Source organism: Rhizobium sp. NFR03, from assembly GCF_900111275.1.
GTDB lineage: Bacteria > Pseudomonadota > Alphaproteobacteria > Rhizobiales > Rhizobiaceae > Ferranicluibacter.
This window is the reverse complement of sequence record NZ_FOGR01000001.1, coordinates 285886-401228: the sequence shown is the minus strand read 5'-3', so window position 1 is coordinate 401228 and position 115343 is coordinate 285886. Positions and strand designations below refer to the sequence as shown.

At 62.3% G+C, this 115343-nt stretch carries 109 protein-coding genes, 2 tRNA genes and 1 riboswitch (2 of these 112 only partly in view); of the genes, 70 read left to right on the top strand and 41 right to left on the bottom strand.

The genetic code is table 11. The features are described from left to right. From BSG19_RS01840 to ilvN, 4 genes are all read left to right on the top strand, one after another. Positions 1–1635, top strand: the 3' portion of a protein-coding gene (locus BSG19_RS01840) for an acetolactate synthase 3 large subunit (protein ID WP_170865829.1). It extends 171 nt beyond the left edge of the window; the window shows 1635 of its 1806 coding nt (coding positions 172–1806); the start codon falls outside the window, past its left edge; it ends in the stop codon at positions 1633–1635. A 55-nt stretch (positions 1636–1690) separates the two neighbouring features. Beyond that, positions 1691–2005, top strand: a complete 315-nt coding sequence (locus BSG19_RS01835) for an AbrB/MazE/SpoVT family DNA-binding domain-containing protein (protein ID WP_092984285.1) — start codon at positions 1691–1693, stop codon at positions 2003–2005. A 67-nt stretch (positions 2006–2072) separates the two neighbouring features. Beyond that, the gene (locus tag BSG19_RS01830) at positions 2073–2393 is read left to right on the top strand and encodes a type II toxin-antitoxin system VapC family toxin (protein ID WP_092984283.1); all 321 of its coding nucleotides are present in this window, start codon (positions 2073–2075) and stop codon (positions 2391–2393) included. Positions 2394–2411: 18 nt separating this feature from the next. Next, positions 2412–2987 (top strand): acetolactate synthase small subunit, encoded by a 576-nt coding sequence (ilvN, locus tag BSG19_RS01825; RefSeq protein ID WP_092984281.1) that lies wholly within the window; start codon positions 2412–2414, stop codon positions 2985–2987. Between the two features lie 113 nt (positions 2988–3100). Here the strand turns inward: ilvN and BSG19_RS01820 are convergent, their stop codons facing one another. Then, positions 3101–3943: an aldo/keto reductase gene (locus BSG19_RS01820; protein WP_092984279.1), complete on the bottom strand. Its 843-nt coding sequence runs from the start codon at positions 3941–3943 to the stop codon at positions 3101–3103. A 61-nt stretch (positions 3944–4004) separates the two neighbouring features. Beyond that, on the bottom strand, positions 4005–5099 hold the full coding sequence (locus BSG19_RS01815; protein ID WP_092984277.1) for an AbrB family transcriptional regulator: 1095 nt from the start codon (positions 5097–5099) through the stop codon (positions 4005–4007). A gap of 337 nt (positions 5100–5436) precedes the next feature. On the opposite strand from BSG19_RS01815, the gene BSG19_RS01810 reads away from it, so the two are divergent. Continuing rightward, positions 5437–6564, top strand: a complete 1128-nt coding sequence (locus tag BSG19_RS01810; protein ID WP_092985510.1) for an ATP-dependent DNA helicase — start codon at positions 5437–5439, stop codon at positions 6562–6564. Between the two features lie 37 nt (positions 6565–6601). Here BSG19_RS01810 and BSG19_RS01805 read toward each other — a convergent pair whose 3' ends face one another. After that, on the bottom strand, positions 6602–7873 hold the full coding sequence (locus tag BSG19_RS01805) for a hypothetical protein (RefSeq protein WP_092984275.1): 1272 nt from the start codon (positions 7871–7873) through the stop codon (positions 6602–6604). Positions 7874–8458: 585 nt separating this feature from the next. Between BSG19_RS01805 and BSG19_RS01800 the strand changes: the two genes are divergently transcribed. After that, the gene (locus BSG19_RS01800; protein WP_092984273.1) at positions 8459–9214 is read left to right on the top strand and encodes a pyridoxine 5'-phosphate synthase; all 756 of its coding nucleotides are present in this window, start codon (positions 8459–8461) and stop codon (positions 9212–9214) included. A gap of 72 nt (positions 9215–9286) precedes the next feature. Here the strand turns inward: BSG19_RS01800 and BSG19_RS01795 are convergent, their stop codons facing one another. After that, positions 9287–10171, bottom strand: coding sequence for an SDR family oxidoreductase (locus tag BSG19_RS01795; RefSeq protein ID WP_092984271.1), 885 nt, complete (start codon positions 10169–10171; stop codon positions 9287–9289). 195 nt (positions 10172–10366) lie between these two features. Between BSG19_RS01795 and BSG19_RS01790 the strand changes: the two genes are divergently transcribed. Next, positions 10367–10729 carry a winged helix-turn-helix transcriptional regulator gene (locus BSG19_RS01790; protein WP_092985508.1) on the top strand — a complete coding sequence of 121 codons (363 nt, stop codon included), beginning with the start codon at positions 10367–10369 and terminating at the stop codon, positions 10727–10729. 11 nt (positions 10730–10740) lie between these two features. Here the strand turns inward: BSG19_RS01790 and BSG19_RS01785 are convergent, their stop codons facing one another. Beyond that, positions 10741–11463 carry an aspartate/glutamate racemase family protein gene (locus BSG19_RS01785; RefSeq protein ID WP_092985506.1) on the bottom strand — a complete coding sequence of 241 codons (723 nt, stop codon included), beginning with the start codon at positions 11461–11463 and terminating at the stop codon, positions 10741–10743. A 162-nt stretch (positions 11464–11625) separates the two neighbouring features. Here BSG19_RS01785 and BSG19_RS01780 point away from each other — a divergent pair, with 162 nt between their 5' ends. Further along, positions 11626–12090: an Lrp/AsnC family transcriptional regulator gene (locus BSG19_RS01780; RefSeq protein WP_092984269.1), complete on the top strand. Its 465-nt coding sequence runs from the start codon at positions 11626–11628 to the stop codon at positions 12088–12090. Positions 12091–12094: 4 nt separating this feature from the next. Here the strand turns inward: BSG19_RS01780 and BSG19_RS01775 are convergent, their stop codons facing one another. Further along, positions 12095–12541: a hypothetical protein gene (locus BSG19_RS01775; RefSeq protein WP_092985504.1), complete on the bottom strand. Its 447-nt coding sequence runs from the start codon at positions 12539–12541 to the stop codon at positions 12095–12097. 168 nt (positions 12542–12709) lie between these two features. Here BSG19_RS01775 and BSG19_RS01770 point away from each other — a divergent pair, with 168 nt between their 5' ends. From BSG19_RS01770 to BSG19_RS01755, 4 genes are all read left to right on the top strand, one after another. Further along, on the top strand, positions 12710–13345 hold the full coding sequence (locus BSG19_RS01770; RefSeq protein WP_092984267.1) for a TetR/AcrR family transcriptional regulator C-terminal domain-containing protein: 636 nt from the start codon (positions 12710–12712) through the stop codon (positions 13343–13345). 52 nt (positions 13346–13397) lie between these two features. Next, positions 13398–14417 (top strand): ketol-acid reductoisomerase, encoded by a 1020-nt coding sequence (ilvC, locus tag BSG19_RS01765; protein ID WP_092984265.1) that lies wholly within the window; start codon positions 13398–13400, stop codon positions 14415–14417. 548 nt (positions 14418–14965) lie between these two features. Beyond that, complete coding sequence (locus BSG19_RS01760; RefSeq protein ID WP_092984263.1) at positions 14966–16195, top strand: aminotransferase-like domain-containing protein; 1230 nt, start codon at positions 14966–14968, stop codon at positions 16193–16195. A 95-nt stretch (positions 16196–16290) separates the two neighbouring features. Then, positions 16291–17238 (top strand): SHOCT domain-containing protein, encoded by a 948-nt coding sequence (locus BSG19_RS01755; protein WP_210185376.1) that lies wholly within the window; start codon positions 16291–16293, stop codon positions 17236–17238. A gap of 48 nt (positions 17239–17286) precedes the next feature. On the opposite strand, the gene BSG19_RS01750 is transcribed toward BSG19_RS01755, so the two are convergent. Beyond that, positions 17287–18345, bottom strand: a complete 1059-nt coding sequence (locus BSG19_RS01750; RefSeq protein WP_092984261.1) for an aldo/keto reductase — start codon at positions 18343–18345, stop codon at positions 17287–17289. 174 nt (positions 18346–18519) lie between these two features. On the opposite strand from BSG19_RS01750, the gene BSG19_RS01745 reads away from it, so the two are divergent. The 10 genes from BSG19_RS01745 to BSG19_RS01700 all read left to right on the top strand — a co-directional run bounded on the left by BSG19_RS01745 (position 18520) and on the right by BSG19_RS01700 (position 27442). Then, positions 18520–19623, top strand: coding sequence for an endonuclease/exonuclease/phosphatase family protein (locus tag BSG19_RS01745; protein ID WP_092985500.1), 1104 nt, complete (start codon positions 18520–18522; stop codon positions 19621–19623). After that, positions 19616–20386, top strand: a complete 771-nt coding sequence (locus BSG19_RS01740) for a hypothetical protein (RefSeq protein WP_092984259.1) — start codon at positions 19616–19618, stop codon at positions 20384–20386. Before BSG19_RS01745 ends, BSG19_RS01740 begins: the two co-directional genes overlap by 8 nt. 90 nt (positions 20387–20476) lie before the next feature. Continuing rightward, positions 20477–21394, top strand: coding sequence for a PhzF family phenazine biosynthesis protein (locus tag BSG19_RS01735; RefSeq protein ID WP_092984257.1), 918 nt, complete (start codon positions 20477–20479; stop codon positions 21392–21394). A 98-nt stretch (positions 21395–21492) separates the two neighbouring features. Beyond that, a tRNA-Lys gene (locus BSG19_RS01730) sits at positions 21493–21568 on the top strand. Positions 21569–21718: 150 nt separating this feature from the next. Beyond that, complete coding sequence (locus BSG19_RS01725) at positions 21719–22078, top strand: ArsR/SmtB family transcription factor (protein ID WP_092984255.1); 360 nt, start codon at positions 21719–21721, stop codon at positions 22076–22078. A gap of 119 nt (positions 22079–22197) precedes the next feature. After that, the gene (arsB, locus tag BSG19_RS01720; RefSeq protein WP_092984253.1) at positions 22198–23238 is read left to right on the top strand and encodes an ACR3 family arsenite efflux transporter; all 1041 of its coding nucleotides are present in this window, start codon (positions 22198–22200) and stop codon (positions 23236–23238) included. Between the two features lie 4 nt (positions 23239–23242). Continuing rightward, entirely contained in the window at positions 23243–23665 is a 423-nt protein-coding gene (gene arsC / locus BSG19_RS01715) for an arsenate reductase (glutaredoxin) (protein ID WP_092984251.1), read from the top strand. A 104-nt stretch (positions 23666–23769) separates the two neighbouring features. After that, the gene (locus tag BSG19_RS01710; protein ID WP_092984249.1) at positions 23770–25479 is read left to right on the top strand and encodes a methyl-accepting chemotaxis protein; all 1710 of its coding nucleotides are present in this window, start codon (positions 23770–23772) and stop codon (positions 25477–25479) included. A gap of 235 nt (positions 25480–25714) precedes the next feature. Then, entirely contained in the window at positions 25715–26743 is a 1029-nt protein-coding gene (locus BSG19_RS01705; RefSeq protein ID WP_092984247.1) for a four-carbon acid sugar kinase family protein, read from the top strand. Between the two features lie 3 nt (positions 26744–26746). Then, complete coding sequence (locus BSG19_RS01700; RefSeq protein WP_092984245.1) at positions 26747–27442, top strand: FadR/GntR family transcriptional regulator; 696 nt, start codon at positions 26747–26749, stop codon at positions 27440–27442. Between the two features lie 46 nt (positions 27443–27488). Here the strand turns inward: BSG19_RS01700 and BSG19_RS01695 are convergent, their stop codons facing one another. The 3 genes from BSG19_RS01695 to BSG19_RS01685 are packed head-to-tail and all read right to left on the bottom strand — an operon-like array spanning position 27489 to position 30771. Next, a complete protein-coding gene (locus BSG19_RS01695) occupies positions 27489–28616 on the bottom strand; it encodes an iron-containing alcohol dehydrogenase (RefSeq protein ID WP_170865827.1) in 1128 nt (375 codons plus the stop codon). Continuing rightward, positions 28613–29578 carry a 4-hydroxythreonine-4-phosphate dehydrogenase PdxA gene (pdxA, locus tag BSG19_RS01690; protein ID WP_092984241.1) on the bottom strand — a complete coding sequence of 322 codons (966 nt, stop codon included), beginning with the start codon at positions 29576–29578 and terminating at the stop codon, positions 28613–28615. The genes BSG19_RS01695 and pdxA overlap by 4 nt, the downstream gene beginning before the upstream one ends. Continuing rightward, the gene (locus BSG19_RS01685; RefSeq protein WP_092985498.1) at positions 29575–30771 is read right to left on the bottom strand and encodes a sialidase family protein; all 1197 of its coding nucleotides are present in this window, start codon (positions 30769–30771) and stop codon (positions 29575–29577) included. The genes pdxA and BSG19_RS01685 overlap by 4 nt, the downstream gene beginning before the upstream one ends. Positions 30772–31093: 322 nt before the next feature. Here BSG19_RS01685 and BSG19_RS01680 point away from each other — a divergent pair, with 322 nt between their 5' ends. From BSG19_RS01680 to BSG19_RS01650, 7 genes are all read left to right on the top strand, one after another. Next, positions 31094–32593, top strand: a complete 1500-nt coding sequence (locus BSG19_RS01680) for an ABC transporter substrate-binding protein (RefSeq protein ID WP_170865826.1) — start codon at positions 31094–31096, stop codon at positions 32591–32593. 63 nt (positions 32594–32656) lie between these two features. Further along, positions 32657–33571 (top strand): ABC transporter permease, encoded by a 915-nt coding sequence (locus BSG19_RS01675; protein WP_092985494.1) that lies wholly within the window; start codon positions 32657–32659, stop codon positions 33569–33571. A gap of 10 nt (positions 33572–33581) precedes the next feature. Next, entirely contained in the window at positions 33582–34505 is a 924-nt protein-coding gene (locus BSG19_RS01670; protein WP_092985496.1) for an ABC transporter permease, read from the top strand. Beyond that, the gene (locus BSG19_RS01665) at positions 34498–36114 is read left to right on the top strand and encodes an ABC transporter ATP-binding protein (RefSeq protein WP_092984238.1); all 1617 of its coding nucleotides are present in this window, start codon (positions 34498–34500) and stop codon (positions 36112–36114) included. The genes BSG19_RS01670 and BSG19_RS01665 overlap by 8 nt, the downstream gene beginning before the upstream one ends. A gap of 45 nt (positions 36115–36159) precedes the next feature. Beyond that, positions 36160–37047: a dihydrodipicolinate synthase family protein gene (locus BSG19_RS01660; RefSeq protein ID WP_092984236.1), complete on the top strand. Its 888-nt coding sequence runs from the start codon at positions 36160–36162 to the stop codon at positions 37045–37047. Positions 37048–37182: 135 nt separating this feature from the next. Next, positions 37183–37258: transfer RNA gene (locus tag BSG19_RS01655), tRNA-Lys, on the top strand. 310 nt (positions 37259–37568) lie between these two features. Then, entirely contained in the window at positions 37569–38504 is a 936-nt protein-coding gene (locus BSG19_RS01650; RefSeq protein WP_092984234.1) for a dihydrodipicolinate synthase family protein, read from the top strand. 80 nt (positions 38505–38584) lie between these two features. On the opposite strand, the gene BSG19_RS01645 is transcribed toward BSG19_RS01650, so the two are convergent. The 4 genes from BSG19_RS01645 to xylF all read right to left on the bottom strand — a co-directional run bounded on the left by BSG19_RS01645 (position 38585) and on the right by xylF (position 43176). After that, entirely contained in the window at positions 38585–39571 is a 987-nt protein-coding gene (locus BSG19_RS01645) for an aldo/keto reductase (protein ID WP_092984232.1), read from the bottom strand. Between the two features lie 184 nt (positions 39572–39755). Beyond that, a complete protein-coding gene (locus tag BSG19_RS01640) occupies positions 39756–40511 on the bottom strand; it encodes an ATP-binding cassette domain-containing protein (RefSeq protein WP_092985492.1) in 756 nt (251 codons plus the stop codon). Between the two features lie 98 nt (positions 40512–40609). After that, entirely contained in the window at positions 40610–41923 is a 1314-nt protein-coding gene (locus BSG19_RS01635; RefSeq protein WP_092984230.1) for a sugar ABC transporter permease, read from the bottom strand. Between the two features lie 212 nt (positions 41924–42135). Continuing rightward, positions 42136–43176, bottom strand: a complete 1041-nt coding sequence (gene xylF, locus BSG19_RS01630) for a D-xylose ABC transporter substrate-binding protein (RefSeq protein WP_092984228.1) — start codon at positions 43174–43176, stop codon at positions 42136–42138. Between the two features lie 221 nt (positions 43177–43397). Here xylF and BSG19_RS01625 point away from each other — a divergent pair, with 221 nt between their 5' ends. Further along, the gene (locus tag BSG19_RS01625) at positions 43398–44627 is read left to right on the top strand and encodes an ROK family transcriptional regulator (RefSeq protein ID WP_092984226.1); all 1230 of its coding nucleotides are present in this window, start codon (positions 43398–43400) and stop codon (positions 44625–44627) included. A 66-nt stretch (positions 44628–44693) separates the two neighbouring features. Here the strand turns inward: BSG19_RS01625 and BSG19_RS01620 are convergent, their stop codons facing one another. Beyond that, entirely contained in the window at positions 44694–46340 is a 1647-nt protein-coding gene (locus BSG19_RS01620; protein ID WP_092984224.1) for a Na/Pi cotransporter family protein, read from the bottom strand. A 178-nt stretch (positions 46341–46518) separates the two neighbouring features. Continuing rightward, entirely contained in the window at positions 46519–47166 is a 648-nt protein-coding gene (locus BSG19_RS01615) for a TetR/AcrR family transcriptional regulator (RefSeq protein WP_170865825.1), read from the bottom strand. A 133-nt stretch (positions 47167–47299) separates the two neighbouring features. On the opposite strand from BSG19_RS01615, the gene BSG19_RS01610 reads away from it, so the two are divergent. The 3 genes from BSG19_RS01610 to BSG19_RS01600 are packed head-to-tail and all read left to right on the top strand — an operon-like array spanning position 47300 to position 52535. Continuing rightward, positions 47300–48385 (top strand): efflux RND transporter periplasmic adaptor subunit, encoded by a 1086-nt coding sequence (locus BSG19_RS01610; RefSeq protein WP_170865824.1) that lies wholly within the window; start codon positions 47300–47302, stop codon positions 48383–48385. After that, complete coding sequence (locus BSG19_RS01605) at positions 48382–49446, top strand: efflux RND transporter periplasmic adaptor subunit (protein ID WP_092984218.1); 1065 nt, start codon at positions 48382–48384, stop codon at positions 49444–49446. Before BSG19_RS01610 ends, BSG19_RS01605 begins: the two co-directional genes overlap by 4 nt. After that, positions 49443–52535 (top strand): efflux RND transporter permease subunit, encoded by a 3093-nt coding sequence (locus tag BSG19_RS01600; RefSeq protein ID WP_092984216.1) that lies wholly within the window; start codon positions 49443–49445, stop codon positions 52533–52535. Before BSG19_RS01605 ends, BSG19_RS01600 begins: the two co-directional genes overlap by 4 nt. Before the next feature lie 63 nt (positions 52536–52598). Here the strand turns inward: BSG19_RS01600 and BSG19_RS01595 are convergent, their stop codons facing one another. Continuing rightward, positions 52599–53456 (bottom strand): LysR family transcriptional regulator, encoded by an 858-nt coding sequence (locus tag BSG19_RS01595; RefSeq protein WP_092984214.1) that lies wholly within the window; start codon positions 53454–53456, stop codon positions 52599–52601. An 88-nt stretch (positions 53457–53544) separates the two neighbouring features. On the opposite strand from BSG19_RS01595, the gene BSG19_RS01590 reads away from it, so the two are divergent. After that, on the top strand, positions 53545–54249 hold the full coding sequence (locus BSG19_RS01590) for a haloacid dehalogenase type II (RefSeq protein ID WP_092984212.1): 705 nt from the start codon (positions 53545–53547) through the stop codon (positions 54247–54249). Positions 54250–54335: 86 nt separating this feature from the next. Then, positions 54336–55127 carry an aldolase gene (locus BSG19_RS01585; protein ID WP_092984210.1) on the top strand — a complete coding sequence of 264 codons (792 nt, stop codon included), beginning with the start codon at positions 54336–54338 and terminating at the stop codon, positions 55125–55127. Between the two features lie 16 nt (positions 55128–55143). Here BSG19_RS01585 and BSG19_RS01580 read toward each other — a convergent pair whose 3' ends face one another. The 3 genes from BSG19_RS01580 to BSG19_RS01570 form a co-directional block, all read right to left on the bottom strand. Beyond that, positions 55144–56634 carry a PAS domain-containing protein gene (locus tag BSG19_RS01580; protein ID WP_092984208.1) on the bottom strand — a complete coding sequence of 497 codons (1491 nt, stop codon included), beginning with the start codon at positions 56632–56634 and terminating at the stop codon, positions 55144–55146. Between the two features lie 189 nt (positions 56635–56823). Continuing rightward, entirely contained in the window at positions 56824–56976 is a 153-nt protein-coding gene (locus BSG19_RS01575; RefSeq protein ID WP_092984206.1) for an entericidin, read from the bottom strand. Between the two features lie 63 nt (positions 56977–57039). Further along, complete coding sequence (locus BSG19_RS01570; RefSeq protein WP_092985490.1) at positions 57040–57639, bottom strand: DNA-3-methyladenine glycosylase; 600 nt, start codon at positions 57637–57639, stop codon at positions 57040–57042. A gap of 102 nt (positions 57640–57741) precedes the next feature. Between BSG19_RS01570 and BSG19_RS01565 the strand changes: the two genes are divergently transcribed. Both BSG19_RS01565 and BSG19_RS01560 read left to right on the top strand, forming a co-directional pair. Beyond that, positions 57742–58047, top strand: coding sequence for a hypothetical protein (locus BSG19_RS01565; RefSeq protein ID WP_092984204.1), 306 nt, complete (start codon positions 57742–57744; stop codon positions 58045–58047). A 29-nt stretch (positions 58048–58076) separates the two neighbouring features. Continuing rightward, positions 58077–59099, top strand: coding sequence for a YihY/virulence factor BrkB family protein (locus BSG19_RS01560; protein WP_092984202.1), 1023 nt, complete (start codon positions 58077–58079; stop codon positions 59097–59099). 119 nt (positions 59100–59218) lie between these two features. On the opposite strand, the gene BSG19_RS01555 is transcribed toward BSG19_RS01560, so the two are convergent. Together BSG19_RS01555 and BSG19_RS25635 are read right to left on the bottom strand one after the other, a co-directional pair. Next, positions 59219–59395, bottom strand: coding sequence for a DUF2735 domain-containing protein (locus tag BSG19_RS01555; protein ID WP_092984200.1), 177 nt, complete (start codon positions 59393–59395; stop codon positions 59219–59221). 67 nt (positions 59396–59462) lie between these two features. After that, a complete protein-coding gene (locus BSG19_RS25635; RefSeq protein ID WP_139274704.1) occupies positions 59463–59729 on the bottom strand; it encodes a hypothetical protein in 267 nt (88 codons plus the stop codon). 90 nt (positions 59730–59819) lie between these two features. On the opposite strand from BSG19_RS25635, the gene BSG19_RS01550 reads away from it, so the two are divergent. Next, complete coding sequence (locus BSG19_RS01550; protein WP_092934238.1) at positions 59820–60860, top strand: glutamine synthetase beta-grasp domain-containing protein; 1041 nt, start codon at positions 59820–59822, stop codon at positions 60858–60860. A 331-nt stretch (positions 60861–61191) separates the two neighbouring features. Here the strand turns inward: BSG19_RS01550 and BSG19_RS01545 are convergent, their stop codons facing one another. From BSG19_RS01545 to BSG19_RS25930, 4 genes are all read right to left on the bottom strand, one after another. Then, a complete protein-coding gene (locus BSG19_RS01545) occupies positions 61192–61869 on the bottom strand; it encodes a TerC family protein (RefSeq protein ID WP_092984198.1) in 678 nt (225 codons plus the stop codon). A gap of 231 nt (positions 61870–62100) precedes the next feature. Further along, positions 62101–62271: a hypothetical protein gene (locus tag BSG19_RS25935; protein ID WP_170865823.1), complete on the bottom strand. Its 171-nt coding sequence runs from the start codon at positions 62269–62271 to the stop codon at positions 62101–62103. 86 nt (positions 62272–62357) lie between these two features. Further along, positions 62358–62540: a hypothetical protein gene (locus tag BSG19_RS01540; RefSeq protein ID WP_092984196.1), complete on the bottom strand. Its 183-nt coding sequence runs from the start codon at positions 62538–62540 to the stop codon at positions 62358–62360. Positions 62541–62726: 186 nt separating this feature from the next. After that, positions 62727–62903, bottom strand: coding sequence for a hypothetical protein (locus BSG19_RS25930; protein WP_092984194.1), 177 nt, complete (start codon positions 62901–62903; stop codon positions 62727–62729). A gap of 703 nt (positions 62904–63606) precedes the next feature. On the opposite strand from BSG19_RS25930, the gene BSG19_RS25925 reads away from it, so the two are divergent. Next, complete coding sequence (locus BSG19_RS25925) at positions 63607–63771, top strand: hypothetical protein (RefSeq protein WP_170865822.1); 165 nt, start codon at positions 63607–63609, stop codon at positions 63769–63771. Positions 63772–63895: 124 nt separating this feature from the next. Continuing rightward, entirely contained in the window at positions 63896–64135 is a 240-nt protein-coding gene (locus BSG19_RS01525; protein WP_244529056.1) for a DUF6894 family protein, read from the top strand. A gap of 13 nt (positions 64136–64148) precedes the next feature. Here the strand turns inward: BSG19_RS01525 and BSG19_RS01520 are convergent, their stop codons facing one another. The 5 genes from BSG19_RS01520 to BSG19_RS01500 form a co-directional block, all read right to left on the bottom strand. Then, positions 64149–66182, bottom strand: a complete 2034-nt coding sequence (locus BSG19_RS01520) for an acyltransferase family protein (protein WP_170865821.1) — start codon at positions 66180–66182, stop codon at positions 64149–64151. 201 nt (positions 66183–66383) lie between these two features. Continuing rightward, a complete protein-coding gene (locus BSG19_RS01515; protein ID WP_092984188.1) occupies positions 66384–67421 on the bottom strand; it encodes a sulfate/molybdate ABC transporter ATP-binding protein in 1038 nt (345 codons plus the stop codon). A 16-nt stretch (positions 67422–67437) separates the two neighbouring features. Beyond that, entirely contained in the window at positions 67438–68325 is an 888-nt protein-coding gene (cysW, locus tag BSG19_RS01510; protein WP_092984186.1) for a sulfate ABC transporter permease subunit CysW, read from the bottom strand. Beyond that, positions 68315–69172, bottom strand: coding sequence for a sulfate ABC transporter permease subunit CysT (gene cysT / locus BSG19_RS01505; RefSeq protein WP_092984184.1), 858 nt, complete (start codon positions 69170–69172; stop codon positions 68315–68317). The genes cysW and cysT overlap by 11 nt, the downstream gene beginning before the upstream one ends. Before the next feature lie 6 nt (positions 69173–69178). Beyond that, positions 69179–70204 (bottom strand): sulfate ABC transporter substrate-binding protein, encoded by a 1026-nt coding sequence (locus BSG19_RS01500; RefSeq protein ID WP_092984182.1) that lies wholly within the window; start codon positions 70202–70204, stop codon positions 69179–69181. Between the two features lie 162 nt (positions 70205–70366). On the opposite strand from BSG19_RS01500, the gene BSG19_RS01495 reads away from it, so the two are divergent. The 4 genes from BSG19_RS01495 to BSG19_RS01480 all read left to right on the top strand — a co-directional run bounded on the left by BSG19_RS01495 (position 70367) and on the right by BSG19_RS01480 (position 76604). Further along, complete coding sequence (locus tag BSG19_RS01495; protein WP_092984180.1) at positions 70367–70924, top strand: DUF924 family protein; 558 nt, start codon at positions 70367–70369, stop codon at positions 70922–70924. A gap of 183 nt (positions 70925–71107) precedes the next feature. Continuing rightward, a complete protein-coding gene (locus tag BSG19_RS01490; RefSeq protein ID WP_092984178.1) occupies positions 71108–73987 on the top strand; it encodes a mechanosensitive ion channel domain-containing protein in 2880 nt (959 codons plus the stop codon). Positions 73988–74159: 172 nt separating this feature from the next. Next, positions 74160–74993 carry a response regulator gene (locus BSG19_RS01485; protein WP_092984176.1) on the top strand — a complete coding sequence of 278 codons (834 nt, stop codon included), beginning with the start codon at positions 74160–74162 and terminating at the stop codon, positions 74991–74993. Positions 74994–75284: 291 nt separating this feature from the next. Beyond that, complete coding sequence (locus tag BSG19_RS01480) at positions 75285–76604, top strand: GGDEF domain-containing response regulator (protein ID WP_092984174.1); 1320 nt, start codon at positions 75285–75287, stop codon at positions 76602–76604. 13 nt (positions 76605–76617) lie between these two features. On the opposite strand, the gene BSG19_RS01475 is transcribed toward BSG19_RS01480, so the two are convergent. From BSG19_RS01475 to BSG19_RS01465, 3 genes are all read right to left on the bottom strand, one after another. After that, entirely contained in the window at positions 76618–77625 is a 1008-nt protein-coding gene (locus BSG19_RS01475; protein WP_092985486.1) for a GlxA family transcriptional regulator, read from the bottom strand. 414 nt (positions 77626–78039) lie between these two features. Then, the gene (locus BSG19_RS01470; RefSeq protein ID WP_092985485.1) at positions 78040–78246 is read right to left on the bottom strand and encodes a hypothetical protein; all 207 of its coding nucleotides are present in this window, start codon (positions 78244–78246) and stop codon (positions 78040–78042) included. Positions 78247–78348: 102 nt separating this feature from the next. Beyond that, the gene (locus BSG19_RS01465) at positions 78349–78570 is read right to left on the bottom strand and encodes a hypothetical protein (protein WP_092984172.1); all 222 of its coding nucleotides are present in this window, start codon (positions 78568–78570) and stop codon (positions 78349–78351) included. 105 nt (positions 78571–78675) lie between these two features. On the opposite strand from BSG19_RS01465, the gene BSG19_RS01460 reads away from it, so the two are divergent. After that, positions 78676–79560 (top strand): LysR substrate-binding domain-containing protein, encoded by an 885-nt coding sequence (locus tag BSG19_RS01460; protein WP_092984170.1) that lies wholly within the window; start codon positions 78676–78678, stop codon positions 79558–79560. Positions 79561–79563: 3 nt separating this feature from the next. Here the strand turns inward: BSG19_RS01460 and BSG19_RS01455 are convergent, their stop codons facing one another. Beyond that, positions 79564–80544, bottom strand: coding sequence for a DNA topoisomerase IB (locus BSG19_RS01455; RefSeq protein ID WP_244529092.1), 981 nt, complete (start codon positions 80542–80544; stop codon positions 79564–79566). Positions 80545–80842: 298 nt separating this feature from the next. Here BSG19_RS01455 and BSG19_RS01450 point away from each other — a divergent pair, with 298 nt between their 5' ends. Beyond that, positions 80843–81001: an entericidin domain-containing protein gene (locus BSG19_RS01450; RefSeq protein WP_092984168.1), complete on the top strand. Its 159-nt coding sequence runs from the start codon at positions 80843–80845 to the stop codon at positions 80999–81001. 91 nt (positions 81002–81092) lie between these two features. After that, entirely contained in the window at positions 81093–81863 is a 771-nt protein-coding gene (locus BSG19_RS01445) for a phosphodiester glycosidase family protein (RefSeq protein WP_244529055.1), read from the top strand. A gap of 7 nt (positions 81864–81870) precedes the next feature. On the opposite strand, the gene BSG19_RS01440 is transcribed toward BSG19_RS01445, so the two are convergent. Next, positions 81871–82239, bottom strand: a complete 369-nt coding sequence (locus tag BSG19_RS01440) for a hypothetical protein (protein ID WP_244529054.1) — start codon at positions 82237–82239, stop codon at positions 81871–81873. Positions 82240–82330: 91 nt separating this feature from the next. Beyond that, positions 82331–83287 carry a glycine betaine ABC transporter substrate-binding protein gene (locus tag BSG19_RS01435; RefSeq protein ID WP_092985477.1) on the bottom strand — a complete coding sequence of 319 codons (957 nt, stop codon included), beginning with the start codon at positions 83285–83287 and terminating at the stop codon, positions 82331–82333. A gap of 676 nt (positions 83288–83963) precedes the next feature. Here BSG19_RS01435 and BSG19_RS01430 point away from each other — a divergent pair. Beyond that, entirely contained in the window at positions 83964–85421 is a 1458-nt protein-coding gene (locus BSG19_RS01430) for a cobyric acid synthase (RefSeq protein ID WP_092985475.1), read from the top strand. Positions 85422–85450: 29 nt separating this feature from the next. On the opposite strand, the gene BSG19_RS01425 is transcribed toward BSG19_RS01430, so the two are convergent. After that, positions 85451–87256, bottom strand: a complete 1806-nt coding sequence (locus tag BSG19_RS01425) for a chloride channel protein (RefSeq protein ID WP_092984166.1) — start codon at positions 87254–87256, stop codon at positions 85451–85453. 108 nt (positions 87257–87364) lie between these two features. Then, a riboswitch (cobalamin riboswitch) is annotated at positions 87365–87764 on the top strand. 171 nt (positions 87765–87935) lie between these two features. Here BSG19_RS01425 and cobU point away from each other — a divergent pair. Genes cobU through cobO form a run of 4 tightly spaced genes read left to right on the top strand, consistent with a single transcriptional unit; the run spans position 87936 to position 93977 of the window. Further along, complete coding sequence (gene cobU / locus BSG19_RS01420; protein ID WP_092984165.1) at positions 87936–88460, top strand: bifunctional adenosylcobinamide kinase/adenosylcobinamide-phosphate guanylyltransferase; 525 nt, start codon at positions 87936–87938, stop codon at positions 88458–88460. A gap of 3 nt (positions 88461–88463) precedes the next feature. Further along, a complete protein-coding gene (gene cobW / locus BSG19_RS01415; RefSeq protein ID WP_092984163.1) occupies positions 88464–89546 on the top strand; it encodes a cobalamin biosynthesis protein CobW in 1083 nt (360 codons plus the stop codon). Between the two features lie 21 nt (positions 89547–89567). Continuing rightward, positions 89568–93329, top strand: a complete 3762-nt coding sequence (cobN, locus tag BSG19_RS01410; RefSeq protein ID WP_092984161.1) for a cobaltochelatase subunit CobN — start codon at positions 89568–89570, stop codon at positions 93327–93329. A gap of 18 nt (positions 93330–93347) precedes the next feature. Beyond that, entirely contained in the window at positions 93348–93977 is a 630-nt protein-coding gene (cobO, locus tag BSG19_RS01405; RefSeq protein ID WP_092984159.1) for a cob(I)yrinic acid a,c-diamide adenosyltransferase, read from the top strand. A gap of 99 nt (positions 93978–94076) precedes the next feature. Here the strand turns inward: cobO and BSG19_RS01400 are convergent, their stop codons facing one another. After that, on the bottom strand, positions 94077–94862 hold the full coding sequence (locus tag BSG19_RS01400) for a TSUP family transporter (protein ID WP_092985473.1): 786 nt from the start codon (positions 94860–94862) through the stop codon (positions 94077–94079). 360 nt (positions 94863–95222) lie between these two features. Between BSG19_RS01400 and BSG19_RS01395 the strand changes: the two genes are divergently transcribed. The 13 genes from BSG19_RS01395 to BSG19_RS01335 all read left to right on the top strand — a co-directional run bounded on the left by BSG19_RS01395 (position 95223) and on the right by BSG19_RS01335 (position 107104). Beyond that, a complete protein-coding gene (locus BSG19_RS01395) occupies positions 95223–95843 on the top strand; it encodes a cobalamin biosynthesis protein (protein ID WP_348272112.1) in 621 nt (206 codons plus the stop codon). Further along, complete coding sequence (gene cobA / locus BSG19_RS01390; protein WP_092984157.1) at positions 95840–96661, top strand: uroporphyrinogen-III C-methyltransferase; 822 nt, start codon at positions 95840–95842, stop codon at positions 96659–96661. Before BSG19_RS01395 ends, cobA begins: the two co-directional genes overlap by 4 nt. Further along, positions 96658–97983 (top strand): cobyrinic acid a,c-diamide synthase CobB, encoded by a 1326-nt coding sequence (locus tag BSG19_RS01385; protein ID WP_092984155.1) that lies wholly within the window; start codon positions 96658–96660, stop codon positions 97981–97983. Before cobA ends, BSG19_RS01385 begins: the two co-directional genes overlap by 4 nt. Next, positions 97980–98981 (top strand): threonine-phosphate decarboxylase CobD, encoded by a 1002-nt coding sequence (gene cobD / locus BSG19_RS01380; RefSeq protein ID WP_092984153.1) that lies wholly within the window; start codon positions 97980–97982, stop codon positions 98979–98981. The genes BSG19_RS01385 and cobD overlap by 4 nt, the downstream gene beginning before the upstream one ends. After that, entirely contained in the window at positions 98981–99955 is a 975-nt protein-coding gene (gene cbiB / locus BSG19_RS01375; RefSeq protein WP_092984151.1) for an adenosylcobinamide-phosphate synthase CbiB, read from the top strand. Before cobD ends, cbiB begins: the two co-directional genes overlap by 1 nt. A 100-nt stretch (positions 99956–100055) precedes the next feature. Then, positions 100056–100496, top strand: a complete 441-nt coding sequence (locus tag BSG19_RS01370) for a L,D-transpeptidase (protein WP_092984149.1) — start codon at positions 100056–100058, stop codon at positions 100494–100496. 135 nt (positions 100497–100631) lie between these two features. Further along, entirely contained in the window at positions 100632–100910 is a 279-nt protein-coding gene (locus BSG19_RS01365; RefSeq protein WP_062592716.1) for an acyl carrier protein, read from the top strand. 186 nt (positions 100911–101096) lie between these two features. After that, on the top strand, positions 101097–101603 hold the full coding sequence (locus BSG19_RS01360; RefSeq protein WP_092984147.1) for a 3-hydroxyacyl-ACP dehydratase FabZ family protein: 507 nt from the start codon (positions 101097–101099) through the stop codon (positions 101601–101603). Between the two features lie 4 nt (positions 101604–101607). Beyond that, positions 101608–102825, top strand: coding sequence for a beta-ketoacyl-ACP synthase (locus tag BSG19_RS01355; RefSeq protein ID WP_092984145.1), 1218 nt, complete (start codon positions 101608–101610; stop codon positions 102823–102825). Next, entirely contained in the window at positions 102822–104105 is a 1284-nt protein-coding gene (locus BSG19_RS01350) for a beta-ketoacyl-ACP synthase (RefSeq protein WP_092984143.1), read from the top strand. The genes BSG19_RS01355 and BSG19_RS01350 overlap by 4 nt, the downstream gene beginning before the upstream one ends. Before the next feature lie 44 nt (positions 104106–104149). Then, entirely contained in the window at positions 104150–105178 is a 1029-nt protein-coding gene (locus BSG19_RS01345; protein ID WP_092984141.1) for a zinc-binding dehydrogenase, read from the top strand. Between the two features lie 10 nt (positions 105179–105188). Then, a complete protein-coding gene (locus BSG19_RS01340) occupies positions 105189–106142 on the top strand; it encodes a lipid A biosynthesis lauroyl acyltransferase (RefSeq protein WP_092985469.1) in 954 nt (317 codons plus the stop codon). 242 nt (positions 106143–106384) lie between these two features. After that, positions 106385–107104, top strand: coding sequence for a PAS domain-containing protein (locus BSG19_RS01335; RefSeq protein ID WP_092984139.1), 720 nt, complete (start codon positions 106385–106387; stop codon positions 107102–107104). A gap of 132 nt (positions 107105–107236) precedes the next feature. Here the strand turns inward: BSG19_RS01335 and BSG19_RS01330 are convergent, their stop codons facing one another. Then, positions 107237–107650 carry a polyketide cyclase gene (locus BSG19_RS01330; protein WP_092984137.1) on the bottom strand — a complete coding sequence of 138 codons (414 nt, stop codon included), beginning with the start codon at positions 107648–107650 and terminating at the stop codon, positions 107237–107239. Between the two features lie 279 nt (positions 107651–107929). On the opposite strand from BSG19_RS01330, the gene gndA reads away from it, so the two are divergent. Then, on the top strand, positions 107930–109369 hold the full coding sequence (gene gndA, locus BSG19_RS01325; RefSeq protein ID WP_092984135.1) for an NADP-dependent phosphogluconate dehydrogenase: 1440 nt from the start codon (positions 107930–107932) through the stop codon (positions 109367–109369). Between the two features lie 124 nt (positions 109370–109493). Here the strand turns inward: gndA and BSG19_RS01320 are convergent, their stop codons facing one another. Continuing rightward, the gene (locus BSG19_RS01320; RefSeq protein WP_280142389.1) at positions 109494–110537 is read right to left on the bottom strand and encodes a LacI family transcriptional regulator; all 1044 of its coding nucleotides are present in this window, start codon (positions 110535–110537) and stop codon (positions 109494–109496) included. Between the two features lie 481 nt (positions 110538–111018). Here BSG19_RS01320 and BSG19_RS01315 point away from each other — a divergent pair, with 481 nt between their 5' ends. The 4 genes from BSG19_RS01315 to BSG19_RS01300 all read left to right on the top strand — a co-directional run. Next, entirely contained in the window at positions 111019–112254 is a 1236-nt protein-coding gene (locus BSG19_RS01315; RefSeq protein ID WP_092984133.1) for an ABC transporter substrate-binding protein, read from the top strand. A 191-nt stretch (positions 112255–112445) separates the two neighbouring features. Next, complete coding sequence (locus tag BSG19_RS01310) at positions 112446–113372, top strand: carbohydrate ABC transporter permease (protein ID WP_092984131.1); 927 nt, start codon at positions 112446–112448, stop codon at positions 113370–113372. After that, a complete protein-coding gene (locus BSG19_RS01305; protein ID WP_092984129.1) occupies positions 113365–114309 on the top strand; it encodes a carbohydrate ABC transporter permease in 945 nt (314 codons plus the stop codon). Before BSG19_RS01310 ends, BSG19_RS01305 begins: the two co-directional genes overlap by 8 nt. Positions 114310–114314: 5 nt before the next feature. Further along, positions 114315–115343, top strand: the 5' portion of a protein-coding gene (locus BSG19_RS01300; RefSeq protein WP_092984127.1) for an ABC transporter ATP-binding protein. 60 nt of this gene lie beyond the right edge of the window; the window shows 1029 of its 1089 coding nt (coding positions 1–1029); it begins with the start codon at positions 114315–114317; its stop codon lies off the right edge, out of view.

Here is a 115343-nt window from a genome sequence, read left to right as displayed (position 1 = left end):
CACATCCTCGTCCGTCACGAGCAGGGCGCCGGCCACATGGCCGAAGGATATGCTCGCTCTACCGGCAAGGTCGGCGTCATGCTCGTCACCTCCGGCCCCGGCGCCACGAATGCGGTAACGCCGCTGCAGGACGCGCTGATGGATTCGATCCCGCTCGTCTGCCTGTCCGGTCAGGTTCCAAGCTCGCTGATCGGCTCAGATGCTTTCCAGGAGTGCGACACGGTCGGCATCACCCGGCCCTGCACCAAGCACAACTGGCTGGTCAAGGACGTCAACGAACTGGCGGCCATCATCCACGAAGCCTTCCGCATCGCCAGATCCGGTCGGCCCGGCCCGGTTCTGGTCGATATTCCCAAGGACATCCAGTTTGCGACGGGCACCTATACCCCGCCGTCCGCCGTTCCGATCCAGACGAGCTACCAGCCGAAAGTCGATGGCGATATTCGCCGGATCGAGGAGGCGGTCGCGCTGATGAAGACGGCGCGCCGTCCGGTCATCTACTCCGGCGGTGGCGTCGTCAATTCGGGCGACGAGGCGACACGGCTGCTGCGCGAACTGGTTTCGCTGACGAATTTCCCGATCACCTCGACCCTGATGGGCCTTGGCTGCTACCCGGCTTCCGGCACCAATTGGCTCGGCATGCTCGGCATGCACGGCACCTACGAGGCCAACATGGCCATGCACGATGCCGATGTCATGATCTGCATCGGAGCGCGTTTCGACGACCGGATCACCGGCCGACTGAACGCGTTCTCGCCGAATTCCAAGAAGATCCATATCGACATCGACCCTTCCTCGATCAACAAGATCGTCCGCGTCGATGTTCCGATTGCTGGCGATGTCGGCCGGGTTCTCGAAGAGATGGTTCGCCTCTGGCATGCCGGATCGGCCGATGTCGACAAAGCGCGGCTCAATGACTGGTGGGGCGACATCGCGCGCTGGCGTGGCCGCAAGTCGCTGTCCTACAAGCCGAGCGACGACGTTATCATGCCGCAATACGCTATTCAGCGTCTGCATGCGTTGACGAAGGATCGCGACACCTACATCACCACCGAAGTCGGCCAGCACCAGATGTGGGCTGCGCAGTTCTACGGCTTCGAAGCGCCGAACCGCTGGATGACGTCGGGCGGCCTCGGCACGATGGGTTATGGTTTCCCGGCCGCCATCGGCGTTCAGGTCGCGCATCCCGACAGCCTCGTCATCGACATTGCAGGCGATGCTTCGATCCAGATGTGCATTCAGGAAATGTCCTGCGCGGTCCAGTACGGGCTGCCGGTCAAGATCTTCATCCTGAACAATCAGTACATGGGCATGGTCCGCCAGTGGCAGCAGCTGCTGCACGGCAACCGCCTCTCCAACTCCTACACGGAAGCGATGCCGGACTTCGTCAAACTGGCGGAAGCCTATGGTGGCGTAGGGATCCGTTGCGAAAAGCCCGGCGAACTCGACGATGCGATCCTGCGGATGATCGACAGCCCCGCGCCTGTCATCTTCGATTGCCGTGTCGCAAATCTCGCCAACTGCTTCCCGATGATCCCATCGGGCAAGGCACACAACGAAATGCTGCTGCCGGATGAAGCGACGGACGAAGCGGTTGCGACAGCGATCGACGCCAAGGGACGCCAGCTCGTTTGATTGCATGGGCGGGACGCGGTAGATTAAGCGCGTCCCGTTTCGGAGAGGTGAGGCTATGGCGAGAGTGAGACTTTCAGATGCCGGCGATCTACATGTGCCTCTTGAGTTGCGAGAGAGCCTCGGCCTCGCTGCGGGTGCGGAAATCGAACTGACGACGAGCGAGGGACGAATGATCGCCGTTCCCGTCGTGAAGACGGAGGCCTCCGAGAGGAAAACACTGACTATGGCGGAGTTTCTGGAGCGGATTCCGCCGTACGAAGGACCGTCTATCGATCTGACAGCGGCCTTGATGGATGAGGCCATTCTGGCGGAAGCAAAACGTCGATTTGAAAAAGTAAGTCGGCAGTGGCATGACGACAATAACGATTGATACCAATATTCTCTTCCGGATTTTTCTGAAAGACGGCAGTGAACAATGACAAGTCGCGGCACAGCTCCTGCAGTCTAACCGCGTCGTGATCATTCCGACCGTTCTTCTCGAAACGGAGTGGGTCCTTCGCAGTATCGCGAAATACTCGCGTATTCGTGTCTTGGAGCTTTTTCGCTCGATGATGGCGTCACACGACTTCATGATCATTGACCGGGAAGACATCGAACGGGCTCTTGCTGCCTTCGAAGCCGGAATGGACTTTGCAGACGCCATGCATTTTTGCCTCAGCGATGAGGCCACAACATTCGTCACCTTCGACCGCGACCTCGTACGCCGCGCGAAAAAGCTCAGACCCGATGCCAGCGTTGAGCTGGCAGACACACTCTAGAGGAAACGGACCTACACCATGAACGCCCATCTACAGCCGACCGGCTCGGCCTATTTCATCGCCAAGGAAACCGAGATTGCGGAGAAGCATACGCTGTCCGTTCTGGTGGCCAACGAGCCGGGTGTTCTGGCGCGGGTGATCGGGCTGTTTTCCGGGCGCGGCTACAATATCGAAAGCCTCACCGTGTCGGAGACCGAACATGAGGCGCACCTGTCGCGCATCACGATCGTCACACGCGGCACACCGCATGTGCTGGAGCAGATCAAGTCGCAGCTTGAGCGGCTGGTGCCGGTTCACCGCGTCGTGGACCTGACGGTGCGTGCCGGCTCGCTTGGGCATGACCGGCCGATCGAGCGGGAGGTTGCGCTGGTCAAGGTCAAGGGAACGGGTGAAAACAGGGCGGAAACGCTGCGGCTTGCCGATGCCTTCCACGCAAAGGTGGTCGATGCGACCGTGGAGCATTTCATTCTGGAGATCACCGGCAAGTCGTCGAAGATTGACCAGTTCGTTGCCGTCATGAAGCCGCTCGGGCTTCTGGAGGTCTGCCGCACCGGCATCGCTGCGATGAATCGCGGTGCGCAGGGAATGTCATAACGCTTTGATCCCAGGTGCTTGAGGCGCGTTTCTCGCAAACAGAGTCCGGGTCCTCAAGTATCGATTCAGGAACAGGGGCTGCGCATCGGCAAGGAAGCGCAGCCCTTCTCGTTTCAGATCATTTCGAGGGGGCGTTTCCGCGACGGAGGTGGGAATACAGCATCCAGTGTTGACATGTCCTCGTCCGTCAATCGAATGTCCACGGCAGCGAGATTCTCGCGGATGCGGTCGGGGCGACCCGTCTTGGGTATGGCGATGATATCCGGTGTCGCCAAAACGAAGGCAAGCGCGATTTGGGCGACCGTCGCGCCATGCGCGGCAGCAACGCGCTTCAGGGTGGCGTTGCCGAGGAGACGACCTTCATCCAGCGGCGAATAGGCCATGATCGGCGCCCGTCTTTCCGCACACCATGGAACGAGATCGAAGGCAATGCCGCGGCGCGACAGGTTATAAAGAACCTGATTGGTCGCGACCTTGCCCGGCGCCAGTTCTTCGACCTCCTCCATGTCATCGACATCGAAGTTGGAGACCCCCCAAGCGCGGATCTTGCCGTCCTGCTGCAGGCGCTCGAATGCCTCCACCGTCTCGGACAGTGGCACGCCACCACGCCAGTGCAAGAGGTAGAGGTCGATGTGATCCGTACCCAGGCGCTTGAGGCTATCCTCGCAAGCGCGCAGCGTCTTCGACAGCGAGGCGTTTGAAGGCAGCACCTTGCTGACGATGATGGCGTCGTCGCGACGGCCGGCGATGGCCTCTCCCACAACACGTTCCGCACCGCCATCGGCATACATCTCGGCGGTGTCGATCAGCGTCAGACCGAGATCGAGCCCCAGTCTAAGGCTTGAAACCTCTTCCGCGCGCGTTGCCTGGCTTTCACCCATGTGCCAGGTCCCTTGGCCGAGAACAGGAACCGACACGCCGTTGGGGAAAGTGGTGGTGGGCAAAGTCGCGGTCATCGGGTTATCCTCTGTGTGTCTCGGTGGGATATAGGCGTCCGCGGGTCTGACGGAAGAGGGGTCATTCCACAGGTTGCCGAGCGCCTGCGCGCTTGGCCACGAAACGAGCGAGCGGTGGGCCCATGGCCATGACGATGAGCAGCCGCGCCGTTTGCAAGGCCATGACGAAGGAAATATCGACATTGCTGGATGCCGCGATGATGGCGATCGAATCCATGCCACCGGGGCTGGTCGCCAGATAGGCCGTCAGCGGGTCGATGCCTGCGGTCTGCGTCAGGATGAAAGCGAGAAGGCCGGATATGCCCATCAGGACGAGGATGGAGGCAACTGTCGGCAGAAGCACACGGCGAGCGTGGGCGAGGATGGGGCGCGTGAAGCCGAGGCCGATGTTCCAGCCGAGCGCCGCATAGCTCATGGCCAGCAGCCATTCCGGCAGGTGGATGTGAACGCTGCCGGTGACGCTGAGCAGCCCGCCGATGAGGAAGGGCATGAGGAGGACGCCTGCGGGGATACGTAGATACCAGCCGACCATGCCACCGAAGACGGCAACCGCGAGCGTCTGTGCCAGGGAGAGTGCGGCAATCGGTTCGAACCAGACGATCGCTGCGGTGGCGCCCTCCAGCCCCGCCCAGTAACGGGCGACGAGAGCGGCGGCGGCGGCGACGAAGACCACGCGCAGATACTGCATGAAGGCAACCAGCCGCACATCTGCGCCATAAGCCTCCGCCATGACCATCATGGTGGTGGCGGCACCCGCCGAGCAGCCCCAGATGGCCGTCGTGCCGGGGAGAACGTTGAGCCGGGTGATCATGTAGCCGCTCAGCGTGCTCATGGTGATGACACAGACCACGATGCCGAGGAACAGGGGCCAGTTTCCAAGAAAAGTGCCCACGATATCGCCGGTGATGGAGCCTGCGATCATGGTGCCGATGAGCGCCTGGCAGGCGAGGACGAGGAAGCGCTTGAGGCGGATCGTCCCGCCGTTCAGGCCGACGATGCCGCCGGCGATCATGGGTCCCATCAGGAGCGCGGCGGGAATTCCGAGCGCCTCGATGCCGCCTGCAAGAGCGAGCGACAGAACGAGCAGAAGCGACCATTGTACGCCGTGGGATCGCCGACCGAGGCCGGTTTTCACAGGAGAGGAGTGTCGTGTCATCAGGTGAGCCGATCTCGGGCGCGTCCTGTCCGAGCGCGAAGTCTCGGCGCAGGACCTGCGGAAAAGCAGGGCCGGATATTCTCTGGTGAGTGGGTGTTCACCGGTAATGCTCGGGCCGGGATAAAAGACGTCCGGCGCGTTACGCGCAGGTATTTGCCGTCAGCGGTTTAAGAACCATGGGCAGCGGGAAGTCAAGGTTCGGGACGGTAGAGGCCTGCCAGGACGCGCTGCAGATGCTCGAATGTCTTGAGCGTCGGCACGGTGTAGCCGGTCCCGCAGGCCGGGAAAGCGCATGGCCGGGCTTGCGCTCCGGCACCGAATCCTGCCACGTCGTTCCATGGAATTTGCACCCCAGCAGGATGAGGCGCTGAAGGCTGTCAGCCAGTGGCTGAAGGCCGGGCGCAAGCCATTGTTCAGGCTGTTCGGCTATGCCGGAACAGGCAAGACGACGCTTGCGCGGCACTTCGCGGAGCACGTCGACGGGGAGGTGCTGTTTGCCGCCTTTACCGGCAAGGCGGCGCAGGTTTTGCGCTCCAAGGGCGCCTCCAACGCCAAGACCATTCATTCGCTGATCTATCGTCCACGCGGCGAGGAGGAGGTTTCCGATGAGGAAACCGGCAAGACATCCGTCTCGCCCATGTTCTCGATCAATCGGCAGAGCCCGGTCGCCAAGGCGGCGCTGATCATCGTCGACGAGTGCTCGATGGTCGATGAAGCGCTCGGCAAAGACCTGATGAGCTTCGGCACGCCGATCCTCGTGCTCGGTGATCCCGGGCAGCTTCCGCCGGTCACGGGGGGTGGGTATTTTACCAATGACGAGCCGGACTACCTGCTGACGGACATTCACCGGCAGGCGCGCGACAATCCCATCATCAAGCTTGCCATGCAGGTGCGAGAGGGCAAGGAGATTGCGTTCGGCGACTACGGCACGGCGAAGATCATTTCGAAGTCGGATGTGACGCAGGATCTCGTGCTCAAGGCAGACCAGGTGCTGGTCGGCACCAACAAGACGCGCCGCCGCTACAATACGCGGTTACGGGAACTGAAGGGGTTCACGACCGAATATCCGCAGTCCGGCGACAAGCTCGTCTGTTTGCGCAACGATCCCGCAAAGGGGCTCCTCAACGGATCGCTCTGGCAGGTGATGACCTCGTCCAAGGAAACGGTGAAGCCGGGGATCAACCTTATGATCAGGCCGGAAGACGACGATCTCGATCGGGGTGCGGCGAAGATCAAGCTGCTCAAGACCGCCTTCGAGGATGTCGAGGGAGAAATTCCCTGGTCGACCCGCAAGCGCTATGACGAGTTCGACTATGGCTATGCACTGACGGTGCACAAGGCTCAAGGGTCGCAGTGGAACGACGTCGTGCTGTTCGATGAGAGCTGGGCATTTCGCGACACGCGCGAGCGCTGGCTCTACACCGCAATTACCCGTGCTGCGGAAACGCTGACGATCGTCCGCTGATCCGGTCTCGATCTTCGCGGGTCGGAACGATCGCCCCTCAGGGATGAACGTTCCGCTTCAGCTCGCTGGCGCTGATGATGAATTCGCTCTCGTTCTTGCGCTTGCCCAGAAGCTTCTCCTGACAGATACGCGCTTCCTTCAGAGCATCCCGGCTTTTCTCGCGGCGATAGGTGTCCGTGATCAGCATGCACCGCATCAGCGGGCTCGATATCCCCTTGTCCACGGCATAGTGAAAGAGGTCGCCATTGGTGGCCAGCGTCTTGGCGGCGATCCCGAGACTTTCAAACAGCAGGTCGAAATCGTTCGAAAGGTTCTCGTTGTCGATCCATATCTGCGAGACGATATCGCCCGTCGCATCGCTCGACACGGTGACGCGCGTCTGTCCATCGGTCTCGGCAGGACTGATCGAAATGGTGAAGGCGAGGGGGCTCTTCGACGTCACAAATGAAGCGGCAGCGGCTGTGCTCGGTTTCGAGGCGGGTATGATGACCGTGTAGTAGTCCATCGCGGCGCGGATCTGTCCGGCAAGCTGTGCTGCCAAGCTCGTCTGTTCACCGTCGGAGCGAACCGTTACCCGCGGCAGGCCGATATCGGCGGCCCTCGTCAGAAGCGAGAAGCGGGCCTGGACTTGCGGGCTGACGCCGAGCGCTGTCGAACTGAGAGGCGCGAAGAGAAGGAGCGGGAGAAGGGAAATCATCGCGACGGGCGATGCAAGCGGCGCCGGAAGCCAGCCGGGCCTTGCCCGCCCGGTCATCGAAAGGCGGGATTTCGCGCGGGTGCCCGCGGTCATCGCTTTGTCTTCCGGGCTTTCGTCCGGGACATCGGCGACCGACGAGCTTTTGGCGATCTGTTCAGCTTGCTCAGCGACCGTTTCGGCAATGGCAGCTGGACCCGCTAAGTCCGCCACAGTCTCGGCAACCACTGCTTCCTCGGCATCCTCTACGTCCTGAACATCCGAGACGGGCGGGCGGCGCAGGTAGACGGGCGCGTATCCACCCTTTGGTATATCGATCTGCCAGACAGCATCCTTGCCGTCGGCCTCGTAATAAACAGCCAAAAGCTTGCGAAGCTTGCCGGCGTGAACGCGGACGAGGGGATCGCTATCGGCGTTGAAGGCGTCCGGCCGGCGGAAAACGTCCACGGCGATGGTGTAGCCCTTCAACTGCATGGCCTGCCCGGCCAGGTCTTTCGTGACCACGTAAGAGAGAAAGGCACGCAGACGCTCGGAGCGCGAGAAAGCAGTGCTGGACAGCACATCGGCAAGAGCTCTGCGAATTTCGGTATCGGTAGGTCTGTCCAACGGCTTCAAGGCACTGTCTCTCCTCTCTGAAAATTCCAGTGGGTCATCCCCTCCCAGGCATGCACCTTTGTCATCACGATTTTCGAATGCCCTCGGCTTCTATCAAGCACTGACAATGCGGTCTGACCAGTAGGGAATATACTACCGCACAAGCAAACCGTCATCAGCAGGTTTGCATGAGGCAGTCCTTATGGGCCCCGCTACGTTTTGGGCGGACGGCGCGATCGGTCGTTCCGCAAACAATCCGCCCACGGCAGATCAATGGCGTCAGCGCATGCGACTCGACGTCCTTCGACAGCATTCCTCCCGGTATTGTTCGTCTTGCCTTTCCTTCTAGCAAGGCCTGATACGCGGCGCGTTTAAAAATGATGTGATTTACTTACCAATGATGAAGAAATAAACCGCAGACGTGTATCTACAGGACTCCGATTGGCGTCTCGGTGTCACATCAGCAGCGAGCACTCCGGTATATGTCGCAATGGATCGCGCTCGCCGCTCCAGCTCTGGAACGGCGTCTCGCGGGATGGTAGAGGTGGGGCGTCGCCAAGCCGCGTCATCCGCCGTTCCGATTTCCCCGATGTCCATAGGTGTCACATGCCCGCCAAGCTTTCGGTCAACCTCAATGCGATCGCCATGCTGCGAAACCGGCGTGATCTCCCGTGGCCATCGGTTGTCGGTATAGGCAAGCGTGCGCTGGAGGCTGGCGCGCACGGATTGACGGTGCACCCGCGTCCCGACCAGCGGCATATCCGCTTCTCGGATCTCGGTCCTTTGCGGACGCTGATCGACGAGATGTTCCCGCAGGCGGAGTTCAATATGGAAGGCTATCCGAATGCAGAGTTTCTTGGACTGGTCGAGCGGCACCGTCCTGAGCAGGTCACGCTGGTTCCCGATGATCCGGCGCAGGCGACATCGGATCACGGCTGGGATTTCCGGGCAAACCGCGAGCTGCTGACGGATGTCATCTCGCGCTTGAAGGATCTGGGGCTTCGCGTTTCGTTGTTTGCGGACGGCGATGGCGACCGGGAGGCGCTTGAGATTGCACAGGCGACCGGTGCCGACCGCATCGAGCTTTACACAGGGCCCTATGGCGGTTGCTTCGGCGCGCCGGACCGGGCGGCGGTCATCGCGAAGGAACTGGGGCGAACGGCCGAGATCGCTCGCGAACTGGGCCTCGGGATCAATGCGGGCCATGATCTGACGGTGGAAAACCTGCCGATGCTTGTTGAGAATATTCCTCATCTTGATGAGGTGTCGATCGGCCATGGTTTGACGGCCGATGCGCTGGAATACGGGATGACCGAAACGGTCCGCCGGTTCCGCAGGGCCTGCGGCGAGGCAACGGCATGATGCAGCCGCCGGAGCGATAGAGCGCCGCGCGTCGTAGCGCGCATGTGCTCTATCGCTTGACTGCGCGAACGGTCAGCCGGCGAGCGCTGCCTTGTTTGCTTCCAGGAAGGCCTTCAGCTGCGTCGATGGCCGGCCCGTCAGCGTCTCCACCGAGTCCGTGACGATCTCGATATGGCCAAGGCGTGTATTTGCGTCGAAGGACACGAGGGTCGGGATGAGGAAATCGGGGAGCCCTGCACCGGCCAGCCCTTCGGCCAGCTGTTCGTCGGTCAGGTTGACGACCGCGATTGCCTTGCCCGTGACATCGCTGACGAGCGCGGCGACGTCCGCATTGGTATAGCTGACCGGGCCGGTGAGGGTGAGTGTGATATTGCCGGTTTCGTCGCCCAGAAGCGCTGCCGCGGTCGCGGCGGCAAGATCGGCCCGGGCGACGTAGGATGTACGGCCATCGCCTGCCGAGGTGTACCACGTGCCGGACTGAAGGGCGCTTGGCAACGACAGGAACAGGTTCTCCATGTACCAGCTGTTGCGAAGGATCGTGTAGGCGAGCCCCGATGCCTTGATGGCCTCTTCGGTGCCGAGGTGATCGGGTGCAAAGGTTACGGCCGACGTCTCGGCGTTGGGCAGGGACGTATAGAACAGGCGACCGACGCCGGCCCGTTTGGCCGCCGCGACGGCGTTGCGGTGCTGGGTCAGACGCTGGCCGGGGACGGCGAGCGCATCGGTCGAGATGATCAGCGCCTTGTCGATCCCTGTAAAGGCAGCGTCGAGCGTGGCGGCATCGTCGAAATCTGCTGCGCGCAGCGTCACGCCTCTCTCGGCATAGGCCGCGAGCTTGCCCGTGTCGCGGCTGGCAGCGACGATATCGGCGGGTGCAACCTTGCCCGAAGCGAGGAGGGCATCGAGAACGAGACGGCCGAACTGGCCGGAGGCGCCGGTGACGAGGATCGTGGACATGGACTTCCTTCTCAAGAATGACGGCTGCCGCATTGCAGGCTGTGCCGATGAAAGATATGGTCTCGAAAAGAGACCTTCTCTTCATTCATGACTAAGCCGTCTCTGTAAAGGCGGCAGTTTTTTCGCCTATAGGCACAGAAAGGGAACCGACCGGTGAACACGAATGTCCGCAAGACCCAAGGTGAAAACGCCATCATGATCGGCGGCATCGTTTTCACGTCCAGCAATTGCCCCATGCGGGATGTGCTCGGGAACATCGCCGGCAAGTGGACGACGTTGATGATCCACGCCTTGAGCGAGGGGCCGATGCGGTTCTCCGCGCTCAAGCGCACCATTCCGGATATCTCGCAACGCATGCTGACGCAGACGCTGCGCGATCTCCAGCGCGACGGATATATTTCGCGCACGGTCTATCCGACCAATCCGCCGAGCGTGGATTATGCCCTGACGGATCTCGGCCGCTCGTTCCTCACCGTGCTTCTGCCGCTCGTGGACTGGTCGACACGGCACCATGGTGCCATTCGCGAGGCCCGCAGCGAGTTCGACGCTACAATGTAGCGTGTATCGCTTCAGGCCGCCTTTTTGCTGGCCGCTTCCGTTGCCCCATCCAGTGCGAATGCAACCGCGGCCTTCGCATGGATGGCGGTCGAATCGAAGCCGGGAAGGGTGAGTGCATTCGGATCGAGGATGAGGCAGATTTCAGTGCAGCCAAGGATCACGGCATCGGCGCCATCAGCCTTTGCTTTCGCGATAACGGCGTGCAGCGCCCCACGCGAAGTGTCGTGGACATGGCCGGCGCAAAGCTCCTTGAAGATGACATCGTGCACGAGCGTGCGATCTTCGGCTGCGGGCACCATGACCTCTATTCCGAAGCCTGCCATGCGATCCGCATAGAAGCCGTGTTCCATGGTGTAGCGGGTGGCGAGCAACAGCGGACGACGAATGCCGGCGGCGGTCATTGCCTGCGCGGTCTCGTCGATAATGTTGATGAGGGGTACGCCGATGGCAGCCTGTACCTCTTCCGCCACGAGATGCATGGTGTTCGTGCAGATGAGAACGCAATCCGCGCCCGCGGCTTCGAGGCCACGCGCAACATCGGCGAGGCGCTTGGCCGCGTCCGCCCAGCGGCCCGCCATCTGCAGATCCACGATCGACTGAAAATCCACGGAATGCAGCAGGACTTCGGCCGAATGCAGGCCACCGAGCCGCGAACGCACCGCTTCGTTGACCATGCGGTAGTAGACCGCCGAACTTTCGAAGCTCATTCCACCGATGAGACCGATCTTGCGCATGATGTCGTTTCCCCTGCTGTCTGCGATAACGACCATGATGCGGCGGATCACGCGGGACATGCTTGCATATTCAGCTTTCTGAGGGTCGATGCGCGCCAGTGAATTGCGTCTCCGTCCATATCCATGCAATATTTCAGCGTTGAACCGTATGAAGGCGCTGGAATGCTCGATGATCGCGACCGGAAACTGCTGGGATTGCTGCAAGAGGACGCCGACCAGTCGGTGACGGTGCTGGCTGAAAAGATCAGCCTGTCGCTCTCGGCCTGCTCGCGTCGCATCCAGCGGCTGGAGGAGGCGGGTTATATCTCGCGCCGGATCGCGGTGCTCGATCGCGACCGCATCGGCGTGCCAACAACGGTGTTTGCGCTGATCAAGACGACACAGCACTCCGACGAGTGGATCGACGGGTTTCGCCGCATCATTCGCGATATCCCCGAGATCGTCGAGGTGCACCGCCTGACCGGCAATTACGATTACATCCTGAAGATCGTTCTGCCACGCGTCGAGCACTACGACGTGATCTACAAGCAGATCGTGCGCAAGACAGAACTCTTCGACGTTTCCGCCTCGATCTCGATGGAGGTTCTAAAGAGCGGCGGCGCGTTCCCGGTCGATTACGCGGTGTGAACGCTCAATTGTTAACGCTGGTGATGGCCCAGTGCGAAACGCCGCAGTCTTCCGTATCGCAGATGGCCGTCATCCACAGTGCACCATTCGCGAAGCCGACCCCGTCGCTGTTGACGATCAGGTCGCCATAGGTCTGTTCCGCTACGTCGTTCTGGGTGCCCTGCATCACCAGCGTCTCGTAATTCTCCACCATGTCATCCTCCGTCTGGATGTCGTAGCTCTCACCATTGGCGTTGACGGTCAGCGGATAGGCCCCGAGATTGGCCACGGTGACGGGATCGCCATACCGCATCGCCTCCGTCAGAAGCTTGAAGCTCTCATCGAACCCTTCCGAGTTGCCGTGAAGCGCCTCGATCCTTTCCCGGACCTGATCCCTCGATTGAGCATAGGTTGGAAGTGCCGACGAAAGCGCGGCAACGAGCGTGATGATGACGGCGCTTAGCTTCAGCATGGTGTCCTCCCGAGTATCTCCGTTGGACTTGTAGACCAGCAGACGGTGCAGCGGGAGGTGCATTCTTGCACTTTCACTCATTCAAGAAATTTTCATACGGCGGCTTGACCCAAAGCGAGGCATCCGGCATAAGAAGAACCGTACCGTACGGTACTCATCTGGAGGTTTATCACCGTGTCGTCCCTGTCCACCCAGCCGGAGTTTTCGCCGCGCCAGAACGCTGTGCTCGACAGCGCGCTTCGGCTGCTGGTCGATGGTGGCGAGCGGGCTTTGACGACGGCTGGCGTGGCGCGGGCGGCGAACTGCTCGAAGGAAAGTCTCTACAAGTGGTTCGGCGATCGCGACGGCATTCTGTCCGCGATGATCGGCTATCAGGCAAGCAAGGTGCGCACGCTGGAAGAGCGAGCGGAAACGCTGACCAAGGATAGTCTGCGCGCGCATCTGGTGGTCTTCGCGCAGGATCTGCTCGACGTCCTCAGCGGCGATGTCTCGCTGGCGCTCAACCGTCTTGCGATCGGGCAGGCGAGCCGGGATGGCTCCCATCTCGGGCAGATGCTGCAGGAGCGCGGCCGTCGCCAGATCGGCAAGCGTGCCGGCGGGTTGCTCGATGCCGGCCGCAGGGCAGGGCTCCTGCGGTTCGATGATGGCGAGGAAGCCTACGGCATGCTCTACGGGCTGGTCGTCACCGACCTGCATCTGCGCATGCTGCTCGGCGAGCATATGACGCTGACGAAGCAGGATTTCAGCCGCAGGGCGGAACGGGCGGTCGACGCCTTTCTCGATCTCTGCGGCACGAAGAAGTAAACGGCCAAGCCCTGAAGGCGGCCTGGAGTTCAACAAGGGAAGGATACATTCCATGCGCGTTTATTACGATCGTGATGCCGATCTCAATCTCATCAAGTCCAAGAACGTCGTCATCGTCGGCTACGGTTCGCAGGGTCGCGCGCACGCGCTGAACCTCAAGGATTCCGGCGCGACCAACGTCGTCATCGCCCTGAAGGCCGGTTCGCCGACCGTCAAGAAGGCTGAAGCCGACGGCTTCAAGGTCATGACCGTCGCCGAAGCCGCCAAGTGGGGCGACCTCCTGATGATGGCGACCCCGGATGAGCTCCAGGCCGACATCTACAAGGCCGACATCGCCGGCAACATCCGTGACGGAGCGGCCATCGCGTTCGCGCACGGGCTCAACGTTCACTTCGGCCTCATCGAGCCAAAGGATACGCTCGACGTCGTCATGATCGCGCCGAAAGGCCCGGGCCACACGGTTCGCGGTGAATACCAGAAGGGCGGCGGCGTTCCCTGCCTCGTTGCCGTCGAAAAGGACGCTTCGGGCAACGCGCTCGACCTCGCTCTCTCCTACGCCTGCGGCGTTGGCGGCGGTCGTTCGGGCATCATCGAGACGAATTTCAAGGAAGAGTGCGAAACCGATCTTTTCGGCGAACAGGTCGTTCTCTGCGGCGGTCTGGTCGAGTTGATCCGCGCCGGTTTCGAAACGCTGGTCGAGGGCGGCTACGCGCCGGAAATGGCGTATTTCGAGTGCCTGCACGAAGTGAAGCTGATCGTCGACCTGATCTATGAAGGCGGCATCGCCAACATGAACTACTCGATCTCCAACACGGCCGAGTGGGGCGAATACGTCACCGGTCCGCGCATCATCACCGCCGAAACGAAGGCCGAGATGAAGCGCGTCCTGCACGACATTCAGACCGGCAAGTTCACGTCGGACTGGATGCAGGAATACCGTTCGGGCGCCGCGCGCTTCAAGGGTATCCGCCGCATGAACGATACCCACCAGATCGAGGAAGTCGGCGCAAAGCTGCGTGGCATGATGCCCTGGATCGCCAAGAACCAGTTGGTCGACAAGGCTCGTAACTAAGCTTCGGTGTTCTGAGGAAATGGGGATGCCGGGCTGTCATGCCCGGCGTTTTCGTTCACGGCAATGATGATGACACCCGTTGTTTTTGCAGTGCAATAAAGATTGTGCTGCGCGAAAAATAACATTGAAGGTTGCATGATTGCGCGGTTGGGCGCACACTGTCCCTGTCTCGTTCCACATCGAGGAGGATAGTGTGATGACGACCATAATGGAGTATTTTGCCTGGTTCGACTTTGCGATTCTCTGCGCCATCGGCGCCCTGATCGCTTGCAGCGCGACATCCGGCAAAGCCTGAGACGTGTCAGCGACGCTGATGCCTGGAAGAGACCGGCAGAGGACCGGACCCTTTCAGAGAGACTTCGCCGGGCATTCGTGCCCGGCGCTCCATGTCCGGGTTCGACCCTCCAGCACCATCCACTGAGAACACCCACTGCCACCTCTCTTGCCGCTCGGCAGGGAGGACTTTTTCCGCTGATTTAGGTCAGCATTGTTGACTTATTCTGCCTGCCGTGATGTGGTTCGGCAAAAGCATTATCGAGGAAATATCCATGCTGGACTGGGAATCCATTTTCGCAACGCGCTCGAGCCGTATGCGCGCGTCGGAAATCCGCGAACTTCTGAAGCTGCTCGATCGCCCTGACATCATCTCGTTTGCCGGCGGTATTCCGGACCCGGCGCTGTTTCCGGATGCGGAATTCAAGGCGGCCTATGCCGACATCTTTTCCGGCCCGTCCGTTGGCGCCGCGCTCCAGTATTCGGTCAGCGAAGGCTATCTGCCGCTGCGCGAATGGCTGGTTGGCGAGATGGCGAAGATCGGCATTCCCTGCGAGGCCGAAAACATCCTCATCACGTCGGGATCGCAGCAGGCGCTCGATTATCTCGGCAAGCTGTTCCTGTCGCCCAACGATACGGCGCTGGTGACGTGGCCGACCTATCTCGGTGCGTTGCAGGCCTTCAACGCCTACGAGCCGAGCTACGACCAGCTGACGCCGGGCGGCAACCGCACGCCAGCGGCCTATCAGGAAACGGCGGCGAAGGCAGGCGGTCGCGTCAAGTTCGCCTATCTCTCTGCCGATTTCTCCAATCCCACCGGCGAGACCGTGACGCGCACCCAGCGCGAAGCGCTGATCGATATGGCCGACGAGATGGACATCGCCATCATCGAGGACGGCGCCTACCAGTCGCTGCGCTTCAACGGCGATGCGATCCCGCCGATCCTTGCGCTGGAAATTGCCCGCAAGGGCGCCATCAACGAGACGCGCACGATCTATAGCGGCTCGTTCTCCAAGACGCTGGCGCCGGGACTGCGCGTCGGCTTCGTCGTTGCTGCCATGCCGGTCATCCGCAAGCTCGTGCTGATGAAACAGGCGGCTGACCTCCATTCCTCCACCATCAACCAGATGGCGATCTGCCATGTGGCCGAGCGCGGCTTCGACGCGCAGGTCGACAAGATCCGTTCCGTCTACAGCCAGCGCCGCGACGCGATGCTGAAAGCGCTGGAAACGCATATGCCCGACGGTGTGTCCTGGACGCGTCCCGAGGGCGGCATGTTCGTCTGGCTGACGCTGCCGGTCGGCATGGAGGGTGCCGCGTTGCTGGCGAAATCGCTCGTCACGGCCAAGGTCGCTTTCGTGCCCGGCAAGGCCTTCTTCGCCGATGGCTCGGGCGCGAACACGCTGCGCGTCAGTTTCTCCTGCGCCAACGAGACCATGATCGAGGAGGGCATCTCGCGCCTCGCCAAGCTCATCCGCAGCGAAATACTGGACAAGGTCGCCTGATCGTCTGCACCCATCGCTCTATGTATTCGCGTACCACTCTGTCATGAGAGTGGTACGCGGCTTTCTCCGCGTGATGTCACCTGAGAGGACGATCGATGCAGGGCCAGAGCGATGCCACAAAAGCCTTTATTTCCGAGCTTGCCGGACGCTTCCAGCTGAGCGAAAGCGCCGTGACCGCTATGCTCGTCGCGGTGAAGCGCGGACACGGCACGATGGCGCAGTTCGATATCGCCGAACTCGGCGGCAACGGCCAGTGGATGCGCGGCGGCATGACCATGGTCGGCGATATGTTCAATCACGGCCTGAAGAACACGGTCGACAATCTCTGCAATAGTTTGGCCGAAGCTCTGTCGTCGGGGCGCATCGACCTACCCGGCGCATCGACCGGGCAGCATGCCTGGTGGCCGCAATGGCTGGGTGTGCCTTCCAGCACCGGTGCGCAGAACGACAGCGCCTATGCTGTCTTCCCGTCACAGCGCTGCCTTGCAATCAAGGACGGAGACGGCGTCACCCTTTACGATACCGAGGACCATCTGATTTCCGGCGTCGGCCAGCAGCAAGGCGTCGGCGGCTCGCAGACCTTTACCAGCCAGCGCGGTTCCTTCTCCGTCTCCGGTCTTCGCCGCCTCAACAATGGCGGGGACTTGCCGGGTGCGGAGCCGACCGGCGATCACGACAAGAACCATGCCGGTGCAGGATATACCGATGCGCCGAACGGTTCCGAGCGCTGGTCGGCACAGGAGCCGGGCGCTGCCGTCAACCAGGCGGAAAGCTGGTCTTCCGCTCAGTCCGCACCGCTCGCCGCCATCACCCCTGCCAGCGCCTCGCTAGAGGAGCGTCTCGTCGATGCGGCGGAGTTTCGACAGGGTGCCAGCATTCCGTCATCGGATAGGCCGCAGCCAGCTCCTTCGAACGCGCAGCCGGCACCGGATGGCTTTCAGATCATCGCCTTGATCGAGAAGCTTGCAGCGCTTCGCACGGCCGGCATTCTGTCGGATGAGGAATTCGCTGCCAAGAAGGCTGATCTTCTCAAGCGTCTCTGATTTGTCTTGTCCGCGCGGCGGACATCGATCCGCCGCGCGGGCTCGCGCTCACGCCTTGGCGATATGCGGTCCCAGCAGCGACAGGTCCGCTTCCCCGAGACGCTCGGCAGCCGTCTGCATCTGGTGCCAGTAGGGATAAAGGATGGGAGGCGCGCTCACGGCGTCGAGGCGGTTGCGCTCCTCTGCCGTCAGTATCAGGTCGGCGGCCGCGAGGTTGTCGCGGAACTGTTCTTCCGTCCGGCCGCCGATGATGACCGACGTCACGGCCTTGCGGCCGATCAGCCAGGCCAGAGCGACCTGCGCGGCAGATACGCCACGGCTTTCCGCAATTTCGACCAGAACATCCACAATCGACCACAGGCGATCGACGTCGCGGATCGGCGGTTCCGTCCAGCCGGCGGCCTGACGGCTGCCTTCAGGCGTATGGTTCCGCCGGTGCTTGCCGGAGAGCAGGCCGCCCGCGATGGGGCTCCAGACAAGGACGCCGAGCCCCTGATCGATGGCAATCGGCAGAAGTTCGTATTCGGCCTCGCGCGCTTCCAGTGTGTAATGGATCTGCTGGCTGACGAAGCGGTGGCGATGGTCGCTGGCGCTGATGCCCATCGCCTTCATGATGTGCCAGCCGGAAAAGTTGGAGCAGCCGATATAGCGAACCTTGCCGTGCTGCACGAGCGTGTCCAGCGCGGCCATCGTCTCCTCCAGCGGTGTCTGTCCGTCCCACTGGTGCACCTGATAAAGGTCGATCACATCCGTGTTCAGCCGCTTCAGGCTCGCCTCGCATTCGCGGATGAGGTGGTGGCGGGAGAGGCCCTGATTGTTGACGCCTTCGCCCATGGGAAAGCGCGCCTTGGTTGCGATCAGAACATCGTTCTTGCGCTTGCCGCCAAGCACTTCGCCGATGATCTCCTCCGAAGCGCCGGCGGAATAGGCGTTGGCGGTGTCGATCAGGTTGACGCCTGCATCCAGACACATGTCGATCAGCCGTCGCGCCTCATCCACGCCCTGGCTCCCGACCATCGAGGCCCAGCCTTTGCCGCCCATGGTCATCGTGCCCATGGTGATGGTGGAGACCTTGAGGCCCGAGCGGCCGAGATTGCGATATTCCATACTGTTTCCTCCTGTTGTCCCTGGTAACGTCGCAGATAGGGCGCGGCTATGATCGCGGGAACGGCATAGACGGCAAATGATGCATGGCTTGCAAGAGCACCATGCCGCGCCGCTTCCGGACTTGCCTCTTCCACCGGCCCGTCTATGGTCTGGCGTCAGACACCGGATGCTTTCATGACCCTTCGACTTGCCACCTTCAACATCGAAAATCTCATGCGCCGGTTCGATTTTTCCGGCTTCCGAAACCCGTCAAAGCAGGATCGCGTGCTTCGCCTGTTCGATATCGGCAATGAGGCAGCCTATGAGCGTCTCGAAGAGGCCCGCACGATCACGCATGCCGACGACACGCGGCAGATGTCGGCGCTGGCGATTGCCGATTGCGATGCGGATATACTCTGCCTGCAGGAGGCCGATGACATGGCTGCGCTGGAGGCCTTCGAATATGGCTATCTCTACCGGATGATGGGCAGCGGCTACCGCAAGAAGGTGCTGATCGAGGGGAATGACGGACGCGGCATCGATGTCGCCGTGATGATGCGGGAGACGACCCGGGACGGCGAGGCCATCGTCTGCACCAGTGCCATCTCGCACGCCGCGCTGACCTATGCCGACCTCGGCCTGCACGATGCGGCCATAGCCCGCACGAATGTGCCGGAGGATCGCATCTTCCGCCGTGACTGCCTGCAACTGGAATTGACGATCGGCGGACGGCCACTGACGCTTTTCGTCGTCCATTTCAAGTCGATGGGCCCAAGTCGGGACGGAGTTGACGGCAGGCTCTCCACCATGCCGGTCCGGCGCGCGGAGGCGCTGGCGGTCCGCAGTATCATCGAGAAGCGCTTTCCGGGGCAGTTGAAGGCGGCGAGCTTTGTCATCTGCGGCGATATGAACGACTACCGGGAGCGCATCGACGTGACCGGTGACCGCCGCAACGGCTACGGCTTTGTTCCGATGCCGGATACGTCCGCAGCGCTCGACGTTTTTGCAGCGGACGGTTTTGCCGAGAATGTGGTGCAACGGCGGCCCGCGCTCGACCGCTGGACGCTGTTCCACAGCCGCGGCCCGGCGGAGCGCCATCTCTGCCAGCTCGATTATATCTGGCTGTCGCCGGCCCTTGCGGCGCGCAATGCCGATGCGGTTCCCGAGATCATCCGCGCCGGACAGCCGTACCGCACCGTGTTTCCCCCGGAGCAGGATGTGGAGCGCTATCCGCGGACAGGGTGGGACAGGCCGAAGGCATCGGACCATTGCCCCGTTGTGGTGGCGCTCGATGTCTGAGGCGTCGCACATTCACGCTCGTGACACGTCCGGCCTCGGGGCCGGTTGGCCAGCGGAGGGAGTCGTCTTCCCGATCGTCGGCACCGATCTGCGCGTTCTCGAGGGGCCGCATCCCATCCTCGCACGGCACACGCCCGAAATCGAGGCGAACTGGGTGCGGGAACAGGCCGCAAATCCCTCTCTCTTCAACGGGCAGATGGTGTTGCAGCACCGCCTGTCCGTCGATTCCGGGACCATCCTGGGCGAAGGCTATCTTGCGCCCTACGCGGCGTTTCTCTGGTGGCGGAACACCTTACGCCCGCCTGTTGCGTGCCACCTTGCGGCCATCCCGGTCATCGAAACCTCTGACGGGGCCGTCATTGCGGTGCGGATGGGCGAGCGGACGGCCAATCCCGGGAAGGTTTATTGCGCAGCCGGCTCCATCGACGCCTCTGATATCAAGGAGGATGCCCGCGGTCGGGTCTGCGACGTGCCGGGCAATATGCGCCGCGAGGTGCTGGAGGAAACAGGACTCGATATCGCAGAGGCGGACGCGGGACCGTATCAAGCCTTGTCTATCAGGGGCGCCGTCACGCTGTTTCGCAGGATCCGTTTTGCGGAAACCTCGTCCGCCATCCTCTCGCGTATCCATCGATATGTGGAGACCGCCGAGGAAGAAGAGATAGACGGTGCCGTTGCGATCTTCGACGCCGATCCGCATGCGCACGATTACCAACCGTTCATGCGGGTCATCCTCGCGCATATCTTCGAAACCCCGCGATGACGTTTTGGTCTTGCCCGCGGCGAAGCGCGAAGGCAAGGTCCACGGGCGGCCGGTGACAGCGAGGAGGCCGCATGGAGTGGGAGAACGAATTTGGCACGCCGCTACGCGATCTACGACGTCTTCACCAGCGAGAAGCTTCAGGGCAATCCGCTTGCCGTGGTTTTTGACGGTGACGGTCTTTCGACCGAGATGATGCAGGCGATCGCCGGCGAGTTCAATCTCTCCGAGACGGTGTTCGTCCATCAGCCCGAGAATCCGACATCGGCGGCCCGGCTGCGCATCTTCACACCGGGCACCGAGCTTCCCTTTGCCGGGCACCCGACCGTCGGTGCGGCCGTGGCGCTGGCGGAAGCCGCGCAGGCAGGCGAGGGCGTCAATCGTGATCTCGTGCATGTGCTGGAGGAGAATGTCGGCCCGGTGCGGTGCGCGGTGAAACTTCGTCCGGGGGAGGCCGGTTTTGCGGAGTTCGATCTGCCACGGAAATCTGTACGGCTGGAAGCGCGCCTCGATATCGGCAGGATCGCTGACGCCTTGAGTTTGAAGACGACGCAGATCGGCTTCGAGAATCATGTGCCCGCGCTCTGGAGTGCGGGCGTGCCATTCGTGGCCATCCCGCTACACGACCTCAAGGCCATGGCGGAGCTGGACTTCGATGCAGCCCTGTGGGAACAGATCGCCCCGATGGCGGACGGCCGGCTGGCCAGCGCCTATCTTTATTGCCGCGGTGGCATCAACCATCACGCCCGGTTCCACACCCGCATGTTTGCGCCGGCCATGGGCGTGCACGAAGATCCGGCGACAGGCTCGGCGCTCGCTGCCTTCTCCGCCGCCATTCACTGTTTCGATCAGCTCACCGAGGGACATCACAGTTTTCTGGTGGAGCAGGGCGTCGAGATGGGCAGGCCGTCGTTTCTCCATCTCCATCTGGATATTGCCAATGGCGACATCGCCGGTGCTCGGATCGGCGGGCAGGCGGTCAAGATCGCTGCCGGGGAACTCTATATCTGATAAGTTCGCGGTTTCCGTGGATTCCGGTGCAGGACAACTGGACAAGCCGTACGAAGGCCTTTATACGCCGCGTCAGACCGCAGCGATGCAGTCCTCGTGGGTGATTAGCTCAGTTGGTAGAGCAGCTGACTCTTAATCAGCGGGTCGTAGGTTCGAACCCTACATCACCCACCAAAGATCTTTTATCCGATCGATATCCAGTATCATCCGTCTGTACACCTGTCATCTTTGTGTCGTAGGCGCGGGGCTTTCAGTGCTGCACGACTCTCGATATCTCGAAAAATCGTCATTGACGGTATTCAAAATATTTGAAAATCTGGATATATGGAAACACATCATGCGATCGAGGCGCTGAGTGCGCTCGCCCAAACCACACGACTTGAGACATTTCGGCTTCTCGTCCGGCATGAGCCAGAAGGGCTGCCTGCGGGTGAACTCGCGCGTCTTGTCGGTGTCCCGCAAAATACAATGTCTGCTCATCTCGCGATTCTGGCGCGTGCGAGCCTTGTCGAGGGCGAGCGCCACAGTCGGTCGATCGTCTATCGCGCCAAACTCGATTCGCTCCGCGACCTGACGCTGTATCTGGTGAGGGATTGTTGCGGCGGGATTCCGGAAATGTGCGCGCCGCTCATCAGCGCGCTCACGCCGGGTTGTACCTCTCCGCCCGCCGGCCGGTCGCTATGATGAGCCTTCCCGTGCTCCGGGGTCCTGTCCTCGGGTGACGACGACAGAATGGGTCAATCGGCCCTTGATCTCCTTCACGGGCTTTTCGCAAGATGTGAAACGGGAGGCGTGAGAGCCTAATGTCGACATTCGAACGCTACCTAACCCTCTGGGCCGCCCTTTGCATCGTCGTCGGTATCGGCCTCGGGCATCTGATGCCAGGGGTGTTTCAAACCATCGGCGCGGTGGAAATCGCCAAGGTCAACCTGCCGGTAGCGGTGCTGATCTGGCTGATGATCATTCCGATGCTGCTGAAGATCGATTTCGCCTCTTTGTCGCAGGTCGGCCGCCACTGGCGCGGTATCGGCGTGACCCTGTTCATCAACTGGGCGGTCAAGCCGTTTTCCATGGCGCTGCTGGGCTGGCTGTTTATCGGCTGGCTGTTCCGGCCGTACCTGCCGGAAACCCAGATCGACAGCTATATCGCCGGCCTGATCATTCTTGCGGCGGCACCCTGCACGGCCATGGTGTTCGTCTGGTCCAACCTCACCAAGGGCGAGCCGCATTTCACGCTGAGCCAGGTGGCGCTCAACGACGCGATCATGGTGGTGGCCTTTGCGCCGATCGTCGCCCTTCTGCTCGGCCTGTCTGCCATCACCGTTCCGTGGGATACACTGATCCTGTCGGTGGTGCTCTATATCGTCCTGCCCGTGATCGTCGCTCAGGTTCTGCGCCGCAGCACGGATATCGAACGCATGGCCGGTCGCCTGCAACCGGTCTCGCTGATCGCACTCCTCACAACGCTCGTGCTGCTGTTCGGCTTCCAGGGCGAGCAGATCATTGCGCAACCGTTGGTCATCGCGCTGCTTGCCGTGCCGATCCTGATCCAGGTCTATTTCAACGCAGGCCTTGCCTATGTGCTGAACCGCGTGAGTGGCGAGGAGCATTGCGTGGCCGGTCCCTCTGCGCTGATCGGCGCCTCGAACTTCTTCGAGCTGGCGGTGGCCGCCGCCATCAGCCTGTTCGGGTTCACCTCCGGCGCGGCGCTCGCCACCGTCGTCGGCGTGCTGATCGAGGTGCCGGTGATGCTGTCGGTGGTCTGGATCGTCAACCGCAGCAAGGGCTGGTACGAGCGGGGCGCCGCCGTCCGAACCCATGCTGCCTCCATTAGAAAGGTTTGAAATCATGGACGTCACCATTTACCACAACCCTGCCTGCGGCACCTCGCGCAACACGCTGGCGCTCATCCGCAATGCCGGCATCGAGCCGACGGTCATCGAATACGTGAAGCACCCGCCGTCGAGATCGATCCTTGCGACCATGATCGCCGATGCGGGGCTTACGGTGCGCCAGGCGATGCGCGAGAAGGGCACCCCCTATGCCGATCTCGGTCTCGACAACCCGGACCTCTCCGACGACCAGTTGCTCGACGCGATGCTGAAGGACCCGATCCTGATCAACCGCCCGTTCGTCGTGACACCGTTGGGCACGCGCCTGTCGCGTCCTTCCGAGGTCGTTCTCGACATCCTGCCGGATACGCAAAAGGGCGCGTTTGCAAAGGAAGACGGCGAGCAGGTCATCGATGCAGAGGGCAAGCGCATGGAGTGACGCCCGCGTCATGAATTCGTCCGTTCGCCACGGGTAAGGTTAGGTAAGCCTTAATTCAATTCATCCATAATGCCCTTCACCACTTTCCTGGGAGGATAATTTCGATGGCTGGCGTTTTTTCTTCTATGTCAGACCGTGTTCTGGAGGCGCTCGATCTTTCGTTCGCCATCATCGAATTCGATCCCCAAGGAAAAATTCTAAAAGCGAACAAGAACTTCTGCGATCTCCTCGGCTATACCAGGGAGGAAATCGTCGGCCGCCAGCATAGTATCTTTGTCGAGAAAGACTACGCCGTGTCCGACGACTACGCGGTTTTCTGGAAGAAGCTGCAGAACGGCGATTTCATCTGTAGCGAGTTCACGCGTATCGCGAAGAATGACGCGGAAGTCTTCATTCGCGGAAACTATAATCCCATCAAAAATGCGGCCGGCAAAGTGGTGAAGGTCATCAAATTTGCCAACGACATCACCGAGACGAAGCTTGGGGCCCTCAATTCCGGTGCAAAGATCGATGCGATATCCCGCGCTCAGGCTGTGATCGAGTTTCAGCCCGACGGCACGATCGTCACGGCAAATGAGAACTTCCTGCAAGCACTCGGGTATTCGATGCCTGAAATTGCAGGCAAACACCACAGTATGTTCGTCGAGCCCGCCTATCGATCCTCCCCGGCCTATGCCGATTTCTGGAGAAGGTTGAACGCTGGCGAGTTTGTGTCCGAAGAATTCCTGCGCATCGGCAAGGGCGGGCGGAAGGTCTTCATTCAGGCATCCTATAACCCGGTCTTCGATCACAAGGGGCGCATCATCAAGGTCGTGAAGTTTGCGACCGATATTACCGATCGCGTGATGAATGTGGATCGTCTTGCCGACGGCCTGTCGAAGATTGCAGACGGGGATCTGTCCCAGCACATCGAAACGCCTTTCATTCCCAGCCTCGACAGATTGCGGACCGATTTCAACGCGGCCTGTCGCAAGCTCGAAGCTGCGCTGAGAGCCGTGCGGACCAATGCCGAGGCTATCGCCACGGGCGCGAACGAGGTGCGCATCTCGGCGGACTCCCTTGCGCAGCGGACGGAACAGCAGGCGGCTTCCGTCGAGGAAACGGCTGCGGCGCTGGAGGAAATTACCACCACGGTCAAGGGTTCCAGCCGTCGCGCCGAGGGCGCGGGCGTTCTGGTCGGTCGCGCCAAGGAGAGCGCCGATCATTCCGGCGATGTCGTGCGCGAAGCCATCTCGGCCATGGACAAGATCGATAATTCGTCCCGCGAGATTGCCAACATCATTGGCGTCATCGACCAGATCGCGTTCCAGACCAATCTGTTGGCGCTCAACGCCGGCGTCGAGGCGGCGCGGGCAGGGGAAGCGGGCAAGGGTTTTGCCGTGGTCGCCCAGGAGGTCCGCGAACTCGCCCAGCGTTCTGCCGGTGCTGCAAAGGAAATCAAGGCGCTGATCACCACCTCGAGCGCACATGTGGAAAACGGCGTATCGCTCGTCAGCAAGGCCGGCGAGGCGCTGCAGACGATTGCCGGTCACGTGCAGGAGATCAACCAGGATATCCGGGCAATTGTCGATGCCGCGCGCGAGCAATCCACGGCACTTGGCGAGATCAACCAGGCGATCAATACGGTCGATCAGGGCACTCAGCAGAATGCGGCGATGGTCGAGGAGCAGACAGCCGCAAGCCACGGTCTCGCGGATGAAGCGCGCGCCCTCTTCGATCTGCTGGAGCAGTTCCGCTTCGATGAGCAGGTATCGCAAAGGGCCACCTCTTCATCGTCCTCGCTCCGCAGCGGCCGCAACAGGTTTGCTGCCTGACCTGCCGAGTTTGAAAACATTGTGAGCGAAGGCCACCGTGTCCGTGTGACGTCGGTGGCCTTGCTGCTTTCGTAGATGCCTCTGCTTGCAGGCTACGTCGAAAGATTCGGGCACAACGGGTACTCGTCCACGTCGAAGGCCGTGAGGATATCTGTCATATTCGGACAGAAAATATTGACAAATCAATAGATCCTGTTCGAATAAAGATGACAACTTATCGCGGAGGCGTGTCATCTTGCTGGTTATTCTTGCCGACGATCTCACAGGCACGCTGGATGCTGCCGCGCCCTTTGCTGCGCGCGGCCTGAAGGTCGAGGTCGCGCTCGCGCCGTCTGCGATCCCCGAGGCGCTGGCAGATGATCCGGATGTTCTCTCGATCAATGTCCGGTCCCGGGAGGTCGGCTCTCAAGCCGCGCAGGCGGCAACACGCGCTGTTCTCGATGCCTTGCCTGCGGATATCGTGCTCTTCAAGAAAGTCGATTCGCGGCTGAAGGGGCATATTGCCGCCGAGCTGGATGTGATGCGGTTTCAGGCGGCGCTCGTCGCGCCGGCAATTCCGGACTTCGGCCGCATCGTGGAGGGTGGAAAGGTTTCCGGCTTCGGCGTCGACGTTCCCATCCCGGTTTCCGAGCGGCTCGGTCTTCACGCGGAAAACGCGCGCATACCCGATACCGCCGACATGGAGGCCATGGCGGTAGCGCTTGAAGAGGCTCTGGCTGCGCGTGTCGACCTGCTCGTGGGCGCGCGCGGACTTGCAGACGCCCTTGCACGGCGGATGACCGGAGATGCGCTGGCGCATGCGGCCGAGATACCGGCGGGCCCGGGCCTTTTCGTCATAGGGTCCCGCGATCCCATCACGCTGTCCCAGATCGAGCATCTTCGCGTCCGTCATTCACCGGTCTATCTCGCAGCGCCCAACGGGTGCCTCGCGCCCGATAAGCGTGCCGGAACTTCGCTGACGCTTGTACAGGCCGTTCCGGGCGAGGAGGATCTAACGTCCCTTGCTGTGGCACGTCATCTTGCTTCGAGCGTCTATCCCGCCGGCGTTCAGCCCTCGGCGACACTGGTTCTCTCTGGGGGCGCGACGGCGGAGGCGGTTCTCGAGCGGATGGAAATCCATCGGTTCCGTCTGCTGGGGGAATGCATGCCGGGTCTTGGTGTTGCCTTTGCGAACGGGCATTGCATTATCGCGAAATCGGGCGGCTTCGGCGGAGCGGACACGCTGAGCGAGATTGCCGCGCGAATGCTTCGGGACGGGAGTTAAGGAATGGGACTGGAAGCGGGAACGACACGCAAGAGCCTCGGCGACGTGGTCTTCGAGCGCATGCACCGCGCCATCAAATCCGGCGCCTACCAGCCGGATGAGCGTCTGCCGACGGAGCACGATCTGGCGGCCGAGTTCGAAGTGTCACGGCCGATCATCCGCGAGGCGTTGCGGCGCCTTCGGGAACAGGGCCTGATCTACTCGCGGCGTGGCGCGGGCAGCTTCGTCCGCGCTCTCGGCTTGAAAGAGCCGCTCGGCTTCGGGCAGCTGGAAAACGTCGCCGATCTTCTGAATTGCTACGAGTTTCGGCTGACGCTCGAGCCGGCCGCCGCCACCGCGGCAGCAGCCCGGCACACCGAGGCGAGCCTCACCGCCATAGCCCAGGCGCTGGAACTGATGCGGGACGCGACCAACCGGCAGTCGCACCGGGTCGATGCGGATTTCGAGTTCCATCTCGCCATCGCGCGAGCGGCACGCAATTCCTACTTCTCGACAGCCATGGAGGCCTTGAAGGAGCACATTGCGGTCGGCATGAAATTTCACGGTGCGTCGGTGAAGCGCGACAGCGCCGGCCTTGCCCGTGTCTTTGGCGAACACGAGGCCATCGCAAAGGCCATCGCTGCGGGCGATGGCCCGCTCGCGGGGCTGTTGATGCGGGAGCACCTGACCGGATCACGCGAGCGGCTGTTTCCACACTAATACCGAGATATCTATGCCTTCGACAGGAAGGCACTTTCCCACGCCGTCAGTAGGCAGCGCGGTAGATGGCGAGGACGTCTTCGAGGCTCATGTCGACGGGGTTGTTATCCATCAGGCGGCGATTGGCGTGGGCATCTGCCGCATAGACCGGGAGGTCGGCTTCGGTGGCGCCATGCGCACGCAGCGACATCTCGATGCCGAGATTGCGGCAGAAGCTATGGGCGGAGCGCAGGAGATCGTCCTGCGAAAGTCCTTCGCCCAGACCGAGAGCCTGTGCGACCTCGGCGGATTTCTCTGCTGCCACATGCTGGTTGAAGGCCAGAACCTGCGGAAAGATAATGGCGTTCGCCAGGCCATGGGGCAGGCGAAGCCTCGTTCCCAAGGGATAGGCGATAGCGTGGCCCGCAGCGGTATTGACCGGGCCGAGGCAGATGCCGCCATAGTAGGAGGCGAGCATCATTCCCTCGCGAGCCTCCGTATCCGTGCCGTCGCGGACAGCGCGAGCGAGAAAGCGGCCGACGAGGCCAAAGCCCATGCGGGCGAAGCCATCGATCATGGGATGTGCGCGGCGGTTGGTGAAAGCCTCGACGCAATGCGCCATGGCATCCACACCCGTTGCGGCCGTGACGGCTGCCGGGACCGAATAGGTGAGTGCCGGATCGAGCACGGCGACATCGGCGATCAGGTGCGGGCTTTCCACCGCGATCTTGTTGCCCTTTTCAGGGTCCGAGATGAGGGACCGGATGCCGGCTTCCGATCCCGTGCCAGCCGTGGTGGCGACCTGCACGAGGCGGGTGCGGCGACCTGCGACCTTGTTCGGTCCGGCCACGTCGGCCAGCGTCTGGTCTCCGTCCCACAGGGCCGCGACCAGCTTGGCGACGTCCAGCACCGAGCCGCCGCCGAGACCGACGACAAGGTCCGGCTTGCAGCCGCGAGCGGCTTCGATTGCGGCCTCCAGCGTCGCGATATCGGGTTCGCCCGGAATGGCGTCGAAGACGGTTATGCGGCCCTTCATCTGGAGACGATCAATAAATCCGGCCGTGATGGGCGTTGCGACGACAAGCGTGGATGCCGCATCCGAGCCCCACGTTCCGACATCTCGAACGGTACCGGCGCCGACGATAAGCCGGCGCGGCTGGTGGAGGGTAATGGGGGCGATGGTCATGGCGGTCATCCTTGCTCTGTATGCGCGGCGCGGCCGGCCACGAGCTTGCGCGCATAGGCGATCGCCTCCAGCATGTTGCCATGGTTGGCGATGCCTTTGCCGGCGATGTCGAAGGCCGTGCCGTGATCGACCGAGGTGCGGTCGATGGGTAGATCGACGGAGACGTTGACGGCCGTATCGAAGGCGACGAGCTTGATCGGGATATGCCCCTGATCATGGTACTGCGCGACGATCAGGTCGAAGGCGCCGGTATAGGCGCGGTGAAAGACGGTGTCGGCAGAGATCGGTCCATAAGCGTCGATGCCCTCGGCGCGCGCCGCCACAACCGCAGGGCCGATCTGGTCATCGTCCTCTGTGCCGAAGAGGCCGTTCTCGCCGCAGTGCGGATTGATGCCGGCAATGGCGATGCGCGGCGCGGTATAGCCGATGCGCTTCAGGTGGGCGTCGCCGGCGCGGATGGTCGCGAGCACGCGCTCCGTCGTTGCCCGCTGGATGGCCTCTTTGAGGGACACATGTGTGGAGACGTGGATGACCTTCAGCTTCTCCGACGCCAGCAGCATGTAGGCGGCCTTGGAGCCGGTGAGGCTGCGCAGCATGCCGGTATGGCCGTCATAGTGATGGCCGGCTAGGTTCAGCGCTTCCTTGTTGATCGGCGCGGTGACGATGCAGCCGATGGTCTTGGCCTCCGCATCACGCACGGCCTTCTCGATGAAGCGAAAAGCGGCGTCGCCTGCAATCGGGCTCAACTGCCCCCAGGCGAGCGGCGCGCCTTCGATGGGCAAGTCGACGACATAGGGTGCAAGGTCGATCTCGAGACCCAGCGCGTCGCGTGCGGCCTCCAGCGTCGGCAGATTGCCATAGATGCGGGTGCGCTCGCGGTCTTCCCCCGACATGTCGAGGAGGGCGCGGACGGAAATCTCTGGGCCGACGCCGCAGGGGTCGCCCATGGTGATGCCGATGATATTGCTCATGAAAGTCTCCGTCCAGCCGCACTGTCCCAGCCGGGAGCCAGGCGGACATGTTTGATCGCGCGACGATGATAGGTGTAGGCGAGATGCAACGTCCCGTCCGGCTCTTCGAGCAGCCAGGGGTAGGACATCTCCGTGTTGCGGCCGTCGATGGAGTCGTTCGACAGGCAGGTGCCGGGCCCGGTCTCGATGATCAGTCTTTCCGGGAACGTCAGGCCGTCGTCCGTCGAGAGGCAGAGAGCGACGGGTGCGCGGGGCACGCCCCAGACCGGCACACAGCCGCCCGTGGGGTCGGCGTCCGGCCGGTCGTCGGCCTCACCGAGTTCGTCATAGAGCGAAGCGCGCCGTTCGGAAGACTGGCTGGCATTGACCGGGTTGCAGATGATGGCGAGCCGGCCATCCCTGAGCCGGGTGGCAGCGATGGAAGAATTGTTGTTCGGCACGTCGGTTGGGGCAGGTGCCGACCATGTCCGTCCGCCGTCGCTGGTTTCGGTGCGATAGATGAAATCGGCCTGTCGGCGGCGAAAGAACGCGGCGTAGCGATCGTCTCCCAGGCGGACCGGGCCAAGGTGGACGCAGCCGATAGAGGCGTCGATATCCTGCAAACGCCACGTATCGCCGCCGTCTTCCGAGATCGCGACAGCCGCTGTGTCGTGGCTGCCGTTCCATTTCTGGTTCGGCCGCTGGATGCAGCGAAAGATCGGCAGCAGCCAGGCGCCATCCGCCCGGACGACCACGCCGGCGCGCACAAAGCAGCCGCGTGGCAGGTCGAGATAGCGCCCGCCCGGCGCGGTTAGCACATGCGGATCGTCGGCATCGCGAAAGACCTCGACCATGCGGATCCGGCATTCGTCCTGGTTTCCGGAAGGCTGCGATGTGTGAAACAGCCAGAGCTTTCCGTCAGGGGCTGCAAAGAACATCGGGTTCTGTTCGGAATGCGCAGGATCGTTGCTGAGTTGCTGAGGCGGCCCCCAGTTCGATGCGCCTCTTGGAAGCACGCAGGCGAAGATCGAAATGTCCGATTTGCCCTCCAGCGTTCCACCGAACCAGGCACAGACGAGCGCGCCGTCTTCCAGCCTATGCAGAAAGGCCGCGTGGTTCTGGATCATCGGCGAAGGAAGCAATGCTTCGTCGCGCCCCGAGGCCACGGATATCAGGGCTCCGCTCATGCCGCGGGCGATTTCTTCGGGATTCATCTTGTCCTCCATGCCGCCCAAAAGTCACGGGTTTCGCATAGTTGTCAAGTTTTGCAATGTCATTCGTTCGAGAAATAAAGGATTTCTAAAATACTATGTCATTGTAGTAAAAACGCTATTCCAATAAAAATTTTTTGTGAGAAATGACATTGGAAATTAATTTGACAAAGTTGCGATGAAATCAGATGGTATGGTCAGCCTTGGCGAGAGGAAGCTCGGGACAAAGAACCATTGCCGGCCGGACGTTTCGAGCGGCAGCGCGACAGGAATGCCTTGAGAAGGCGCGCGTCGCGTTCAACGGATGAAGAGGGAGGAGACTATCGTGAAGAAAACACTGATTCTCGGCGCGCTGATGTTGTGCACCGCCTTGACGCCGGCATTTGCCGCGTCCGGCCCGGTCAAGATCGTTCTGGCCGAAGAGGCCGACCTGCTGGAGCCCTGCATGGCGACACGCTCCAATATCGGACGCGTGATCATGCAGAATGTGAGCGAGACACTGACCGAACTCGACGTGCGCGGCCAGAAGGGCGTGACGCCGCGTCTCGCCGAAAAGTGGGAGCAGAATGCCGATGACTCGTGGCGCTTTCACCTCCGCCAGGGCGTAAAGTTTTCCGATGGCACGACTTTCGATGCCAAGGACGTGAAGCACAGCTTCGACCGTATCCTCAGCGATAAGAACGCCTGCGAATCCCGCCGCTATTTCGGTGGCATCAAGATCGAGGCAAAGATCGTTGACGATCACACGGTCGATTTCAATGCGGACCCCGTTCAGCCGATCCTGCCGCTGTTGATGTCGCTCGTGACGATCGTGCCGGAAGAGACGCCGCTCGAGTTCATTCGCGAACCGGTCGGCACCGGGCCGTACAAGCTGACGAACTGGACGCCGGGCCAGCAGATCGTGCTGACGGCGCGCGACGACTACTGGGGCGCCAAGCCCGACGTGACGGAAGCGACCTACCTTTTCCGCGCCGACCCCTCCGTCCGCGCCGCGATGGTGCAGGCCGGCGAGGCGGATCTCGCGCCGTCGATCTCGCAGCTCGAAGCGACCAATGCCGCGACAGACCTGTCCTATCTCGACAGCGAGACCGTCTATCTGCGTATCGACCACAACATTCCCCCGCTCTCGGACGTCCGCGTCCGCCGCGCGTTGAACCTTGCGATCGACCGTCAGGCCTTCCTGGGAACGCTGGTGCCCGAAAGCGCGGTTCTCGCCACGGCCATCGTGCCGCCGACGACGCTCGGCTGGAACCCGGATGTGAAGCAGTTCCCCTTCGACCCCGAGGGTGCGAAAAAATTGCTTGAGGAAGCCAAGGCCGATGGCGTGCCGGTGGATACCCCCATCGAGGTCATCGCGCGCTCCGCGAATTTCCCGAACGTCACGGAAATCATGGAGGCCATCCAGGGTCAGCTTCAGGACGTCGGCTTCAAGATCAACCTGAAGTTCGTCGAAGTGGCCGAACACGAGGGTTACTACTCCAAGCCTTTCAAGGAAGGGCGTGGACCGCAGATCGTTGCTGCGATGCATGACAACTCGAAGGGCGATCCGTCGTTCTCGATGTTCTTCAAATACGCGACCGAAGGCACGCAGTCCGGGTTTTCCGATCCGAAGGTGGACGACCTGATCAAGCGGGCTTCCGCTGCCGTTGGCGACGAGCGCGCCAAGCTCTGGTCGGAGGTCATCGCCTATGTCCATGACGACGTGGTGGCCGACGTGCTGCTCTTCCACATGGTCGGCTTCGCGCGAGTGTCCGAGCGTCTGGAATTCACGCCGACGATCGCCACGAACTCGACGCTTCAGCTGTCCGAGATCAAGATCAAGTAATGCCGGATGGCGGGTGCTTCGGCGCCCGCCGCCAACGCCGCAGGAATTTCCGGCGAGGATGCCATGCTAAGCTTCATTCGAAAACGCGCCGTCGCCAGCCTGATCTCCCTCGTCGGATTGATCGTGCTGGTGTTCTTTCTTTCGCGGCTGACAGGCGATCCCGCAGCGCTGTTTCTGCCCGTCGAAGCCTCGGCCGAGTTGAAGCAGCAGTTCCGCGAGCTGCATGGCCTCAACGATCCTCTGATGGTGCAGTTCGGCAATTATGTCGGCGATGTCGTCACGGGCGACTTCGGCGAATCCTTGCGCAAGGCCCGCCCGGCGCTCGATGTGGTCCTCGAAGCCTTCGTCTGGACGCTCTGGCTCGCCGCCATCACGATGACGCTTGTAACGGCCGCCGCTATCCTTGTCGGTTCGCTCGCCGCCTTCCGAGCGGGCGGCTTCTTCGACCGTTTCTCATCGGTCGTCTCGCTCATCGGAGCGTCCGTGCCGGATTTCTGGCTGGCCATCGTCGCCATCGTCATCTTTTCGGTCAATCTCGCATGGCTGCCGACATCGGGCACGGGATCGATCTGGCACTGGATCCTGCCGATCTCGGTGCTCTTCGTGCGGCCCTTCGGCATCATCGTCCAGATCGTACGCGGCTCGATGATCGGCGCGCTTTCGTCGGCCTACGTCAAGACGGCGCGGGCGAAGGGCGTGAAGTCGGGGCCGATCATCTTCATCCACGCGTTGCGCAATGCCATGCTGCCCATCATCACCGTCATCGGCGATCAGGCCGCAAGCCTGCTGAACGGAGCCGTCATCGTCGAAACGATCTTCGGCTTTCCCGGTGTCGGAAAGCTGATGATCGACAGCATTCTGCAGCGGGACTTCAACGTCGTGCTGGCCGCGATCCTCGTGACTGCGCTCGCGATTTTCCTCATGAACCTTCTGATCGACCTTGCCTATGCGCTGCTCGATCCGCGCATCCGGCATTGAGGAGCACGTCATGACACTCCAGACGATCGACGCGCCGCTGGCCGAAGAGCCCTCTTTCCTCGTGCGCATGGGCCGCATGCTGTGGGCCGACAAATTCGCGCTCTGCGCCGCCATCTTCCTCCTCGTCATCCTGCTCCTCGCCATCATCGGCCCGCACTGGCTGGGCGATCTCGCGACCAAGCAGAACCTGCGCGGGCGTAACGCTGCCCCGTTCGACTGGGAACGTGGCTGGGTGTGGTGGATGGGCGCCGATGCGCTCGGGCGGCCGCTGCTCGCCCGCATCGTGGTTGCGACGCAGAACACGCTGATGGTCGCAGCGGGCGCCGTTGCCATCTCCTCCATCACCGGCACGCTGCTCGGCCTGATTGCCGGCTTCTCCTCGCCGCGCGTCAACCAGATCATCATGCGGCTTGCCGATGTGATCATGTCGTTCCCGTCACTGCTGATCGCGGTCATCGTGCTTTACGTTCTCGGCGCCTCGATCCTCAACCTCATGCTCGTCCTCGCGATCACCCGTATCCCTGTCTATCTCCGCACGACGCGGGCGGAGGTTCTGGAAATCCGCGAGCGCATGTTCGTGCAGGCCGCGAGGGTCATGGGAGCCTCCAGCAAGCGCATCCTCTTCCGCCATATTCTCCCCGTTGTCCTGCCGACGCTGACGACGCTTGCGACGCTCGATTTCGCCTATGTCATGCTGGCGGAAAGTGCGCTGTCGTTCCTCGGCATCGGCATTCAGCCGCCGGAAATCACCTGGGGCCTGATGATCGCGCAGGGTCGCCAGTACCTGCAAAATGCCTGGTGGCTGTCGTTCTGGCCGGGCCTCGCCATTATCCTGACGACCATGTCGCTGAACCTCCTGTCCAACTGGATGCGGATCGCGCTCGATCCCGTGCAGCGCTGGCGTCTCGAAATGAAGGGTCGCAAAAATGGCTGACCACCTCCTTGAGGTCCGCAACCTCTCCGTGGAATTCCACACGGCCGTTGGCGTGGTGAAGGCGGTCCGCGATATCTCCTATCACCTCGACCGCGGGGAAACGCTGGCCATTCTCGGCGAAAGTGGCTCGGGCAAATCCGTCTCGTCCTCGGCGATCATGAATCTCATCGACATGCCGCCCGGGCGGATCAGCGGCGGGCAGATCCTGCTCGATGGCGTCGATCTCCTCACCATGCCGGCGCAGGCGCGGCGAGAGGTCAACGGCCGACGTATCGCGATGATCTTTCAGGATCCGCTCAGCCACCTCAATCCGGTCTACACGGTGGGATGGCAGATCCGCGAGGCGCTGACGGCGCACGGGACGGATGGTGCCAAGGCGCAGGCCGAAGCATTGCGGCTGATGGGCCGCGTCGGCATTCCCGATCCGGAACGTTCGCTCGACAAATATCCGCACGCGTTTTCCGGTGGCCAGCGCCAGCGCGTCATGATCGCCATGGCGCTTGCGTTGCGGCCGGATCTGCTGATCGCCGACGAGCCGACAACGGCGCTCGACGTGACCGTGCAGGCAGAGGTGCTGGCGCTGCTGGAAGAGTTGCAGCAGGAAACCGGCATGGCGATCCTGATCATCACGCACGACCTCGGTGTCGTCGCCGAGGTGGCCGACCGGGTGGTGGTGATGGAGAAGGGCCAGCTGGTGGAAAGCGGCACGGTGCGCGATGTCTACCGCAACCCGCAGCATCCCTACACCCGCAAGCTCATCGCCGCTGCCCCGGGCAAGGGCGAGATGCATGCGCCGCTACCCCGCGTCGAGCCCGTGCTTCAGGTGCGCGACGCCCGCAAGACCTATGGCGCCTTCGAAGCCTTGAAGGGCGTTTCGTTCGACCTCATGCCGGGGGAAACGCTGGCGGTTGTCGGAGAGAGCGGATCGGGCAAATCGACGCTCGCCCGTATTCTCCTGCGCCTCGACGAGCCGACCAGCGGCAGTGCGCTGTGGAAGGGCAGGGACCTTTTCCAGATGGGAGCTGCCGAACTCTACAAGCTGCGACGCGATCTCCAGATGGTCTTTCAGGACCCGACCCAGTCACTGAACCCGCGCATGACGGTCTACCAGCTGGTGTCGGAGGCATGGGTCATTCATCCGGATATCCTGCCCAGGGCCAAGTGGCGCGCCCGCGTCGCCGAGCTGCTCGTACAGGTCGGGCTCGGGCCGGAGCATATGGGACGCTATCCGCACCAGTTTTCCGGGGGGCAGCGCCAGCGCATTGCGATTGCGCGCGCCCTGGCGCTCGAGCCGAAGCTGATCATCTGCGACGAGGCGGTTTCCGCGCTCGATGTGTCCGTGCAGGCGCAGGTGATCGCGCTGCTCGACAATCTGCGCAAGACGATGGGTATTGCCTTCATCTTCATCGCGCACGACCTGCCGGTGGTCCGCGACTTCGCCGATCATGTCATGGTGATGCAGAACGGGAAAGTGGTGGAACTCGGCACCGTTCGCGAGGTCTTCGACACGCCGCGGGAGGCTTACACGCAGGCGCTGCTGGCAGCCGGCCTCAATCCCGACCCGGACGTTCAGGCCGCTCATCGCGCTGCCCGTCTCCAGCGGGCCTGACCTCGGCGCCCGCCGCTGCACATATTCAGAATTCAGGAGAACGTCATGTCCAAGAAAGCCTTCGTCGCGCTCGTCACCTGCTTCAACGACGATGAAACGATCAACTATGCCGCCACGCGCGCCCAGGTGCGCCGGCAGGTGGCGGCGGGCAACAACATCATGTGCGCCGGCACCAATGGCGACTTCTCCGCCCTGACCTATGACGAGAAGGTGCGACTGACGGAAGAGGTGGTGGACGAGGTCGGCGGCAAGGTCGATGTCATCGTCAATGCCGGGATGCCGGCGACGTTCGAGACGCTGAAGCTCGCCCGCGCGTTCGACCGCATCGGCGTCACCGGTATCGCCGTCATCACGCCGTTCTTCATCGCCTGCACGCAGGACGGCCTCATCCGTCATTTCTCGACGGTGGCAGATGCCGTGCAGACGCCGGTCTATCTCTATGACATTCCCGCCCGCACACAGAACCATATCGAGCCGGAAACGGCGAGGACGCTTTCCGCGCATGGCAACATCGCAGGCATCAAGGATTCCGGCGGCGCCAAGGAAACGCTGGAAGCCTATCTCGCTGTCGGCAAAAGCGTCGAGGGTTTCGAGGTCTATTCCGGCCCGGACCATCTCGTGCTCTGGTCGCTGCAGAACGGCGCCGCAGGCTGCATCTCCGGCCTTGGCAATGCCATGCCAGAGGTGCTCTCGGGCATCCTGAACGCTTTCAACAGCGGAGATATCGCCGAGGCGGAGCGCCAGCAGGCCATTTACACCGCCTTCCGCACCGACCTCTACGCGCTCGGTTTCCCGCCGGCGCTCGTCAAGCGCGCGCTGTATCTCACGGACCCCTCCGTCGGTGCGAGCCGCCAGCCGGCCTTGCTGCCGGACCGCGAACAGGACGAAAAGATTGCTGTTATCCTTCAGCGCTACGGCCTTATGGCTGCCTGATCGTCATTCTGGAATTTTCCCGTGGGACATCGCAAAAAGATGTTCCCGGCAACTGGACAAGCCGCGCGAAGGCCTTTATACGCCCGGTCACACCGCAGCGATGCAGTGTTGCACGGCTAACAAGCCGCGCGGGATGGGTGATTAGCTCAGTTGGTAGAGCAGCTGACTCTTAATCAGCGGGTCGTAGGTTCGAACCCTACATCACCCACCAAATTTCTTCAGGGACATTTTTGTGATGTTTGACCGCGCTTCGGGCGCGGTTTTCGTCGTTGTTCGCTTCAGGCAAGGCATTGGAGGAAGGCTGTTCCAGCACCTTTCGGCATCCCGACACATCGAGCTTCGGCCAAGCGTGGAGCGCAACGCTTCCGCATGCCTTCACAAAGAATTCCTACGCTGTTTTCCAGGCTGAAGATCTCTGTATTTATTTTGTCGACAGAGAATGCGAGATTTGCTAAAGCCTGTATAGACAGCGGGCGAGCGGCGGAAACCGGTTCGGTTCGCACTTCCTTTGGAGAGATGAGATGACCGATTCCGTTTTTGCCGGCTGCATTCCCGCCCTGATGACGCCATGCCTGCCCGACCGTACGCCGGACTTCGACGCACTGGTGCGCAAGGGTCGTGAACTGATCGATCTCGGCATGTCCGCCGTCGTCTACTGCGGGTCGATGGGCGACTGGCCGCTCCTGACGGATGAGCAGCGGCAGGAGGGTGTTCGTCGTCTCGTTGAGGCCGGTGTCCCGGTTATCGTCGGCACGGGCGCCGTCAGCACGGCATCGGCCGCCGGACATGCGGCCCATGCCGCGAAAGTGGGTGCGAAAGGCCTGATGGTCATCCCAAGGCTTCTCTCGCGGGGCTCGTCGCTCGCCGCCCAGAAGGATCACTTCTCGGCTGTCCTGAAGGCGGCAAACGGCTTGCCTGCCGTCATCTACAACAGCCCTTACTACGGTTTCGCCACGCGTGCCGATCTCTTCTTCGCGCTGCGCGCCAGCTTCTCGAACCTCGTCGGCTTCAAGGAATTCGGCGGTAAGGCCGACATGACCTATGCCGCCGAGAACATCACATCAGGCGATGACGATCTCATCCTCATGGTCGGCGTCGATACTGGCGTCTATCACGGCTTCGTCAATTGCGGTGCGGGCGGTGCGATCACGGGCATCGGCAATGCGCTTCCGAAGGAAGTGCTGCACCTCGTCGCACTGTGCGAAAAGGCAGCAGCAGGCAATGCCGAAGCGCGCCGCGATGCAAAGGAGCTGGAAGAGGCGCTGTGGGTGCTTTCCACCTATGACGAAGGTCCGGACCTCGTGCTGCACTACAAGTATCTGATGGTGCTGAACGGCGATGCGGAATACGAGCTGCACTTTAACGAAGGCGATGCCCTCAGCGCCTCGCAGCGCCGCCACATCGAGAACCAGTACACGCTGTTCAAGGCCTGGTACGAATCGCGCTATCCGGCATAAGCGTATAGCTTGACGACGTGAAAGAGCCCATGCCGTAACCCACGGCATGGGCTCTTTCGTTTTGGGGAATGCCGATCAGACTACCATTTCTGATGAACGTGCGGAGCGATCAGGTTCTTGTAGATCTCGCGCGAGGCGGCCATCACGTCGTTCGACAGCGGTGCGAGATCGGCAGCCGCGGCATTGGCACGGGCCTGCTCCGCATTGCGGGCGCCGGGGATGACGACGGTGACGGCGTCGCTCATCAGGATCCAGCGGAGCGCGAAGGCGGCCATAGTGGCACCCTGCGGCACCAGCTTGCGAACCTCTTCCACCGCCTGCAGGCCGACCTCGAAGGGAACGCCTGCGAAGGTCTCGCCAACGTCGAAGGCATCGCCGTTTCGGTTGAAATTGCGGTGGTCGTCGCTGGCGAACGTCGTGTCGGCCGTGATCTTGCCGGACAGGAGGCCGCTGGCGAGCGGCACGCGGGCGATGACGGCGATGTTCTTGCGGCGGGCTTCCTGGAAGAACAGGTGGTCGGGACGCTGGCGGAAGAGATTGTAGATGATCTGGATGCTGACGACGCCGGGATATTCGATCGCCTTCAGCGCTTCCTCGACCTTCTCGACCGAGACGCCATAGCCGCCGATCTTGCCGGCAGCCTGGATTTCATCCAGTCCTTCGAAAACCTCGGGCCTGTAGAGCACGTCGGTCGGCGGGCAATGGAGCTGAACGAGGTCGAGCACATCGACGCCGAGATTGACAAGACTGCGGTCGATGAAGCCTTCAAGGTTCGCCTTGGTATATCCGTCAGCCACGTGGGGGTTCAGCCGGCGACCGGCTTTGGTGGCCACCATCGGCCGCGCGTCCCCGCGCGTCTTCAGCACGTCGGCAATGATCTTTTCCGAGCGGCCGTCGCCATAGACGTCGGCGGTGTCGATGAATGTGATACCGGAATCGAGCGCGGCATTGAGGGCCGCGCGGCCATCGGCTTCGCTGACGTCGCCCCAGGAACCGCCGATCTGCCAGGCGCCGAAGCCGACATTGGACACGGTGAACGGCAGTCTGCCGAAGGAATGGTTTTTCATGATGATCTCCCTTTCGAAGTCCCTGCGAAGACCCGAAGCGCGGGTCTCAGGGTGCCTTCCGATCGAAGGCTATGGCCGAACGACATCGCCATGGCAAGCAAAGGCATGCTGGCGATGAAGGTTCCAAAGACGAAAGCCGGGCATTGCTGGAATGCCCGGCTCGATGAAGGGGTGACGATGGCTCTCAGGCCGTCTGCATGGCACCCGGGCCGGGAATGGCCTTTGGCGGCACCTTGCCGAGGATGATCATGCCGAGCACTTCGTCCTTGGTCACATCTTCCGTGCGGGCATGCCCGACGACCTGACCGTTCTTCATGACGGAGACCCGATCGGCGAGATCGAACACGTCGTGAATGTCGTGGCTGATCAGGAAGATGCCGATGCCTTCGCGCTTCAGCTGCCGGATGAGATCGCCCACCTGCGCCGTTTCCTGAGGCCCGAGCGCAGCCGTCGGCTCGTCCATGATGAGGATACGGGCGTCGAACAGGATCGCCCGTGCAATGGCCACGGACTGCCGTTGCCCGCCCGAAAGCGCCTTCACCGGCTCCTTGAAGCGTCGGAAGTTCGGGTTGAGCCGGCCCATCACTTCGCGGGCCTTCGCTTCCATCGCCACGTCGTCCAGCGTGCCCCACGGGGTGCGCAGTTCGCGCCCGAGATAGAGGTTTGCCGCCGCATCCACATTGTCGGCGACGGCAAGCGTCTGGTAGATCGTTTCGATGCCGTACTTCTTGGCATCGCGCGGATTGGCGATTTCGGCCGGCTGTCCGTTGATCAGGATCTCGCCGGCATCGCGCTTGTAGGCCCCCGAGAGGATCTTGATCAGCGTCGATTTGCCCGCGCCGTTATGGCCGAGAAGAGCCACCACTTCGCCCGGGTAGAGGTCGATCGAGGCATTGTCGACCGCGTGGATGCCGCCGAACGAGATCGAAACATTCTTCATCTCGACGAGGGGTGTGCCGGACTGGCTGGTTGCGGCGTTGTTTCCGCCGGCTGTTGCAGGGATGCCTTGGGGTGTTGTCGTGGTCATGATCGGCCTCCTTACTTGGCGCGCGCGCGGTAGACGGTGTCGAGCCAGACGGCGACGACCAGCACGAAGCCGACGACGATGCGCTGGAGCGGGCTGTCGATGCCGAGAAGCACCATGCCCGATTGCAGGGACTGCATGACGAAGGCCCCGAGCATGGCGCCAGCGATGGTGCCGACCCCGCCGGCAAGCGAGGTGCCGCCGATGACCGCTGCCGCGATCGTATAGAGCTCGTCAAGCTCGCCCTGCGCATTGGTGGCGGCATTGAGACGGGCGGTGGAGATGGCGGCCGCGATAGCGCAGAGAATGCCCATGAGGGCGAAGATCCGCACCGTGACCCACCGGGTCTTGATGCCGGCGAGTTCGGCTGCTTCCTGGTTACCGCCGATCGCGAAGACATAGCGGCCGAAGCGCAGGCGTGTGGAGATGAAGGTCATGACGATGCCCACGGCGATGGCTATGAGCACGGGCACGGCGATGCCGTGGGAGATCTTCAGTCCTCCCTCGGGCAGGGAAATAGCGTTCGCCTCGGCATAACGCAGCGCGATGTTGACCGGCCAGTAATAGCTGTTGGCAACGAGCACGGCCCCGATGACAACGGCGCAGGAGAGGGTGGCCAGCACATATTCCGCCCAGACCGGACGCCGGGGAAAGCCGAAGCGCTTGCGCTGCTTGCGGGCGTTCAGAATGGCGCCGACGATGGCGAGGCAGGCGATGAGGCCGACGATCCAGCTGGCGGTCGCGCCAATGGAGCCTTCCGTGCCGCCGCCCATGAGACGGAATGTCGCGTTCATGGGCGCGACCGTCTGCCCCGACGTGACGAACCACGTGGCACCGCGCCACACGAGCAGGCCGCCCAGCGTGACGATGAAGGAGGGCACGCCGAGAAAGGCGATGATGACGCCGTGCAGCGCTCCGATCAGGCCACCGACGACCACGCCGCAGGCCAGAGTGACGATCCAGATGAGTGAACTGTCGAGACCGAGATATTGCGGCAGGATCTGCGCCTGAAGGACGCCCATCACCATCCCGCAGAAGCCAAGCACAGAGCCGACGGACAGGTCGATATTGCGCGTGACGATGATCAGCACCATTCCGGTCGCCATGACAGCGACGGAGGAGGTCTGTACCGTGAGGTTCCAGAGGTTGCGCGGCGTCAGGAACAGGCCACCTGTCAGCATGTGAAAGCCGATCCAGATGACCAGCAGCGCGCCGATCATGCCGAGCAGGCGGGTATCGATCTCGGTCGCGCGGAAAAAGCGGCGAACCGGATTCTCCATCGTCGCTCTTGCCGGGTTGAATGGTATCGTATTGGTGGTTTCGGCCATGGCCTCGTCGTTCTCCCTCATGGAACCGGCAGCGAACGGGGCCGGCGTGCCGCAGTGTCGCGACGGCCCTATCCTCTGCCTTCCGCGCAGATCCCTCATCCGCTCAGAGCGGGACGGACGTTGCATGCTGGATGCCACGTCCGTCCCGTTTCACGTCTGCTTACCGATACATTGCAGGCAGATCAGTAGCAGGTTGATCAGTTGCAGGCCGATCAGTTGCAGGCGGGGACCGAGCCGGCCTTCACGCCCTGGCAGGCCTCTTCCTTGCTGATCCACTTGGCGTCGATCACGGCGTTCAGATTGTCCTTGGTGATCGGCATGGGGGACAGGAAGACGGACTTCATCGCCACCTTCTTCGGGCCACCTTCGAAGGTCTGGACATCCGTGATCTGGTCCATCTTCTTGCCATTGGCCAGATCGACCGCAATCTCCGCGGCGCGCTTGCCGAGAACGCGGCTGTCCTTCCAGACGGATACGGTCTGGGTGCCCAAGGCTACGCGGTTCAGGGCTGCCTTGTCGGCATCCTGTCCGGAGACGGGAACCGAGCCGGCGAGGCCTTGCGCGTCAAGGGCTGCAATCGCACCGCCGGCGGTGCCGTCATTGGAGGCGACCACGGCATCGACCTTGTTGTCGGCGGCGGTCAGGAACTGCTCCATGTTCTTCTGGGCCAGTTCCGGCTTCCAGCCGTCGGTGTAGGCTTCGCCGACATTCTTGATCTTGCCGGCGTCCATGGCTTCCTTCAGAACTTCGACCTGACCAGAGAAGAGGAAGTCCGCATTCGGGTCGGACGAGGAACCCTTGATGAAGACGTAGTTGCCTTCAGGCTTTGCCTTCAGCACTTCGCGGGCCTGCATGCGGCCGACTTCCTTGTTGTCGAAGGTGATGTAGAAGGCGGCGGGGTTTTCGATCAGGCGGTCGTAACCGACGACCGGGATGCCTTCAGCCGCAGCCTTCTCGATGGCCGGGCCAATCGCATCGCTGTCCTGCGCCAGCACGATCAGCGCATTCGCGCCCTGCGAGATCAGCGACTCGACATCGGTCAGCTGCTTGGCGGCGGACGACTGGGCGTCGGCCGAGATGTACTTGTCGCCGGATGCCTCGAGTGCCGCCTTGATGGCCGCCTCATCCGTCTTCCAGCGTTCTTCCTGGAAATTCGACCAGGATACGCCGACGACAAGGTCCTTGGCCTGCGCTGCGGTGTGCAGGGATACGATGACGGCGACGCCGGCCATGAGTTTCAGAACGGATTTCATCAAAACCTCCCAAACGCGGCTGACCGTTCGCGCGAACCTCCCGCACGACCCCCGCCCAGCCCGAAAACCTGCCGAACCCTCCTCCTGAGAGTTTTTTCTCGACAGTCGAGAAAATAGATGTCAGAGATTTCTAAGGCTGTCAACACGGTCATTTGCAAGGGTTTCGGGTGCTGGGGTTTCGGGCGGTTTCGTCTGTGCGAACAGGGAAGGTCAGGCTGCGCATGCTCATAAAGTCCGGCTCCGAGCAGATGCGCCAGCAGAACATCCTGCTCGTTCTCTCAAGCCTGCGGCGTCATGGCCCGCAGTCGCATACGGATCTCGGGACACGCACCGGCCTGTCGTCGGCAACCGTCTCCGCCATCACGGTCGAGCTGGAAAAGGCAGGCGTGCTGGAGCGGAGCGAGCAGCAGCCAGGGGCAGGGCGAGGACGTCCGCGTGTTCTGTTTTCGCAAGCGCGCGATTGCGGTTATCTGATCACCGCGCAGATCTCGTCGGATGCCGTGCAGTATTCCCTGGTGGATTATGCCGGTCGCCTGATTGACCGGTTCGATGAGGCGCGGCGTCATGATGCGCAGGGCGCATCCCATTTCGCGCCGCAGTTCCGCGCGGCGTTGGGCCGGCTCGCCGAACGCTCTCGCCTCGCCCATGAGACGGTGTTGGCTATCTCCATCAGCAGCAAGGGAACGGTCGATTCGGACGGGCACCGGCTGCTCTGGTCGCCGCTTCTGGGCGAACAGGAGATCGACTTTGCAGCCCTTCTGGCACCGGATTGGCATGCGGTCGTGACACTCAGCAACGAGACGCTGCTGGTGGCGCAGGCGCTTGGGGTCGCTGCCAAGCCCGCTTCGGAGGATAGCGCGCTGGCCGTCGTGTCGCTTGGCCACAGCATCGGGCTCGGCATCGCGCGTCTGCGCCGTCACGACGAGGTGGAGGCGAGCGCGCCGAATTTCGGGCACATGCTCCATGTTACCGGCGGCGGGCTCTGCCGGTGTGGCGGGCAGGGGTGCATCGAGGCGACGGCAGGGTTCTACGGCATCCTGCGCACGGCCTTTCAGGTGCCGGCGGACACCATCCCGGCGAAATTCGTTCCGCTGCCGGAGATGGACAAGATCGCGCAATCGGCGCGGGGAGGAAACCGGATGGCCGGCTATGCCTTTCGTCAGGCGGGGCTCGCGCTCGGCAACGGCCTGTCGCGGCTGATGAGCTTCCATGGTCGCATGCCGATCGTCTTCACGGGACCGGGAACACGCTATTTCGACCTTCTGGTGCCGGGGATCGACGAGGGGCTTTCCGCCTCGCACGAGGTCCGGCTGAAAGGCCGCCCCGAGATGACGGTGCATGCTGACGAGCAACGGCTCGTCTTCGAAGGGCATCTCAACCGGGCTTTGACGGGGATCGACCAGGCCATTGCCGAAGCACGGCTCTCGCCGTCCGAAAAGCGCTCGGCCTGAAGTGGGCTAGAGTCTGTTCCGTTTGTCCTTTCGGGATAACCTGTTTCCACTTATCCCTGACAAACGTCAGACCCCCAGGGTCTTCAGCCGACTCTCGCGCAGCAGGCCGCTGGCATCCATGATCGGATGGGCAACCGAGACGATGTGCGCATTGATGCGCTTGAGGTCGCGCAGCATGTCGAGATGCAGCGAGCTGGTCTGAAGGCTGTCGGCATGCCCGTCGCGCAGCCGCTGGAAATGCCGCTCGGCCGATTGTTTCTCAAGATTTCGGACCTCGACCTTCACCTCCATCAACTGGCGGGCGAGGTCGATATCGCGTGTGACGAAGATCGTCTGGGCGATGCGCAGATTGTCGATCGTCAGGTCGAACAGGGTCTGAAGTTCCTGAAAGCCCGCATCGGAGAATTTCAGCCCGAGGGTGATCTTCTTCGTCACCTGATCGAGCAGACCCTTTTCGATGATATCGCCGACATGCTCCAGATTGATCGCATAGTCCAGGATCACGATGGAGCGCCGGCCGTTCTCGTCGTCCAGACCCTTCCGGCCGAGCTTCGACAGGTAGATCTTCACCTCCTGCTGGAGGCTGTCGACGCTGTGCTCCAGCGCCGGGATCTGTCGCAGCGGCCCCATATCGTCGGTGCGGAAGCTATCGGACGCGACGATCAGCATGCGCTCGATGAGATCGCCGACGCCAAGCACTTCGCGCGTGGCACTCGTCAGGGCGACGACAGGGGTAGAGAGTTCGTGGTCATCGAGGAATTTCGGCGCGTTCTCGCGTTCGGGCTGGTCCGGCACCATGCGCATCATCAGGACGGAGAGGTTGCGGGCGAAAGGCCAGGCAGCGGCGGCCAGCAGAATGTTGAAGATGAGATGAGCATCGACCGGCAGCTTCTCCGGCGGCAGCGGCAATTGACGCAGCAGATCTGCGCCGATGCCGGCGAGCGGTAGCGCGATGAGACAGCCGCAGGCGCGCACGATGAGGTTGCCGAGCGTCACACGCCTTGCGGCAGGCGGACCGTTCAGGGTGGCGACGAAGGGCGGGATGGCGCCGCCGAGATTGGCGCCGAGAACGAGGACGACGATGAGGCCGGGAGAAAGAATGCCGGTCGAGGCGAGCGACAGGATCAGGACGACGATGGCCAGGCTCGAGGACGAGACGAAGGCGAGCACCGCGCTGAACACGAGCGCGACAAGCCATGCGCCGTCCAGAAGCGAGATGAAGGCGGCCAGCGCCGGCGAGGAACGCATCGGTTCCGTCGCGAGGCTGAGAAGATGCAGCGAGAGCAGCATGAGGCCGATGCCGATCAGTGCGGTGCCACCGCCCTGTCGTCCGCTATGCTTGCCGCGATAAAGCACCGTTCCAGACAGAATCAGCAGCGGCGAAAGCCATTCGATGCCGGTCGAGACGATCCAGGCGGTAACGGCGGTGCCGATATTCGCACCGAGAAGAACGATCTGGGCCAGTCGCTGCTTGACCATGCGGCGCTCGACGAAGGACGACACCATCAGCGCCGTCGCGGTGGAGCTTTGCAGCGCGATGGTCGCCACGAAACCGGAGAGAAACGCCCGCCATCCATGCTTCGTGCCGGTCGCAAGGCCGGTGCGCAGCCGTGCGCCGAACGCGCGCGACACTCCGTCCTTCACCAGCGACAGGCCGAAGAGGAGAAGCGCGATGGCGCCGAACAGGTTGATCATGACGATGGTGGATTGCATCGAACTTTATCCCGGCATGTCTTGCTGGTGGAGCTTCGCCCGCAGACATCAGGAAGGATAGGATGTGCAGAGAAGCGGGGCAACGATGCTGCTGAAAGTAGCAAGTTGTGTGCGTTTTCCACGGTGTCGCTGCGACGCCGACGGTCGTTCTCGTTCTCCAGCAGCGGGAGAGGCGATGTCAGGAGGTCTGGGCAGTCCTTTCCGGCATCAGCGAGATGCGGACGAGCGATAACAGGTGCTCGATGCGACCTTCCCGGTCGCGATCGGTCATCGCCTGCGGTCGTCGAATGAGCGCTGTGACGAGCGATTCGCCGATAATGGCTCCGACGAGAAGGCTTGCAAGCTCAGCGGGGCGATCTGCTTTCAAGCGGCCGGTCGCCTGAAGGTGGCGGAGAATGTCGGTCAGCTTCTCCTTGCAACAGCGCAGGCCATTGTCATGAAACGCTGCCGCAAGTTCCGGCGCATGCGCGCTTTCGGAAATGACCAGCCGGGTGATGTTCACCTGTCTGTCGGAGAGCACGAAGGCCGAAAGACGCGAAAGGATATCGGCGATCACCACGTCGGCCGGCTGATGATCTTCCGGCATCTCAAGCGCGATGTCGTCGTGCATCACGCGGTCGATCAGCGCGACGAACAGGTTTTCCTTGGTTCCAAAGCTCCGATACACCGTCTTCTTCGACATCCCGCAGGCCTTGACTACATCGTCCATCTGGGTCGAGCGATATCCCTGCGACACGAAACACCGTTCGGCCGCATCGAGAATCTGATCGCGACGTTCGGCTTCGCTCAGGGCGGCTGGCCGCCCCGGCTTTCTTCTCCTGATCAAGCTTTCGCATAGGCTCATGAGGGACCTCTTGACTTTCGGAAACCGATGAGTTTTCTATCAATAGGAAACTGTAGGGTTTCCCGTCAAGTCCGAGAGGCATTTTACCGGACGGAACGGCAATATGGATCCGATCATGACCTTCCCATTCGTCCGCATGGCTCTTGTCGCCGCCATGACGGTTTCTTTTCTAACGGCCTGTTCCGATGAAGAGGCGCCGGCGCAAAAGCCGGTGCCGCGCGTGCGCATCGAGGTTGTCGCTCCCAAACCGTCGCAGACCGAGATCAGCCTTACAGGCTCGATCGCGGCGCGCATCGAGACCAATCTCTCGTTCAGGACCAGCGGCCGTATCATCGAGCGCCTGGTCGATGTCGGCGATGCCGTGCGTAAGGGACAGCTTCTGGCTCAGATGGACGACGAAGTGCAGCGGGCCGATCTCGAATCGGCACGTGCCACGCTGTCTGCCGCCAATGCCGACCTGTCGCATGCGACAGCGGCCTTTGCGCGCCAGCAGACGCTGCTTCGCGCCAATTCGACGGCGCAGACGACCTATGATCTTGCGGAAGAGAACCTGAAGGTCGCTCGCGCCTCGCTGAAGTCGGCCGAGTCGGCGCTGACCAATGCCGAGGAAACGCTGTCCTACACCAGGCTCACCGCCGATGCGGACGGGATCGTGACGGCGCGCAATGCGGATGTCGGTGAGACGGTGCAGGCGGCGCAGGCAGTGTTCTCCGTTGCCGTTGACGGGCCGCGCGATGCGGTCTTCGATATCTACGAGTCGCTTCTGGGCAGCGGAGAGCCGCCGGAAGTCACCGTCAACCTCGCGTCGGATCCCTCCGTTTCCGCCCGCGGGCCGGTGCGCGAGATCGCGCCGACGGTCGACCGGCAGACGGGGACCGTACGCATCAAGGTCGGGCTCGATCAACCGCCGGCCGCCATGACGCTTGCCTCCGTGGTGCGTGGCACGGTCTCCCTTGCCGGCCCGCCGGCCTTCACGCTGCCACCAACAGCCCTTGCCGCATCCGGAGGAAAGCCCGCTCTGTGGATCTTCGATCCGGCCAATTCCACCGTCGCGCTTCGGCAGGTCACGCTCGCCGAGTACCAGACCGACGCCATGATCATCGCAACCGGTCTCAAGACCGGCGATCAGGTCGTCGTCAACGGCACGAAGCTGCTGCGTCAGGGCCAGACCGTCATGCTTTCCGAGGGGAATACCCCATGAAGTCCGCTTTCATCCTCCTTCCGCTTGGCCTCATGCTGGCGGCTTGTTCCAATGATGATGAAGCGGCGCCGCCGCCGCCGAGGCCGGTCAAGTCACTGGTGCTGGAGGAAACGAATTCCGTTCCTCTGTCTTTCGCCGGGACCGTCGAGCCGCAAATCGTCACGAACTACAGCTTCCAGATTCTCGGCCGCATGATCTCGCGGAACGTGCAGGTGGGCGATCCCGTGGAGCGCGGCACGCTGCTGGCCGTGCTCGAAGCCACGGCGCTTGAACAGGACGTTCAGGCCGCACAGGCGTCGCTTGTCAGCGCGCAGGCCTCCAGCAATAATGCTCGCGTCGTCGAGCAGCGCCAGAAGGGGCTCTTCGCCAAGACCGTTGTGTCGCAAGCCGCTGTCGAGGACGCCGTGCAGGCCGCGCAGGCTGCCCAATCCGCCGAGGTGCGGGCGAGGGCGAACCTCGCCAAGGCGCAGGAGCGTCTGAGCTACGCGGAGATCACAGCCGATTATACCGGCGTGGTTACCAGCACAGCCGCCGAGCCTGGTCAGGTGGTTGCCGCCGGGCAGACCGTGGTGACTGTGGCGCGGCCCGACCTGCGCGATGCCGTGGTCGATCTCCCGCCCTCTGCGGCGTCCGGTATCAAGATCGGCGATCCCTTCTCGGTCGTTCTCCAGTCCGACCCGACGACGGTGGTCAAGGGCCGCGTGCGCCGCATCGAGCCTTCCGCTGATCCTGTCACACGTTCGCAGCGCATCCGCATCGCGCTTCAGGCCGCTCCCGCAGCCTTCCGTCTGGGTTCCGTCATCGCGGTTTCGTTGCCCGACACCCGTCCATCCGAATTGCTGCTGCCCGCCTCTGCCATCGTCACCCGTGACGGCAAGACGCTGGTGTGGATCATTCCGGACGGGACCGATGCCGTCGCCACACGCGAGGTCACGACCACCGGCACCGGCGACCGTGTTGCCATCACCTCCGGCCTCAAGCGCGGCGACCGCGTCGTCGTCGCCGGGGTCAATAGCCTGACCGACGGGCAGAAAATCCGCATTTCCGGAGATTTGAAATGAAGCCGTTCAACCTGTCGGACTGGGGGCTGGGTCACCGCTCGCTCCTCTGGTATTTCATGCTGGTCTTCTCGCTTGCCGGCTTCCTGTCCTACCTCAATCTCGGACGCGAGGAGGATCCCTCCTTCACGATCAAGACCATGATCATCACCGCGCAGTGGCCCGGCGCCACCGTCGAGGACACGATCAAGCAGGTGACGGAGCGCATCGAGAAGAAGCTCGAGGAGTTGCCGCAGCTCGACTACACCAAGAGCCAGACGGTCGCCGGGCAGACGACAGTGTTCGTCTATCTGCGCGAAACGACCCCGGCCGCGCAGGTCGCCCCGACATGGGTGCGGGTGCGCAATCTCGTCGGCGACATCCAGGGCACCTTCCCCTCCGGTGTGCAGGGGCCGTTCTTCAACGACAGCTTCGGCGACGTCTACGGCAATATCTACGCCTTCACCTCGGATGGCTTTTCGCAGCGTGAGCTTCGCGACACGGTGGAAGCCGTACGAGCCGAAGTGCTGACCGTGCCGAACGCCGGCAAGGTCGATATCATCGGAGCCCAGGACGAGGTCATCTTCCTCGAATTCTCCTCTCGTCAGCTGGCGGCCCTCGGGATCGACCAGCAGAGCGTGGTCGATACGCTGCAGGCCCAGAACGCGGTTGCGCCCTCCGGCGTCATGCAGGATAGCCCGGAGCGCATCAGCGTCCGCGTGTCGGGTCAGTTCTCCTCGGAAGACAGCCTGCGCAATCTCAACCTGCGGGTCAACAACCAGTTCTTCCGGCTGAGCGACGTCGCCTCCATCCGTCGCGGCTATGCCGATCCGCCGAGCACGATCTTCCGCTACAACGGCGAGCCGGCGATTGCGCTGGCGGTGAACATGAAGCAGGGCGCCAATCTTCTGGCCTTCGGCGAGGCGCTGACGGAGCGCATGGACAAGATCGAGCAGAAGCTGCCGGTCGGCATCGATGCGCATCTGGTCTCCGACCAGCCGAAGATCGTGGACGAGGCGGTGTCCGGCTTCACGCGTGCACTGTTCGAAGCTATCGCCATCGTGCTTGCCGTCTCCTTCGTCAGTCTCGGCCTGCGGGCCGGACTGGTTGTCGCCGTGGCCATTCCGCTCGTTCTCGCGATGACCTTTGTCATCATGGAATATCTCGGCATTTCGCTGCAGCGCATTTCGCTCGGCGCGCTGATCATCGCGCTCGGGCTGCTTGTGGACGATGCCATGATCGCCGTGGAAATGATGGTGGCGCGGCTGGAGGCGGGGGACGACCTGCGCAAGGCCGCAACCTATGTCTACACGTCCACAGCATTCCCGATGCTGACCGGCACGCTGGTGACCGTTGCGGGCTTCATTCCCGTGGGCCTCAACAACAGCGCGGCGGGTGAGTTCACCTTCACGCTGTTCATCGTCATCGCGGCATCGCTTATCCTCTCCTGGATCGTCGCCGTGCTCTTCACACCGCTTCTCGGCGTGCTGATGCTGCCGAAAACGATGAAACAGCATCACGGCTCCAAGGGCATCGTCGCCCGTATCTTCTCGCGTGTCCTGCTCATCTGCATGCGCTTCCGCTGGGTCACGATTGCCGTGACGCTGATCGTGTTCGCGGGCTCCGTCTACAGCATGCAGTTCGTGCAGCAGCAGTTCTTCCCCTCATCGGACCGCAACGAGCTCATCATCGACTGGAACCTGCCGCAGAGTGCCTCGATCCGCGAGACGCAACGGCAGATCGCCCAGTTCGAAGCGGAAAAGCTGAAGGGCAATCCGGATGTAGAGCACTGGTCGAGCTATGTGGGGCAGGGCGCGCTGCGCTTCGTCCTGTCGTTCGACGTGCAGCCGAACAGTCCGGCCTTCGGGCAGACGATCATCGTCAGCAAGAGCATCGAAGCCCGCGACCGGCTGAAGCCGGATCTCGAGGCCTATCTCAAGAAGACGTTCATCGGCACGGATGCCTATGTGAAGCTCCTCGATATCGGCCCGCCTGTCGGTCGCCCCGTCGCCTATCGCGTCAGCGGCCCGGAAATCCAGAAGGTGCGGCAGCTGGCGCTCGACCTTGGCAATATCGTCGGTGAGAACAAGCACCTCGGCGACGTTGCCTATGACTGGAACGAGCCCTCGCGCGTGGTCAAGATCGACGTGCTGCAGGACAAGGCTCGCCAGCTCGGCATCACATCGCAGGCCATTGCAACGACCATCAACGGCATTGTCGGCGGCACGACGGCAACGCAGGTGCGCGACGATATCTACCTCGTCAACATCGTCGGCCGTGCGGTCGAGGCGGAGCGCAGCTCCATCGAGACCTTGCGAGACCTCCAGTTGCCTGTTGGCGATGGCCGGTCCGTGCCGCTCGCCGCCGTGGCCTCTTTCCGTTACGATGTCGAGCAGCCGCTGATCTGGACCCGCTCGCGCATCCCCACCGTCACGGTGCGGGCCGGCATGATCGACAAGGTGCAGCCGGCGACGGCCGTCGCCGAACTCGATCCGGCGATCAAGTCGTTCGAGGCAACCCTGCCGCCCGGCTATTCGATCGCGGTTGCCGGTGCCGTCGAGGAAAGCGGCAAGGCCCAGGGACCCATCGCCGCCGTCGTGCCGCTGATGCTCTTCGTCATGGCCACGATCCTGATGATCCAGCTTCAGAGCTTCAGCCGGCTCTTCCTCGTCTTCGCGGTCGCGCCGCTCGCCATTATCGGCGTGGTCGCGGCGCTGCTGCCGAGCGGGGCACCGATGGGCTTCGTCGCCATCCTCGGCATCCTCGCGCTGATCGGCATCCTCATCCGCAACTCGGTTATCCTGATCGACCAGATCGAGACGTTGCGGAGTGAGGGCGTTGCGCCCTGGACGGCCGTCGTGGAGGCGACCGAACATCGCATGCGGCCGATCATGCTGACGGCTGCCGCTGCCAGCCTCGCGCTCATTCCGATCGCCCGCGAGATCTTCTGGGGGCCCATGGCCTACGCCATGATCGGGGGTATCATCGTGGGGACCGTCCTGACGCTGCTCTTCCTGCCTGCGCTCTATGTCGCCTGGTTCCGGATCCATGAAGAGAAGCCCGAGAACAAGGCCGAAACGGGTACCCATCCGGTGGCGCAGCCCTCGGTCTGACGCCATCCCATTCCGTTGCGGAATCGACAACGCCGCCCGTTCGCAAGACGGGCGGCGTTGTCGTCAGACGGAGAGGTTCCGGGTGATGAAGTCCGCGAGATCCTGTGCCTCGGGCGCAAGTTTCGCTCGACCTTTGACCAGCGCAAGTTCGGCTTCCGGCTGCGGTTCGAAGCCTTCGGCAGGCGTCAAGCGGCGGTGATCCGGCAGAACGGCGTTTGCCGGCACGAGGCTGACGCCCAGGCCGGAAGCGACCGCCGCCTGCACGCCCATCAGGCCCTGACTGGTATAGGCGATCCGCCAACGCCGTCCGCTACGCTCGATGGCGCGCATGGCGCGTTCGCGGTAGATGCAGCCGACCGGAAAGACGGCAAGGGGAACCGTGTCGTCCTCAAGGGGGCGATGTTGGCTGCCGATCCAGACCAGTTGTTCTTTCCAGCTCGCTACACACGAACCCTCGGCCGGTTCGCGTTTTATGAGCGCCAGATCGATTTCACCGGAATCCAGCAGCCGCCCCAGCCCGGTGCTCCAGCCGCTGGTCGTGTCGAGCCGGATGTGGGGCGATGCGTCGGCGAAGCCGGAAAGCAGATCGATCAGCCGTCGCCCGGCGAAATCTTCCGGCACGCCGAGACGGACGGTGCGCGGTGCTGCCGGCCGGCGCATCACCTCGGTTGCCTCGTCCGCAGTGGCCAGCAGCCTTCGGGCGTAGCTCAGCAGCAGTTCTCCAGCTTCCGTCGTTCGCAGCGTTCCGCTCGATCTGTCGCGCACGATCAGGGGCTGACAGATGCCGGTTTCCAGCTTCTTGATCTGCTGGCTCACGGTGGACTGCGTCAGGTTCACGCGCTCTGCCGCACGGGTGAAGCCGCCGTTATCGATCACGGCCACAAAGGTCCGCAGCAGATCGAGGTCGAAAGGATATGTCATTGGAAAAAACGATCATGTTCATCGGGACATTTAATTTCCCAATGAGCTGAGGGTTTGTCAATGTGCTGGGAGATCAGGGAGACATGCGATGACATTGACGGGACCTCGGCCGGACTGGCTGACATTCGACTGCTACGGAACGCTGATCCAGTGGGACGAGGGGCTGATGGCGGCGATCACGGAGATCCTCTCGAAGGAGGCTGAGACTGTCGACCCCAAAGCCTTTATCTCGACATTCGACAGGTATGAGCATGCGCTCGAAGTCGAGCGGCCGCATCGGTCGTTCCGCGAGGTCAGCGCGCTTGCGCTGGAGAAGACGATGATGGCTTTCGGCCGCGCGTTCGCGCCGGAAGACGCCGACGTCCTCACCGGATCGATCGGCCGGATGCCGCCTTTTCCAGAGGTTGTGGACACATTGCGCCAGCTCAAGGCCGCCGGTTTCAAGCTGGCCATCATCTCCAACACCGATGATGCTATCATCGCCGGAAATGTCGCCCAGCTCGGCGGCGTCATCGACCGGGTCATCACGGCCGAACAGGCTGGCGCTTATAAGCCATCCGCGCAGATCTTCCATCATGCCTGGAAGAGCCTTGGCATTTCGCCGGAAGAGCTGGTGCATATTTGCGCAAGTCCGCATCTCGACCTTGCCGCAGCGCGCGAACTGGGCTTTCGTACGATCTGGATCGACCGGGGAACAGGTCGCAAACGACCAGAGGGTTACCGGCCGGACGAGCACGTTCCCACGCTCGATCACGTGCCCGGCCTGTTCAGGGCTGCTCACTGGATGCAATGAGTTGGATGCAATGAGCTGGGTGCAATGAGTTGGATGCAATGAGCTGGGTGCAATGAGTTGGATGCCATGAGACTGCGGAGGCCGATATGGCGCACGAACTGAAGACCCCGAAGACCGGTCCTGCGCTGCTGCGCAATTCATCGCTCCAGACGGACGAGATCTGGCAGGCCCGCGTCGATCTTGCCGCCTGCCTGCGGATGGCGGCACGGCTGGGTCTGGAAGAGGGTATCTGCAATCACTTCTCGGCTGTCGTGCCGGGGCATCCCGATCTTTTTCTGGTCAATCGCCTCGGCTGGGCCTTTCAGGAGGCAACGGCATCCTCGCTCCTCATCTGCGATTTCGAGGGCAACGTGGTTGCCGGAGATGGCGTGCCGGAGGCGACGGCATTCTACATCCATGCCCGTCTCCACAAGATGAGCCCGCGGGTCGGTGCCGCCTTTCACACGCATATGCCGAATGCGACGGCGCTGAGTATGGTCGAGGGTGAGCCGCTCGTCTGGGCGGGCCAGACGGCGCTGAAATTCTACGGCCGCGTTGCCGTCGATGAGGCTTATAACGGGCTGGCGCTCGACGAGCGGGAAGGCGACCGCATCGCCGCCGTTCTTGGCGACAACGACATTCTGTTCATGAAGAACCATGGCGTGATGGTCTGCGCGCCCAATATCGCGGAGGCTTGGGACGATCTCTACTATCTCGAGCGCGCGGCCGAGGTACAGCTGAAGGCGATGAGCACCGGTCGCCGCCTGTTGCCGGTTTCGGAAGACATCGCCTCCGTTGCCGCCCGCCAGATGCGGGAAGGCGACCCGGAGAGCGCCCGGCTCCATCTTGAAAGCGTGCGGCGCGTGCTGGATCAGCAGCAGCCGGCCTACCGGACCTGAAGCGGGAACGCGACCCTCAGCGGGGGCGCATTTCCTCGCCGTCCTCGTCTTCGTCTCCGATGGGGGCTTCCATCGTAAAGACGACGCCCGTGACGTCGTAGCGCAGCTCTGCGCTGCCACCGAGACTGTTGGACAGCACGCGCTCGATCATCCGGGTGCCGAAGCCACGGCTGGTCGGTGGCGATACCGGCGGGCCGCCGCTTTCTTCCCATGTCAGCTTCAGGCGATGCAGCGATGTGTCCGCCACCGCATGCCAGCGGACGCGGATGCGTCCAGACAGGTTGGAGAGCGCACCATACTTGATGGCATTGGTCGCAAGCTCATGCAGCGCCATCGCCAGCGTGAGGACGAGGTTGGACGAGACCTGCAGGTCCGGCCCGTCGATGTCGATCCGGTTGGGATAGCTGTCCCAGAAGGGATCGAGCGTTGCCCGGATGATCCGGCCGAGATCGGCGCCGGAAAAATTGCCGGAGACGAGCAGGTCCTGCGCCGCGCCGATCGATTGCAGGCGCGAGGTGATGGCCTTGCCTGCTGCCTCCTTGTCCGGCGCCTGGCGGAGTGTCTGGTTGATGACCGACTGAACCGTCGTCATCAGGTTCTTCATGCGGTGGCTCAGTTCGCGCACGGTGATGGCGCGAGCCTCTTCCGTGCGCTTGCGATCGGTGATGTCCATCGAGAGGCCGGACATCTGCGATGCCTGCCCGTCGGCCTCGTAATAGACCAGCCCGCGAATATGCACCCAGCGCATCCGGCCATCTGGAAAGACGCATCGATGCTCGACGTCGTATTCCTCGTGACGTTCCACCGCATTGCGGAACGCATCGCGCACACGCTCCTGGTCCTCCGGCAGAACCGCGTTCAGCAGATTGTCGATCGTGAAGTCCTGATCCGGGGCGTAGCCGAAGTTCGCCTTGCAATCCGGCGAGGCGACAAGCTCCATGGTGGAGAGGTTGAGCGTCCAGTAGCCGAGATGGCCCGCCTCCATGGCGAAGCGCAGCTGCGTCTCGTTGCGCTTCAGCTCCGCCGTCCGCTTCTGGACCTCACCCTCCAGCAGGTCCCGGTCGCGCTCCAGACGCACCATGCGATCACGCTCGAGCGTGACGTCCAGCTGGGATGCGAAGAAATAGGTGAGTTCGCCCCTCTCGTCGAAGACGGGTGAGATCAGAAGACGATTCCAGAAGGGCTCGCCGTTCTTCTTGTAGTTCACGACATCGATTTCGATCGGATAGCGATTCTCGATCGCGTCGCGGACTTTCTGGATATCGTCGCGATTGGTGTCGGGACCCTGAAGGAACCGACAGTTCGTGTTGATGATCTCGTCGCGCTCGTATCCGGTAAAGCGGAGAAACGCATCATTGGCAAAGACGATCGGATTATCAGGCTTGGAAGGGTCCGTGATGAGCATGGGCATGCGCGTTGCGCGTACGGCCGCTGCGAAGGGGTCATGCCCCACATCCTTCCGGACAATCTGGGCTTCAATACGCTGATGCTCTGTGACGTCGTTCAATGATCGTCCTCTCGGTGACCTTTCTCCTAGACGGTAAATTCAGGGCGGCCATTTAAAAAAACAATGTCTGCTGTCGAAAAGTTGGAAATGCGGAGGGTGGTGGTGCTTCGCGAGCGGGCCACCAGGATGTCGCGAGGGTGAGGTCACGCCACAGTCCTAGCGAGATCCGTTCGTACCGTGCGTGCCGTCTTAGCTTTTGCCTTGCGACAGGACGCGGTGGGAGGCGTTGTCGAGGGCGCGGCTGCTGTCCTGTCCGTCACGCTTCAGGCCGTTTGCCGTGTTGCCGCAGCCGGCGAGCGTAAAGGCGGCAATGCCGAGAATGGCGATGAATGTCGGGCGCATTGTATCTCCTGTCGGTTGAGCATCTTCTTGCCGGAACGGAAAATGTGGCAAGCGACGATGTTTTCAATCCTCGTTGCGGGTCGTGTGCGAAACCGCTCGTCCCGCCATTTTCGTGACAGGAAATCTGCGGCTTACATAAAGCGAACCTGTCAGACCGAACCGCCAGGGAAGCTCGACGGCCTTGCTGATGCCGATGCGTACACCGGATGTTACGTCCGGCGGCTTCTCGGCCTCGGAGAGAAAGAAGGGGGCGGCGAGGAGCGACAGGCTGTCATGAGCGGCGCCGATACCAAGAGCCTGACAGACCCGTCCGGGCCCGGCGCAAAGCAGCTTCGGATTGTCGAGGCCTCGGCGTCGCGCCATGGTTTCCAGCCCGGAGGTCGGCTCCAGTGCGCGGATCAGCACGGCGCTGCCCGGTCGGCAGACCATGTTGACGCACCAGTGAATGCCATAGGACCGATAGACATAGGCATGCGCCGGCGGACCGAACATGGCGCGGTTGCGCGGCGTCGGTCCGCGAAAGCTATGCGACGCGGGATCATCGGGTTCGTAAGCCTCTGTCTCCACGATGACGCCGCCGATACCATCCACGAACAGCGACGCGCCGATGAGATCCCGGGCAGCGTCCACAGCGGAGCGGTCGAAAAAATCAGTGTCGATCATCATGTTCTTCTGCTGTTCCCTACATGCGGGGCAGGGTGCTGCCTGAGGTGTGCGAGGGAACCATAGCGTGGATGTTCCGTTCTCAGAAAAAGGAGATTTGTTATGTTCGTCAAGGATTTCATTCGTGTGACGCTTCTTTCCGCAGCAATGGTCGTGCCTGCGGGCGCTGCTTTCGCGCAAGCACAGCAGGGGGAATGCGCCGTCGGCGTGCCTCCATCCGGCACGACTCCCAATGCCAATCCCGGCAGTGGCTCGCTGACCGAGAAGCTCGATGATTGCAACGGCGTTCTCAAGCCTCCGTCCGTTGGCGATGGGGAGATCGTCGAACCGGCGCCGCAGGCAGGCCAGATGCCGGTGATCAAGCCAAATGATCTGCCGCAGGATGGAAATCCGGCGCAACAGCCGTAAGTCTCTCTCAAAGACGTTGAGAGGTTTCCATGGCAGACGGACATCAAGCGGGCAGGCAGGCAGCGGTGAGCGGTGGCGTGCCGTTCAAAAACGGTTCGCGTGACGATGACACGAGGGGACGCCTTGCCGAAAAGCCTTCGGCTATTCCCTATCCCGGTCTGAAGGATGTCTTCTGGCGGGTCATTGCCGAGATCAGCGAAGACCGGGTGACGCTGATTGCGGCCGGGGTCACATATTATCTTCTGCTTGCGCTATTTCCTGCTCTGGCCGCGCTCGTCTCGATTTACGGCTTCGTGGCCGATCCCGGCGCCATCGGCGCTCAGGTCACGCTTTTGGCCGATGTGGTGCCCACAGGTTCCCTCGATATCATTCTCGACCAGTTGAAGACGCTAGCGACGCAGAAGACATCGACGCTTTCCATCGGCTTCGTGTTCGGTCTGGTCGTTGCGCTCTGGAGCGCGCATAACGGCATGCGTGCGCTGTTCGACGCGATGAACATCGCTTATGGCGAAACGGAGAAACGCGGCTTCTTCAAGATGACGGGTCTCGGTTTTCTCTTCACGCTCGGCGCGCTCGGTGTCGCCGTGGTCGTCATCTCCGCCATCGGTATCCTGCCGGCCGTCCTGTCGTTTCTCTGGCTGGATCGCTGGGTAGAGCTACTGGCGCGGTTTGCGCGCTGGCCGCTGATGCTGGCCATCGTCTGCTTTGCCACCATGATGCTCTACCGCTATGGACCCAGTCGCGAGCGTGCGCAGCTGCGCTGGCTTACCTGGGGCGCCGCCTTCACCAGCGTCGCCTGGCTCGGCGCGTCGCTCGGTTTTTCCTACTACATCGAGAACTTTGCCAACTATAACGCGACCTACGGCACGCTCGGCGCGCTGATCGGCTTCATGGTGTGGACCTGGATGTCCGTGATCATTCTGATCGTCGGGGCGGAGATCAATGCCGAACTCGAGCACCAGACAACCATCGATTCCACGACGGGGCATCCCATGCCGATGGGAGAGCGCGGTGCCTATGTGGCCGACACCATCGGCGACCCTGCAGCCTGAATCGTCTGCGCCACCGACGAAGTGCGGTAAGAAGTGCGGTAACCGGATATGAAAAAAGCGATTGTCGCGTCTTTGCGGCAATCGCTTCTAACGTCTCGAAGATTGTCGCATCTGTACTCTTACTGGGGCTTCGTCTCGTTCATGGCGGCTTCGTGGTACCAGCTGTCGATGATGACGGGGGAGGCTGGAACCTCGGCCTTGGCATCCGTGCCGGTCTTCCAGGTCTTCAGCCCCTTGAGGCCACCGATCGGGAATTGATAGATCGTTGCCGAGTGGCGCTGTGGTGTCGTTGTCATGGCATCGGCTCCCTTTTCTGTGTTGGAGTTATATAACGTTCATATGCACATATTTTGCGCTGAATGTCTAAAAATAAATCAAATCTCTGTTGGGTTTTCGCGCATTTTCCGGCGGGACATCAATTTTCCGGCCTGAGATCGATCTTTCTGCCTTCATTTTCCACTTACCAACTGCCAGAGGGCATGCGCTGTTCCCGCTAGAGCGCAATGCATTGCTGTGCCGGGGCGGAAATTGCGTCGTCTTTTCAATCTTCCCGTCGGCAGGCTCCGATTTCCCATCATTTCGGTCGTTCACAAAATCTTCATCATCGCGGTCTTCGCTGCGAACTGGCACGGCATGTGCATTCCTTATTGATCAGAGGGGTCGGTTGCCGGGTTTCGGATATCAGCCTCTGGATTGCTCACCACTTATGAGAGATTTGCCATGACCAAGTATAAGCTCGAGTACATCTGGCTCGACGGGTACACACCGGTACCGAACCTGCGCGGCAAGACGCAGATCAAGGAATTCGACGCGTTCCCGGCACTGGAGCAGCTGCCGCTCTGGGGCTTCGACGGTAGCTCGACGATGCAGGCCGAAGGCCGCAGCTCTGACTGCGTTCTCAAGCCCGTCGCTCTCTATCCGGATCCGGCCCGTACGAACGGCGTTCTCGTCATGTGCGAAGTCATGATGCCCGATGGCGTCACGCCGCATCCGACCAATGCCCGCGCGACGATCCTCGACGACGAAGGCACATGGTTCGGTTTCGAGCAGGAATACTTCTTCTATCAGAACGGCCGTCCGCTCGGCTTCCCCGAGCAGGGCTATCCGGCTCCGCAGGGCCCGTACTACACCGGCGTCGGCTACAGCAATGTCGGCGACGTGGCGCGCGAGATCGTCGAAGAGCATCTGGATCTCTGCCTCGAAGCCGGCATCAACCATGAAGGCATCAATGCCGAAGTGGCCAAGGGCCAGTGGGAATTCCAGGTATTCGGCAAGGGCTCCAAGAAGGCAGCCGACGAAATCTGGATGGCGCGCTACCTCCTGCAGCGCCTGACGGAAAAGTACGGCATCGACATCGAGTATCACTGCAAGCCGCTCGGCGACACCGACTGGAACGGTTCGGGCATGCACTGCAACTTCTCGACCGCGTACATGCGCGAAGTCGGCGGCAAGGCTTACTTTGAAGCGCTCATGGCCCAGTTCGAAAAGAACCTCATGGACCACATCGCCGTCTATGGCCCCGACAACGACAAGCGTCTGACGGGCAAGCACGAAACGGCGCCTTGGAACAAGTTCAGCTACGGCGTGGCCGACCGCGGTGCGTCCATCCGCGTTCCCCACTCGTTCGTCAAGAACGATTACAAGGGCTACCTGGAAGACCGCCGTCCGAACTCCCAGGGCGACCCCTACCAGATCGCTTCCGCCGTCCTCAAGACGATCTCGGAAGTCCCCACCGAGGGCTACGCTTCGGCTGCAGCCTGATGTGACCAGCACGTTCTGCCTGTTCGCCAAGTTAAGGCGAACGGTGCGAGCGGGCGACGGGCCTGCAACGCGGGTTCGATGATCTCAAGATAAAAACGACGCTGGGCAACCGGCGTCGTTTTTCGTTGTGGGGATGACATGAAGCAGCGCTGATCGACACAACGGCTTGCCGTAGATGCCGCCCTCCGATGCGAGCCCTGCGGTTCGTCAGAGACATGATGAAGGATAAGAAGGGAAGATGCCGTAAAAAAGCCCTCCCGCCGGTCTGGCGAAAGGGCTCAGGCTATCAGCGGTCTACGACCTCAGCGTCTGTGCAACGCTCCTTCGCGCTTTAAGGAGTAGGTGTTGCAGCTGGAGGCGTTACCGGCACCACTGGCGTCGTTGCCGCGCTGCCATCGATGTAGGGCAGGATTTCCATGCCGCCGTGATAGAGCATGCTGAGGGACACGTAGAAGATGACGGCGAGGCCGACATAGGCGATCCAGCGGTGCTTGTGCAGCAGGTTGGCGATGAAGCTTGCTGCGAGACCCATGAGCGCGATCGATACGATCAGGCCGATGACGAGCACGGTTGGATGATCCTGTGCCGCGCCGGCGACCGCAAGGACGTTGTCGAGCGACATGGAAACGTCGGCAATGACGATCTGCGTCGCTGCCTGCAGGAAGGTCTTGCGGACGCGCGTTTCGTCCGCTGCCGCTCCGCTTTCGTGCTCGGCATTGTGTTCGGCCTGGCGCAGCTCGCTCCACATCTTCCAGCAGACCCAGAGAAGCAGAAGGCCGCCGACGAACTGCAAACCGACGATGGCCAGAAGTTGTACCGTGATGGCCGCGAAGGCGATGCGCAAAACTGTTGCGGCGATGATGCCGACGAGGATCGCCTTGCGGCGCTGGTCTGCCGGCAGGCCAGCAGCAGCAAGGCCGATGACGATGGCGTTATCACCTGCCAGTACCAGATCGATGGCGATGACCTGTAAGAATGCAGCCAATCCGGCTGCGGTGAAAATTTCCATTTCCGATACGTCTCCCTCGTGCCGTTCATTTCGAATGACAATTGCGTTATCCGTCCGCTAAAGCCATTCAATCAAGGAAGGCAAGGAGAAATCGAGAAAATCGACATCTCGTCTTATCTCGAAGCCGCTGGATGGCCGCTCGTTGGCATTTCGAGAGCTTGTCGCACCTCTTTTCATGCGGCGGACGGTACGATCTGTTGGTTCTGGAGGGCGCACACCAGCCGTTCAGCTCTACCGGCGCAACGGCTCAAACGAGATACTGTCTCGTTGCGTCACGTCGTAGAGCGCAGGTTCGATTCGGCTCTTTTCAACATTCGGGAGATAGTAGAAGTGGACGAAGCCGAGGGCGAGGAGGCCACCGATCACGTTCATGGCGGCGAAGATGACGATTTCAGAATCCATTTTGCGTCTCTCTTGAGAACGCCCCGGTTTCAGCAGAAGCTGGACGAACCTTTTGCCCAAGGGTCGCCCAGAGGGTTTCAAGTCTGTTACAAAGCGGGGACCCGGCGCTTCGCCGCCATCAAGAGGTCGAGCTCCGTCATGGACGGGCCGAAACGCTCATACAGCCGCTTCGCCTCATCGGTCTCTAGACCGTAGCGCGATTGAAACTCCTCCAGCGTGCAGGCTTCTCCACGCACCGTTTTTCCGCGTATTCCCTTCAGATCCGTCATGTCACCCGCTCCCTTGCACGTCTCGACTGCAAACTCGCAAGTGAACGCCCCGATTTCGGCGAAGTTCCCTTCATCTTACGCAATTCCGTGACGTAAGAAAATGTCGCGGACGCCCAGCACAAGCCCGGCCGAAGAGGTGGTTTTCCCACAAGCCCAGGCGTCGTCTCGTCGCCAGCACATGCCCTCTCAGGTCCGCTTGTTGCCCTCAAGTGCCTTCAACATGGTCATGCCTGCCGCCTGAGCCTGAATCTGGGATGCGAACTTGCCCGATGCAGGGCGTGTTACGCCGCGGAAGGTCAGCGTGAAGCTCCATTTGCCATCGCGATGCTTGGCGACGGTCACGCTCGAAGGTGCCTGTGTCATCTCGTTCTCTCCCGCTTATGCTTAAGCTATTCGTCTCGATAGCCATCCTTTAATGCAACTCTCTCGCAGCGGAAATCGCTTTCGCCAGGAAGGTCCGCCGAACAGTTCCCTTCGCATGTGCAAAATGCATAGCTGCGATGCAATAAATTCGCTCGCAAGCGCGGTGGAAAATTGTATGATGAATTTATCGAAGTGATGCACCTCCTCCCGCAGAGCTTCGACGTCCTTGATGATCCTATCCTCCTCCCAGGATCGTCGATGGTGGTTGCAGCTTATCCTCCTCCCGAGCTGCCAACCGGAATTAAGAGCCTGCTGCACCTCCTCCCGCAGCAGGCTCTTTTCGTTTTAAGAGCATTTCGCACGGATATGCAGCGGGTTTGCGCTGACCATGCGCTTCGAGGGAGGTTTCAATCCATAAAGACCTGGTCCGTTGCTGGTCGAGACTGACCGATGCCGAGTATGGCTCGATCGAGGCGCGATATCCGTTTCCAGTTGTTTCGATGTCCTCATCGTGTGGATAACCCTGTCTTTTCATCATCAAGCCGCTATTTCAGAGGAACATCAAACATAGGTACGCGTTCCCGCTACTCGGTTCAGACCATGCCGCTGGACTGTCTGACGCCGTTTGGCGAAGCGGCAGACTTCGAGATGCGTGTGAAGCCTGTCGAGCGTGCCAGCCAAAGGGATTGTCAAGGAGAGCGTTTTGCCGGTCCGTTATATCATGTTGGGGGTCATCGGCTTCGTGGTTGCGGCCATTCTGAGCGTCATCGTCGTCCAGCAATTCGAGGGATCGTCGGGCGATAGATCGACGACACCGCCGGATCCTCTCGTCGTAGCGCCTGAAAAGGCGGCCGAGCAGAACCCTTGAGAGGCGCAGGCAGCACAGAGCTTCAAGGCTCGCAGGCGGCATCAGCCGTCACGCCGGTTCCTCGCAGGCTCCCTCATCTTCAGCCGTTTACCCTCCCGGGGCTGAACGTGTCGTCAAGGCGGTCATGATGCCTCTTTTCTATTTCAACCTGTTCGATCATGAAGGCTTCTCAGGCGGAGAGGACGCCTATGCTTTCACGGATGTCGCCGCAGCGCTGGCGGAGGCCGAGGTCGTCCTCGCCGAGATGGCGCTCGATGGTCTTCCGCGGGAGCCCGACAGTCGCCTGGTGGTCGAGGTGCTCGATGCGAACAGGACCTGCGTTGCAAAGGTCAGCCTCGAATTGCGCCGCGAATTCTTCCCCTGATGCGGATAAGAACTTAATGGCCGGCCGTTGCGGTGACCGTCAGGCGACGAACTGCGTCGATGATGGGCGGCAACAGCAGCGCGGCTCCGGCATTCGACAGATGGTCGTCGTCGAAGTAGAAAATCCGGTCCGTCGAGAGGCTGTTGATGCAGCGCCCCTGAACGAAGCTGTCGCAGAAGATGTCGGACGGCTTGACCTTTGCAAGGCGGGGATGGTCCAGCGTGTCGAAAGCAGCGATGACGGCCGCATTTCGAGCGCGATAGCGATCTGACGATGTTGCCAGCGGCTCGACATCCGTCGATGTCATGGCGGCGCGGGCGAGGAGATCCGGCACGTTCCAGCCGGCTTCCGGTATCGGGTAGACTAGAACCACGTTCACGCCGCGGTCGAGGTAGGCGCGAATATCTGCAAGAAACGCATTGAGGACGCGGTCCTTGCGGGCAGGGTCCGTTTCGCTGCCCATGTCGTCGCGGCGGTCATAGAGGTCGGCATAGGTCGGCTTCAGGGCTTCCACGCCACCCTCGCCATTGTCGAAGGCATTTCCGTCGATATAGAGCGACCATCGGCTGACCATGATGACGGTCTTGATGTCGCTCTTTGCGATGTAATCCTCGACGCCCTTGAAGAAGCGGTTGCAGCGGAGACGGTATTTGGCGTTCGATACCACCAGACCGGAGAAACCGGCGCAGGAGGAGTGAGACAGGGCGTAGAGATCGAGCCCCGCGCTCCCGAAGGCTCGGAGAGCTTCACCGGTGATCGCGCCGGCGTGGGAGTCGCCGATCAGGATCGTGTCGCTTTTGTCCGTATCCGGCGTCATGCAGGCGCGCACGGGATGGGGTAATACTGCTTCACCCTTGTCGAACAGGCACGCCGCCATAGCCGGGTCGGGGTGTGCCTGCACGTCGAGCGCTGCAAGCGCCGCGGACGGCAGACGGAACGACAGGCCGTCATCCAGCCGTCCGGTTGCTCCCACGGCCATCATGACGATGGCGACGGCGCCCGTTGCCATGAGAATACGGGGGCCGCTTGCAAGCGCCTTGATGCGGCCGGTGCGAAACGGCGTCTCGACAAATCGCCAGGACAGGATGGCGAGGATGACGGCGACGACCGTGAGGAGCGCCATCAGAATCGGCGACGGCTCGGTCAGACTGCGAATGCGCGCGAAGGCAAACAGGGGCTGGTGCCACAGATAGAGGCTGTAGCTGATCAGCCCGATGCCGGTCAGCAGCCGCAGGGACAGGAGCCGGTGCACAAGGGTGCCGGGCCCGGCAAAGAGGATGATGAGCGCCGTGCCACCGACGGGCGCCAGCGCCCAGGCTGACGGGAACGGCGTGCCGTCGTCATAGAGAAAGACGCCGGCCAGAACCGCGAAAATGCCGATCAGGGACAGGACGTCGTTGCAGGGCTGCTCGCGCTTCAGGAGGATCAGCGCGCAGAGCGAGCCTGCCAGCAATTCCCAGGCACGGGTGTGCGGAAGGTAAAAGGCCGCGTTCGGAAAAGCCACCGAGCCGTAGACGGCGAGCGCGAAGCTGGCGAGAGCCGCAACGAGAACGGCTGCAAAGCGAACGCGAGAACCGTACCGGTGGAGCACCATGAGCAGGAGCGGGAAGACGACATAATACTGCTCTTCGACCGCGAGGCTCCAGGTGTGCAGCAAAGGCTGCTTCTCGGCTGCTGCCGCGAAATATCCGCTCTCCTGCCAGAAGAGGACGTTCGACAGGAACAGGCAGACGGCGATGATGCTCTCGGCGAAGCTTTTCATCTGCGCCGGGAGCATCCAGGCCCAGGCGAAAGGAAGGCAGCAGAGGATGACCGTGAAGAGAACGGGCATGATGCGCCGCGCCCTTCGCTCGTAGAAACCGAGGATCGTGAAGGTGCCCTTGTCCTGCGCTGCCGCGATGATCGTGGTGATCAGATAGCCGCTGATGACGAAGAAGACATCGACGCCGACATAGCCACCCGAAAACCAGCCAACGCCGGCATGGAAAAGAATGACCGGGACGACGGCCACGGCGCGGAGGCCATCGATTTCTGGTCGGTGCTGCATGGGATCTTTGCGTGAAGGTATGGGTGGGTGCGGAGGACGTCGAAAGACAGCAGACCATCGAGCTGCCATCTAAAGGAATAACTTACCTTCGTCGTTCTTCAAGACGCTAAACAAGACACACAGACGCATTCTCCGCCGGTGTGTCTGCGCTGCACAGCCAGTGGACGCGCCTGAGTTGAGCGCCCAGGCCGTCTTGCAGGCTTAAGCCCGGAACAGGCGCCAGCGGTTCGGCCTGAACGCGACGCGCGTGCCGGGGGAGGCTGCGACATCGGAGGGTAGCTCGATTTCGATCCGGCGCGTGCTGCCGGCAACGTCGAGCTCGACATGCCGCGTGCCGGCAACACGTCGGCTGATCGTGACGACGCCGGCAAGACAGCCGCCGCAGCCGTCGAGCAGATCGATATCGTGCGGACGGAAATACAACTCCGCCGGCCCCTCCGGTTCTCCCGGCGCACTGACGCCGATGGAGCGATCCTCGAGCCACAGCTGCCCATTCTCGACGCGCACCGGCAGGGTGTTGGATTGTCCGATGAAGCCGAACACGAAGGGGGAGTTCGGCGTATCGTAGATCTCGTCCGGCGTTCCCACCTGCTCGATCCGGCCTTTGCTCATCACCACGACGCGGTCTGCAAGCTCCAGCGCTTCGTCCTGGTCGTGCGTCACGAAGACGGTGGTGTGGCCCGTCCGGTCGTGGATCTCGCGCAGCCAGCGACGAAGCTCCTTGCGCACCTGCGCGTCCAGCGCGCCGAAGGGTTCGTCGAGCAGCAGAACGTTCGGCTCCACCGCCATGGCGCGCGCCAGTGCCACGCGCTGGCGCTGGCCGCCGGAAAGCTGCGCCGGATAGCGCTTCTCCATGCCGCCGAGCTGCACGAGGTCGATGAGATCGGCCGCCCGCTGGCGAATTTCGGCTGCAGCCGGGCGGCGCGACGACGGCCGCACCTTCAGTCCGAAAGACACGTTGTCGATCACCGTCATATGCCGGAACAGAGCATAATGCTGGAACACGAAGCCGATATTGCGTTGTTGTACGGTTTTCCTGGAGGCGTCTTCGTCTCCGAAGTAGATCGTGCCATCGGTCGGGCTTTCCAGCCCGGCAATCAGCCGCAGCAGTGTCGTCTTGCCGGAACCCGACGGGCCGAGCAGAGCGATGAGCTCGCCCGAGCGGATGTCGAGCGAGACCTTATCGAGGGCCGGGAACCGGCCGAAGTCCTTGCGGATGTCCTGAACGCGTACTTCCATGAACCATATACCTTTTTCAGTGCTTGCGTGCGGCGGCGATCTGCGCACTGAATTTGAATTCGAGCAGCGACTTGATGACGAGCGTGACCAGCGCCAGAAGCGCGAGCAGCGTGGCCACGGCAAAGGCGCCGATGAAATTATATTCGTTGTAAAGGATCTCGACCTGTAGCGGCATCGTGTTCGTCATGCCCCGGATATGGCCCGAGACCACCGAAACGGCACCGAATTCGCCCATGGCGCGCGCGTTACAGAGCAACACGCCATAGAGCAGGCCCCATTTGATATTCGGCAGCGTGACGTACCAGAAGGTCTGCCAGCCGCTGGCGCCGAGCGAAAGTGCTGCCTCCTCGTCGCTCGTACCCTGTTCCTGCATCAGCGGGATGAGTTCGCGCGCGACGAAAGGGAAGGTGACGAAGACCGTGGCGAGCACGATGCCGGGTACGGCGAAGAGCACCTTGATGCCGTGGCTGCCAAGCCACGGTCCGAGCAGGCTGTGCGAACCGAACAGGAGCACGAAGACGAGCCCGGAGATAACAGGGGATACCGAAAAGGGCAGGTCGATCAGGGTTGTCAGAAACGCTTTGCCCTTGAACTCGAACTTGGCGATGGCCCAGGCGGCGGCGATACCGAAAACGAGGTTGAGCGGAACCGCGATGGCCGCAACCAGCAGGGTCAGCCGGATAGCTGCCCAAGTCTCGGGGTCGGCGATAGCCTCGAAGAAGGTACCCGGCCCCTTGCGCAGCGCTTCCGTGAAGACGATGGCCAGCGGCAGCACGAGGAAGAGGCCGACGAACGCCAGCGACAGCGCAATCAGGCCGTAGCGGGCAAGCCGGCTCTCCGAGGTCGCGGAGCGCACCATCTCCGATGTTCCGACAGATGCGGGAGCGAGGGCTTCATGCGCCATAACCATACCTCCGTCGGCTCCAGGCCTGAATGGAATTGATGACGAGCAGCATGACGAAGGAGATGATCAGCATGACGGCGGCGATCGCGGTTGCGGCGGGATAATTGAATTCCTCCAGCCGGATGACGATGAGCAAGGGCGCGATCTCCGAGACGTAGGGCAGGTTGCCGGCGATAAAGATGACGGAGCCGTATTCACCGACGCCGCGGGCAAACGCCAGCGCGAAGCCCGTGAGCACCGCCGGCGCGAGGCCCGGCAGCAGAACGCGGCTGACGGTCTGGAAGCGTGTTGCCCCCAATGTCGCTGCGGCCTCCTCGACCTCGCGGTCGATCTCTTCCATGATCGGCTGCACCGTGCGCACCACGAAGGGCAGGCCGACGAAGATCAGCGCGAAGACGATGCCGAGCGGGGTGAAGGCGACCTTGATGCCCAGCGGCGTCAGAAGGCTGCCGATCCAGCCGTTCGGTGCATAGAGCGTGGTGAGCGCGATACCGGCAACCGCCGTCGGCAGGGCGAACGGCAGATCGACCATGGCATCGATGACACGCCGGCCGAAGAAGCGATAGCGCACGAGAACCCAGGCCAGCAGCACGCCGAACACGACATTGGCCAGTGCCGCGAGGAAGGCGGTTCCGAAGCTGATCTTCAGCGCGTTCAGCGTTCGCTGATCGGTTGCCAGCGTCCAGAACGTACTCCAGCCAAGCGCGCTCGATCGCCAGACGAGGCCGGAGAGCGGAATGAGAATGATGAGGATGAGCCATGACAAAGTGACGCCGAGCGCCAACCCGAATCCCGGGATGACGCTCGGCTGTCGAAATTGCCACCGCTGAGGGAGGCTTGCGGTCATGTAATCTTATTGCCCCGGCTTGTAGATCTGGTCGAAGACGCCGCCGTCTCCGAAGAATTTTGGCTGAGCTTCCTTCCAACCACCAAATTCGTCAATGGTCGAGAGCTTAACATCCGCAAAGCGCTTGATATCGTTCGGATCGGCCGCTTCGGGCTTGAACGGGCGATAATAATGTTTGGCGGCGATCTTCTGCCCGACATCCGAGTAGAGATACTGGAGGTAGGCCTCGGCCACCTTGCGCGTACCCTTCGTGTCGACATTGCCGTCGACCAGCGCCACCGGCGGCTCGGCCTTGATGGAGACGGACGGCGTGACGATGTCGAAGCTGTCGGGACCGAGTTCCTCGAGCGAGAGATAGGCCTCGTTTTCCCAGGCGATCAGCACATCGCCGAGACCGCGCTGGACGAAGGTCGTCGTTGCGCCGCGGGCGCCGGTGTCGAGCACCGGAACATGCTTGAAGAGCTGTGCGACATATTCCTGCGCTTTGGCGTCGTCGCCGCCATTCTGCGCGCGGGCCCAGGCCCAGGCGGCAAGGAAGTTCCAGCGTGCGCCGCCCGACGTCTTCGGGTTCGGCGTGATCACCTGAATGTCGTCCTTGACCAGATCGCCCCAGTCCTTGATGCCCTTCGGATTGCCCTTGCGGACGAGGAAGACGATCGTGGAGGTGTAGGGCGCGCTGTTGTTCTCGAACTTCGTCTTCCAGTCCGCGGGGATCTTGCCGCTTTCCTTGGCGATGGCGTCGATGTCGGCTTCGAGCGCGAGCGTGACCACATCGGCCTCAAGGCCGTCGATGACGGAACGCGCCTGCTTGCCCGAGCCACCATGGGAGGTCTGGATCGTCAGCGTTTCCCCGGTGTCGGTCTTCCACTTCTCGGCGAACGCGGCGTTGAAGTCTTTGTACAGTTCGCGTGTCGGGTCATAGGACACATTCAGAATTGTCTGATCGGCAAAGGCGAACCCCATACCCCCGACCTGGATACTGGTGGCCAGCAGGGCCACCGTGAAAAAACGGGACAGTCCCTTTGCGTTCATTTGATCTCGACCTCCATGTTGTCGCGCTTAATCTAGCTGGTCTGTCGAATAGGATAACGAAGAAGTTTGCGATTGCGACGGGGTTTGGAGAAAAGTCCTGCCGTCAGGTCTCCCGCTCGCGCAAGATTGATGCAACAAGACCATCTCTATCGGCAAAGAGGGATGTCCATGGAAACGCTGTGCACGCCGCGGGAGGTCGTCTCGTTCTGGTTCGAGGATATCGACCCGGAGCACTGGTACAAGGCGCACCCGGAGCTGGATGCGGAATGCGACCGGCGTTTTCGCACCACGCATCTCGCACTGTCGCGGCATGTGGATGCGGTCTGGCGAGAGACGCCGGAGGGGCGGCTTGCGACCCTCATCCTGTTCGACCAGATGTCGCGCAACATCTATCGCGGTTCGCCGCTGGCCTTCGCGACGGACGGCCTTGCCCGTCGCGAAGCGCGGCTGGCGCTGGAGGCGGGCGCTGACCAGGCCGTTGCGCCGGTGCGGCGCGCATTCTTCTACCTGCCGTTCGAGCACTCCGAGGCGATGTCCGACCAGGATCTTGCGGTGCAGCTCTTCACGGCTCTGGGCGATCCCGTGCTCCTCGACTATGCCGTGCGCCATAGGGAGATCGTTGCGCGATTCGGTCGCTTCCCGCACCGGAATGCCATCCTCGGGCGCATGTCGAGCCCGCAGGAGGAGGCGTTCCTGCTGCAGCCGGGTTCGCGCTTCTGACGTCCGGCCGGAGTAACCTTCTGCGGGAAGCCTAAAATTCGCCATACCCGGACGCCAACCGGAGCGGGTATGGCACCTTTCTGCCGTTTGATTCTTTCGGCACCGTGCCGCGTCCTTTTCCAGTACCTTTCGGCCTCATCCGTCGGGAAGACAGACCTAACCGTGAAAGCGTGTTCCCCAACGATGCTTCGTTTCCTCGCCATTCTGCTCATTCTTGTTTCCAGCCTGTCGCCCGTGGTTGCCCAGCAGGCGCCCACCCAAACCCCGGCAAACCAAACCGGGGCAAGCCAACCCCCGGCAAGCCAGCCCGCCGCAAGCCAACCTTCGGCCAACCCGCCGCCGGCAGCGAGCGTCGGACGGCAAAGTGCCGGCGGTGGCGAGGCGGCGCGGGACAGGCCGGACGACGCGCAGGCCGATGCGGCCCAGCAGCTCGACGCCGCGCGCAAGCGGCTCGATACGCTGGCTGCACAGGTCGAGACGGCTGATGCCGCGGAAACCGCGCGTTCGACCCAGGCAAACAATTCCAATGCCGCCGATAACCGGCTCGCCGAGATCAAGGCGCAGGTGGACGACCTGTCGCAGCAGGTTGCCGGTCAGATGGACGCGGCGCGTACGCGCATCGAGCAGATCAAGGGGCGGTTGACCGAACTTGGCGATCCGCCAGCGGCCGGCGCCGAGCCCGAAGCATCCGTGGTGACCGAGGAGCGAGGCCGCCTGATCGCCGAGCGGAACTCTCTGAACGCCGTGACAGGAACGGCGGAAACGCTTGTCGCGGATGCCAACGCGCTCTCCACCACGATCACCGAAAAGCGCCGGGTCCTGTTCTCCAACACGCTGTTGCGGCACACGGACATCAACGTCGACATGCTGATCGACGCGGGCCAGGCGCTCGTCGTGGAGGCGCAGGCGTTTTCCCGCAATATCGGTAGCTGGCTGACCTTCGTCTTCACCTACAAGCGCGTGCCGCTGATGTCGGCGCTGTTTCTGTCGCTTTGCTCGGCGCTGGTGCTTCTGGCAGGTACACACCGGCTTTTCGCGCCCCTCCTGCGCCGTTCGGTGCGGGATCTCAACCCGACCTATATCGCCCGTCTTTCTCGTGCCTTCGGCTCTACACTGGTGCCGACCATAGCAGCTGCCACGTTCGCAACGACGGCTTTCTTTTTCCTTCAGACATTCAATGTGCTCAGGCCGGATATCGCGCCCATCGTCGTGACATTCCTTGCCCTCTGCGTCGCCCTGCAGTTCGTCTGGACCATCTCCACGGCCGTTCTCGCACCCGGACAGGCTGTCTGGCGGCTGGTGCGGGTGTCGGACCGCGGCGCACGGCTGCTGGTCGCCCTCATCATGGCGATGGCGTTCGCGAACCTCTTGGATTACCTGCTGGAGACGATCAGCGTCACCCTTGGCTCGCCTCTGGTGCTGACAGTCGCGAAAAGCCTGATCGCCTCGATCATCATCGGCCTGCTCCTGATGGCGATCGCGCTGATCCGTCCTGTCATCCCTCAGGGCGAGCCGCTGGACGGGCAGGGGCGGCCCTGGCCGCGCGCCATCTCCATCCTCCTGCTTCTGGCGGGTCTCGGGCTGATTACGGCGGCGCTTTCCGGCTATGTCGGGCTGGCGCGCTTCATCGCCACGCAGATCGTCGTCACCGGCGCGATCTTCGTCACCATGTATATCGGCATCCTGACCGGCAAGGCGCTGGCCAAGCAAAACGCGCTCGCCAAGACCGTCGGCGGACGATACCTCTCGCACCGCTACCGGCTGGAGCCGATGGCCCTGGATCAGATCGGTCTTGCGGTCGGGCTCAGCATCTACCTGCTTGTCGCCATGTTCTTCGTGCCGCTTCTGCTCCTGCAATGGGGCTTCAAGATCGCGGACATCGAGGCTTGGGCCTACCGGATCTTCACCGAAATCCGCATCGGCACCATTACGATCTCGCTGGTCGGCATCTTCGCCGGCATCATGCTGTTCATTCTGGGCTTCGTCATCACCCGCTGGCTTCAACGCTGGATCGACGGCAGCGTGCTGGCGCGCAGTCGGGTGGATCTCGGTGTGCGCAACTCGGTCAAGACAGGCATTGGCTATCTCGGCATGGGCATTGCCGGCCTGATCGGTATTTCCGCGGCGGGTCTCGACCTGTCGAGCCTCGCGCTGGTGGCCGGCGCCCTGTCTCTCGGCGTCGGTTTCGGCCTGCAGAACATCGTCTCGAACTTCGTCTCCGGCCTTATCCTGCTCGTCGAGCGGCCCTTCAAGGTCGGAGACTGGGTGATCTCGGGAACGACAGAAGGCTTCGTGAAGCGCATATCCGTGCGTGCAACCGAGATCGAGACATTTCAGCGTCAGACGATCATGGTGCCGAACTCGCTGTTCATCAACGCCTCTGTCGGCAACTGGACGCATCGCAACAAGCTCGGGCGTGTTGACATCACCTTCTCCGCCCACGCCTCCAACGATCCGCGAAAAGTCGTGGAATCGCTGCGCGCCGCGGTGACCGGACTTCCCAACATCCTGCGCAATCCCGAGCCGATCATCGTCTTCCGCGGCTTCACGTCGTCCGAGCTCGAATTCGAGGTGCGCGTGTTCCTGGCCGATATTCTGCAAGGCGTGTCGGTGCGGACGGATGTCCGCATGGCCGTCTTCGAGCGCTTCCAGGCCGATGGCATCGCGCTTGGCGGTCCGGCTGCACCGGAGGTGCCGATCAAGATCTCGCCGGAAGATGCGGAAGTTCTCTCGGCCATCTTCCAGGGCACGCGCTCCGAGGCTGCAAGAGGCTCCTCGCAATTACCGGGGGATGCCGGCGGTTACGTCGAGCAGGCAAGCGTCGAGCCGCCGGACAGCCGCGGCAACGACATACCGGACTCCTCCGAGAACGACCGGCGCGATGTGCTGCGGGGCGAGGAGCTGCGTCCCGACGTGAAGCCTGCCGCTTCCGCGACGGCATCGCCTCCTTCGGTCACGCCTGCGCAGAAGCGCGATGCCGGCGAAGACAAGCCGGCCCCGGAGACGGATGCGGACGGAGCAAAAAGCGGATCCCGCAAGCGCCGGCCCGGCCGGCCGCGCTGATCGTTGGCCGTGATCCCACGGCATTATCGCGAAGCCGGCGAAGTATGCTTTTGCATATTACGCCGGTTTGTTGCCTGATTCCTGAAAAAGCCACCCTAGGTAGCGACCTTTTAACGACTGCGAAAACCTTTTCCGCTAATGTCTCTTTCAGAGTGAAAAAAGAGAGCGCGCAATGTCGTTTTTCGGTGTGTCGGGGATGTATTATTCCGGAGAGTCCCTGCAACAGCACCGTATCGTGCTTGCTGAAGACAGTAATCTCTTCGCGGCGATGGTGTCGAAACGCTTCAAGGAACTTCTCGATATCGATGTCATCGTCTGCAAGGACTATGACGAGGTCACCTTCGCCATTGAGAACGCATCCTTCCCGGCTACGCTCGCCATTTCGAATATCAATCTTCCCGGCGCCGAAAACGGCGAAGCCTTGTCTTATCTGGTCGATATGAGCATTCCGACCATCGTGTTCACAGGCACGTTTCAGGAGAGCACACGCGAGTCGATCCTGGCCAAGGACATCGTCGACTACATCATCAAGGACAGCGTCTTCGCCGTCGATATGCTGGTCGAGTCCGTCTGCCGCTTTCTGACCAATCACCGGCACCACGTCATGATCGTCGATGACAGTCCGACAGCGCGGGCGCTCCTGACGAGCCAGCTCAAGCGCTTCAACTTCCGCGTCAGCACGGCGGACTGTGGTGCGACGGCGCTCGAACTGTTGAAGCGCCATTCCGATATCGGCCTCGTCATTACGGACTACAACATGCCCGATATCGACGGTTTCGAACTGACCCGGCGCATTCGCGGCGCCTATGGCCCGCATCAGCTGCGCATCATCGGCGTGTCATCCTCCACCAACCGGCTTCTCTCCGCCCGTTTCCTCAAGGCTGGCGGCAATGATTTCATCATGCGGCCTTTCGTCAACGAGGAGTTCTACTGCCGCGTCAACCAGAACCTGGACACGCTGACGAAGATCCGGACGCTCGGCTCGCAGATGGCGCTCAGCGCCTGATCCCGGATCGCCTGGGTCCGCTGCCCATCGCTCATCATCATCCTTCCTCGCAGCAAGCGACCGGTTTCGGGCGCTTGCTGCTTTGTGTTTCTGCCACGACGTGCCTCCCTGTTCGTGACGTCGAGATGCGGCTCCGCCCGCTTTTTGGGGTTGCGTTAACGGAACACAAATTCCTTCTTGGTAAGTAATACTAAACATAAAAGATCCTGCCTGCGCACTGTCGGTAGTTGGGGTCTGGGGGGGGGGGAGCGGAGCCGGGATGCGGTTTCCTGCTCGAAAAGGGTGGGAACCTTGACGTTCAGCAAGCAAGAGCGGGTCGGCGATGCCGCGCTCACCGAGGGTGTCAATCGTCTATTGCTGATCGAAGATTCCCGCGTTTTCTCGACGCTCATCCGGCATGAGATCCAGAACGGTAGCGCCCTGACGGTGACGCATTGCGCATCGCTCGGCGAGGCGAGGCGTACGCTTGAGTGCCAGAAGTTCGATGTTTCCGTGCTCGACCTCAACCTTCCCGACGCGCCGAACTGCGAAGCGCTCGACCTTGTGCTCTCGCATGATATTCCCGCTATCGTCTTCACCGGCAGCTTCAATGACAGCACGCGCGAGCGGGTCATGGCGCGGGGCGTGGTGGACTGCATCATCAAGAACGAGCGAGACTCGGTGTCTTCGGTCGTTGCGGCCGTCAATCGTACGCTGACCAATGCCGGCACGAACGTGCTGGTGGCCGACGAGGACGCGGAAAGGCGCCAGGAACTGGCTTCGGTGCTGCGCGAGCAGCGGTTTCAGGTGACCGAGGCGGCGACGGGGCAGGAGGTTCTCAGCGCCGTCATGGGCGGCCGTGTCGATCTGATCGTCTCGGAATATGCGGTCGGCGATCTCTCCGCGCAGCAGCTCCTGGTCGGGCTGCGGTCCTACGAATGCGAGACCGCAGTGCCCGTTATCGCCATGGCTCCGCCATCTGCCCGAGGGCAGGCGGCGCGCTTCCTCAAAGGGGGCGGTTCCGATTTCATCGAGCGGCCGTTCGGCCGCGACGAGTTCGTCAGCCGGATCAACCGGTCGATCACCGTCCACCGACGCATCGAATCCTTGCAGCGGCTCGCTTCGCGCGATTACCTGACGGACCTCTACAACAGGCGCTTCTTCTTTCAGGAAGGACCGCGCATCGTCGAGCAGTGTTTTCGTCGCCATGCGCTGTCCTCGATCGCCATTCTCGACATCGATCATTTCAAGCGCCTGAACGACACGTTCGGCCACGAGGTCGGAGATCTCGTGCTGAAGGCGGTGGCGCGAACGTTGCGCAATTTCGTGGGCAACGACCATTTGCTTGCGCGCCTCGGCGGCGAGGAGTTCGGCGTGCTGTTCGACGGCCTCGATATCGCTGCGGCCAGCATCTACTGCGAGCAACTGCGCGAAACGATTGCCCGCACGCAGGTCGTTACCGACGATGAGGACCTGTCGATCACTGTGTCGATCGGCCTTGCGCCCATCGAGCAGCGCGAGGTGTTCGACAACTACCTCCATGCCGCCGACCAGTTCCTGTACATGGCCAAGCATGCCGGCCGGAACCGCATCGTCTCGGAACTGACATTGATCGACTCGATGGCATTATAAAAACGAGACCGTCCTACCGTGCCGCCTGGGCCAGCGTGACCTTGCGGTCGGCGCGTTCCTGCTGTGGCGAGCGGTTGTAGAGTTCGCGATAACACTTGGAGAAGTGCGATGCGGAGACGAAGCCGCAGGCGACGGCGACCTCGACCACCGGCATCGCCGATTGGACGAGCAGGTGCCGGGCGCGGTCGAGCCGGATCTCCAGATAGTAGCGGGCCGGCGAACGGCCCATCTCCTGCCGGAACAGCCGCTCGATCTGGCGCCGCGAGAGACCGGCGCTATCGGCAAGTTCCAGAAGGGAAAGGGGTTCGGCAAGATTGCCCTCCATCAGCTCGATGATGGACAGGACCTTGGCATTCTGCACGCCGAGCCGTGCGCGCAGCGGCAGGCGCTGGCGATCATGCGGGCCGCGGACGCGGTCGGTCAGCGCCTGTTCGCAGACGCGGTTCACGAGGTTCTCGCCGAAATCCTGATCGATCAGGTTCAGCATCATGTCCAGCGAGGCCGTGCCGCCGGCGCAGGTATAGATGTTGCTGTCGATCTCGTAGAGATCCGCAAACACATCGACCTGCGGGAAGGCTTCGGCAAAGCCCGGCAGGTTTTCCCAGTGAATGGCGCAGCGCTTGCCGGTCAGCAGGCCGGCCGAGGCCAGAACATGGGCGCCCGTACAGAGGCTGCCGACGGCAACGCCGCGATTATAGACCTCGCGAAGCCAGGCATTGACGGACTTGTTCTGAAAATCCTCCACGAAGACGCCGGAACAGACCAGCACCATCGACGGACGGCTCTCGCCACCCAGATGCTTGCGCTCATCGGCGACCGACGAGTTGACCTCCAGCGCGATGCCGCTTGAGGAGACGACCTGTGCGCCGTCGGTCGAGGCAAGTCGCCAGGAATAGGCATCGTAGCCCAGCATCCGGTTGGCGATACGCAGCGTCTCGATAGCGGCCGAGAAGGGCAGTAGCGAAAAATTGGGAACGAGGAAGAAGACCAGCGAGCGCTTGGCAGTGAGCGGCTTATTCACGAGCGTTATCTCCGTGCAGGGCAGATAGCTATTCGTCGCGTGGCCACGGCCGACGAGCTTGCCTGAATGCGACACTCGCATGGATGGTCGCGACTGCAAAGGAATAAAATTTGCGACATCCCGCAGAATGCCTGAAAAAGCATCTACGAATAGTGCAAACGCCCAATTATGTTGCTTTGCAGCATGTGCGCTAACGGGTTTGGCGGGTGAAGCACATTGGGGATCCGTATCGGCTTATCTGTTTGCGACGCTCATGCATTTGATGAGATTGTCGGAAACAGGAAGGTCGAGGTGATGCCGGGCGCATGTGAATATGCCACGAAAAAGGGCGTTCTGCCGGTTGGCAAAACGCCCTGTCATCGCCGCGGTGCCGTCGACACGGCGGGTCGTCTTTGCTCTCCATGCCAGACCGGATCATTGCGCAGATGTGTTGCGGTTGTCGGTGGCCGAGGGAAAGCCGATATCCTTGAGCGCGTCGTAGGAGAGCGAAGCCAGAGCACGTTCGGCGCGTCTGTCCTGCCACGTCTGGACGATGCGATGCGCGAGCGCCGTGGCGCCGGCAAGCCTGCGTGATGCGGAGGAGGGGGTTGAGGGAGAACTGGATAGGCTGAAGGTAGACATTGTTTGGTTCCTTTTGACGGTGTTCTTCAAAAGGTCGCGACCATGGATGAAGGATGCCGCAACCTCGTCCATCAATCCAACGAATAGAATTGATGCGTCAGTTCAGTAATCTTGATAGTCCGTCGCGTCGGCGATGCCGATATCGCGGCGGATCACCGCCGGCAGTTCCTGAAGCTGCCGCCGCGTGCTGCGGCGCGTGGCCGCAAGTTCACGACGCCCGATCATTGCCTTGAGGATGCGGATGGGGGCTTCGAACGGATGTCGTGCCGAGGCGGTCGATACAAACGCCGCTTTCGTTCTGAGGTGTATGATGTTGCTGTTCATGACGGCGTCTCCATTGCCTGTATCTTGACAATGAGCGCTGACATAGGTTCAATCAAACGAAATGAACTGACGGTATCGTTCAGTTTTTCTGATAATGGAGTCGTCATGAATATGATGATGCGGCATGCGCTGCCAATGCTCGAAATCGACGTTCTGAAGACGTTCGTGGCCATTGCCGAGACCGGCAATTTCACGACGGCGGCCGAGGCTGTCTACCGCACGCCGTCGGCGGTCTCGATGCAGATCAAGAAGATGGAGGAGCTTCTTGGCTGCTCTCTCTTCCTGCGGGATGCGCGCTCGGTGTCTCTGACGCCGAAAGGAGAGGTTCTGCTCGGCTTTGCCCGGCGCATGCTGGCGCTCAACAACGAGGCCGTCACGCGCTTTCTGATGCCGGATATGCATGGCGTGGTACGCCTGGGAGCGCCGGAGGATCTCGGCGAGCGGATTCTTCCCGACGTGCTCAAGCGGTTCGGTGAGACGTTTCCCAACGTCACCGTCGACGTCACCATCGGGCAGAGCAATGTCATGCGCAAGCGCGTCGAGGAGCGACGCATGGACATCGTCATCTACAACAGCTTTCCGAGCGAGACGCTGCGCGATGGCGAGATCCTCATGGAGGAACGGCTCGTCTGGGCCGGTACGCGGTGCGGCACCGCGCATCTTCGCGAGCCGCTGCCCGTTTCGATGTGGGAGGACGGCTGCGTCTGGCGTGCCGATGCGATCGACAAGCTGAACAAGGCAGGGCGCGCCCATCGCGTGGCCTTCCTCAGCGCGCACACGACAGGTCAGAAGGCGGCGATCCGTGCCGATCTCGCGATCGCGCCGCTGCCTCGGTACCTCGTGCAGGGTGATCTTGTGGAGCTTGGACCGGCCGAAGGCCTGCCGGATCTCGGCAGCTACAATATCGGCATCCAGACGATCGAGGATGCCTCTGCACCGGTGCTGGCTGTGGCCGAGCATGTGCGCGCGGCCTTTGTCGCGCTCGTCTGATCGTCAGCCATTATCGGTCGTCTTCTTCAGCCAGCGCAGCACGCGAATTTCGTCGTCGTTCATCCAGCGCGTCATCTTCGCGCTCGTGCTCTTGCGCTGCGTGCGTAGCGTGCGCAATTCGCCGTTCTCGAAATCCTCGAACACCTTGGGATGGATATAGGAGCTTCGGCACACGGCGCGCGTATTGACCAGAGCCGCGGCGATCCCATCGACCGCCTCGTTGATCTGGCGTTTGCGCTGCCGTTCGCTCGTTGCCGGCTCAACCGTCGAAAGCGCCGTGGCGGCCATCTGCGTTGCGCCCCAGGTGCGGAACTGACGCGAGGAGAACTCGCCGCCGGTCGCCTCGCGAATATAGGCGTTAACATCCTGCGAGCGGATCTGATGGCGCTCACCGTCCTCATCCAGATACTGAAACAGATGCTGGCCCGGTAGCTCCTGCAAAGAGCGGATGATACGGGTGATACGGCGGTCGCTGTGGCTGAGGCGCCATTCCTTGCCGGACTTGCCTTTGAACTGGAAGTGCACACTCGATCCCGACACTTTCACATGCCGGTTCTTCAGCGTCGTCAGGCCATAGGAGCCGTTTTCCTCGGCATAGACCGTATTACCGACGCGGATGAAAAGGTGGTCGAGAAGCCAGACGATTGTGGCGAGCGCCTTCTCCATGCCCGGCATGCGCATGCGCAGATCGTGATCGACGCGCTCGCGGATCTTCGGCAGGCGTGATGCGAAGGACGGCAGCAGCGCGAACTTTGCCTTCCCGCGTTCGGCATGCCAGTCTGGATGATACCGATATTGCTTGCGGCCGCGCGCATCCTTGCCGATCGCTTGTAGATGCGTCTGCGGATCGGGCGAAATCAGAACCTCGGTATAAGCAGGAGGGATCGCCAGCGCTGAAATTCGCTGGACCTCACTAATGTCGGTGATGCGCTTGCCATCAGGGCCATAGTAGAGAAAGCCGTTCTTTCCCTGCTTGCGGGTGATGCCCTGCTCAAGGCGTGAGAGATAGACGAGTTCGGGCGCCGGCGTATCGTCAGGCTGCCCTGCGTCGCGTTTCTTGCCGACCGAAGCGGCGATGGAAGCTGTGATCTGGTCCACGGTGCGATATGAACTTCATGCGGAAGCCAAAGTTCCGGCGAAGATACGGTTTCACCAGGGACAATTTTCAGCGCGATAGACCGCAGTTTTTTGTCACGATCATGTGAACCTTTTTGAGGGTCCGGCGTTATCTGGCAGAAGACACATGTCTTTTCCCATCTGGCGTTATTCAAGGACCCAAGCCATGACCGCAAAGACCATCGCTACCGTCGGCATCGTACTCGTTTCTCTCGTTTCGCTTTCCGCTTGCGGCAACACAATCCGCGGCATGGGCAAGGACACGGCAAACACGGTCAACGCCACCCAGGATGCTGGCCGCAATGTCGAACGCGCCGCAAACTGATTAAAAGCATTTTTTGCAAAGCGCCGGCGACCGTGTGTCTGCCGGCGTTTTTGTATCTGGCAACATGGTGCTTTCCGCATATGTTATGCCCATGTTCGCAAAGCTCGGTCTGACGCTGTTCCTGATGGTTACTGTTCCTCCTGAAGCGCGCGCGGCGTGCCGTATCGTACCGCACCTCGCGATCGACTATGCGGTTTGCGATGTCGATCCCGCGACGGCGTCCCTTCGAATTTTCCATGCCGATGATTCAGGGCGGCCCTATGGCGGCTTCACCGCCTTGAAGACGGATCTTCTTCGCGATCAGACACGCCTCGATTTCGGCATGAATGGCGGAATGTACGAGAAGGACCTGTCATCGGTAGGGCTTCTGGTCATTGATGGCGTGGAACGCAAGCCGATCGCGACAGGCGAAGGCTGGGGCAATTTCTATCTTCTCCCGAACGGCGTTTTCGCTTTGTCGAACGGAAGGGCCATCGTGAGGGAGACGGAGGCCTATCGCCGTTCGGCAGTGGCTGTTCCGGATTACGCGACGCAATCGGGGCCGATGCTGGTCATCGACGGCGCGCTCCACCCGGCTTTCAAGCCGGAGAGCGACAGTCTGCAAATCCGCAACGGCGTCGGCGTCGATGCAAAGGGGATCGTGCATTTCGCGGTGTCGCTGTCACCGGTGAGATTTCACGACTTCGCAACGCTCTATCGGGATGTTCTGGGGTGCCCGAATGCGCTGTTTCTCGACGGGCACATTTCCAGCCTCTATGCGCCCGAACTCGGCCGCGTGGATGAAACCTATCCGATGGGCCCGATCATCGCCGCGACCACGCCCATGTGGCATGGCGCCGTTGTTCCCGAGCCTGCTCCCTAGCTCGACGTCATGCTTTTGGAAACGCCCGCTCCAGTCCACCCGACTTTGTAAGCCCGGTACGGAAAGCCTGATAGGCTGCGTGCTGCGATGAACGTGCTGCCTCCATGAGACGGATCTGCAACCGCGCAGGGGCTGCATTGCCGAGCCAGAAACCACGCTGCTCCAGCTTCAGCGTGTGCAGGAAGCGTGCACCGGCCGAACGGTCGAGGAAGCGGTGCAGTCCATCGATCAGCGCATCGTCCTGTTGTGGATTGTCCATCATCAGCGAAAGGAAGGCCGTATCCGTCGTCTGGAAGCGCTCGATGACGTCGGCGATCGCATCGCGATCCGTCGGCGTCGGCCGTTGCATCGGGCTGATTGTCGTGTGCGTGTTCATGGGGTCCCTCAAGCCGGTATCTGCGTTATCGCGCCGTCATGCCATGCGAGGCTGAAGCCGGACTGGAGTGCCGCGCCGTTGAAGGGAAACGTCAGAGCGCGGCTTTGATTTTTGCGGCGACGTCAGGAGGGAGCCAGCCTGTCCAGACGGGCTCGAAGGTCTTCAGGAAGTAGAGCGCCGCGTCCTCGCGGCTGCCGCTCGTCTGGTCCATATGCGCCAGCACGCTGTTGACCGTCTGGTTGTCCCACTGCCGTTTCTTGACATAGTCCAGCACGGCCGGCCCGGCCTTCTCCGGAAAGCTCTTCGTGACGATCGTGTAGACATCGGTTGTCGGATAGCCGTTGACGACGGGAGCGCTACAGTCGGGCACGGCCGTGCATGCGTTCCACTCCGCCCGGTCGTGGGTGACGCCGAAGGAGAGCTTCACCATCTCGTACTTGCCGAGGATGGCCGTCGGCGCCCAGTAATAGCCGAGCCAGCCCTTCTTCTCCTCGAAGGCCCGCGCGATCGATCCATCGAGACCGGCGGCAGATCCCGAATTGATCAACTGGAAGCCGGCCTCGTCGCCTTTCAGCGCCCGGTAGAGGTTTGACGTCGGGATCTGGCAGTTCCAGTCCGAGGGACAGTTGTGGACTGCGCCCTTCGCAGGGTTCTGCGGCGAGGGGAAGAGCTCAGGGTGCTTCAGCGCGTCCTGCACCGTCTTGATGTCGGGATGGGCGTCACTGATATAGCGGGGTATCCACCAGCCTTCGACGCCGCCATCCGTCAGGACACGTGCGGCTTCGATCAGCCGACCGTCCCGCAGCGCATCTGTGAGCGGTGCTTGCAGCGAGGCCACCCAGATCTCCGGCGCCATATCGGGTCGCCCTTCCGCATTCATCGAGGCGAAGGTCGGCATGGTGTCGCCGGGCACGATCTGGACGGTGCAGCCATAGCCCTTCTCCAGAATGAATTTGTCGATACGGGCGGTGATGGCGGCCGATCCCCAGGTCATCTCGGCAATCGAGAGCGTGCCGCAACCTGCGGCCTGGGCGGGGGCGCTCGACATCAGAAAAGCGCTGCCGGCGATGAGTCCAAGTGCCGCCGCCAGGGTTGGCGCTGTGGATGCTCCGGTTGTCCTGCTGTAGATGTCGCGAAGTTTCTTCATCAGACCGACGCCTCCGGCACGAATGCCTATTTCCCGGTATGGTATGTCTCCGACATTTCTCCGGGGCGAATGCTGCGGATAGGCATATTGTGCTCGTGTCAGCCTAGAAGCTCTGAGGCAGAAATCAACCGTTCTTCTTGCCATCCGGAATCCGCCCTGGCTCCCAAGTCGTTGAATTTTAACTCGCCCGAATGTACGTGTCCGCAGATATTGCTGGAGCAGCCTTCCGTCAGGAGACGTGGCATACTATCGCGACGGCGCCGTGAAGCCGAACGGCAGATGACGCGATTGTGACAAAAATCGCGTTCGGCCTCCTCCGGGTAACTCTTCGGTAACTCTGACGGCCTAAGCATGATGGCGCGGCTGGTGACAGCGGCTCTGCCGGATCAGGTATTGCGTCCCGGCATCCTGCCAGCCTGTTGGCATCTGTTCGATGCCTCCCGCTTGCCCGCCCCGCGCCGTGCGTTCTCGGTGTCGAGGGTGGAAAACCGCAGGGCTCCGGCCGCTGCGGTTTTTGCGCGTGCATCCGGCCTCGGCAATCCTTGGCATTGCCGTCTTCCCGGTGGTATCAGGCCGCATGGCAAAATCGATCATGCTTCAGGGTACGGGTTCGGATGTCGGCAAAACCGTGCTTGTCGCCGGTCTCTGCCGGCTCGCGTCCAACCGTGGATGCCGCGTCGCGCCTTTCAAGCCGCAGAACATGTCGAACAACGCGGCCGTCTCTGCCGATGGCGGGGAGATCGGTCGGGCGCAATGGCTGCAATCGCTTGCGGCCCGCATTCCGTCCTCGATCCACATGAACCCGGTGCTCCTGAAACCGCAGTCGGAAACCGGTAGCCAGGTGGTGGTGCAGGGCAGGGTTGTCGGGCAGGCGCGCGGGCGCGACTATCAAGCCATGAAGCCAAGGCTGCTCGGCGCCGTTCTGGAAAGCTTCGAGACGATCAGCAAGGATCGCGATCTCGTGGTGGTCGAAGGTGCCGGCTCGCCGGCGGAGATCAACCTGCGCGCCGGCGACATCGCCAATATGGGCTTTGCGACGCGTGCGGGCGTGCCGGTCGTCCTTGTCGGCGACATCGATCGTGGTGGCGTCATCGCCTCGCTGGTGGGAACGCATAAGGTGCTCGCGCCCGAAGACCGCGCCATGGTCACGGGATATCTGATCAACAAGTTTCGAGGCGATGTGACGCTGTTCGACGACGGGCTCACCGCTATCCACGGCTTCACCGGCTGGTCCTGTTTCGGCGTCGTTCCCTGGCTGAAGGCTGCCCGCCAGCTGCCGGCCGAGGATTCCGTCGTTCTCGAGCGACTGTCGCGCGGAACCGCACGGGCGCTGACGATTGCCGTGCCGGTGCTGCCGCGCATCGCCAATTTCGATGATCTCGATCCGCTCGCCGCCGAGCCATCGGTCGATCTCCGTTTCATCCAGCAGGGCGACCGTCTCCCGGAAGATGCCGCGCTCGTCATTCTCCCCGGTTCGAAAGCGACGATCTCGGATCTCGCAGCGCTGAAGGCTGCGGGCTGGGACAAGGACCTCGCTCGCCACCTGCGGCGCGGCGGACGTGTGATCGGCCTTTGCGGCGGATACCAGATGCTCGGCCGCCGCATTTCGGATCCGCTGGGCATCGAGGGCGGAAACGACGCCGTCGACGGGCTCGGTCTGCTCGAGGTGGAGACCGAAATGGCGCTTGAAAAAGTGGTGCGCAACAGCGGTGCGCGCTCCACGGAGCATGATGTCGCGCTGGATGGCTACGAGATCCATCTGGGACAGACGACGGGACCGGACTGCGCTCGTCCGCCGGTGATGATCGGTGACCGTCCCGACGGAGCGCTTTCGTCGGATGGTCGTGTCATGGGGACCTATCTGCACGGTCTGTTCGGCAGCGATGCCTACCGTGCAGCACTTCTGCGCAGCTTCGGTATAGAGGCGGAGGCTTTCGACTACCGCGGCTCCGTCGATGCTGCGCTGGATGCTGTCGCGGCAGACCTTGAGGCCGTGCTTGATCCCGTATGGCTCGATGGTCTCATGCAGACGTAGAACCTCGTTTGCTATTCCATTGTATCGGCCTAGAATTCCCCCGATGCCTCGCGGCGGCGGCGGTCGAGTTCCTCGCTGTAGCGGCGCAAGGTGTAGCTCTCGGTCAGCACGCCGACGACGCGGCGCTCGATGAGATTGTTGCAGACGGCGAGCGCGTCGCTCTCCGTCTTGTCGAACAGGGTCGCTGCCTGCCGGGCATTCATGTTCGGCTGAAGGAAGTCGTTCGGCAGCTTGATGTAGTCCTCGATTCCCTTGCCGACCGCATCCTTCTCCACAGGGCTTGCATAGACTTCGGGAATGAGGATGACGCCGCCATAGCGGTTGTTATCGTCGACGACGATGGCACGCTGGGCCGAGCCGAGCGGGAATTCGGCTTTCAGCGCCTCCAGTGTCGCCTTGGCGTTGATGGTACGGACGTCGGGCCGCATCAGGCGCCCGACGGTCAGGTTCCGTATCCAGCCGACATCGTGCGCGCTGCGGATGCTTTCTCCGCGCAGATGGAAGCGCCATGTGGCGAACGAGTAGCCGAAGGTGGTGCGGACGACGAGCGACGAGGTGATGACCGCGGCCAGCACCAGCGTGGTGATCGGAAAGTCGCCGGTAATCTCCAGCGCGAGGAAGGTCATCGTGAGCGGCCCTCCGATGATGGCGACGGCAAGCGAGCTCATGCCCACCACGGCATAGATGACGGGCGTCAACGTGGTGTCGCCGAAAACGTAAGGAACGACACCGGCAAAGATCTTGCCGAGCAGGGCGCCCATGAACAGCGAGGCAAAGAACAGTCCGCCGCGAAAGCCCGACCCGATCGACACGGCCGTTGCGACGGATTTCATCAGAAACAGGCCGACCAGCATGGCGATCGGCGTGGCATGCGCGAGGTTGAGATGCAGCGCGCCATGGCCACCGGAGAGGACCTGCGGCGAGATGGTGGCCAGCAGCCCGACGACGACGCCTCCGATCGCCGGGCGCAGCGGGGCGGGGATGTCGCTCTTGCGCGCGACCTCTTCCGTCAGCGACACGCCTTTCATGATGAGGATGGCGATGCCGGCGCAAAGCGCGCCGAGAAGGATGGCAGGAACGTAGTCGCCGGGGACGACATTGCCGAAGGCGCCGATGTCGATGGTGAATTCCTCGCCCCAGAGCAGGCGTGTCACAAGATTGGCCACGAGCGCGGAAACGACAACCGGGGTGAGGGAGGCGATCGTGTAGGAGCCGATGATCAGCTCGAACGCGTAGAAGGCGCCGGTCAGCGGCGCATTGAAGGCTGCCGCGATGGCGCCCGCCGCGCCGCAGCCGAGCAGGGTGCGCAGATCGTTGCGCCGCAGCTTCAGCTTCACGCCGATCTTCGAGGCGAGGCCGGAGGCAAGCTGCGTGTAACCGGCCTCAAGCCCGACCGAAGCGCCGAAACCGTTGGAAACGAGATTCTGCACGGCGACGACGATGCTGTCGGTAAGCGACATGCGTCCCCCATGCAGCGCGTTCGCCTCGATCGGGTCGACCATCGCTTTCTTGCGCCACAGCGCGAGGCCCATCATCAGGAGGCCAAGGAGCAGGCCGCCGACGATCGGCGCCATCAGAATGGCGATCTGGCCCTTGAGGTCGGCGGAGCTGACGCGCTCGTATTCGGAAATGCCGAAGATCAGCTTGTGGAGCTGCAGCGAGATGAAGCTCATGGCGATCACCGCGAGCCCCGAGGTGAGGCCGACCACGATGCCGGCCACGAGCAGCCCGACTTCGCTGCGCCGCGCGAAGATGCGCCACTCGGAGAAGGTTATCGATCTCACGGCGATGCGCTTCAGGCGGGCAAGGGTCAGGGACTTCAGGATGTCGGGCATGTGGGGCTCGATCTTGTCGGCGTATCCAAGTGGAAACGCGCTCAAGCTTCAGGTCGGGCGAAGTGCGGGACATAGCGCGGATGATTGACTTGATCCAGCGACAGGCCTAATCTTGCCGTCATGGATGGTTCCCGTGCGGCGCTTGTCGTTCGGGAGTAAATGGGAATGCGGAGGGATGGACCCACACAGGGCATCCTCATCGCAGCCGACCCCGCGACTGTAGAACGGTCAGGGTTCGCCATCCGGTCTCGTCCGACGGGCGACGGACCATGCCGCGTGGTGCGGCTGGCGTCACGTGTGGGGCAAGGCCGGAAAAGCCACTGAAACAGCGATGCGAGCAACCGGGGTCGGACGCCTCCTTATCTACGAATCGTCCACCTCTTCGACATCGATCCGGCATCGAAAGCCGGGCAAACTGTTTCGGGAAGGCGAGGCGAACCCGTTCTCAGGGCTTTGGCCCTGCGTGACGCCGTGAGCCAGGAGACCTGCCAGCCACACCGCGCCGCATCCTCATGATGCAGCGTTCCAGCGCCAGCACGGAGGTTGTCGTGGCACACGAGACGTTCGCCCACCGGGTTTTCCGGGCCGGCGGTTTTTACCCATGCCCATCTGGTGCATGCCGGATTTGCGGAATGTCTTCAGCTCCACGGGATGTGAGCAGCGGGACATCCGCACGCGCATGACATCTCCTCTTCATGGCACCACACTCGTGCTCGGCGGGGCACGTTCCGGCAAGTCGAGCTTTGCCGAGCGGCTTGCGGCTGAGACGGGTCTCGTCCGGCATTACATTGCCACGGGCCGCGCCTTCGACGACGAGATGCGCACGCGGATCGACGCTCACAAGACATCGCGTGGCGAGCTCTGGACCACACATGAAGAGCCGTTCGATCTCTCCGGCCGCCTTGCAGCGGTCGATGCCGTCGGCTGCGTCGTCCTCGTCGATTGCCTGACGCTGTGGGTCACCAATCTCATGCTGGACGAGCGAGACATCGCAGCGGAATCAGAGCGGCTTGTCGCCAGCCTTCCGGCGCTTCGCGCCTCCGTCATTTTCGTTTCCAACGAGGTGGGCCTCGGCATCGTGCCGGATAACCGCATGGCGCGGGACTTCCGCGATCATGCCGGCCGTCTCCACCAGGAGATCGCGGCGCAGGCCCGCGACGTTTATTTCGTGGCGGCCGGACTGCCGCTCAAGATGAAAGGCTAATCCATGACATTTTCCAATACCGGCGACCGGAAGACACCGGGCGCCAAGATCCCGGCGACCGTCATCACCGGCTTTCTGGGCGCGGGAAAGACGACGATGATCCGCAACATTCTGGAAAACGCCGAAGGGCGGCGGATCGCGCTGATCATCAACGAGTTCGGCGATCTCGGTGTCGATGGCGATGTCCTGAAGGGCTGCGGCGCCGAAGCGTGCAGCGAGGACGATATCATCGAGCTGACCAATGGCTGCATCTGCTGCACCGTGGCCGATGATTTCATTCCCACCATGACCCGCCTTCTGGAGCGGGAAGGGCGCCCCGACCATATCGTCATCGAAACCTCCGGTCTTGCGCTGCCCCAGCCGCTGATCGCCGCGTTCAACTGGCCGGATATCCGCACGCAGGTGACGGTGGACGGCGTGATCACCGTGGTGGACAGTGCCGCCGTTGCCGCCGGGCGTTTCGCCGACGATCATGACAAGGTGGATGCCGCGCGCGCCGAGGACGACAATCTCGACCACGAGAGCCCGATCGAGGAGCTGTTCGAAGACCAGTTGACCGCAGCCGACCTCATCGTCCTCAACAAGACAGACCTGCTCGATGCCGCCGGCCTCGAAACCGTCCGGCGCGAAGTCGCGTCGCGCACGACCCGCAAGCCGATGATGATCGAGGCTGCCAACGGCGCGGTGCCGGCCTCCGTTCTGCTGGGTCTCGGTGTCGGCACGGAAGACGACATCGCCAACCGCAAATCCCATCACGAGATGGAGCATGAGGCGGGCGAGGAGCACGACCATGACGAGTTTGCGAGCTTCGTTGTGGAGCTTGGGCCCATTGCCGATCCCGCAGCCTTCGTATCGCGGCTGAAGGACATCGTCTCTGCGCATGATGTCCTGCGGCTGAAGGGCTTTGCGGATGTTCCCGGCAAGCCGATGCGTCTTCTGATCCAGGCCGTGGGAACGCGGATCGATCCCTATTTCGACCGTGCATGGGCAGCGGGTGAAGCCCGCCGCACGCGCCTTGTCGTTATCGGGCTTCACGATCTCGACGAGGCGGCGGTGCGTGCTGCCATCGTTGCGTCTGCGGCATAAGACGGACGGGATTGGCGGCGGATGCATCTTCTTCTTGCGCAGAAAGGCACGATCTCGGACGGGGACGAGGCCATCGATCTCGGTCAGTCGCCGGGCGAGATCCTCTTCCTCTCCGCCGCCGATACAGAGCTTTCCGCCATCGCTGCCGCGTGCAAGGCAGGGACTGACGGACGGACACTGCGGGCGGCAAGCCTTCTCTCGCTGAAGCACCCGATGTCGGTGGACACCTATGTCGAGCGCACGGCGCGGCATGCAAAGCTGATCATCGTGCGGGCCCTCGGCGGTGCGTCGTATTTCCAGTACGTTCTGGAAGCCCTTCACGCGACGGCCGTGACGCAGCGGGCAAAGATTGCCGTGCTTCCCGGTTACGACAAGCCGGATCCGGCACTCGACGCCTATTCCACCGTGTCGGCAGACGACCGGGCGGCGATGCTCGCCTATTTTACCGAAGGCGGCCCCGACAATATGCAGCGGTTCCTCGCCTATGCCGGAGCGGTCGTCGACGACGGCGAACGGCCCCCGGCGGCAACGCCGTTGCTGCGGGCCGGCATCTGGTCGCCGGAAGACGGCATCATCGGCGCGGAGGACTGGGGACGCGCGCATGCGGGAGATGAGCCGATCGTGGCGCTCTGCTTCTACCGCGCGCTCGTCCAGTCCGGCGAAACACGACCGGTCGCAGCGCTCATCGAGGCTCTTGTCGCTGAAGGGATGCGCGTTCTCCCGGTTTTCGTCTCCAGCCTGAAGGACGCCCTGTCCGTCGGTACGGTCGAGGCGATCTTTGGGCGGTTCACGCCGGATGTCGTTCTCAACGCAACGAGCTTTGCGGTCTCCGCACCGGGCGGCGATCACAAGGGCACTGTGCTCGATGCCGGCGGCGCGCCGGTCTTGCAGGTCCTGTTCTCCGCCTCGACGCGCCAGGCCTGGGAAAGTTCGTCGCAGGGCCTGATGGCGCGCGATCTCGCCATGAATGTCGCGCTACCGGAAGTGGACGGACGCATTCTCTCCCGCGCCGTCTCGTTCAAGGCGGCGGCGATCTACGACGAGGCGGTCGAGACGAACATCGTCGGGCATGCTCCGTTGCCGGACCGGGTGGCCTTTGTCGCAAAGCTTGCGGCAAATTGGGCGCGCCTGCATCGCACGCCGCCGGTTGACCGCAAGGTCGCCATCGTCCTTGCCAACTATCCGAACCGCGACGGGCGGCTCGGCAACGGCGTTGGGCTCGACACGCCCGCCGGCACGATCGAGGTGCTGCGCGCCACGGCGGCGGCGGGCTATCCCGCGACCGGACTGCCGGAAGACGGCGATGCGCTGATCCGGTATCTGATGGAAGGCCCGACGAACGCGGCGCGTGACGGGCGGCACATTCGCGAGACACTATCGTTCAAGGATTACAACGCGTTCTTCGCGACGCTTCCCGAAAAGATTCAGGCCGAGGTCACGACGCGCTGGGGCGACCCCTCGCACGACCCCTATGCAGATGGCGAGCGTTTCGCACTGCCGCTTGCGCGTCTCGGCGGTGTGCTGATCGGCATCCAGCCGGCGCGCGGCTACAACATCGACCCGAAGGAAACCTACCACGCGCCCGACCTCGTGCCACCGCATGGTTATCTCGCCTTCTACGCGTTTCTGCGTCAATCCTTTGGCGCCCATGCCGTCATCCATATGGGCAAGCACGGCAATCTCGAATGGCTGCCGGGCAAGGCCCTGGCGCTGTCGGAGAACTGCTACCCGGAAGCCGTGTTCGGCCCGCTGCCGCATCTCTACCCTTTTATCGTCAACGATCCCGGCGAGGGGACGCAGGCCAAGCGCCGCACCAGCGCCGTCATCATCGATCACCTGACACCGCCGCTGACCCGCGCCGAGACCTATGGCGCGCTCCGCGACCTCGAAGGTCTGGTCGATGAATATTACGACGCCGCCGGCGGCGATCCCCGGCGTCTGCGGCTGCTGTCAAACCAGATCCTGCATCTCGTGCGCGACATCGGACTTGATGCAGATGCCGGCATTGCCGAGACGGATGGCGAGGATGCCGCGTTGCAGAAGCTCGATGCCTATCTCTGCGATCTGAAGGAAATGCAGATCCGCGACGGTCTGCACGTCTTCGGCCTTTCTCCCGAGGGGCGGCTCCTGACCGACCTGACGCTGGCGCTCGCCCGTGTGCCGCGCGGTAGCGGCGAGGGCGGGGACGCGAGCCTGCAACGAGCGATCGCGCGGGATTGCGGGCTCGTCAACGGGCAGGGTCCCGAGGCGTCCGCGTTCGACCCGCTCGACTGCGCTCCGGCCACGCTCTGGCAGGGGGCTCGTCCGCCGATCCTTCTGGCTGCGAGTGATGATCCGTGGCGAAGCGAAGGCGACACCGTCGAACGGATCGAACGGCTTGCGGCAAAGCTCGTCGGCGGCGAGATGTCTTGTCCGGACGGCTGGGCGATGACGCGTGCCGTTCTCGATGCGGTCGAGGCACGGCTGAAGCCGTCGCTGATCGCCTGCGGGCCGGCAGAAATCGCGGGCCTCATGGCCGGTCTCGATGGCCGGTTCGTGGCGCCCGGACCCTCCGGCGCGCCGACGCGGGGGCGGCCGGACGTGCTGCCGACAGGGCGCAACTTCTATTCCGTCGACAGCCGCGCCGTGCCGACGCCGGCCGCTTTCGAACTCGGCAAGAAGTCGGCCGATCTCCTCCTCAGGCGCTATTTACAGGATCATGGCGAGTGGCCGACGGCGCTCGGGCTCACCGCCTGGGGCACTTCCAACATGCGCACCGGCGGAGACGACATCGCGCAGGCGCTGGCTCTCATTGGCGCGAAACCGCTCTGGGACCCGATGTCGCGGCGGGTCACGGGCTATGAGATCGTTCCCCCGGCGCTTCTCGGCCGCCCGCGCGTCGATGTCACCCTGCGCGTCTCCGGCTTCTTCCGCGATGCCTTCCCCGAGCAGATCGCACTATTCGACAGCGCGGTGCGGGCCATCGGCGCGCTGGAGGAAGACGACGAGGACAATGCCATTGCTGCCCGCATCCGCCGCGAGAGCGCGGAATGGCGCGAGAAAGGATTAAGCGCTGCGGATGCCGAGCGCCGTGCTTCCTATCGCGTCTTTGGCTCCAAGCCCGGCGCCTACGGTGCCGGTTTGCAGGCGCTGATGGATGGACCGGGCGTGCCCGAGCGCTCCGAGCTGGCCGATGCCTATCTCACCTGGGGCGGCTATGCCTATGGCGCGCATGCCGAGGGGCGGGACGAGCGGGAGATGCTGGAGACGCGTCTCGCCGGCGTTCAGGCCGTTGTCCAGAATCAGGACAATCGCGAGCACGACCTTCTCGACAGCGATGATTACTACCAGTTCGAGGGTGGCATGAGTGCTGCCATCGAGCATCTCTCCGGCACGCGGCCGGTCATCTATCACAACGACCATTCCCGTCCGGAGAAGCCGGTCATCCGGTCTCTGGAAGAGGAAATCGGCCGCGTCGTGCGCGGTCGGGTGGTCAATCCGAAATGGATCGCCGGCATGATGCGTCACGGCTACAAGGGCGCTTTCGAGATGGCGGCGACCGTCGATTATCTTTTCGCCTTCGCTGCGACCACCGGGGCCGTGCGTAGCCAGCATTTCGAGGCGGTTTATCAAGCCTTCGTCCTTGACGACACCGTGCGCGCCTTCATGGAGGAGGCGAACCGGCATGCCTTCCGCGACCTCGCAGCCCGGCTGACCGAGGCCATGGACCGTGGATACTGGCAGCCGCGCTCCAACTCGGCACGATTCGCGCTTTCAAACAGCCTGACGCTGAGGGCGTCGTGAGAACCCAGAGGGACTGATATGACTGAGGAAGCACCGACCACCGAGGTCGATCTGGAGCGCCATGCCATGAAGATGGCGAAGAAGAAGGTGGCGCGCGAAAAGATCATGGCGACGAAGACCGACGGCAAGGGCCTGATCATGGTCCACACCGGCAAGGGCAAAGGCAAGACCACCGCAGGCTTCGGCATGATTTTCCGCCACATCGCCCACGGCATGCCGTCGGCCGTCGTGCAGTTCATCAAGGGCGGATGGGAGACGGGCGAGCGCACGCTGATCGAGACCCATTTCCAGCATCTCTGCCGGTTCTATACGCTTGGCGAAGGTTTTACCTGGGAGACGCAGGATCGCGCCCGCGATGTTGCCATGGCGCAGAAAGCTTGGGAAACCTCCAAGGAACTGATCCGCGATCCCGCCAACTCGATGGTCCTTCTGGACGAGATCAACATCGCCTTGCGCTACGATTACATCGATATCCACGAGGTCGTGCAGTTCCTGCGCGAGGAAAAGCCGCCGATGACGCATGTGGTGCTGACCGGCCGCAACGCGCGCGAGGAACTGATCGAGATCGCCGATCTCGTGACGGAGATGGAACTCGTCAAGCACCCGTTCCGCTCCGGCATCAAGGCGCAGGTCGGCGTGGAATACTAAAGCATGTCGCGCAAAAGTGTGCAGCGATTTTGCGATGACGACATGCGCAAAACAAGGACCTAAAGTGCAGGGAGCGAATCTGAAAGATCGCGATGCGCTTTAGAAACCGAGCCAGAGCCTGACCGGATGCGCCGGGTCGGCGAGCAGGCGGATGGCGAGCGCGATGCAGGTGATGACCAGCAGCGGCTTGATGATCTTGGCGCCGCGCTTCATGGCGAAGCGCGAGCCGACCTGCGCACCGGCAAACTGCCCGACGCCCATCATCAGCCCGACCTTCCACAGAACGACGCCGTACCAGGCAAGCACGAGAAAGCCGCCGATATTGGAGCCGAAATTGAGGAGCTTGGTATGCGCCGTCGCCTTGAGAATGCCAAAGCCGGCAAGCGCGATGAAGGCCAGCATGAAGAAGGAGCCGGTGCCGGGCCCGAAGATGCCGTCGTAGAAGCCGATGGCGGGCACGATGGTGAGGCCGAAGACGAAAGGCGTGATGCGCTGGGTGCGGTCGAGATCGGCGACGTTCGGCTTCAGCGCGAAGTAGAGGGCGATGCCGATGAGCAGGAACGGAAGCACGGCGCGAAGCACGTCCCCCGGCACGACGGTCGCCACCATGGCGCCCACCGCGCCGCCGGCAAGCGACAGGAGCGCCATGGGCAGCTGGCTTTTCAGGTCCACATGGCCGGCCCTTGCATAGGCAAGACTGGCCGAGCCCGAGCCGAACAGCGACTGGAGCTTGTTGGTGCCGAGCGTTTCCAGCGGCGGAAGGCCTGCGAGCAGCATGGCCGGTACGGTGATCATGCCGCCGCCGCCAGCGATGCTGTCGATGAAGCCGGCGATGAAGGCCGCGAGAAACAGGAAAAGGATCAGATGAAACGCGAGATCGTGCACGATGGACCTTGGGCCGTGTCGCCGGCAGAGGAGTATTCCGGGAAGCGCGCGCTCCGGGCGCAGGCGCACACGCTCTTTGGCAGAGCCGGCCTTGAAAGGGAAGAGCCGGCGGGCAAGCAGCATCTTGGCGACGATGACACTTGCCCCCCGTCGCGCGGTCGTCCGGTACGGTCAGAACCGAAAGAGCTGATTTTGTCACGACATCTTCATAAGCAATTCCGGTCTGCGCAAATCTCTTGTAGAAGACCTGTCATGCGACGGCGCCCGGTTCGGGCTGAAAACGCGTCCGGTGCGGCCGACCCTGATCGGGGGCTCATGCCGGAGCTGTCGAGGCCTCGACCGAGGAGAGATCCCGGTCGCATGGCGTCTGCGCGACTGCGGTCTGCGGGGTCTTCATCGATCGCCGCATCTCTGCAGGATCTGAAACGCGGTTTCCTGCTCGCCTCCTCCAAGGCTCAGGCGACCTGCAGCGAAGAGCGTGGAACGACCATGAGCGGTGAAACGATGGAGCGTGGGCTGATCCTCGGCCTTGGTTGCCGGCCGGGTGCATCCGTTGCCGATGTCCTCGATCTCGCTCGCGCCGTGCTGACAGAGGCCGGTTACCCTGCACTGCCGCTGAACGCCATCGCATCGCTCGATGCTCGCGCTGCCGAGCCTGCGATCCTTGCCGTTGCCGATGCATTCGCGGTTCCGCTCCTGACGTTCGATGCCACCCGGCTGGAAGAAGAGACGCCGCGCATCCTGACGCCGTCGTTAGACGTCTTCCGCCTGACCGGATGCCACAGCGTTGCGGAGGCATCCGCGCTCGCCGCTGCCGGGATCGCCGGGCGGCTGGTGGTGGCGAAGCGCGCCTCTCGACAGGCAACCGCTGCCGTTGTGGAAGCCGAGTCGAAACAGATCTTTGCCGCCTTGTCTTCAACCGGTTCGGCCGCAACTTCCCATATTGATTCATCCTTTCCAGCCCTGGAGCTGGCGGGATGAGCGATTTCCTTTTTGCAGGCCTGCCGCTGATGGCGCCGGGCGCGGTCTGGCTCGTCGGTGCGGGGCCGGGCGATCCCGGTTTGCTGACGTTGCATGCGGTCAATGCACTGCGGCAGGCGGATGTGATCGTGCATGATGCGCTGGTGGATGCCGCCTGCCTGTCTCTTGCGCGGCCCGGCGCCGTTCTGGAATTTGCCGGCAAGCGCGGCGGCAAGCCTTCGCCGAAGCAGTTGGATATTTCATTGCGCCTTGTCGCGCTCGCCCGGGAGGGCAAGCGGGTGCTCCGGCTGAAGGGTGGCGATCCCTTCGTCTTCGGTCGCGGGGGAGAAGAGGCGCTGGTGCTGGTCGAGCACGGCATTCCCTTCCGGGTCGTTCCCGGCATCACGGCGGGCATCGGTGGTCTCGCCTATGCCGGCATCCCCGTCACCCATCGCGATATCACCCATGTCGTCACCTTTCTGACCGGCCACGACTCCTCGGGCCTCGTGCCGGATCGTGTGGACTGGGCGAGCGTTGCCAAGGGGTCGCCCGTCATCGTCATGTATATGGCCATGAAGCATATTCGCGAGATCACCGCGAACCTGCTGGCCGCCGGCCGCGCGCCGGATGAGCCGTTGGCCTTCGTCAGCCATGCGGCAACGTCCCGCCAGTCGGTTCTTGAAACCACCCTCGGGCAGGCCGCCGCCGATGCCGCATCCGCCGGCATTTCGCCACCTGTCATCGTCGTGCTGGGAGAAGTGGTCCGGCTGCGTCCCGTTCTCGATTGGCTCGGCTCGGCGCAGGCCGATGGGGTATTGTCGACGGAACGCTCGGCATGAGCGGCATCCTGATCGCCGCCCCATCCTCCGGTTCCGGCAAGACCACGATCACCCTTGGCCTTTTGCGTGCGCTCAGTCGGCACGGTGTCGCGGTGTCGCCGGGCAAGGCGGGCCCTGATTATATCGATCCAGCTTTCCACACGGCAGCCTGCGGCATCGCGTGCGTCAACTACGATCCGTGGGCGATGCGTCCCGCCTTGCTCGATGCGCAGGCCTTCCGCGCGCGCAACGATGGCGGTCTTCTGGTCATCGAGGCCATGATGGGCCTTTTCGATGCGGCAATGGATGGCACCGGCGCACCGGCCGACCTCGCAGCGTCTCTCGGTCTGCCGGTGGTGCTGGTGGTCGATTGCGGCCGCATGGCACAGTCGGTGGCGGCACTCGTGTCCGGCTATGCCCGGTTCCGCGCCGACGTGCGGCTCGCTGGCGTCATCCTCAACAAGGTCGGCAGCCCAAAGCACGAAGCCATGCTGCGCGGCGCACTGGCATCGATCGACATGCCCGTGCTCGGCGTTATCGGTCGCGATCCCGGCTTGGCCTTGCCCGAGCGGCACCTCGGACTTGTTCAGGCCGGCGAGCATGGCGGCCTCGATCTCTTCATCGATCACGCGGCCGACGCTGTCGAGGCGGGTTGCGATCTCGCCGCGCTTGCGGCGCTCGGTGCGCAGGCCCGACCGGCTCGGCCTCCCGCAGAACAGGTCGTCGCTCTTGACCCGCTCGGATCGCGAATCGCGATCGCGCGCGACGTGGCGTTTGCCTTCGCCTATCAGCATCTGCTGGACGGATGGCACGCGGCGGGCGCCGCTCTCTCCTTCTTCTCACCGCTGGCCGACGAGGCGCCGGCGGATGATGCCGATGCCGTCTATCTCCCGGGGGGGTATCCGGAACTGCATGCGCAGACGTTGTCCTCGGCGGAAACGTTTCGCGCAGGGATGCAGGCTGCAGCCGCACGAAAAGCGCGAATTTTCGGCGAGTGCGGTGGCTACATGACGCTCGGTGAGGGGCTGGTCGATGCGTCGGGCGAGCGCTACCCGATGCTCGGCCTCCTGCCGCTGACCACCAGTTTCGCAGAGCGCCGTCGCCATCTCGGTTACCGTCGCATCCGGCCGCTGGACGAAACGGGCTTCTTCAAGCCGATGATGGCGCATGAGTTCCACTACGCGACGATCGTTTCGGAAGGCGATGCCGCACCGCTGTTTGCGGTCGAGGATGCCGCGGGCACCTCGCTCGGCATGGCTGGCCTGCGCACTGGCACGGTTGCCGGCTCCTTCATGCACCTGATCGACCGCGCGCCGGAACACAATCCTGTGAAGCCCGCATGACCGCGCCGATCCAGCATGGCGGCGGTCTGGCGCAAGCCATCGCGCAATATGGCGGTGCGGCAGCCGACTGGCTGGACCTTTCCACCGGCATCAACCCCTGCCCACCGCCGCTGCCGGACATTCCCGTATCCGCCTGGCACCGTCTGCCGGATGCGGATCTCGTGAAGCGGACCGAGAGGGCTGCGGGTGTCTTCTACGGAACAGGCAATGGCCGGCCGCTGGCCGTGCCGGGCACGCAGTCCGTCATCCAGCAATTGCCCGCTCTCGCCACGCCGGGGTGCCCTGTAGCGATTCTCGGGCCGACCTATGGCGAGTATCAGCGGGTGTTTACGCTCGCCGGCTTCCCCGTCGATCAAATCGCGGATATCGGCGAACTTCGCCCTGATCACGGTCTCGCCGTTATCGTAAACCCGAACAACCCGACGGGACGCGTTCTGCCGCGCGATACGCTGTTGGATCTAGCCCGCCACATGGCCGCGCAGGGCGGACGGCTGGTCGTAGACGAAGCTTTCGGCGACGGGATGTCGGGAAACAGTGTCGCCGGAGAGGCGTTCGCCCATCCCGGCCTCATCGTCTTCCGCTCCTTCGGCAAGGTCTTTGGATATGCCGGCATCCGTCTCGGCTTCGTCATGGCCGCACCCCTCGTGCTGGAGATGCTTGCCGCCGCGCTGGGACCCTGGGCCGTTTCCGGCCCGGCACTTGCGGTTGCAGAGCAGCTTTTGCATGGCGATATCGACGGGCTTCGTTCAAGGATCTCCGAGCGCAAGGCCGGGCTGGACGGCGTTCTGTCGAAGGCCGGTGTCCGTACGTTTGGCGGCACGCATCTGTTCTCGCTCATCGAGGTCGCCGATGGCGCCGCTCTTCGGCACGCCCTCTGCCAGCACCATATCCTGACGCGCAGCTTCGATTACGCACCGCGCTGGGTGCGGCTAGGGCTTACGCCTGATCCGGCATCCGACATCCGGCTGCTCGATGCGCTTTGCAAGGTTGCCGGCTGATGCACCTCGTCATTCTCGCAGCCGGTCTTGCGATAGACCGTATCGTCGGCGATCCCGATTGGCTTTGGCGGCGCCTGCCGCATCCGGTCGTCCTCTTCGGTACGGCCATCGGCGCCTGTGAACGGTGGCTGAACCGGTCGCATCTCAGCGGCTCGCGGCTTCGGAGGCGTGGCGTGGTTGCGATCTCGGGGCTGCTTCTGCTGTCCTCGGTGATCGGCCTTCTCATCCATGCCGTGCTGTTGTCACTCGGTCTTGCGGGCGCCCTCATCGAGGCCTTGATCGTCGCGATCTTCCTCGCGCAGAAGAGCCTGTCGGATCATGTGCTGCGCGTCGCCACCGGCCTGCGCGAGGGCGGGCTTGCCGGCGGACGGCGCGCGGTCGCGATGATCGTCGGGCGCGATCCCGACAGCCTCGATGAGGCCGGCGTCTGCCGGGCCGCACTCGAGAGCCTGGCCGAGAACTTTTCGGACGGGGTTGTCGCGCCGCTCTTCTGGTATGCGGTTTGCGGGCTTCCGGGCCTGCTCGCCTACAAGATGCTGAACACGGCCGATTCGATGATCGGCCACAAGACCGAGCGTTATCTCCACTTCGGCTGGGCTTCGGCAAGGCTGGACGATCTCGCCAACCTTCCGGCCGCGCGGCTGTCGATGCTGCTGATAGCAGGTGGAGCATGGTGGCGGCTCGGACAGCGGGCAGGGCGGGATGCACTGTCCGTCGCCTTGCGCGATCACGGGCTTCACCGCTCGCCCAACTCCGGCTGGCCGGAGGCGGCGATGGCCGGTGCGCTGGATGTTCAGCTTGCGGGTCCGCGCCTTTATGCCGGTTCCAGGGTCGAGGAGCCGATGATGCATGCCGCCGGGCGCCCGGTCGCCACAGTTGAAGATGTTCTGCGTGGGGTGAACGTCTTCCATTCAGCCTGGACGCTGGCGCTCGCCGCCGTTGTTTCCGCCGCCGTATTTCAGCATCTATTTTAACGATCTGTTTCCGCTGCGGTTTAAGCCTTTCTCCTTCCTCCTGCGGTAGTGTGGTGCGCATTGGGGACATCGTGTCGTTGCGACACGTCAGGGGGATGGAATGCGTCGTCTTTTTCTTGCCGCCGTCGCGGTATCGTGCATGACTTTGGGAATGTCGGTCATTCCGGACACGGCAGGGGCTGCGACGCTCGTTGCCCGCGTCAGCCTCGCCAGCCAGACCATGACGGTCAGCGAAAACGGAATCGTCCTGCACGAGTGGCAGGTGTCCACGGCGCGACGCGGCTACGTTACCCCGCAGGGCAGCTGGAGCGCGAAATGGCTGTCGCGCAATCACCGCTCGCGGAAGTATAATGATGCGCCCATGCCCTTCGCCGTCTTCTTCAACGGCGGTTATGCCGTCCACGCGACCTTCGATCTGAAGAGACTCGGGCGACCCGCATCTCACGGCTGCGTGCGGCTGCATCCTCGCAATGCCGCCGCGTTCTTTACGTTGGCGAGCCAGGCCGGGTTGAACAACACGCGCATCATCATCGACGACTGACGTCGCCATGCTGCAACGCGGTCCTTTCAGCAACAGGGCTGCGCAAAAATCCCTGCATGGCCGCAAGGCCATTGGCTTTTCCTGCGCAGTTACCCTATAGCTTCGGCAAAACTTGCCACTCAAAGAGGTCCGCGCGTGACAGCTACATTCGACAAGGTCGCCGATATCATTGCAGAAACCAGCGAGATCGATCGCGAGACGATCACGCCGGAGAGCCACACGATCGACGATCTGGGCATCGACAGCCTCGATTTCCTCGATATCGTGTTTGCGATCGACAAGGAATTCGGCATCAAGATTCCGCTGGAAAAGTGGACGCAGGACGTCAATGAAGGCAAGGCCTCGACCGAGGAATACTTCGTTCTGAAGAACCTTTGCGCCAAGATCGACGAACTGCGCGCTGCCAAGGCCTGATCGGCCTTTCCAACTGCACCCGTTCCGCGATGCCGCCTGACGCCGCTCTTGCGCGCTTGACAGGCGGCATCGCCGTTTCTACCTGACGGCCTCGAACGCAATGTCCGGGCGCCGCCGTCACCGGTCCCGAATGCCCGTTGCGGGTCGCCCGACACGGGCATGAAGGTGGTAAGCGGATGATGTTATATGCTGCTTGAATATTTCCAGATGATCGACAGTGTCGAGGCGGTCGACATGACGGCGAAGACGCTGCGCGCCAGATCCGTCGTGCCGGCGCAGAGCCCGGTTTTCGAAGGTCATTTTCCCGGATATCCGCTCGTGCCCGGCGTTCTCCTCATCGAGACGATGGCTCAGGCCTCCGGTTTCCTTGTGCTCGCCGTCACCGATTTCGCCGCAATGCCCTTCCTGATGACCGTGGACGGCGCGAAGATGCGGTCTTTCGTGGAGCCCGAAGCCGTGCTCGACATCGATGTCGTGCTGGAGCACGACGGTTCCGGCTTTGCCGTCACGAAGGCGAAGATTTCGTCCGCCGGCAAGCGTATCGCCGATGCCCAGCTGAAACTGCGGACCGTTCCGTTCGATCAGGTGCCGCTCGGTCCCATCGTCCGCAAGCGGGCTGACGAAGTCGGGTTGACGGCCGCGCTGGCTGCTCAGGCATCCCCAGACCTGCCCCCAGAATCGCCCAAGGAGTGACCGCATGAAGGCCGCCAACGATGTCGTGATCACCGGGGTGGGGATCGTCACAAGCCAGGGTGTAGGCGTCGCGCCGCATGTCGCTATGCTGACGGCAGGCGAAGCGCCGGCGGTGGTTGTGGAAACGGAGCGCTTCGCACCCTATCCCGTGCACCCGCTGCCTGTCATCGACTGGTCCGCACAGATCGCCAAGCGCGGCGACCAGCGGCAGATGGAGAACTGGCAGCGCCTCGGCGTCTTCAGCGCGGGCCTCGCGCTCGACGATGCCGGCCTGAAAGACGATACGGACGCATGCGGCACGATGGACATGATCGTCGCGGCCGGCGGCGGCGAGCGCGATATCGCGGTCGACAGTCTGATCGTTGACGAAGGCCTGAAACGCAACGATCGCGAACATCTGCTGAACGAGAAACTGACGACGGAACTGCGCCCGACGCTGTTCCTCGCGCAGCTTTCCAACCTGATGGCCGGCAATATCTCGATCGTTCACAAGGTCACGGGTTCCTCCCGCACCTTCATGGGCGAGGAGGCCGCCGGTATTTCCGCCGTCGAGACCGCCTTTGCCCGCATCAAGGCAGGCCAGTCGAGCCATACGCTTGTCGGCGGTGCGCTGTCGGCCGAGCGGCTGGATATCATCCTGCTCGTGGAAGCGCTTCAGGCGCACGCGACCGGTCCCTGGCTTCCGCTGTGGTCGCGCGCACAGGGCGAGGGCGGTGGCATCATTCTGGGTTCCGTCGGCGCCTTTCTGGTGCTTGAGTCGCGGGAACATGCTGAAAACCGCGGCGCGCGGATCTATGCGACCATCGACGCCGTCGGCGGCGATCGCGGCGACCGAAATGAGGGCAAGCTCGAACGTCGGCTGGACCAGCTGAGCGAGTTGGCTCCCGCCGAGGATACCATCGTCTTTTCCGGCGCCAGCGGCCTTGCCGATCTCGCCGCGCAGGAGCGGACATGGATCGAGAAGCGGTTCCCGAATGCGGCGGTGCGTGGCTATAGCGGCGCCGTCGGGCACGCGATCGAGGCGCAGTTTCCGCTGGGTCTTGCGCTGGCTGCGCTTGCTCTCGATGCCGGTGCCGTCGTGCCGCCCTTCGATCCGTCGGAGCCATCCATGACGCGTGCGCCGAAGCACGCCATCGTCACGACGCTCGGTCACGGCCGAGGCGAGGGGATCGCCGTACTCACAGCGCATGCCAAAGCCGGTGCAGAGGAGCATTCGTCATGACAAATGCCTATAGGGACCACCTGGGCCGTCCGCTGATCGCCGTCACCGGCATGGGCGTCATCACGTCGCTCGGCCAGGGTCTCGAGGACAACTGGGCCGCGCTGACTGGCGGCGTGTCCGGCATCCACAAGATCACCCGCTTCCCGACGGACGGCCTGTCGACACGGATCTGCGGAACAGTGGATTTCATCGACGTGCCCAATGAAAACTCGGTCGAGCGCTCCTACGCCATGGCGCGTGAGACGACGCTGGAAGCTCTGGCGCAGGCCGGCATTTCCGGTGATTTCGATGGCCCGCTGTTTCTCGCGGCGCCGCCGATCGAGCCGGAATGGAGTGCGCGCTTTGCGCTGGCCGACCGCTCGCCACCGTCCGAAAAACCCGCCGACGCCTATAACCGTTTCCTCGCCGCCATGCGGGAGAAGGCCGATCCCGTCTTCTATGAAGCCGCCCTGTTCGGCGCGATCTCCGAGCGTCTGTCCGACCGGTTCGGAACGCGTGGCCTGCCGGTCACCCTGTCCACCGCCTGCGCCTCGGGCGCGACCGCCATCCAGCTCGGCGTCGAGGCTATCCGGCAGGGCCGCACGACGCGTGCGCTGACGGTCGCAACGGATGGTTCGGTGAGTGCGGAAGCGCTGATCCGTTTCTCGCTGCTCTCGGCTCTCTCCACCCAGAACGATCCGCCGGAGAAGGCGTCCAAGCCTTTCACGCGCGACCGCGACGGCTTCGTGATCGCGGAAGGTGCGGCCACGCTCGTGCTCGAATCGCTCGAAGCCGCTATTGCGCGCGGCGCCAAGGTGCTGGGCATTCTCAAGGGGTGCGGCGAGAAGGCCGATCTCTTCCACCGCACGCGCTCCTCGCCGGATGGCGGTCCTGCCATCGCCTCGATCCGCGCCGCACTTGCCGATGCCGGCATCGCCGAGAGCGATATCGGCTACGTCAATGCGCACGGCACATCGACGCCCGAGAACGACAAGATGGAATACGGCGCGATGTCGGCGGTCTTCGGCGAAGGACTTGCCCGCATTCCGGTCTCCTCGAACAAGTCGATGATCGGCCACACCTTGACCGCGGCCGGCGCTGTCGAAGCTGTCTTCTCGCTTCAGACGATCCTCACGGGTACGCTGCCCCCGACCATCAATTACCAGAATCCCGATCCGGCCATTGCCCTGGATGTGGTGCCGAACGTCAAGCGCGATGCGCAGGTGACCGCCGTGCTCTCCAACTCCTTCGGCTTCGGCGGGCAGAATGCAAGCCTGGTCATGACGGCCGAACCTGCCTGAGGCAGGCGGCTTCACCACCTCGCGAAAACGATAAGGAAAAGACCATGCGCGCGCTGCAACTGATCGATGACAGGAAGCTTGAAGTCACGGATCTGCCGGAACCGGACGCACCGGGCCCGGGCGAAGTGACGCTGCGCGTCAAGGCGGTCGCACTCAACCATATCGACGTCTGGGGCTGGCGAGGCATGGCCTTCGCCAAGCGCAAGATGCCGCTCGTCATCGGTGCCGAGGCTGCCGGCGTGGTCGAGACCATCGGGCCGGGCGTGGCAAACGTCCTTCCCGGTCAGCTGGTGTCGATCTATGGCGCCCGCACCTGCGGCCTCTGCCGTCCCTGCCGCGAGGGCCGCGACAATCTTTGCGAACATGTGAGCGGCGTTCACGGCTTCCATCTGGATGGTTTCGCACAGGAAAAGGTCAATCTTCCCGCCCGCCTGCTGGTGCCCGCACCGCCCGGCGTCGATGCCGTGGCAGCCGCGCTCGCACCCGTCACCTTCGGTACGGTGGAACACATGCTGTTCGACAATGCCAAGCTCGAGCCGGGTGAAACGATCCTCATTCACGCCGGCGGTTCCGGCATCGGCTCGGCCGCAATCCAGCTCGCCAAGAAGATCGGTTGCACCGTCATCACCACGGTCGGCTCCGACGACAAGATCGAGAAGGCCAAGGCGCTTGGCGCCGATCACGTCATCAACTACCGCATCGACCGCTTTGAAGGCGTGGTGCGCAAGCTGACGAAGAAGAAGGGCGTCGATGTCGTGTTCGAGCATGTCGGCAAGGATACCTGGGCCGGCTCCATGCTCTGCATGAAGCGGGGCGGGCGTCTCGTCACCTGTGGCTCCACCTCCGGCGTGTCCGCCGACATGAACCTTATGATGTTGTTCCAGCAGCAGCTGAAGCTGATCGGCTCGTTCGGTTGCCGCATGGAGAACATGGCCGACGCCATGCAGAAGATGGCGCGCGGCCTCGTTCATCCCGTGATCGATACGGAAGTGACCTTCGAAAACATCGATCGCGCTCTGGAGCGCATGGAAGGTCGCCAGGTGTTCGGCAAGATCGTCCTGCGGCTGGACTGATCCGGTGCGCATTCTCATCACGCGGCTCGTTCTGTTTTACCGGCACGCGAGCGATTGGATCGTGGCGCAACTGGCCTTTCTGCCGCTGATGCTGCTGAAACTCCTGCCGCCCGACACAGCCCTGAATTTCATGGACCGTGTTGCGCGGTTTTCAGGGCCGCGCTTCATGCGCGGGCGTCATCTGCTGACGCTTGCCAACCTGCGCGCTGCCTTTCCGGAAAAGAGCGAGAGCGAGATCGAGACGATCGCGTTGGAAAGCTGGGGGTCTATCGGCAGGCTGGCGGCGGAATACGTCTTCCTCGACCGGTTGTTCGACTACGATCCGGCACGCGCTACGCCGAGCCGGGTGGAGGTGATCGGCGCGCCGATCTTCCTCGACCTCAGGGATAATCCGCGCCCTTTCATCGTCTTCACGGGCCATACCGGCAGTTTCGAGATGTTGCCGGTTGCGGGATCCGCATTCGGTCTCGATGTCACCGTGCTCTTTCGCCCGCCGAACAACGCGACCATGGCCAAGAAGGTCTATGATTTCCGCGCCAGGCGCATGGGAACGCTGGTGCCGTCTCACGCCGGATCGTCCTTCACACTGGCGCGCAAGCTGGATGAAGGGCAGGGGATCGGCGTTCTGGTCGATCAAAAATTCAAGAAGGGCCTGAACACCACGTTCTTCGGCCAGCCGGTCAAGACCAATCCGCTGCTTGCAAAGCTCGTGCGGCAGTTTGGCTGCGAGGTCTATCCGGCCCGCTGCATCCGTTTGCCCGGCAATCGATTCCGTCTCGAAATCGAACCTGCCGTCACCATCCCACGCAAGGAAGGTGGAAGTGTGGATGTCGAAGCCACCGCGCAACTGCTGAACGACACGGTGGAACGTTGGGTGCGGGAATATCCCGGGCAATGGCTTTGGTATCATGACCGCTGGCAGGTGAAGCGCAGGCTCGCCCGCGAGACGAACACCAAGATGTAGATTGCGGCGCGCAGCGCCCAGCCGCTTCAGTCATTCCTTCCGGAACAGGTACTGATGCAAACCTGAATTGTAAATAAGACATATCAAATTCATGATACTGCGAAGGAGCGGTTGAACGAACCTGACGCGTGTGTAGAGTAAAATCGCGCACGTCTGGGCGTTTCGTTAGACATGGTGGTCGTGCTGTCGGAATAGACATTCGTCGTCTGTCTGCGGTGACGCATGTATGTGGGGATAAGGTCGTGAAGACGCTGGTCGATTTGTTCTGGGTGAAATACAGCCAGATTCAGCAGGCGGTGACAGGCGGTGAAACCGTGCTGATCGACGTGCTCGACAAGGAGATCGACCCGCTTCTGAAGGCGATCGAGAGCGAGCGCGCAACCACGGTTGCCGATGCTCGTCTTCAGTTCCAGTTCCTGCTGGATCTCCTGAAAAAGGAAGCCGGCGACTGCTCCAATGTCATGCGACACAGCAACGCGTTGGCCGCTCTCACCGAGCGCTATCTGGTCGAGGCGGGAACCGGAAATCTGGTGGTGCGGGATCCGTTCATTGCCCCGGCATCTACCATCTCGCTTCCGAAGATCCGGGAAGACGAGGGCCTGCTGAACGAGGCCATTCTCGACAGCCTGCCGGACCGGGTCTGCGTCGTCACGCCGGATTACCGCTATCTCTATGCCAATGTTCTGCATGCGCAGAGCCTCGATCAAACGCCATTATCCCTGATCGGCCGGACAATTCTGGAGTTTGCCGGACTTCAGTTCTTTGAAGACAATCTGAAGCCGCGACTCGACCGCTGCTTTGGCGGTGAGTCGGTGGACACCACATATTCCCGCGATATCGATGGTCGGACGATGGTGTTTCGGTCCCGCCTGACGCCGTGTCGCACATCGACGGGGCAGATCATCGGCGCCATCGTCGTCTATCAGGAACTCGCCAATCGTCGGCGCGCCATCGCGGCCTGAAGGAACGACCGAGAGCATTTTCAGCCGAAGCGTCATCGCTTCGGCGTCGGATAATGCGACAAAAACAAAAGACCAGGGTACTTCCGGTGAGCCGGTGTTCACCGGAAATGCCCGGCAGAGCCTTCTGGTGGTTCAGGCCGTCTCGCTTGTGTCTTCCTCCAGAATGGCCTTCAGTCTCGTCAGGTCTTTCCGTACCCAGTCGATATCACGGGCGAAGCTGGCGTCGTCCGTGCCGGTCTGCTGCACAAGCGTAAACAGGACGATGGCTGCCTCGCCATTCGGGATCACGCGGAAGGCGTTATAGGTTGTGACGCCCGTTTCCGTGACGACGGTATGATCCATCACGCCCAGATCATTGACCGGTGTAAAGAAAACCCTGACGGTACCGAGCGGCCCGCTCACAATCCAGTGATCTTCGGCGGGCCGCAGCCCGCTCGCCAGCCCGGAGGCCCAGAGCGGCATCGTTTCCGGGCGACTCGCATAGGCATAGACCGCATCCGCAGCCTGCTCGATGACGACCTCGACGGTTCGCACGCTCATCGTCATTTTCGCTCCCTTCCGTTCTCCCGGCACTTTCGCCAGGGTACTGCGGCCCTTCTTGCGCCGGGTTTCCGCGGTGTCGTCCCATCCGCAGCCATCAAGCACGAAATGTAGCTCTGAACGTCAACATTGTCTTGTGGTTCACGCTTTCCGGTGCCAAAACTTGCGGCGTTGACCCATTCGGCATCCGACTGCAACGGTCGGCACTGCGGGTACGGCACATCAATGGAACGCCCCGCCGATGACCGGCTTTTCCGCGTTCCAGGATCTAATGGAGGCATATACGTGGCACAGGCGGAAATCGGCCTAATCGGGCTCGGCGTCATGGGGTCCAACCTCGCGCTCAACATTGCCGAAAAGGGCAACACGATCGCGGTGTTCAACCGCACGGTCGAGCGCACGAAAGAATTCTACGAAGAGGCAGGCGATCTGAAGGATCGCATCATCCCGTGCGAAACGATTGAAGAGTTCGTTGCGGCGATCAAGCCGCCGCGGCCGATCATCATCATGATCAAGGCTGGCGAAGCCGTCGATCAGCAGATGGAGATCCTCAAGCCGCATCTCGAAGCGCACGACATCATGATCGATGCCGGCAACGCGAACTTCCGCGACACGATGCGCCGTTTCGATACTCTCAAGGACAGCGGCCTGACCTTCATCGGCATGGGTGTGTCGGGGGGCGAGGAAGGTGCTCGCCATGGTCCGTCCATCATGGTCGGTGGCCTCGAGGAAAGCTGGAAGCGTGTCGAAAAGGTCCTGACCTCGATCGCTGCCCGCTATGAAGGCGACCCATGCGTTGCGTGGCTTGGCGAGAACGGCGCGGGTCACTTCGTCAAGACGATCCATAACGGTATCGAATATGCCGACATGCAGATGATTGCCGAGATCTACGGTATCCTGCGCGACGGGCTGAAGATGAGCGCCGCCGAGATCGCCGAGGTTTTCGCGACCTGGAACAAGGGGCGTCTGAACTCCTTCCTGATCGAGATTTCCGAAATCGTGCTGCGTGCCGGGGATCAGCTCGGTTCAGGCCCACTCGTGGATGTCATCCTCGACAAGGCAGGCCAGAAGGGCACCGGCAAGTGGTCGGTGATCGAGGCGCAGAACATGGGCGTGCCGGCGACCGGCATCGAGGCGGCCGTTGCCGCGCGTAGCCTGTCGTCGATGAAGGCCGAGCGCGAGGCTGCCGAGAAGATCCTCGGCCTGCCGGATGTGCCGCCGCTGATGATCAGCGACAAGGCGTCCTTCCTTGCCGACCTCGAAAATGCGCTGCTTGCTGCAAAGATCGGCGCGTATGCGCAGGGTTTCGCGGTCATGGCGGCGGCGTCCCGCGAGTTCGGCTGGAACCTGCCGATGCCGACGATCGCCCGCATCTGGCGCGCCGGCTGCATCATCCGCTCGCAGTTCCTCGACGAGATCACCAAGGCATTCACCGAATCTCCGGATGTTGCAAACCTCATCGTCACCCCGGCCTTCGCCGCCATGGTCAAGGAAACCGACGGTCCGCTTCGCCGCGTCGTTTCCGCCGCCGTTCTCGGCGGGCTGCCGGTTCCGGCCCTTGCCTCGGCGCTCGGCTATTTCGACAGCTATCGTCGCGCTCGTGGTACGGCGAATATGATCCAGGCCCAGCGCGATTACTTCGGCGCGCATGGCTACGACCGCACGGACGGCAAGGATTCGCATCACGGGCCTTGGGGCAGCGGTCTCGTCGCCGAACGCTCCTGACCTCAAGCATCGAACGCTTCACGAAGAAGGGCCGCGCGACAGACATCGCGCGGCCTTTCTCACGATTTGCGGAAGCGTGCCATTGCGTTACGCGGTCACTAATTCCGCTATACTCGCTTTAGCGCTACGACCCTTCCAGCCTGCTGAGGCTCTGGAGGTCTTCCGGTAATCGCCCGGCGATACGGGCGAGGACGGCTTTGGCGAGTTCATGGCCGGCGTGGCGGATGTCTTCCTTCATGGTGATGACCTCCGGCCGCAGCCAGCCGAGGAAGTCGCTTGGCACCTTGGAGACGAGATCGAGGTCGGTGCCGATCTTTCGCCCGGTCGCTTCGATGGCGGCGATCAGTGCGATCGTCGCCGCACCGCTTCCCGACACGATACCGTCCGGTACCGCGCCAGCGTGCAACAGGCTTTCGAAAGCGCTGCGGATGTCGATCAGGGAATGATCGATATCGACCGTATCGAACGGTATGGTTTCGACGCCGAAGTCGCGCACCGCGCGGTCGAAGCCTTGGCGCATATGCCTGTGAAAGGTGAGGTGCTGCGGCGGCTGAAGCAGTGTGAGGCGACGGCGCCCGCGTTCGACCAGCGCCCTTACGGCCGCATAGGCAAAGCCTTCATTGTCGTAGTCGTGATAGGGGTGTGCCAGCCCCATGTCCGTGCGTCCATGGGTGGCGAATGGGAAGTTTCGCTCCAGCATCAGCGCCACGCGTGCATCTTTCGGCTCCGTACGCGAGATGATGACACCATCGGCAGCGCCTGTATCCAGGACATAGCGCACCGGTGCGAGAGCGTCCCGCGAGGGGCTGTAGGGCGTCACGACGAGATGATAGGGCGTGGCCGCGAGGACTTCCGATATCCCGACGACGATAGGACTGGTGAGGCCCATGATCTCCTCTTCCAGAGACAGGACGAGGCTGATGACGTTGGTCTTGCCGGTGCGCAGTCTCACGCCTGCCCGGTTCGGCTGATAGCCGACCTGCCGCGCGACGAGGCGTACGCGTTCCTTGGTTTCCGCTCCGATATCGGGCGCATCCTTCAATGCGCGTGACACCGTGGTGATGCCGAGCCCGGTCATGAACGCAATCGTCTTGAGCGTCGGCCGATCGTTTCCGGCGAGGCTAGACACGCCATGAGCGGAGCCTGTTTGTGACGGCGTGTCCGGCAAACCATCAGTTCGCGTCTTCTCGGTCATCGCGGCTTGCCCTTCCGTCCCGGTCACTGACACCGGCCTGTCGCCGATCATCCTAGCCGCTTCAAGCCGGCTTGACCAATCTCACACGCTTTGTGCCTACACGAAAAAACTGTAACGATACAGTAGTTAGCGATTGTCGTTGAAGCGATGCTGGTCAGGTTGCAATCGACAGGCGAAAGTTAAAATCCGTAGATCGGTCTGCTGCACTGCAAATCAGCGTTATGCGCGTTATCTGAGCAAATTCCCGAATAATGACGCCTAATCAACGCATGAAATCCATCTTGAGCTCAATGTTGCGCCGCACCAAAGAAAGAATGCCTCCGGCTTTAGCGTCAATCCACACGTCTCAGGGTAGAAATTTAGCGGTCACGAAAAATTTCGAGGTGGCTCTGTTGCGTGCTTTGAGGACATCCGCTACGTTTTTACGGCAACGTTACAGTGAGGGAGGAGACTCATGATGACTGGCTTTCGCGCAGCAATTTTGGCTGCCGGTGTGGTTCTGCCGCTCGGCGCGGCTCATGCCACGGATCTGGAAGTGACGCATTGGTGGACGTCCGGCGGGGAGGCTGCGGCGGTTGCGGAACTGGCCAAGGCGTTCGATGCCACCGGCAACAAATGGGTGGACGGCGCGATTGCCGGTTCGGGCGGCACGGCGCGTCCCATCATGATCAGCCGCATTACCGGCGGCGACCCCATGGGCGCCACGCAGTTCAACCATGGTCGTCAGGCGGAGGAACTCGTTCAGGCCGGGCTCATGCGCGACCTCACCGATGTCGCCACGGCCGAAAAGTGGAAAGATGTCATTCGGCCCGCCAGCCTTCTCGATGCCTGCACCATCGAGGGCAAGATCTACTGCGCTCCCGTCAATATCCACTCGTGGCAGTGGCTCTGGCTTTCCAACGCGGCCTTCAAGACGGCCGGCGTCGAGGTGCCGAAGAACTGGGACGAGTTCGTTGCCGCCGCACCGGCGCTCGAAAAGGCGGGGATCGTGCCGCTCGCGCTCGGCGGGCAGGCGTGGCAGTCATCCGGCCTGTTCGACGTGCTCGCGCTCTCGCTCGGCGGCAAGGACTTCTATTTCAAGGCCTATGGCGACAAGGACGAGGCCACGCTGACCGGCCCTGACATGGCGAAGATCTTCAAGGCTGCAGACGACGCCCGGCGCATGGCAAAGGGCTCCAACGTTCAGGACTGGAACCAGGCGACGAACCTTGTCATCACCGGCAAGGCCGGCGGGCAGATCATGGGCGACTGGGCGCAGGGCGAGTTCCAGATCGCCAACCAGAAGGCCGGCACCGATTATTCCTGCCTTCCCGGTCTCGGCGTCAACGCGATGATCTCGACCGGTGGCGACGCCTTCTATTTCCCGCTGCTGAGCGACGAGGCAAAGTCCGAGGCGCAGAGCGTTCTGGCCAAGACCATCCTCGATCCCGCCACGCAGGTCGCATTCAACCTCAAGAAGGGCTCTCTGCCTGTTCGCGGCGACGTCGATATGTCGGCCACCAACGACTGCATGAAGAAAGGGCTCGATATCCTCGCCAAGGGCGACGTCGTGAAGAGCACGGACGAGCTGCTGTCGGCCGATATCCAGAAGCAGAAGGAGGACCTGTTCTCCGAATTCTTCTCGAGCACGACCATGACGCCGGAGGACGCGCAGAAGCGCCTCGCGAGCATCATCGCTTCCGCCGAGTGACGGGGCAGGTGGCGGCCCTCAGCCGTCACCGATGATCGACCGCCGCCGTCTCCGCTGACGGCGGCGCACTCCCCAGCGATCACCTTCCGCATCCATTCTCCGGCCCTTGCAAGGGCGGAGACCGCCATGCCCTTGCATATTGTTTGCCGTGCTCTGCCTGTTCGGGAGAGCCCACGAGGAGGCGCTTGCCGATGACGATTCCAGCGACGACAGCTGGCACACCGGCCCGGAAATCCACCCGGCCCAACCAGTATTTCCGAAATATGAGCGCGAAGATCGCGTCCATTCCGATGATTCTCACCGCCGTGGTCATTTTCGCCGGCGGCACGCTCTGGACGGTGCTCTATTCCTTCACCAATTCGCGCCTTCTGCCGCGCATGAGCTTCGTCGGCTTCGACCAGTACGAGCGCCTGTGGGCTGCTCCCCGCTGGACGATGTCGATCATCAATCTCGGGATCTACGGCATCTTCTCGCTGATCTTCAGCCTCTTGATCGGCTTTCTGCTCGCAGCGCTTATGGATCAGAAGATCCGCTTCGAGAACACGTTCCGCACGATCTTCCTCTATCCCTTCGCGCTGTCCTTCATCGTCACCGGTCTCGTCTGGCAGTGGATCCTCAATCCGGAGTTCGGCATCCAGTCCGTCATCCGCTCGCTCGGCTGGACGTCCTTCCGCTTCGATCCGCTCTACAATCCGGATCTCGTGATGTACGGCATCCTTATCGCCGCGCTCTGGCAGGGTACGGGCCTCGTCATGTGCCTGATGCTGGCCGGTCTGCGCGGCATCGATGGCGAGATCTGGAAAGCCTCGCGCATCGACGGCATTCCCGCCTGGAAGACCTATCTCTTCATCGTCATTCCCATGATGCGGCCGGTCTTCATCACCACGCTCGTCATCATCGCGTCCGGCATCGTCAAGGTCTACGACCTCGTTGTGGCCCAGACGAGCGGTGGCCCCGGCATCGCCTCCGAAGTGCCAGCGAAATACGTCTACGACTACATGTTCCAGGCCCAGAACCTCGGCCAGGGCTTTGCAGCCTCCACCATGATGCTGCTGACCGTTGCGATCATCATCATTCCCTGGGCCTATCTCGAATTCGGAGGACGCAAGCGTGGCTGATATCGCCTCCCTCAACACCACCGCCGTTGCCATCGATGCTGCCAGGCCGCAGCTGGCGTCCGGCCCGCGCGGCAAGCGACCCGCACGCGCCTTCTCCGGCACCAACATCATGGTCTACGGCACGCTGCTGGTCTTTGCCTGCTACTATCTGCTGCCGCTCTACGTGATGGTCGTGACCTCGCTGAAGGGCATGCCGGAGATCCGGCTCGGCAACATCTTTTCCCCGCCGGTCGAGATCACCTTCGAACCCTGGGCGAAGGCTTGGTCCAGCGCCTGCACCGGCCTCAATTGCGACGGCCTGTCGCGTGGCTTCTGGAATTCCGTGCGCATCACCGTGCCGTCCACGATCGCGTCCATCGCACTCGCCTCCATCAACGGCTATGCGCTCGCCAACTGGCGCTTCAAGGGATCGGAGACCTTCTTCATCATCCTGATCATCGGCGCGTTCATTCCGTATCAGGTCATGATCTACCCGCTCGTCATCATCCTGCGCGAAATGGGCATCTACGGCACGCTGTCGGGGCTGATCATCGTCCACTCGATCTTCGGCATGCCGATCCTGACGCTCCTTTTCCGCAACTACTTCGTCTCGCTGCCGGAGGAACTGTTCAAGGCGGCCCGTATAGACGGGGCAGGGTTCTGGATGATCTATTTCCGGATCATGGCTCCGATGTCGCTGCCGATCTTCGTGGTCGCCATGATCCTCCAGATCACCGGCATCTGGAACGACTTCCTCTTCGGCGTCGTCTTCACCCGGCCCGAATATTATCCAATCACCGTCCAGCTCAATAATATCGTCAATTCGGTGCAGGGCGTGAAGGAATACAACGTTAACATGGCCGCCACGCTGCTCACCGGCGCGGTGCCGCTCATCGTCTACTTCATCTCCGGGCGTCTCTTCGTGCGCGGCATTGCCGCCGGCGCCGTGAAAGGCTGATCCTCATGACGTCAAGCGTTTCCATTCAGGATCTGTCGCTGAGCTTCGGCGCAGTCACCGTACTCCAGAACCTCAATCTCGACATCCGCGACGGCGAGTTCCTCGTGCTGCTCGGCTCTTCCGGCTGCGGAAAATCGACATTGCTGAACTGCATCGCCGGCCTTCTGGAGATCTCCGACGGGCAGATCTTCATCAAGGGCAAGAACGTCACCTGGGAAGAGCCCAAGGATCGCGGCATCGGCATGGTGTTCCAGTCCTACGCGCTCTATCCGCAGATGAGCGTCGAGAAGAACCTCTCCTTCGGCCTCAAGGTCGCAAAGATGCCGCAGCCGGAGATCGACAAGCGCGTCGCCCGCGCCGCCGAGATCCTCCAGATCCAGCCGCTTCTGAAGCGCAAGCCGGCGGAGCTTTCGGGCGGGCAGCGCCAGCGCGTGGCGATCGGGCGAGCTCTCGTCCGGGATGTCGATGTGTTCCTGTTCGATGAGCCCTTGTCGAACCTCGATGCCAAGCTGCGGTCCGAATTGCGCGTCGAAATCAAGCGGCTGCACCAGTCGCTGAAGAACACCATGATCTACGTGACGCACGACCAGATCGAGGCGCTGACGCTGGCCGACCGTATTGCCGTCATGAAAAGCGGCGTGATCCAGCAGCTTGCCGACCCGATGACGATCTACAACGCGCCGGAAAACCTGTTCGTCGCCGGATTCATCGGCTCGCCGTCCATGAACTTCTTTCGCGGAACGGTCGAGGAGAAGGGCGGTCGCAAGGTCGTGCATGTCGGCGGCGTGGATTTCGCCATCGATGCCTATCCGGCGCGCGCGCCTATTCTCGCGGGCACCAATGTCGTCCTCGGCATCCGCCCGGAGCACGTCACTGTGGACGAGGTGCCGGCAGGTGGCGATGCGCATCCCGCAGTGGTCGATATCGAGGAGCCGATGGGGGCCGATAACCTTCTGTGGCCGAAGCTCGCCGGGCAGACGATGTCGGTGCGTATCGCCGGCGCACGCCGCTACGCCCCGGGATCGCAGGTTCGC

Coding starts and splice junctions, on each gene's coding strand:
- BSG19_RS01650 (WP_092984234.1), top strand. CDS start 37,569: ATGACCGATTCCGTTTTTGCCGGCTGCATTCCCGCCCTGATGACGCCA.
- BSG19_RS01310 (WP_092984131.1), top strand. CDS start 112,446: ATGACGATTCCAGCGACGACAGCTGGCACACCGGCCCGGAAATCCACC.
- BSG19_RS01665 (WP_092984238.1), top strand. CDS start 34,498: ATGGCTGACCACCTCCTTGAGGTCCGCAACCTCTCCGTGGAATTCCAC.
- BSG19_RS01430 (WP_092985475.1), top strand. CDS start 83,964: ATGGCAAAATCGATCATGCTTCAGGGTACGGGTTCGGATGTCGGCAAA.
- BSG19_RS01575 (WP_092984206.1), bottom strand. CDS start 56,976: ATGCGCCCGACATTCATCGCCATTCTCGGCATTGCCGCCTTTACGCTC.
- BSG19_RS01360 (WP_092984147.1), top strand. CDS start 101,097: ATGCTGCTTGAATATTTCCAGATGATCGACAGTGTCGAGGCGGTCGAC.
- ilvN (WP_092984281.1), top strand. CDS start 2,412: ATGAACGCCCATCTACAGCCGACCGGCTCGGCCTATTTCATCGCCAAG.
- BSG19_RS01760 (WP_092984263.1), top strand. CDS start 14,966: ATGCTGGACTGGGAATCCATTTTCGCAACGCGCTCGAGCCGTATGCGC.
- BSG19_RS25930 (WP_092984194.1), bottom strand. CDS start 62,903: ATGACACAGGCACCTTCGAGCGTGACCGTCGCCAAGCATCGCGATGGC.
- cysW (WP_092984186.1), bottom strand. CDS start 68,325: ATGGCGCATGAAGCCCTCGCTCCCGCATCTGTCGGAACATCGGAGATG.
- arsB (WP_092984253.1), top strand. CDS start 22,198: ATGTCGACATTCGAACGCTACCTAACCCTCTGGGCCGCCCTTTGCATC.
- BSG19_RS01810 (WP_092985510.1), top strand. CDS start 5,437: ATGGAATTTGCACCCCAGCAGGATGAGGCGCTGAAGGCTGTCAGCCAG.
- BSG19_RS01700 (WP_092984245.1), top strand. CDS start 26,747: ATGGGACTGGAAGCGGGAACGACACGCAAGAGCCTCGGCGACGTGGTC.
- BSG19_RS01835 (WP_092984285.1), top strand. CDS start 1,691: ATGGCGAGAGTGAGACTTTCAGATGCCGGCGATCTACATGTGCCTCTT.
- BSG19_RS01515 (WP_092984188.1), bottom strand. CDS start 67,421: ATGGAAGTACGCGTTCAGGACATCCGCAAGGACTTCGGCCGGTTCCCG.
- BSG19_RS01780 (WP_092984269.1), top strand. CDS start 11,626: ATGCTCGATGATCGCGACCGGAAACTGCTGGGATTGCTGCAAGAGGAC.
- BSG19_RS01525 (WP_244529056.1), top strand. CDS start 63,896: ATGATGCCTCTTTTCTATTTCAACCTGTTCGATCATGAAGGCTTCTCA.
- BSG19_RS01685 (WP_092985498.1), bottom strand. CDS start 30,771: ATGAATCCCGAAGAAATCGCCCGCGGCATGAGCGGAGCCCTGATATCC.
- BSG19_RS01570 (WP_092985490.1), bottom strand. CDS start 57,639: ATGATCGACACTGATTTTTTCGACCGCTCCGCTGTGGACGCTGCCCGG.
- BSG19_RS01610 (WP_170865824.1), top strand. CDS start 47,300: ATGACCTTCCCATTCGTCCGCATGGCTCTTGTCGCCGCCATGACGGTT.
- cobA (WP_092984157.1), top strand. CDS start 95,840: ATGAGCGATTTCCTTTTTGCAGGCCTGCCGCTGATGGCGCCGGGCGCG.
- cobW (WP_092984163.1), top strand. CDS start 88,464: ATGACATTTTCCAATACCGGCGACCGGAAGACACCGGGCGCCAAGATC.
- BSG19_RS01520 (WP_170865821.1), bottom strand. CDS start 66,182: ATGCAGCACCGACCAGAAATCGATGGCCTCCGCGCCGTGGCCGTCGTC.
- BSG19_RS01565 (WP_092984204.1), top strand. CDS start 57,742: ATGTTCGTCAAGGATTTCATTCGTGTGACGCTTCTTTCCGCAGCAATG.
- cobN (WP_092984161.1), top strand. CDS start 89,568: ATGCATCTTCTTCTTGCGCAGAAAGGCACGATCTCGGACGGGGACGAG.
- xylF (WP_092984228.1), bottom strand. CDS start 43,176: ATGAAATCCGTTCTGAAACTCATGGCCGGCGTCGCCGTCATCGTATCC.
- BSG19_RS01540 (WP_092984196.1), bottom strand. CDS start 62,540: ATGACGGATCTGAAGGGAATACGCGGAAAAACGGTGCGTGGAGAAGCC.
- BSG19_RS01645 (WP_092984232.1), bottom strand. CDS start 39,571: ATGAAAAACCATTCCTTCGGCAGACTGCCGTTCACCGTGTCCAATGTC.
- BSG19_RS01595 (WP_092984214.1), bottom strand. CDS start 53,456: ATGACATATCCTTTCGACCTCGATCTGCTGCGGACCTTTGTGGCCGTG.
- cobO (WP_092984159.1), top strand. CDS start 93,348: ATGACTGAGGAAGCACCGACCACCGAGGTCGATCTGGAGCGCCATGCC.
- BSG19_RS01695 (WP_170865827.1), bottom strand. CDS start 28,616: ATGACCGCCATGACCATCGCCCCCATTACCCTCCACCAGCCGCGCCGG.
- BSG19_RS01445 (WP_244529055.1), top strand. CDS start 81,093: ATGTTCGCAAAGCTCGGTCTGACGCTGTTCCTGATGGTTACTGTTCCT.
- BSG19_RS01350 (WP_092984143.1), top strand. CDS start 102,822: ATGACAAATGCCTATAGGGACCACCTGGGCCGTCCGCTGATCGCCGTC.
- BSG19_RS01710 (WP_092984249.1), top strand. CDS start 23,770: ATGGCTGGCGTTTTTTCTTCTATGTCAGACCGTGTTCTGGAGGCGCTC.
- BSG19_RS01800 (WP_092984273.1), top strand. CDS start 8,459: ATGCCCGCCAAGCTTTCGGTCAACCTCAATGCGATCGCCATGCTGCGA.
- BSG19_RS01560 (WP_092984202.1), top strand. CDS start 58,077: ATGGCAGACGGACATCAAGCGGGCAGGCAGGCAGCGGTGAGCGGTGGC.
- BSG19_RS01355 (WP_092984145.1), top strand. CDS start 101,608: ATGAAGGCCGCCAACGATGTCGTGATCACCGGGGTGGGGATCGTCACA.
- BSG19_RS01640 (WP_092985492.1), bottom strand. CDS start 40,511: ATGAAGAATGTTTCGATCTCGTTCGGCGGCATCCACGCGGTCGACAAT.
- BSG19_RS01635 (WP_092984230.1), bottom strand. CDS start 41,923: ATGGCCGAAACCACCAATACGATACCATTCAACCCGGCAAGAGCGACG.
- BSG19_RS01740 (WP_092984259.1), top strand. CDS start 19,616: ATGTCTGAGGCGTCGCACATTCACGCTCGTGACACGTCCGGCCTCGGG.
- BSG19_RS01385 (WP_092984155.1), top strand. CDS start 96,658: ATGAGCGGCATCCTGATCGCCGCCCCATCCTCCGGTTCCGGCAAGACC.
- BSG19_RS01820 (WP_092984279.1), bottom strand. CDS start 3,943: ATGACCGCGACTTTGCCCACCACCACTTTCCCCAACGGCGTGTCGGTT.
- BSG19_RS01490 (WP_092984178.1), top strand. CDS start 71,108: ATGCTTCGTTTCCTCGCCATTCTGCTCATTCTTGTTTCCAGCCTGTCG.
- BSG19_RS01795 (WP_092984271.1), bottom strand. CDS start 10,171: ATGTCCACGATCCTCGTCACCGGCGCCTCCGGCCAGTTCGGCCGTCTC.
- BSG19_RS01620 (WP_092984224.1), bottom strand. CDS start 46,340: ATGCAATCCACCATCGTCATGATCAACCTGTTCGGCGCCATCGCGCTT.
- BSG19_RS01495 (WP_092984180.1), top strand. CDS start 70,367: ATGTCCATGGAAACGCTGTGCACGCCGCGGGAGGTCGTCTCGTTCTGG.
- BSG19_RS01750 (WP_092984261.1), bottom strand. CDS start 18,345: ATGGAATATCGCAATCTCGGCCGCTCGGGCCTCAAGGTCTCCACCATC.
- BSG19_RS01600 (WP_092984216.1), top strand. CDS start 49,443: ATGAAGCCGTTCAACCTGTCGGACTGGGGGCTGGGTCACCGCTCGCTC.
- BSG19_RS01605 (WP_092984218.1), top strand. CDS start 48,382: ATGAAGTCCGCTTTCATCCTCCTTCCGCTTGGCCTCATGCTGGCGGCT.
- BSG19_RS01625 (WP_092984226.1), top strand. CDS start 43,398: ATGCTCATAAAGTCCGGCTCCGAGCAGATGCGCCAGCAGAACATCCTG.
- arsC (WP_092984251.1), top strand. CDS start 23,243: ATGGACGTCACCATTTACCACAACCCTGCCTGCGGCACCTCGCGCAAC.
- cysT (WP_092984184.1), bottom strand. CDS start 69,172: ATGACCGCAAGCCTCCCTCAGCGGTGGCAATTTCGACAGCCGAGCGTC.
- BSG19_RS01330 (WP_092984137.1), bottom strand. CDS start 107,650: ATGACGATGAGCGTGCGAACCGTCGAGGTCGTCATCGAGCAGGCTGCG.
- BSG19_RS01460 (WP_092984170.1), top strand. CDS start 78,676: ATGAATATGATGATGCGGCATGCGCTGCCAATGCTCGAAATCGACGTT.
- BSG19_RS01675 (WP_092985494.1), top strand. CDS start 32,657: ATGCTAAGCTTCATTCGAAAACGCGCCGTCGCCAGCCTGATCTCCCTC.
- BSG19_RS01555 (WP_092984200.1), bottom strand. CDS start 59,395: ATGACAACGACACCACAGCGCCACTCGGCAACGATCTATCAATTCCCG.
- BSG19_RS01550 (WP_092934238.1), top strand. CDS start 59,820: ATGACCAAGTATAAGCTCGAGTACATCTGGCTCGACGGGTACACACCG.
- BSG19_RS01470 (WP_092985485.1), bottom strand. CDS start 78,246: ATGTCTACCTTCAGCCTATCCAGTTCTCCCTCAACCCCCTCCTCCGCA.
- BSG19_RS01590 (WP_092984212.1), top strand. CDS start 53,545: ATGACATTGACGGGACCTCGGCCGGACTGGCTGACATTCGACTGCTAC.
- BSG19_RS01670 (WP_092985496.1), top strand. CDS start 33,582: ATGACACTCCAGACGATCGACGCGCCGCTGGCCGAAGAGCCCTCTTTC.
- BSG19_RS01465 (WP_092984172.1), bottom strand. CDS start 78,570: ATGAACAGCAACATCATACACCTCAGAACGAAAGCGGCGTTTGTATCG.
- ilvC (WP_092984265.1), top strand. CDS start 13,398: ATGCGCGTTTATTACGATCGTGATGCCGATCTCAATCTCATCAAGTCC.
- BSG19_RS01585 (WP_092984210.1), top strand. CDS start 54,336: ATGGCGCACGAACTGAAGACCCCGAAGACCGGTCCTGCGCTGCTGCGC.
- cbiB (WP_092984151.1), top strand. CDS start 98,981: ATGCACCTCGTCATTCTCGCAGCCGGTCTTGCGATAGACCGTATCGTC.
- BSG19_RS01395 (WP_348272112.1), top strand. CDS start 95,223: ATGGCGTCTGCGCGACTGCGGTCTGCGGGGTCTTCATCGATCGCCGCA.
- BSG19_RS01660 (WP_092984236.1), top strand. CDS start 36,160: ATGTCCAAGAAAGCCTTCGTCGCGCTCGTCACCTGCTTCAACGACGAT.
- BSG19_RS01450 (WP_092984168.1), top strand. CDS start 80,843: ATGACCGCAAAGACCATCGCTACCGTCGGCATCGTACTCGTTTCTCTC.
- BSG19_RS01790 (WP_092985508.1), top strand. CDS start 10,367: ATGATCGGCGGCATCGTTTTCACGTCCAGCAATTGCCCCATGCGGGAT.
- BSG19_RS01500 (WP_092984182.1), bottom strand. CDS start 70,204: ATGAACGCAAAGGGACTGTCCCGTTTTTTCACGGTGGCCCTGCTGGCC.
- BSG19_RS01370 (WP_092984149.1), top strand. CDS start 100,056: ATGCGTCGTCTTTTTCTTGCCGCCGTCGCGGTATCGTGCATGACTTTG.
- cobU (WP_092984165.1), top strand. CDS start 87,936: ATGACATCTCCTCTTCATGGCACCACACTCGTGCTCGGCGGGGCACGT.
- BSG19_RS01755 (WP_210185376.1), top strand. CDS start 16,291: ATGCAGGGCCAGAGCGATGCCACAAAAGCCTTTATTTCCGAGCTTGCC.
- BSG19_RS25935 (WP_170865823.1), bottom strand. CDS start 62,271: ATGGATTCTGAAATCGTCATCTTCGCCGCCATGAACGTGATCGGTGGC.
- BSG19_RS01725 (WP_092984255.1), top strand. CDS start 21,719: ATGGAAACACATCATGCGATCGAGGCGCTGAGTGCGCTCGCCCAAACC.
- BSG19_RS01425 (WP_092984166.1), bottom strand. CDS start 87,256: ATGCCCGACATCCTGAAGTCCCTGACCCTTGCCCGCCTGAAGCGCATC.
- BSG19_RS01315 (WP_092984133.1), top strand. CDS start 111,019: ATGATGACTGGCTTTCGCGCAGCAATTTTGGCTGCCGGTGTGGTTCTG.
- BSG19_RS01785 (WP_092985506.1), bottom strand. CDS start 11,463: ATGCGCAAGATCGGTCTCATCGGTGGAATGAGCTTCGAAAGTTCGGCG.
- BSG19_RS01775 (WP_092985504.1), bottom strand. CDS start 12,541: ATGCTGAAGCTAAGCGCCGTCATCATCACGCTCGTTGCCGCGCTTTCG.
- pdxA (WP_092984241.1), bottom strand. CDS start 29,578: ATGAGCAATATCATCGGCATCACCATGGGCGACCCCTGCGGCGTCGGC.
- BSG19_RS01345 (WP_092984141.1), top strand. CDS start 104,150: ATGCGCGCGCTGCAACTGATCGATGACAGGAAGCTTGAAGTCACGGAT.
- BSG19_RS01815 (WP_092984277.1), bottom strand. CDS start 5,099: ATGACACGACACTCCTCTCCTGTGAAAACCGGCCTCGGTCGGCGATCC.
- BSG19_RS01485 (WP_092984176.1), top strand. CDS start 74,160: ATGTCGTTTTTCGGTGTGTCGGGGATGTATTATTCCGGAGAGTCCCTG.
- BSG19_RS01745 (WP_092985500.1), top strand. CDS start 18,520: ATGACCCTTCGACTTGCCACCTTCAACATCGAAAATCTCATGCGCCGG.
- BSG19_RS01545 (WP_092984198.1), bottom strand. CDS start 61,869: ATGGAAATTTTCACCGCAGCCGGATTGGCTGCATTCTTACAGGTCATC.
- BSG19_RS01435 (WP_092985477.1), bottom strand. CDS start 83,287: ATGTCGAGCGCCCCCGCCCAGGCCGCAGGTTGCGGCACGCTCTCGATT.
- BSG19_RS01440 (WP_244529054.1), bottom strand. CDS start 82,239: ATGAACACGCACACGACAATCAGCCCGATGCAACGGCCGACGCCGACG.
- cobD (WP_092984153.1), top strand. CDS start 97,980: ATGACCGCGCCGATCCAGCATGGCGGCGGTCTGGCGCAAGCCATCGCG.